The 109,591-nt window shown below is 73.7% G+C and carries 118 protein-coding genes, 2 pseudogenes and 1 riboswitch (1 of these 121 cut by a window edge); of the genes and pseudogenes, 70 read left to right on the top strand and 50 right to left on the bottom strand.

Annotation, left to right across the window (positions count from 1 at the left end):
* Nucleotides 1-200 precede the first annotated feature (200 nt).
* From ACIP64_RS22480 to ACIP64_RS22510, 7 genes are all read left to right on the top strand, one after another.
* Nucleotides 201-608: a hydrogenase maturation nickel metallochaperone HypA gene (locus tag ACIP64_RS22480; RefSeq protein WP_401589512.1), complete on the top strand. Its 408-nt coding sequence runs from the start codon at nt 201-203 to the stop codon at nt 606-608.
* Between the two features lie 5 nt (nt 609-613).
* Entirely contained in the window at nt 614-1,321 is a 708-nt protein-coding gene (hypB, locus tag ACIP64_RS22485) for a hydrogenase nickel incorporation protein HypB (RefSeq protein ID WP_401589514.1), read from the top strand.
* Nucleotides 1,321-3,708 (top strand): carbamoyltransferase HypF, encoded by a 2,388-nt coding sequence (hypF, locus tag ACIP64_RS22490; RefSeq protein ID WP_401589516.1) that lies wholly within the window; start codon nt 1,321-1,323, stop codon nt 3,706-3,708. The genes hypB and hypF overlap by 1 nt, the downstream gene beginning before the upstream one ends.
* Nucleotides 3,708-4,022 carry a HypC/HybG/HupF family hydrogenase formation chaperone gene (locus ACIP64_RS22495; protein WP_401589518.1) on the top strand — a complete coding sequence of 105 codons (315 nt, stop codon included), beginning with the start codon at nt 3,708-3,710 and terminating at the stop codon, nt 4,020-4,022. The genes hypF and ACIP64_RS22495 overlap by 1 nt, the downstream gene beginning before the upstream one ends.
* Entirely contained in the window at nt 4,019-5,143 is a 1,125-nt protein-coding gene (gene hypD, locus ACIP64_RS22500; protein ID WP_401589521.1) for a hydrogenase formation protein HypD, read from the top strand. Before ACIP64_RS22495 ends, hypD begins: the two co-directional genes overlap by 4 nt.
* Nucleotide 5,144: 1 nt before the next feature.
* Nucleotides 5,145-6,212: a hydrogenase expression/formation protein HypE gene (hypE, locus tag ACIP64_RS22505; protein ID WP_401590138.1), complete on the top strand. Its 1,068-nt coding sequence runs from the start codon at nt 5,145-5,147 to the stop codon at nt 6,210-6,212.
* A 117-nt stretch (nt 6,213-6,329) separates the two neighbouring features.
* Nucleotides 6,330-6,701: a low affinity iron permease family protein gene (locus tag ACIP64_RS22510; RefSeq protein WP_401589523.1), complete on the top strand. Its 372-nt coding sequence runs from the start codon at nt 6,330-6,332 to the stop codon at nt 6,699-6,701.
* A 9-nt stretch (nt 6,702-6,710) separates the two neighbouring features.
* Here ACIP64_RS22510 and ACIP64_RS22515 read toward each other — a convergent pair whose 3' ends face one another.
* Complete coding sequence (locus ACIP64_RS22515; protein ID WP_401589525.1) at nt 6,711-8,756, bottom strand: phosphocholine-specific phospholipase C; 2,046 nt, start codon at nt 8,754-8,756, stop codon at nt 6,711-6,713.
* 266 nt (nt 8,757-9,022) lie between these two features.
* On the opposite strand from ACIP64_RS22515, the gene ACIP64_RS22520 reads away from it, so the two are divergent.
* A complete protein-coding gene (locus ACIP64_RS22520) occupies nt 9,023-9,484 on the top strand; it encodes a DUF5709 domain-containing protein (RefSeq protein WP_360909492.1) in 462 nt (153 codons plus the stop codon).
* Between the two features lie 4 nt (nt 9,485-9,488).
* Here ACIP64_RS22520 and ACIP64_RS22525 read toward each other — a convergent pair whose 3' ends face one another.
* Entirely contained in the window at nt 9,489-11,084 is a 1,596-nt protein-coding gene (locus ACIP64_RS22525; RefSeq protein ID WP_401589528.1) for an MFS transporter, read from the bottom strand.
* Nucleotides 11,085-11,205: 121 nt separating this feature from the next.
* Between ACIP64_RS22525 and ACIP64_RS22530 the strand changes: the two genes are divergently transcribed.
* Nucleotides 11,206-12,246, top strand: coding sequence for an MsnO8 family LLM class oxidoreductase (locus tag ACIP64_RS22530; protein WP_401589530.1), 1,041 nt, complete (start codon nt 11,206-11,208; stop codon nt 12,244-12,246).
* A gap of 211 nt (nt 12,247-12,457) precedes the next feature.
* Nucleotides 12,458-13,618, top strand: coding sequence for a serine hydrolase domain-containing protein (locus ACIP64_RS22535; protein WP_401589533.1), 1,161 nt, complete (start codon nt 12,458-12,460; stop codon nt 13,616-13,618).
* Between the two features lie 30 nt (nt 13,619-13,648).
* Here the strand turns inward: ACIP64_RS22535 and ACIP64_RS22540 are convergent, their stop codons facing one another.
* From ACIP64_RS22540 to ACIP64_RS22550, 3 genes are all read right to left on the bottom strand, one after another.
* Nucleotides 13,649-13,867, bottom strand: coding sequence for a hypothetical protein (locus tag ACIP64_RS22540; protein ID WP_401589536.1), 219 nt, complete (start codon nt 13,865-13,867; stop codon nt 13,649-13,651).
* Between the two features lie 112 nt (nt 13,868-13,979).
* Entirely contained in the window at nt 13,980-14,219 is a 240-nt protein-coding gene (locus ACIP64_RS22545; protein ID WP_360909502.1) for a DUF397 domain-containing protein, read from the bottom strand.
* Nucleotides 14,220-14,224: 5 nt separating this feature from the next.
* Nucleotides 14,225-15,088, bottom strand: coding sequence for a helix-turn-helix domain-containing protein (locus tag ACIP64_RS22550; protein WP_401589539.1), 864 nt, complete (start codon nt 15,086-15,088; stop codon nt 14,225-14,227).
* Between the two features lie 124 nt (nt 15,089-15,212).
* Here ACIP64_RS22550 and ACIP64_RS22555 point away from each other — a divergent pair, with 124 nt between their 5' ends.
* Both ACIP64_RS22555 and ACIP64_RS22560 read left to right on the top strand, forming a co-directional pair.
* Nucleotides 15,213-15,647: an ATP-binding protein gene (locus ACIP64_RS22555; protein WP_401589541.1), complete on the top strand. Its 435-nt coding sequence runs from the start codon at nt 15,213-15,215 to the stop codon at nt 15,645-15,647.
* A 271-nt stretch (nt 15,648-15,918) separates the two neighbouring features.
* A complete protein-coding gene (locus tag ACIP64_RS22560) occupies nt 15,919-16,089 on the top strand; it encodes a hypothetical protein (RefSeq protein WP_319660588.1) in 171 nt (56 codons plus the stop codon).
* Nucleotides 16,090-16,173: 84 nt separating this feature from the next.
* On the opposite strand, the gene ACIP64_RS22565 is transcribed toward ACIP64_RS22560, so the two are convergent.
* The 3 genes from ACIP64_RS22565 to ACIP64_RS22575 are packed head-to-tail and all read right to left on the bottom strand — an operon-like array spanning nt 16,174 to nt 17,456.
* Nucleotides 16,174-16,551: a (2Fe-2S) ferredoxin domain-containing protein gene (locus ACIP64_RS22565; protein ID WP_360909508.1), complete on the bottom strand. Its 378-nt coding sequence runs from the start codon at nt 16,549-16,551 to the stop codon at nt 16,174-16,176.
* Nucleotides 16,548-16,934, bottom strand: a complete 387-nt coding sequence (locus tag ACIP64_RS22570; protein WP_401589545.1) for a PPOX class F420-dependent oxidoreductase — start codon at nt 16,932-16,934, stop codon at nt 16,548-16,550. The genes ACIP64_RS22565 and ACIP64_RS22570 overlap by 4 nt, the downstream gene beginning before the upstream one ends.
* 9 nt (nt 16,935-16,943) lie before the next feature.
* Nucleotides 16,944-17,456, bottom strand: a complete 513-nt coding sequence (locus ACIP64_RS22575; RefSeq protein ID WP_401589548.1) for a GNAT family N-acetyltransferase — start codon at nt 17,454-17,456, stop codon at nt 16,944-16,946.
* A 69-nt stretch (nt 17,457-17,525) separates the two neighbouring features.
* Here ACIP64_RS22575 and ACIP64_RS22580 point away from each other — a divergent pair, with 69 nt between their 5' ends.
* The 6 genes from ACIP64_RS22580 (at nt 17,526) to ACIP64_RS22605 (ending at nt 26,216) form a co-directional block, all read left to right on the top strand.
* Nucleotides 17,526-18,326, top strand: a complete 801-nt coding sequence (locus ACIP64_RS22580; RefSeq protein ID WP_401589550.1) for an exodeoxyribonuclease III — start codon at nt 17,526-17,528, stop codon at nt 18,324-18,326.
* Between the two features lie 355 nt (nt 18,327-18,681).
* Entirely contained in the window at nt 18,682-19,305 is a 624-nt protein-coding gene (locus ACIP64_RS22585) for a GntR family transcriptional regulator (RefSeq protein ID WP_401589553.1), read from the top strand.
* A 126-nt stretch (nt 19,306-19,431) separates the two neighbouring features.
* On the top strand, nt 19,432-22,137 hold the full coding sequence (aceE, locus tag ACIP64_RS22590; protein WP_401589556.1) for a pyruvate dehydrogenase (acetyl-transferring), homodimeric type: 2,706 nt from the start codon (nt 19,432-19,434) through the stop codon (nt 22,135-22,137).
* A gap of 140 nt (nt 22,138-22,277) precedes the next feature.
* Nucleotides 22,278-22,757 carry a MarR family winged helix-turn-helix transcriptional regulator gene (locus ACIP64_RS22595; RefSeq protein WP_401589559.1) on the top strand — a complete coding sequence of 160 codons (480 nt, stop codon included), beginning with the start codon at nt 22,278-22,280 and terminating at the stop codon, nt 22,755-22,757.
* Between the two features lie 60 nt (nt 22,758-22,817).
* Complete coding sequence (locus tag ACIP64_RS22600) at nt 22,818-24,530, top strand: MFS transporter (RefSeq protein WP_401589561.1); 1,713 nt, start codon at nt 22,818-22,820, stop codon at nt 24,528-24,530.
* Nucleotides 24,531-24,689: 159 nt separating this feature from the next.
* Nucleotides 24,690-26,216 (top strand): glutamate synthase subunit beta, encoded by a 1,527-nt coding sequence (locus ACIP64_RS22605; protein ID WP_401589563.1) that lies wholly within the window; start codon nt 24,690-24,692, stop codon nt 26,214-26,216.
* Here the strand turns inward: ACIP64_RS22605 and ACIP64_RS22610 are convergent.
* The 4 genes from ACIP64_RS22610 to ACIP64_RS22625 are packed head-to-tail and all read right to left on the bottom strand — an operon-like array spanning nt 26,185 to nt 30,258.
* On the bottom strand, nt 26,185-27,222 hold the full coding sequence (locus ACIP64_RS22610) for a Gfo/Idh/MocA family protein (RefSeq protein ID WP_401589566.1): 1,038 nt from the start codon (nt 27,220-27,222) through the stop codon (nt 26,185-26,187). The genes ACIP64_RS22605 and ACIP64_RS22610 overlap by 32 nt on opposite strands.
* Complete coding sequence (locus ACIP64_RS22615; RefSeq protein WP_401589568.1) at nt 27,219-28,223, bottom strand: Gfo/Idh/MocA family oxidoreductase; 1,005 nt, start codon at nt 28,221-28,223, stop codon at nt 27,219-27,221. Before ACIP64_RS22615 ends, ACIP64_RS22610 begins: the two co-directional genes overlap by 4 nt.
* Before the next feature lie 58 nt (nt 28,224-28,281).
* The gene (locus tag ACIP64_RS22620) at nt 28,282-29,058 is read right to left on the bottom strand and encodes an SDR family oxidoreductase (protein WP_401589571.1); all 777 of its coding nucleotides are present in this window, start codon (nt 29,056-29,058) and stop codon (nt 28,282-28,284) included.
* A gap of 9 nt (nt 29,059-29,067) precedes the next feature.
* On the bottom strand, nt 29,068-30,258 hold the full coding sequence (locus ACIP64_RS22625) for a phytanoyl-CoA dioxygenase family protein (protein WP_401589573.1): 1,191 nt from the start codon (nt 30,256-30,258) through the stop codon (nt 29,068-29,070).
* Between the two features lie 100 nt (nt 30,259-30,358).
* Between ACIP64_RS22625 and ACIP64_RS22630 the strand changes: the two genes are divergently transcribed.
* Complete coding sequence (locus tag ACIP64_RS22630; protein WP_401589576.1) at nt 30,359-31,399, top strand: LacI family DNA-binding transcriptional regulator; 1,041 nt, start codon at nt 30,359-30,361, stop codon at nt 31,397-31,399.
* A gap of 28 nt (nt 31,400-31,427) precedes the next feature.
* Here ACIP64_RS22630 and ACIP64_RS22635 read toward each other — a convergent pair whose 3' ends face one another.
* Nucleotides 31,428-31,742 (bottom strand): hypothetical protein, encoded by a 315-nt coding sequence (locus ACIP64_RS22635; RefSeq protein WP_401589579.1) that lies wholly within the window; start codon nt 31,740-31,742, stop codon nt 31,428-31,430.
* Between the two features lie 341 nt (nt 31,743-32,083).
* Here ACIP64_RS22635 and ACIP64_RS22640 point away from each other — a divergent pair, with 341 nt between their 5' ends.
* From ACIP64_RS22640 to ACIP64_RS22650, 3 genes are read left to right on the top strand one after another with little or no spacing between them, the layout of a single operon-like run.
* Nucleotides 32,084-32,956, top strand: coding sequence for an aldo/keto reductase (locus ACIP64_RS22640; protein WP_401589582.1), 873 nt, complete (start codon nt 32,084-32,086; stop codon nt 32,954-32,956).
* Nucleotides 32,957-32,984: 28 nt separating this feature from the next.
* The gene (locus ACIP64_RS22645) at nt 32,985-33,833 is read left to right on the top strand and encodes an oxidoreductase (protein ID WP_401589585.1); all 849 of its coding nucleotides are present in this window, start codon (nt 32,985-32,987) and stop codon (nt 33,831-33,833) included.
* On the top strand, nt 33,814-34,437 hold the full coding sequence (locus ACIP64_RS22650; protein WP_401589588.1) for a TetR/AcrR family transcriptional regulator: 624 nt from the start codon (nt 33,814-33,816) through the stop codon (nt 34,435-34,437). The genes ACIP64_RS22645 and ACIP64_RS22650 overlap by 20 nt, the downstream gene beginning before the upstream one ends.
* A gap of 45 nt (nt 34,438-34,482) precedes the next feature.
* On the opposite strand, the gene ACIP64_RS22655 is transcribed toward ACIP64_RS22650, so the two are convergent.
* From ACIP64_RS22655 to ACIP64_RS22670, 4 genes are read right to left on the bottom strand one after another with little or no spacing between them, the layout of a single operon-like run.
* Nucleotides 34,483-34,893: a hypothetical protein gene (locus ACIP64_RS22655; protein WP_401589591.1), complete on the bottom strand. Its 411-nt coding sequence runs from the start codon at nt 34,891-34,893 to the stop codon at nt 34,483-34,485.
* 30 nt (nt 34,894-34,923) lie between these two features.
* Nucleotides 34,924-35,919, bottom strand: coding sequence for a glucose-6-phosphate dehydrogenase assembly protein OpcA (gene opcA, locus ACIP64_RS22660; protein WP_401589593.1), 996 nt, complete (start codon nt 35,917-35,919; stop codon nt 34,924-34,926).
* Nucleotides 35,916-37,451: a glucose-6-phosphate dehydrogenase gene (gene zwf / locus ACIP64_RS22665; protein WP_401589596.1), complete on the bottom strand. Its 1,536-nt coding sequence runs from the start codon at nt 37,449-37,451 to the stop codon at nt 35,916-35,918. Before zwf ends, opcA begins: the two co-directional genes overlap by 4 nt.
* A 47-nt stretch (nt 37,452-37,498) precedes the next feature.
* The gene (locus ACIP64_RS22670; protein ID WP_401589599.1) at nt 37,499-37,912 is read right to left on the bottom strand and encodes an ankyrin repeat domain-containing protein; all 414 of its coding nucleotides are present in this window, start codon (nt 37,910-37,912) and stop codon (nt 37,499-37,501) included.
* 368 nt (nt 37,913-38,280) lie between these two features.
* Between ACIP64_RS22670 and ACIP64_RS22675 the strand changes: the two genes are divergently transcribed.
* Nucleotides 38,281-38,475, top strand: coding sequence for a hypothetical protein (locus tag ACIP64_RS22675; protein ID WP_018534760.1), 195 nt, complete (start codon nt 38,281-38,283; stop codon nt 38,473-38,475).
* Nucleotides 38,476-38,578: 103 nt separating this feature from the next.
* Entirely contained in the window at nt 38,579-40,168 is a 1,590-nt protein-coding gene (locus ACIP64_RS22680; RefSeq protein ID WP_401589602.1) for an ATP-binding protein, read from the top strand.
* A gap of 19 nt (nt 40,169-40,187) precedes the next feature.
* Here ACIP64_RS22680 and ACIP64_RS22685 read toward each other — a convergent pair whose 3' ends face one another.
* Nucleotides 40,188-40,691 (bottom strand): metallophosphoesterase family protein, encoded by a 504-nt coding sequence (locus tag ACIP64_RS22685; protein ID WP_401589604.1) that lies wholly within the window; start codon nt 40,689-40,691, stop codon nt 40,188-40,190.
* A 111-nt stretch (nt 40,692-40,802) separates the two neighbouring features.
* Here ACIP64_RS22685 and ACIP64_RS22690 point away from each other — a divergent pair, with 111 nt between their 5' ends.
* Nucleotides 40,803-41,252 carry an ATP-binding protein gene (locus ACIP64_RS22690; protein ID WP_401589607.1) on the top strand — a complete coding sequence of 150 codons (450 nt, stop codon included), beginning with the start codon at nt 40,803-40,805 and terminating at the stop codon, nt 41,250-41,252.
* Between the two features lie 103 nt (nt 41,253-41,355).
* A complete protein-coding gene (locus tag ACIP64_RS22695; protein ID WP_401589609.1) occupies nt 41,356-42,372 on the top strand; it encodes a GlxA family transcriptional regulator in 1,017 nt (338 codons plus the stop codon).
* A gap of 23 nt (nt 42,373-42,395) precedes the next feature.
* On the opposite strand, the gene ACIP64_RS22700 is transcribed toward ACIP64_RS22695, so the two are convergent.
* The 3 genes from ACIP64_RS22700 to ACIP64_RS22710 all read right to left on the bottom strand — a co-directional run bounded on the left by ACIP64_RS22700 (nt 42,396) and on the right by ACIP64_RS22710 (nt 43,858).
* A complete protein-coding gene (locus ACIP64_RS22700) occupies nt 42,396-43,034 on the bottom strand; it encodes an HD domain-containing protein (protein WP_401589612.1) in 639 nt (212 codons plus the stop codon).
* 149 nt (nt 43,035-43,183) lie between these two features.
* Nucleotides 43,184-43,492 (bottom strand): DUF4326 domain-containing protein, encoded by a 309-nt coding sequence (locus ACIP64_RS22705; RefSeq protein ID WP_360909561.1) that lies wholly within the window; start codon nt 43,490-43,492, stop codon nt 43,184-43,186.
* Between the two features lie 63 nt (nt 43,493-43,555).
* The gene (locus ACIP64_RS22710) at nt 43,556-43,858 is read right to left on the bottom strand and encodes a putative quinol monooxygenase (RefSeq protein WP_401589614.1); all 303 of its coding nucleotides are present in this window, start codon (nt 43,856-43,858) and stop codon (nt 43,556-43,558) included.
* Nucleotides 43,859-43,989: 131 nt separating this feature from the next.
* Between ACIP64_RS22710 and ACIP64_RS22715 the strand changes: the two genes are divergently transcribed.
* The 3 genes from ACIP64_RS22715 to ACIP64_RS22725 are packed head-to-tail and all read left to right on the top strand — an operon-like array spanning nt 43,990 to nt 46,119.
* Complete coding sequence (locus ACIP64_RS22715; RefSeq protein ID WP_401589616.1) at nt 43,990-44,949, top strand: GlxA family transcriptional regulator; 960 nt, start codon at nt 43,990-43,992, stop codon at nt 44,947-44,949.
* A 59-nt stretch (nt 44,950-45,008) separates the two neighbouring features.
* Nucleotides 45,009-45,626, top strand: coding sequence for a hypothetical protein (locus ACIP64_RS22720; RefSeq protein ID WP_401589619.1), 618 nt, complete (start codon nt 45,009-45,011; stop codon nt 45,624-45,626).
* Nucleotides 45,627-45,660: 34 nt separating this feature from the next.
* Complete coding sequence (locus tag ACIP64_RS22725; protein ID WP_401589622.1) at nt 45,661-46,119, top strand: hypothetical protein; 459 nt, start codon at nt 45,661-45,663, stop codon at nt 46,117-46,119.
* Here the strand turns inward: ACIP64_RS22725 and ACIP64_RS22730 are convergent.
* Nucleotides 46,104-47,156 (bottom strand): CobW family GTP-binding protein, encoded by a 1,053-nt coding sequence (locus tag ACIP64_RS22730; RefSeq protein WP_401589624.1) that lies wholly within the window; start codon nt 47,154-47,156, stop codon nt 46,104-46,106. The two genes, ACIP64_RS22725 and ACIP64_RS22730, sit on opposite strands and share 16 nt — an antisense overlap.
* Nucleotides 47,157-47,332: 176 nt before the next feature.
* Here ACIP64_RS22730 and ACIP64_RS22735 point away from each other — a divergent pair, with 176 nt between their 5' ends.
* Nucleotides 47,333-47,542, top strand: a complete 210-nt coding sequence (locus tag ACIP64_RS22735; RefSeq protein WP_401589627.1) for a hypothetical protein — start codon at nt 47,333-47,335, stop codon at nt 47,540-47,542.
* Between the two features lie 123 nt (nt 47,543-47,665).
* Nucleotides 47,666-47,881, top strand: a complete 216-nt coding sequence (locus ACIP64_RS22740; RefSeq protein ID WP_401589630.1) for a hypothetical protein — start codon at nt 47,666-47,668, stop codon at nt 47,879-47,881.
* On the opposite strand, the gene ACIP64_RS22745 is transcribed toward ACIP64_RS22740, so the two are convergent.
* On the bottom strand, nt 47,854-48,840 hold the full coding sequence (locus ACIP64_RS22745; protein WP_401589633.1) for a hypothetical protein: 987 nt from the start codon (nt 48,838-48,840) through the stop codon (nt 47,854-47,856). The two genes, ACIP64_RS22740 and ACIP64_RS22745, sit on opposite strands and share 28 nt — an antisense overlap.
* A 96-nt stretch (nt 48,841-48,936) precedes the next feature.
* On the opposite strand from ACIP64_RS22745, the gene ACIP64_RS22750 reads away from it, so the two are divergent.
* From ACIP64_RS22750 to ACIP64_RS22760, 3 genes are all read left to right on the top strand, one after another.
* Nucleotides 48,937-49,629, top strand: a complete 693-nt coding sequence (locus ACIP64_RS22750) for a hypothetical protein (protein ID WP_401589636.1) — start codon at nt 48,937-48,939, stop codon at nt 49,627-49,629.
* A 38-nt stretch (nt 49,630-49,667) separates the two neighbouring features.
* Entirely contained in the window at nt 49,668-49,862 is a 195-nt protein-coding gene (locus tag ACIP64_RS22755) for a hypothetical protein (protein ID WP_401589639.1), read from the top strand.
* Nucleotides 49,863-49,934: 72 nt separating this feature from the next.
* The gene (locus tag ACIP64_RS22760; protein ID WP_401589641.1) at nt 49,935-50,720 is read left to right on the top strand and encodes a hypothetical protein; all 786 of its coding nucleotides are present in this window, start codon (nt 49,935-49,937) and stop codon (nt 50,718-50,720) included.
* Here ACIP64_RS22760 and ACIP64_RS22765 read toward each other — a convergent pair.
* Nucleotides 50,674-51,654 carry a DMT family transporter gene (locus ACIP64_RS22765; protein ID WP_401589644.1) on the bottom strand — a complete coding sequence of 327 codons (981 nt, stop codon included), beginning with the start codon at nt 51,652-51,654 and terminating at the stop codon, nt 50,674-50,676. The genes ACIP64_RS22760 and ACIP64_RS22765 overlap by 47 nt on opposite strands.
* 336 nt (nt 51,655-51,990) lie before the next feature.
* On the opposite strand from ACIP64_RS22765, the gene ltaE reads away from it, so the two are divergent.
* From ltaE to ACIP64_RS22780, 3 genes are all read left to right on the top strand, one after another.
* Complete coding sequence (ltaE, locus tag ACIP64_RS22770; protein WP_401589646.1) at nt 51,991-53,109, top strand: low-specificity L-threonine aldolase; 1,119 nt, start codon at nt 51,991-51,993, stop codon at nt 53,107-53,109.
* A gap of 169 nt (nt 53,110-53,278) precedes the next feature.
* Entirely contained in the window at nt 53,279-53,926 is a 648-nt protein-coding gene (locus ACIP64_RS22775) for a L,D-transpeptidase family protein (protein ID WP_401589648.1), read from the top strand.
* A gap of 297 nt (nt 53,927-54,223) precedes the next feature.
* Nucleotides 54,224-55,465: a ricin-type beta-trefoil lectin domain protein gene (locus tag ACIP64_RS22780; RefSeq protein ID WP_401590141.1), complete on the top strand. Its 1,242-nt coding sequence runs from the start codon at nt 54,224-54,226 to the stop codon at nt 55,463-55,465.
* A 132-nt stretch (nt 55,466-55,597) separates the two neighbouring features.
* On the opposite strand, the gene ACIP64_RS22785 is transcribed toward ACIP64_RS22780, so the two are convergent.
* The 9 genes from ACIP64_RS22785 to ACIP64_RS22825 form a co-directional block, all read right to left on the bottom strand.
* On the bottom strand, nt 55,598-56,191 hold the full coding sequence (locus tag ACIP64_RS22785) for a lytic polysaccharide monooxygenase (RefSeq protein WP_401589651.1): 594 nt from the start codon (nt 56,189-56,191) through the stop codon (nt 55,598-55,600).
* A gap of 256 nt (nt 56,192-56,447) precedes the next feature.
* A complete protein-coding gene (locus ACIP64_RS22790) occupies nt 56,448-57,470 on the bottom strand; it encodes a GNAT family N-acetyltransferase (RefSeq protein ID WP_401589653.1) in 1,023 nt (340 codons plus the stop codon).
* Between the two features lie 52 nt (nt 57,471-57,522).
* A complete protein-coding gene (locus ACIP64_RS22795) occupies nt 57,523-58,155 on the bottom strand; it encodes a uridine kinase (RefSeq protein WP_401589655.1) in 633 nt (210 codons plus the stop codon).
* Nucleotides 58,156-58,234: 79 nt separating this feature from the next.
* Nucleotides 58,235-59,674, bottom strand: coding sequence for an NADP-dependent phosphogluconate dehydrogenase (gndA, locus tag ACIP64_RS22800; RefSeq protein WP_401589658.1), 1,440 nt, complete (start codon nt 59,672-59,674; stop codon nt 58,235-58,237).
* 98 nt (nt 59,675-59,772) lie between these two features.
* Nucleotides 59,773-60,396: an SRPBCC family protein gene (locus tag ACIP64_RS22805; RefSeq protein ID WP_401589660.1), complete on the bottom strand. Its 624-nt coding sequence runs from the start codon at nt 60,394-60,396 to the stop codon at nt 59,773-59,775.
* A 138-nt stretch (nt 60,397-60,534) separates the two neighbouring features.
* Entirely contained in the window at nt 60,535-62,667 is a 2,133-nt protein-coding gene (locus ACIP64_RS22810; protein WP_401589663.1) for a SpoIIE family protein phosphatase, read from the bottom strand.
* 176 nt (nt 62,668-62,843) lie between these two features.
* Entirely contained in the window at nt 62,844-63,374 is a 531-nt protein-coding gene (locus ACIP64_RS22815; RefSeq protein ID WP_401589665.1) for a winged helix-turn-helix domain-containing protein, read from the bottom strand.
* Between the two features lie 95 nt (nt 63,375-63,469).
* On the bottom strand, nt 63,470-63,598 hold the full coding sequence (locus ACIP64_RS22820) for a hypothetical protein (protein ID WP_401589668.1): 129 nt from the start codon (nt 63,596-63,598) through the stop codon (nt 63,470-63,472).
* Between the two features lie 71 nt (nt 63,599-63,669).
* A complete protein-coding gene (locus tag ACIP64_RS22825) occupies nt 63,670-63,828 on the bottom strand; it encodes a hypothetical protein (RefSeq protein ID WP_401589670.1) in 159 nt (52 codons plus the stop codon).
* A 123-nt stretch (nt 63,829-63,951) separates the two neighbouring features.
* On the opposite strand from ACIP64_RS22825, the gene ACIP64_RS22830 reads away from it, so the two are divergent.
* Nucleotides 63,952-66,030, top strand: a complete 2,079-nt coding sequence (locus ACIP64_RS22830; RefSeq protein ID WP_401589673.1) for an FUSC family protein — start codon at nt 63,952-63,954, stop codon at nt 66,028-66,030.
* 898 nt (nt 66,031-66,928) lie between these two features.
* On the opposite strand, the gene ACIP64_RS22835 is transcribed toward ACIP64_RS22830, so the two are convergent.
* A complete protein-coding gene (locus ACIP64_RS22835; RefSeq protein ID WP_401589675.1) occupies nt 66,929-68,152 on the bottom strand; it encodes an acyl-CoA dehydrogenase family protein in 1,224 nt (407 codons plus the stop codon).
* Between the two features lie 125 nt (nt 68,153-68,277).
* Between ACIP64_RS22835 and ACIP64_RS22840 the strand changes: the two genes are divergently transcribed.
* Nucleotides 68,278-68,928 carry a TetR family transcriptional regulator gene (locus tag ACIP64_RS22840; protein WP_401589678.1) on the top strand — a complete coding sequence of 217 codons (651 nt, stop codon included), beginning with the start codon at nt 68,278-68,280 and terminating at the stop codon, nt 68,926-68,928.
* A gap of 14 nt (nt 68,929-68,942) precedes the next feature.
* Here the strand turns inward: ACIP64_RS22840 and def are convergent, their stop codons facing one another.
* Nucleotides 68,943-69,488, bottom strand: coding sequence for a peptide deformylase (gene def / locus ACIP64_RS22845; RefSeq protein ID WP_401589681.1), 546 nt, complete (start codon nt 69,486-69,488; stop codon nt 68,943-68,945).
* Nucleotides 69,489-69,651: 163 nt separating this feature from the next.
* Here def and ACIP64_RS22850 point away from each other — a divergent pair, with 163 nt between their 5' ends.
* From ACIP64_RS22850 to ACIP64_RS22875, 6 genes are all read left to right on the top strand, one after another.
* Nucleotides 69,652-70,890, top strand: coding sequence for a MurT ligase domain-containing protein (locus tag ACIP64_RS22850; RefSeq protein ID WP_401589683.1), 1,239 nt, complete (start codon nt 69,652-69,654; stop codon nt 70,888-70,890).
* A 54-nt stretch (nt 70,891-70,944) separates the two neighbouring features.
* Complete coding sequence (locus tag ACIP64_RS22855) at nt 70,945-71,673, top strand: type 1 glutamine amidotransferase (protein ID WP_401589686.1); 729 nt, start codon at nt 70,945-70,947, stop codon at nt 71,671-71,673.
* 167 nt (nt 71,674-71,840) lie between these two features.
* The gene (locus tag ACIP64_RS22860; RefSeq protein WP_360913923.1) at nt 71,841-72,866 is read left to right on the top strand and encodes a 6-phosphofructokinase; all 1,026 of its coding nucleotides are present in this window, start codon (nt 71,841-71,843) and stop codon (nt 72,864-72,866) included.
* A gap of 141 nt (nt 72,867-73,007) precedes the next feature.
* A complete protein-coding gene (locus ACIP64_RS22865; protein WP_401589689.1) occupies nt 73,008-73,961 on the top strand; it encodes a cytochrome c oxidase assembly protein in 954 nt (317 codons plus the stop codon).
* A gap of 32 nt (nt 73,962-73,993) precedes the next feature.
* The gene (locus tag ACIP64_RS22870; RefSeq protein ID WP_401589691.1) at nt 73,994-75,046 is read left to right on the top strand and encodes a hypothetical protein; all 1,053 of its coding nucleotides are present in this window, start codon (nt 73,994-73,996) and stop codon (nt 75,044-75,046) included.
* A gap of 72 nt (nt 75,047-75,118) precedes the next feature.
* A complete protein-coding gene (locus tag ACIP64_RS22875) occupies nt 75,119-75,280 on the top strand; it encodes a hypothetical protein (protein WP_401589693.1) in 162 nt (53 codons plus the stop codon).
* A 481-nt stretch (nt 75,281-75,761) separates the two neighbouring features.
* Here the strand turns inward: ACIP64_RS22875 and ACIP64_RS22880 are convergent, their stop codons facing one another.
* The gene (locus ACIP64_RS22880) at nt 75,762-76,463 is read right to left on the bottom strand and encodes a TetR/AcrR family transcriptional regulator (RefSeq protein ID WP_401589696.1); all 702 of its coding nucleotides are present in this window, start codon (nt 76,461-76,463) and stop codon (nt 75,762-75,764) included.
* A gap of 124 nt (nt 76,464-76,587) precedes the next feature.
* Here ACIP64_RS22880 and ACIP64_RS22885 point away from each other — a divergent pair, with 124 nt between their 5' ends.
* The 5 genes from ACIP64_RS22885 to ACIP64_RS22905 all read left to right on the top strand — a co-directional run bounded on the left by ACIP64_RS22885 (nt 76,588) and on the right by ACIP64_RS22905 (nt 81,360).
* Nucleotides 76,588-78,045 (top strand): MFS transporter, encoded by a 1,458-nt coding sequence (locus ACIP64_RS22885; protein ID WP_401589699.1) that lies wholly within the window; start codon nt 76,588-76,590, stop codon nt 78,043-78,045.
* Nucleotides 78,046-78,234: 189 nt separating this feature from the next.
* The gene (locus ACIP64_RS22890) at nt 78,235-78,960 is read left to right on the top strand and encodes a lysophospholipid acyltransferase family protein (RefSeq protein WP_401590144.1); all 726 of its coding nucleotides are present in this window, start codon (nt 78,235-78,237) and stop codon (nt 78,958-78,960) included.
* 103 nt (nt 78,961-79,063) lie between these two features.
* Entirely contained in the window at nt 79,064-80,137 is a 1,074-nt protein-coding gene (locus ACIP64_RS22895; RefSeq protein WP_401589702.1) for an NAD-dependent epimerase/dehydratase family protein, read from the top strand.
* A 26-nt stretch (nt 80,138-80,163) separates the two neighbouring features.
* Nucleotides 80,164-80,997 carry a TIGR02452 family protein gene (locus ACIP64_RS22900; RefSeq protein ID WP_401589704.1) on the top strand — a complete coding sequence of 278 codons (834 nt, stop codon included), beginning with the start codon at nt 80,164-80,166 and terminating at the stop codon, nt 80,995-80,997.
* Between the two features lie 9 nt (nt 80,998-81,006).
* On the top strand, nt 81,007-81,360 hold the full coding sequence (locus ACIP64_RS22905; RefSeq protein WP_401589707.1) for a cupin domain-containing protein: 354 nt from the start codon (nt 81,007-81,009) through the stop codon (nt 81,358-81,360).
* Nucleotides 81,361-81,444: 84 nt separating this feature from the next.
* On the opposite strand, the gene ACIP64_RS22910 is transcribed toward ACIP64_RS22905, so the two are convergent.
* Nucleotides 81,445-83,043: an alpha/beta hydrolase gene (locus ACIP64_RS22910; RefSeq protein WP_401589709.1), complete on the bottom strand. Its 1,599-nt coding sequence runs from the start codon at nt 83,041-83,043 to the stop codon at nt 81,445-81,447.
* Between the two features lie 107 nt (nt 83,044-83,150).
* Entirely contained in the window at nt 83,151-83,915 is a 765-nt protein-coding gene (locus ACIP64_RS22915; RefSeq protein WP_401589711.1) for a hypothetical protein, read from the bottom strand.
* 78 nt (nt 83,916-83,993) lie between these two features.
* On the opposite strand from ACIP64_RS22915, the gene ACIP64_RS22920 reads away from it, so the two are divergent.
* From ACIP64_RS22920 to ACIP64_RS22930, 3 genes are all read left to right on the top strand, one after another.
* Nucleotides 83,994-84,902, top strand: coding sequence for a LysR family transcriptional regulator (locus ACIP64_RS22920; protein WP_401589714.1), 909 nt, complete (start codon nt 83,994-83,996; stop codon nt 84,900-84,902).
* 66 nt (nt 84,903-84,968) lie between these two features.
* Nucleotides 84,969-85,157: a hypothetical protein gene (locus ACIP64_RS22925; protein ID WP_401589716.1), complete on the top strand. Its 189-nt coding sequence runs from the start codon at nt 84,969-84,971 to the stop codon at nt 85,155-85,157.
* A gap of 292 nt (nt 85,158-85,449) precedes the next feature.
* Nucleotides 85,450-85,767, top strand: a complete 318-nt coding sequence (locus ACIP64_RS22930; RefSeq protein ID WP_360913904.1) for an antibiotic biosynthesis monooxygenase family protein — start codon at nt 85,450-85,452, stop codon at nt 85,765-85,767.
* Nucleotides 85,768-85,938: 171 nt separating this feature from the next.
* Here the strand turns inward: ACIP64_RS22930 and ACIP64_RS22935 are convergent, their stop codons facing one another.
* The 8 genes from ACIP64_RS22935 to ACIP64_RS22970 form a co-directional block, all read right to left on the bottom strand.
* Nucleotides 85,939-86,382: a type II toxin-antitoxin system PemK/MazF family toxin gene (locus ACIP64_RS22935; protein ID WP_319660749.1), complete on the bottom strand. Its 444-nt coding sequence runs from the start codon at nt 86,380-86,382 to the stop codon at nt 85,939-85,941.
* Between the two features lie 5 nt (nt 86,383-86,387).
* Nucleotides 86,388-87,149, bottom strand: a complete 762-nt coding sequence (locus ACIP64_RS22940; protein WP_401589718.1) for an urease accessory protein UreD — start codon at nt 87,147-87,149, stop codon at nt 86,388-86,390.
* On the bottom strand, nt 87,146-87,847 hold the full coding sequence (gene ureG / locus ACIP64_RS22945) for an urease accessory protein UreG (protein ID WP_401589720.1): 702 nt from the start codon (nt 87,845-87,847) through the stop codon (nt 87,146-87,148). The genes ACIP64_RS22940 and ureG overlap by 4 nt, the downstream gene beginning before the upstream one ends.
* Before the next feature lie 9 nt (nt 87,848-87,856).
* Entirely contained in the window at nt 87,857-88,573 is a 717-nt protein-coding gene (locus ACIP64_RS22950) for an urease accessory protein UreF (protein WP_401589723.1), read from the bottom strand.
* Nucleotides 88,574-88,581: 8 nt separating this feature from the next.
* Nucleotides 88,582-90,303 (bottom strand): urease subunit alpha, encoded by a 1,722-nt coding sequence (locus ACIP64_RS22955; RefSeq protein ID WP_401589725.1) that lies wholly within the window; start codon nt 90,301-90,303, stop codon nt 88,582-88,584.
* The gene (locus ACIP64_RS22960) at nt 90,296-90,607 is read right to left on the bottom strand and encodes an urease subunit beta (RefSeq protein ID WP_360913894.1); all 312 of its coding nucleotides are present in this window, start codon (nt 90,605-90,607) and stop codon (nt 90,296-90,298) included. Before ACIP64_RS22960 ends, ACIP64_RS22955 begins: the two co-directional genes overlap by 8 nt.
* A complete protein-coding gene (locus ACIP64_RS22965; RefSeq protein WP_401589729.1) occupies nt 90,604-90,918 on the bottom strand; it encodes an urease subunit gamma in 315 nt (104 codons plus the stop codon). The genes ACIP64_RS22960 and ACIP64_RS22965 overlap by 4 nt, the downstream gene beginning before the upstream one ends.
* 261 nt (nt 90,919-91,179) lie before the next feature.
* Entirely contained in the window at nt 91,180-91,473 is a 294-nt protein-coding gene (locus ACIP64_RS22970) for a type II toxin-antitoxin system Phd/YefM family antitoxin (RefSeq protein WP_401589732.1), read from the bottom strand.
* A 79-nt stretch (nt 91,474-91,552) separates the two neighbouring features.
* Between ACIP64_RS22970 and ACIP64_RS22975 the strand changes: the two genes are divergently transcribed.
* The 4 genes from ACIP64_RS22975 to ACIP64_RS22990 all read left to right on the top strand — a co-directional run bounded on the left by ACIP64_RS22975 (nt 91,553) and on the right by ACIP64_RS22990 (nt 94,273).
* The gene (locus tag ACIP64_RS22975; RefSeq protein ID WP_401589735.1) at nt 91,553-92,194 is read left to right on the top strand and encodes an ATP-dependent Clp protease proteolytic subunit; all 642 of its coding nucleotides are present in this window, start codon (nt 91,553-91,555) and stop codon (nt 92,192-92,194) included.
* 6 nt (nt 92,195-92,200) lie between these two features.
* Nucleotides 92,201-92,506: a hypothetical protein gene (locus ACIP64_RS22980; RefSeq protein WP_401589737.1), complete on the top strand. Its 306-nt coding sequence runs from the start codon at nt 92,201-92,203 to the stop codon at nt 92,504-92,506.
* A 373-nt stretch (nt 92,507-92,879) separates the two neighbouring features.
* A riboswitch (cyclic di-AMP (ydaO/yuaA leader) is annotated at nt 92,880-93,050 on the top strand.
* A 4-nt stretch (nt 93,051-93,054) separates the two neighbouring features.
* Nucleotides 93,055-93,528, top strand: coding sequence for a C40 family peptidase (locus ACIP64_RS22985; RefSeq protein ID WP_401589740.1), 474 nt, complete (start codon nt 93,055-93,057; stop codon nt 93,526-93,528).
* Nucleotides 93,529-93,631: 103 nt separating this feature from the next.
* On the top strand, nt 93,632-94,273 hold the full coding sequence (locus tag ACIP64_RS22990; protein WP_401589743.1) for a GNAT family N-acetyltransferase: 642 nt from the start codon (nt 93,632-93,634) through the stop codon (nt 94,271-94,273).
* Nucleotides 94,274-94,297: 24 nt separating this feature from the next.
* Here ACIP64_RS22990 and ACIP64_RS22995 read toward each other — a convergent pair whose 3' ends face one another.
* Nucleotides 94,298-94,735 carry an ATP-binding protein gene (locus ACIP64_RS22995; protein WP_401589746.1) on the bottom strand — a complete coding sequence of 146 codons (438 nt, stop codon included), beginning with the start codon at nt 94,733-94,735 and terminating at the stop codon, nt 94,298-94,300.
* A 275-nt stretch (nt 94,736-95,010) separates the two neighbouring features.
* Here ACIP64_RS22995 and ACIP64_RS23000 point away from each other — a divergent pair, with 275 nt between their 5' ends.
* Nucleotides 95,011-95,865, top strand: coding sequence for a helix-turn-helix domain-containing protein (locus ACIP64_RS23000; protein WP_401589749.1), 855 nt, complete (start codon nt 95,011-95,013; stop codon nt 95,863-95,865).
* Between the two features lie 14 nt (nt 95,866-95,879).
* On the top strand, nt 95,880-96,131 hold the full coding sequence (locus ACIP64_RS23005; RefSeq protein WP_360913876.1) for a DUF397 domain-containing protein: 252 nt from the start codon (nt 95,880-95,882) through the stop codon (nt 96,129-96,131).
* A 2-nt stretch (nt 96,132-96,133) separates the two neighbouring features.
* Here the strand turns inward: ACIP64_RS23005 and ACIP64_RS23010 are convergent, their stop codons facing one another.
* Nucleotides 96,134-97,282 (bottom strand): 8-amino-7-oxononanoate synthase, encoded by a 1,149-nt coding sequence (locus ACIP64_RS23010; protein ID WP_401589752.1) that lies wholly within the window; start codon nt 97,280-97,282, stop codon nt 96,134-96,136.
* Nucleotides 97,283-97,429: 147 nt separating this feature from the next.
* On the opposite strand from ACIP64_RS23010, the gene bioB reads away from it, so the two are divergent.
* From bioB to ACIP64_RS23050, 8 genes and pseudogenes are all read left to right on the top strand, one after another.
* Nucleotides 97,430-98,644 (top strand): biotin synthase BioB, encoded by a 1,215-nt coding sequence (gene bioB / locus ACIP64_RS23015; protein WP_401589755.1) that lies wholly within the window; start codon nt 97,430-97,432, stop codon nt 98,642-98,644.
* The gene (locus ACIP64_RS23020; RefSeq protein WP_401589757.1) at nt 98,637-99,938 is read left to right on the top strand and encodes an adenosylmethionine--8-amino-7-oxononanoate transaminase; all 1,302 of its coding nucleotides are present in this window, start codon (nt 98,637-98,639) and stop codon (nt 99,936-99,938) included. The genes bioB and ACIP64_RS23020 overlap by 8 nt, the downstream gene beginning before the upstream one ends.
* Nucleotides 99,935-100,660, top strand: a complete 726-nt coding sequence (gene bioD / locus ACIP64_RS23025) for a dethiobiotin synthase (protein WP_401589760.1) — start codon at nt 99,935-99,937, stop codon at nt 100,658-100,660. The genes ACIP64_RS23020 and bioD overlap by 4 nt, the downstream gene beginning before the upstream one ends.
* 130 nt (nt 100,661-100,790) lie before the next feature.
* Nucleotides 100,791-100,976: pseudogene (locus tag ACIP64_RS23030) on the top strand (SAM-dependent methyltransferase); the annotation flags it as partial.
* Between the two features lie 143 nt (nt 100,977-101,119).
* The gene (locus ACIP64_RS23035) at nt 101,120-102,364 is read left to right on the top strand and encodes an RNA-guided endonuclease InsQ/TnpB family protein (RefSeq protein ID WP_401589763.1); all 1,245 of its coding nucleotides are present in this window, start codon (nt 101,120-101,122) and stop codon (nt 102,362-102,364) included.
* A gap of 29 nt (nt 102,365-102,393) precedes the next feature.
* Nucleotides 102,394-102,645: pseudogene (locus ACIP64_RS23040) on the top strand (class I SAM-dependent methyltransferase); the annotation flags it as partial.
* Nucleotides 102,646-102,900: 255 nt separating this feature from the next.
* Nucleotides 102,901-103,461: a TetR/AcrR family transcriptional regulator gene (locus tag ACIP64_RS23045; protein ID WP_401590148.1), complete on the top strand. Its 561-nt coding sequence runs from the start codon at nt 102,901-102,903 to the stop codon at nt 103,459-103,461.
* 13 nt (nt 103,462-103,474) lie between these two features.
* Entirely contained in the window at nt 103,475-104,071 is a 597-nt protein-coding gene (locus ACIP64_RS23050) for a DUF4865 family protein (protein WP_401589766.1), read from the top strand.
* A gap of 16 nt (nt 104,072-104,087) precedes the next feature.
* Here the strand turns inward: ACIP64_RS23050 and ACIP64_RS23055 are convergent, their stop codons facing one another.
* Nucleotides 104,088-104,459 (bottom strand): fic family toxin-antitoxin system, toxin component, encoded by a 372-nt coding sequence (locus ACIP64_RS23055; protein WP_360913860.1) that lies wholly within the window; start codon nt 104,457-104,459, stop codon nt 104,088-104,090.
* On the bottom strand, nt 104,456-104,683 hold the full coding sequence (locus ACIP64_RS23060; protein ID WP_319660692.1) for a toxin-antitoxin system HicB family antitoxin: 228 nt from the start codon (nt 104,681-104,683) through the stop codon (nt 104,456-104,458). Before ACIP64_RS23060 ends, ACIP64_RS23055 begins: the two co-directional genes overlap by 4 nt.
* Before the next feature lie 195 nt (nt 104,684-104,878).
* On the opposite strand from ACIP64_RS23060, the gene ACIP64_RS23065 reads away from it, so the two are divergent.
* The 3 genes from ACIP64_RS23065 to ACIP64_RS23075 all read left to right on the top strand — a co-directional run.
* The gene (locus ACIP64_RS23065; RefSeq protein ID WP_401589770.1) at nt 104,879-105,628 is read left to right on the top strand and encodes an ABC transporter ATP-binding protein; all 750 of its coding nucleotides are present in this window, start codon (nt 104,879-104,881) and stop codon (nt 105,626-105,628) included.
* A gap of 9 nt (nt 105,629-105,637) precedes the next feature.
* Entirely contained in the window at nt 105,638-108,205 is a 2,568-nt protein-coding gene (locus ACIP64_RS23070) for an ABC transporter permease (protein ID WP_401589773.1), read from the top strand.
* A gap of 1,229 nt (nt 108,206-109,434) precedes the next feature.
* Nucleotides 109,435-109,591, top strand: the beginning of a protein-coding gene (locus ACIP64_RS23075) for a GNAT family N-acetyltransferase (protein WP_401589776.1). 299 nt of this gene lie beyond the right edge of the window; the window shows 157 of its 456 coding nt (coding positions 1-157); the start codon lies at nt 109,435-109,437; its stop codon lies beyond the right edge, outside the window.

Genomic DNA, 109,591 nt, shown 5'->3' on the forward strand with positions numbered 1-109,591 from the left:
GCGGCGGGGCCCGCCCGCGCGAGGGCGCGGGCCCGGCCCCTCGTCAAGCGCTCATGGCACACCGGGGCATTGGGGGGGGGGGGGGGGCCCCCCGGGGGGGGGGGGGGGGGGGGGGGCGGGGGGCCCCCCACGACCGGCCTGTAATGGTTCGGCGCGGCAGCCGGGGGCCCGGCCGGCACCCCACACCGGAGAAGAGGCCGATGCACGAGATGTCCATCGCGATGGCGGTGGTGGAGCAGGTCGAGGAGGCCGCCGCCCGCCTGGCGGCCGGCGGCACCGCCCCGCCGGGCGTGCGGGAGGTCCGGCTCCAGGTGGGTGAACTCGCCGGTGTGCTGCCCGACTCCCTGTCCTTCTGCTTCGACCTCGCGTGCTCCGGCACCGTCCTGGAGGGCTCGGCGCTGTTGACCGAGACCGTGCCGGGCCGGGCCCGGTGCGAGCCCTGCGACCACGAGTGGCCGACCGGGCTGCCCCCTCGGCTGGGCTGTCCGCGCTGCGGCGCGGGCGCGTCGGAACTGCTGTCCGGCCGCGAACTGCGCATCACCGAGGTGCGGTGGGCCGACCCCCTCTCACCTGAACCACCCTCCGCACCACTCGCGAAGGAGCGCTGACCGCCATGTGCAAAGTCACCGACCTGCAGCAGGCCGTGCTCGCCAGGAACGAGCACGGCGCCCAGCACCTGCGGGAGGAGCTGGCCGGGCGCGGGACCGTGATGGTGAACCTCCTGTCCAGCCCCGGCAGCGGCAAGACCGCGCTGCTGGAGGCGGAACTGGCGCTGGCATGCCGCCGCGGCGTGCCGGTCGCGGCGCTCACCGCCGACCTGGCCACCGAGAACGACGCGGTGCGGCTGGGCCGTTCGGGCGCCCCGGTGCGGCAGGTCCTGACCGACGGGCTGTGCCACCTGGAGTCCGGGATGGTGCGCTCGCACGTCGAGGCATGGCTGCCCGACGACACCCATCTGCTGTTCGTGGAGAACGTCGGCAACCTGGTGTGCCCGGCGTCCTACGATCTCGGCGAGTCGCTGCGTGTGGTCCTCGCGTCGGTCACCGAGGGCGAGGACAAGCCGCTGAAGTACCCCAGCGCCTTCGGGCTGGCGCAGCTGGTCGTGATCACCAAGTACGACATCGCGGCGGCCGTGGACTTCGACGAGCAGGCGTTCCTGGCCAACGTGGCCCAGGTGAACCCGGGCGTCGAGGTGGTCCGCACCTCGGTGCGCGGCGGCGAGGGCGTGGGCCTGCTGCTGGAGCGGGCGCTCGCGGTGCGTGCCGGGGCCGCGGTCCACCGGCCGGTGATGACGCGTACGGCCGTCGGTCACGCGCACTGATGGCAGGCCAGCCGGCCCCGGCGGCCGACGCCCCGGTGCAGCGCCGCAGGGTGCTGGTGCGGGGCGTGGTGCAGGGGGTCGGCTTCCGGCCGTTCGTGTTCGGGCTGGCGCGGGAGCTCAATCTGTCGGGGCATGTCGGCAACACCGGGGAGGGTGTCGTCGCGGAGGTCGAGGGCGCCCCCGCCGCCGTCGCGGCCTTCTGCCTGCGGATCGGCACCGACGCCCCGCCACTTGCGGTCGTCGAGTCCGTCTCGCACGCCGTGGTGCCGCTCACCGGCGGCTCGGGCTTCGCCATCGCCGCCTCGCGGGCGGGCGAGGGCGCCGCGCGGACGCTGGTCCCCCCCGACACCGCGACGTGCGGGGCGTGCCTGGCGGAGCTGCGGGACCGCGGCGACCGCCGCTTCCGCCACCCGTTCATCACGTGCACGCACTGCGGGCCGCGGTTCACGATCGTGACCGGGCTGCCCTACGACCGGGCCGGCACCACGATGGCCCGGTTCCCGATGTGCGGGGCCTGCCGGGCCGAGTACGAGGACCCGGGCGACCGGCGCTTTCACGCGCAGCCGGTCTCCTGCCACGACTGCGGGCCGCGGCTGCGGCTGCTGGTGCGGCGCGAGCACGGCACGGTGGAGGCGGCGGCGACGGATCCGCTCGGGGGCGCGCGGCGGCTGCTCGCGGACGGCGCGATCGTCGCCGTGAAGGGGCTCGGCGGCTACCACCTGGCGTGCGACGCGGGCGACGACACGGGCGTGCGGCTGCTGCGGCAGCGCAAGAACCGGGGCGACAAGCCGTTCGCCCTGATGGCCCGGGACCTCGCGGACGTGACGGGACTGGCCCATGTCGACGCCGCGGAGCGGGAGTTGCTCACCGGGGCGCGGCGGCCCATCGTGCTTCTGCGGCGGCGGCCGGACGCGGTGGGGGTGGCGCCGGGCGTCGCCCCGCGCGTCGCCGACCTCGGTGTCATGCTGCCGTACACCCCGGTGCACCATCTGCTGCTGGGACTGCCCGGGGACCCGCCGGGCCCCCGGCTGCTGGTGATGACGAGCGGCAATCTGGGCGGCGAACCGATCGTCACCGACGATGACGAGGCCCTGCTGCGGCTGGCCGGGCTCGCCGACGCGTGGCTGACGCACGACCGGCCGATCCATGTGCCCTGCGACGACTCGGTGGTGCGGATCTGCGACGGCGGCGAACTGCCCGTGCGGCGCTCGCGGGGCTACGCACCCTTCCCCGTGCCGCTGCCGGTGTCCGTGGAACCGGCGCTCGCCGTCGGCGGCGACCTGAAGAACACCTTCTGCGTGGGCGAGGGACGGCACGCCTGGATGTCGGCGCACGTCGGGGACATGGACGACCTGGCGACGCTGAGCGCTTTCGCCGCCGCTGAGCGGCAGTTGGAGTCCATCACCGGGGTGCGGCCGATCCTGCTGGCCGCCGACCGGCACCCGGGCTACCGGTCGGTGGGCTGGGCACGACGCGCGGCCGGCGACCGCCCGCTGCGGCAGGTGCAGCACCACCACGCGCACGTCGCGGCGGCGATGGCCGAGGCAGGGCTCGACGGGACCGCGCCGGTGCTCGGCGTCGCCTTCGACGGCACCGGCCACGGCGACGACGGCGCCGTCTGGGGCGGGGAGTTCCTGCTCGCCGACTACGACGGCTTCCAGCGCGCGGCCCACCTCGCCTACGTGCCGCTGCCGGGCGGGGACGCCGCGGTACGGCGGCCCTACCGGATGGCACTGGCGCACCTGCGGGCGGCGGGGCTGTCCTGGGATCCCGGGCTGCCGTGCGTGGCGGCCTGCCCGCAGCAGGAACTGCGGGTCCTGGCCACGCAGTTGGACCACGGCTTGCACTGCGTGCCCACGTCGAGCATGGGCCGGCTCTTCGACGCCGTCTCCGCGCTGGCCGGGGTGTGCCAGGAGGCCGGGTACGAGGCGCAGGCCGCCGTGGAACTCGAGGCCGCCGCGGTGGCCGCGGGCGAACTGCCGCGGAACGGCTACGCGTTCGCACTGCGCGAGGGCGGCGGCGTGGACGGCGCCACCGCCTGCGACCCCGGCCCGGTGCTCGCGGCCGTCGTCGCGGACCTGCGCCGCGGTGTGCCGGCGGGCGTCGTCGCGGGCCGCTTCCACCGGGCGGTGGCCGACCTCGTACGCCGGGTGTGCGCCGCCGTACGGGACCGCGACGGCACCGGGACGGTCGCCCTGAGCGGCGGCGTCTTCGCCAACGCGCTGCTGTCCGCCGCCTGCGCGGAGGCGCTGCGCGCGGACGGCTTCGAGGTCCTGCTCCACCGCCTCGTGCCGCCCAACGACGGCGGCCTGGCGCTCGGCCAACTCGTCGCCGCGGCCCGCGGCGACGGCCTGCGGACCCCCCACCCAGAGCGAGGAGACAGCTGATGTGCCTGGCGGTACCCGGCAAGGTGCTGGAGATCGAGGAACGTGACGGGACCAGGATGGCGACCGTCGACTTCGGCGGCGTGATCAAGGACGTGTGCCTGGAGTACCTGCCCGACCTCCAGGTCGGCGAGTACGCCATCGTCCACGTCGGCTTCGCGCTGCAGCGCCTGGACGAGGAGTCGGCGCAGCAGACGCTCGCCCTCTTCGGGAACCTGGGCCTGCTGGAGGAGGAGTTCGGCGATCCCTGGCAGCAGGCGGCGGCCGAGGCGGGAACCGCCCCGGCCGGCACCCCGGCGGCGGAGGCCGACCGGTGAAGTACATCGAGGAATTCCAGGACCCGGACCTGGCCCGGCGGCTGCTGGACGACATCCGCGCGACGGTGACCCGCCCCTGGGCGCTGATGGAGGTGTGCGGCGGCCAGACCCACACCATCATCCGGCACGGCATCGACCAGTTGCTGCCCGAGGGGATCGAGCTCATCCACGGCCCCGGCTGCCCGGTCTGCGTGACGCCGCTGGAGGTCATCGACAAGGCCCTGGAGATCGCCTCCCGGCCCGGGGTGATCTTCTGCTCGTTCGGCGACATGCTGCGCGTGCCCGGCACCGGCCGCGACCTGTTCCGGGTGCGCAGCGAGGGCGGCGACGTGCGCGTGGTCTACTCCCCGCTCGACGCGCTGCGCGTCGCCCGGGAGAACCCCGACCGCCAGGTGGTGTTCTTCGGCATCGGCTTCGAGACCACCGCACCGCCCAACGCCATGACGGTCCACCAGGCCCGCAGGCTCGGCATCCGCAACTTCAGCCTGCTGGTCTCCCACGTCCGGGTGCCTCCGGCGATCGAGGCGATCATGCGGTCGCCGCAGGTGCGGGTGCAGGCGTTCCTGGCCGCCGGTCACGTGTGCAGTGTGATGGGCACGGAGGAGTACCCGGAGCTCGCGGACGGCTTCGGCGTGCCGATCGTCGTCACCGGCTTCGAACCGCTGGACATCCTGGAGGGCGTGCGCCGCACCGTGCGCCAACTGGAGCGCGGCGAGCACTCCGTCGAGAACGCCTATCCGCGAGCGGTCCGCCCGGAGGGCAACGCGGCGGCCAAGGCGATGCTCGCGGACGTCTTCGAGGTCACCGACCGCGCCTGGCGCGGCATCGGCGTCATCCCGGACAGCGGCTGGCGGCTCTCCCCGCGCTACCGGGAGTTCGACGCGGAGCACCGCTTCGAGGTCACCGGCATCACCACCCGGGAGCCGGCCGCCTGCCGCAGCGGCGAGGTGTTGCAGGGCCTGATCAAGCCGCACCAGTGCGAGGCGTTCGGCACCGCCTGCACCCCCCGCAACCCGCTGGGCGCCACGATGGTCTCCAGCGAGGGGGCCTGTGCCGCCTACTACCTCTACCGCCGGCTCGGCGGCACCAGCGCACCCCTGGAGGCGAGCCCCGTTGGCTGAGATCGCTGACACCCTGGCCGCGCCGGACTTCTCCGGCTGGACCTGTCCCGCGCCGCTGCGCGACCAGCCGCGGGTGGTGATGGGGCACGGCGGTGGCGGGACACTCTCCGCCGAGCTCGTCCGGCACGTCTTCGCCCCGGCCTTCGGCGGGACGGTGCTGGCCCAGCTCGCCGACTCGGCGGTGGTGCCGCTCGGCGGCGCGCGGCTGGCGTTCTCCACGGACTCGTACGTGGTGCGCCCGCTGTTCTTCCCCGGCGGCAGCATCGGTGACCTCGCCGTCAACGGCACGGTCAACGACCTCGCGATGAGCGGCGCCCGGCCGGCCTTCCTGTCCTGCGGGTTCATCCTGGAGGAGGGCGTGGAGATGCCCCTGGTCGCCCGTGTCGCCGAGGCGATCGGCGCGGCCGCCCGCGCGGCGGGGGTCGAGATCGTCACCGGGGACACCAAGGTCGTCGAGTCCGGCCACGGCGACGGGATCTACATCAACACCGCGGGCATCGGGCTCGTCCCCGAGGGTGTCGACATCCGGCCGCAGCGCGCGGAGCCCGGTGATGTCGTCATCGTCAGCGGGGAAATCGGGGCGCACGGCGTCGCGGTCATGAGCGTGCGCGAGGGGCTGGAGTTCGACGTCGAGATCGAGAGCGACTGCGCCCCGCTGAACGGCCTCGTGGAGGCGATGCTCGCGGTGACGACCGATCTCCACGTGCTGCGCGACCCCACCCGGGGCGGGCTCGCCGCGGCGCTCAACGAGATCGCGGCCGCCTCCGGGGTCGGCGTTGTCATCGAGGAGCGGGCGGTGCCCGTGCCCTCCCCCGTCGCCAACGCGTGCGCGGTGCTCGGTCTGGACCCGATGTACGCGGCCAACGAGGGCAAGCTCGTCGCCTTCGTCCCCCGGGCCCACGCGGACGGGGTGCTGGCGGCCCTGCGCGCGCACCCGCTGGGGGCGCGCGCCGCCGTGATCGGCGAGTGCGTCGAGGACCACGCGGGCATGGTCGTCGCGCGCACCGGGCTCGGCGGCACGAGGGTGGTCGACCTGCCGCTGGGCGAGCAACTCCCCCGGATCTGCTGACCGCTCAGGCACCCCCCGCCGGCAATGGCGGCCGCCGGCAGGGGGGGTGGGCCCGACCGTCCGGGGCAGCAGGGGGAGGACGCGGCGGTGCCGCAACCGACGCCCGAGGAGGACGGCATGACCTTTCAGCACCCGGTGGAACGGACCGACGAGCGCGGCCGCGGCGGCCGCTTCGAGCACCTGGCCGAGTCGGCCTCGAACTTCACGGCCTCCCCCGCCTTCTACGGGCTGTGCGTCGCCATGGTGACCGCCTTCGTCGTCGTGCACGTCCTCGGGGTGCCGCTGAGCTGGCAGTTGTTCACCGCGGACGTGATGACGGCCGTCACTCTGCTCCTGCTGGCGCTGCTGAAGAACTCCGAGCGCCGCGCGGAGCACGCCCTCCAGACCAAACTGGACGCGATCGCCGCCGCCCTGCTGGAGCAGGGCGGCAGCTCGCACGAGGCGCGCGACGCGCTGCGCAAGGTGATCGGCATCCACGAGGAGGCCTGAGGGAGCGGGTCAGCCGGTGACGCTCACCGCGCCGGTCTCCAGGTGGCCGGTGAAGCGCCGCGACCAGGACGCGTCGGAGCCGACGGTGACCGTGAAGTCGTACCAGCCGGAGGAGTACGCGACGGCGTTGAACCAGTCGTCGGTGCTGCCGCCGGCGGGCACGGTGTAGGTCCAGGGACCGTCGGTGCGGTACTGGTTCGCCTTGATGGTGAAGGTGACGGCCGCGGCCGAGGTGTTGGTCATGCGGAACCAGACCGCCTGCTTGCCCGTGTCGGGCGCCGCCGCGTACGAGGGGACGACCTCGCAGGCCTTGCCCGCGGCCTTGGCGTCGCCGGTGAAGCGCCGCAGGAAGCGGTTGGGGCCGACGAGGGTCAGGTCGTACTTGCCGTCGCCGTAGCCGGAGCCGATGTTGAAGTAGTCGCTGCCGGTGCCGCCCGCGTCGATCGTGTACTGCCACGGCACACGGCTGCGGTAGGCGTTGGGGTGGATGGAGAAGTGCGCGGCGCCGGTGGCCTGGGACCCCTGATTGCTCATGGCGATCCAGGCGAGGATCGTGCCGCCGCTGCCGAACTCGAGCCGGTCCAGGTAACCGTTCGGCTGGTACGGCAGCGCGCGGGCGGGCCGGGTGCCCGCCTCCTGGGCGGGCAGCGCGTTGGTGGTGGGCTTGGGGTTGGGCAGCGGCGCGCAGGTGCTGATGCCGATGACGGACGTCGCGGGCAGGGCGGGCAGGCCGCTCACCGGCGCGGTGAAGTCGAAGCAGCGGGTCAGGTCGCCGGTGACCTTGCGGCGCCAGTCGCTGATGTTGGGGCAAGCGGCGGGCGTGCCGAGGGCGGCGGTCCAGCGCTCCATGAAGCGGATGACGGAGGTGTGGTCGTACACCTCGGAGGACACCCAGCCGCCCCGGGTCCAGGGCGAGACGACGATCATCGGGACGCGGAAGCCCAGCCCGTACGGCGTGCCGCTCAGGAACTCCCCCGCGGTGCCGGCCGGCGGTGACGGCGGCGGGACGTGGTCGAAGTAGCCGTCGTTCTCGTCGTAGTTGAGGAAGAGCACGGTCGAATCGAAGACCGCGGGGTCGGCGCTCAGGGCCTGCAGCACCTGGTGCACGAAGTGCGCGCCGTCCCCGGGCGGGGCGTAGGGGTGCTCGGAGAAGGCCTGGTTGGGGACGATCCACGAGACCTGGGGCAGGGTGCCGGCCAGTACGTCGGCCTTGATGGCGGCGACGATGTCGTCCGGGGTCGAACCGGTCACCCGCGGGACGGAGCCCATACCGCGGTCGTGCAGCGGGGTGCCGGCGGCGGCCTGGGTGAACTGCTTGAAGTACGCCAGGCCGTTGTCGCCGTAGTTGTCGTTCGCGTTCTGGTAGACCCGCCAGCTCACCCCGGCGTTCTGCAGGGCCTCGGCGTACGTCTGCCAGGTCAGGCCCGACTCGTCGCCGCCGTCGTGGCTGGAGGAGTCGACCTTCCCGCTCCACAGGTACGTCCGGTTGGGGCCGGTCGCGCTCAGGGTGGAGGAGTAGTAGGCGTCGCAGATGGTGTAGGCGTCCGCGAGGGCGTAGTGGAAGGGGATGTCGGCCCGGGTCATGTGGCCCAGGGAGCGCACATTGCCGACACCGGACACCCAGGAGTCCAGGGCGCCCTTGTTCCACGCCGCGTGCTGGGAGGACCAGCTGTGCGGCAGGTCGCCGTTGCACTGGGCGAGCGTCTCGGAGTCGACGCCGCCGGCGGCGGGTGTGGCGCTGAGCCGCCACGGGTACTGGCGTCCGGTGCCGTTCGGCTGGTTGAAGACCGACTGGCCGCCGGACAGGGTGATCGTGGCCCGGTCGCCGAAGCCGCGCACACCCTTGAGCGTCCCGAAGTAGTGGTCGAAGCTGCGGTTCTCCTGCATCAGCACGACCACGTGCCGTACATCGGCGATGGTCCCGGCGGCGGCCGCCGCCGTCCGCTGCTGCGGCGCCGCGGCGGCGCCGCCCGCCTGCGTGACGGTGGCCCCCGCGGCGGCCCCCGCCGACAGGGCCACGAACTTCCGGCGACTGATACCCGTGATGCCCGTCATCCCACCGGTCCTTGTCGACTCGACGTCAGGTACGTGTGATCGCAGGCAAGGGTGCCGCCGGACCGCGCGGGGTGCCAGGGGTTGGCGGCGGCGGGCACCGGTCCGCCGGGTGAATGGATCGGGAACACCTCCGCGACCGGGCTTTTTACCGCTTTCGGGTGGCGTCCGGCGTCCGAACGGAAGAGTCTGGGAGGCAGAGGGGGCACGCGGCCCGCAGAGCGGCGCGCCGACGTCGGTGGTGGCGGCGCGTGAGCGAGGAGACGGACATGAGCGACAACGACATGGGTGACGAGGTCTACCAGCCGGACGGGTCCGAGGTGCAGGACGACGCCGGATTGCTGGAGCCCGAGGACACGCTGGACTACCACGGCGTCGACCAGGTGCTCGACGAGGGCTACTCACCGCCGGAGCGGCCCTGGGCGGTGAACAAGGCGGCCACCACCGCGGAGGGCCGCCTGCGGGGGGAGACGCTGGACGAGCGGCTGGCCGAGGAGCTTCCGGACCTGCCGTTCCCCACCGGTGACGGCATAGGCGACACGTGGGACACCGACGGCGAGCTGATCGACGACGAGGTCGGCGGGCCGCGCGCGGGCCGGCTGGTCGCCCCCGACGAGGGCGCGCACTACGAGACCGAGGGCATGGTCGCGTACGACATCGGTGTCGACGGCGCCGCCGCCTCCGCCGAGGAGGCCGCGATGCACCTGGTGCGGGGCACCGAGGAGTACTGACCGGTCAGGAGTCCCCGCGGGAATTCGGCGGCGACGACGGCGGGCCCGCTGCGGCGGGCCCGCCTGCCGTGTCGTGCGGGCCCTTCGCGTCGCACTGGAGCGGCGGGGCCACGATCGCGCAGTGGTGGTGGAGGGGCGGCAGGTCCTTGGGGGCCGAGTCCGGCTCCTGCGGGCTCTCCTTCAGCACGTCCGAGCGGATGAACGTCCACGCCAGCACGGATCCCGCCACGAGCAGCCCGGCGCAGATCAGGACGGCGCGGCGGAAACCGCTCCCGAAGGCGGCCGGAATCTCGTACTCATCACCGGACAGCCCCACCAGCAGCGGCAGCGCCGCCACGGACAGCAGGCCGGCCGCGCGGGCGACGGCGTTGTTCACACCGGAGGCCGTGCCCGCGTGCCGCACGTCGGCCGCGCCGAGGACGGTCGCGGTCAGCGGGGCCACCGTGCAGGCGAGGCCGAGCCCGAAGACGCACACCGCCGGCAGGACGTCGGCCACGTACGAGGTGTCGGCGCCGATGCGCAGCATCAGCAGCAGTCCCACGGCGGAGACCGCGGGGCCGACCGTCATGGGGATGCGCGGGCCGATCCGCTCGGCCAGCCGTCCGGAGCGCTCGGACAGCGCCAGCATGATGATCGTGACCGGCAGCAGCGCCGAACCCGAGGCGAGCGGGGAGAACCGGGCCTCGGTCTGCAACTCCAGCACCAGGAAGAAGAAGACACCGCCGAGCGCGGCGTACACGGCGAACGTCACCAGGTTCGCGGCCGTGAACTGGCGGTTGGCGAAGAGGCCCGGCGGCAGCATCGGATGGCTGCTGCGCCGCTCGGTCCACACGAAACCGGCCAGCGCCGCCAGGCCCAGGAAGCCCGAGACCGCGACCGCTACGGGGTTCGCCTGATGGCCGCCCGCGTCGATCAGTGCGTACGTGATGCCGGCGAGCCCCACGGCGCCGAGCACGGCACCCGCCACGTCGAAGCCGCCGGTGGCGGACTCGTCCCGGCTCTCCGGGACGTGCCGGGACGACACCGCGAGCACGAGCGCCGCCATCGGCAGGTTGATGAAGAAGACCCAGCGCCAGCTGACGGAGTCCACCAGCCAGCCGCCCAGCAGCGGTCCGAGCGCCCCCGCGATGCCGCCGAGCCCCGACCACACGCCGATCGCGCGGGCCCGGTCGTCCGAGGCGAAGGACGACTGGATCAGCGCGAGCGATCCCGGTGTCAGCAGCGCGCCGCCGATGCCCTGGAGGGCGCGGGCGGCGATCAGCACATGGATGTCGGGCGCCAGGCCGCACATCAGGGAGGCGAGCGCGAACCACACCGTGCCGATCATGAAGATCTTGCGCCGGCCGAAGCGGTCCCCGAGGGCGCCGCCGAGCAGGATCAGCGCGGCCAGGGTGAGGGTGTAGGCGTTGACGGTCCACTGGAGCCCCGCCAGGGTGGCGCCGAGGTCGCGGCCGATGGTCGGGAGCGCGACGTTGACGACCGTGCCGTCGAGAAACGTCATGCCCGACCCGAGGACGACGGCGACGAGCACCCACCGCCCCGCCGGCTCCCCTAGCGTCAGCCCACCGGCCCGCTCTGTCGCGCGCGCGGCTTCCGTCATCGCAGCCTCCGGCCGTCCCCGCTGGTCTTCCCCGAGGCTACCCCGGCAGGGCAGCACCCGCGTGCCTCACCAAGATCTTAGAGCGCGGGAATCCGGGGCCGCGGGGGGCGTTGAAGGAAACGTGACCTCACCGCTGCCACCCGTGCCCTCACCTGCGCTTCCACCGTCCTTCCGGCTCTCGCTCCTCGACCGGTCCCCGGTGCGCAGGGGGCAGGAGCCCGCGCAGGCGCTGCGCGACACCGTGTGGCTGGCGCAGCGGGCCGAGGAGCTGGGCTACCACCGCTTCTGGGTCTCCGAGCACCACGGGGTGCCGGGCATCGCGGGTTCCGCGCCCGCCGTGCTGGCCGGGGCCGTCGCGGGGGCGACGTCCCGGATCAGGGTGGGCACCGGCGGGGTGATGCTCCCCAACCACCCGCCACTGGTGGTGGCCGAGCAGTTCGGGGTGCTGGAATCGCTGTTCCCCGGGCGGATCGACATGGGCCTGGGCCGCTCGGTGGGCTTCACCGACGGCGTGCGCAGGGCACTGGGCCGGGACGCGGGCGCGGCGGACGACTTCGCGGGACTGCTGACCGAACTGCTGGGCTACTTCACGGGCACCCCGGGCGGCGGCACGGCCGTGCACGCCCGCCCGCCGGAGGGCCTGCGCGTACCGGCGTTCGTGCTCGCCACGGGCTCGGGGGCGGCGCAGGCCGCGGCCTTCGGGCTGCCGCTGGTGATCGCGGGCCGCGACGAGGAGCGGATGCGGGCGGCGATCGACCGGTACCGCGCCGAGTTCGCGCCCTCGGCGTGGGGGGCGCGGCCGTACGTGGTGGTCTCCGCCCCGGTCGCGGTCGCGGCGACCACCGAGGCGGCGCGCCGGCTGCTGGTCTCCGAGGCCTGGTCGGCCGCGTACGCGCGTACCCATGGGGAGTTCCCGCCGCTGGGGCCGCCGGAGGAGATCCTCGCGGGCCCCATGACGGCGCGCGAGCGCTACCACTTCGAGGAGTCGCTCAGCGGCGGCATCCACGGCACGGAGGCCGAGGCCGGGGCGGCGCTGGCCGGGCTCGTCGCACGCACGGGGGCGGACGAGATCCTGGTCAGCACGGCGGGTTACGACCGCGGCGCCCTGCTGGACTCCCACCGCCGGCTGGCCCGGCTGGCGGGCCTGTCCGCACAGGCGTAGCGGTCAACAGGCGCGTCGGCGAAGGCCGTTGAGCACGTCGGCGCGCCCCCGTCGCTCACCCCGATGCCGACGGGCGGGTGCCGGGCCGGCGGTCGGCGGGGGCGTGCGCGCCGGGCGATCGCGGCCCCGGGCAGATCCCGCACCCCCACCGATGAGTTCTGCGCCGCCGGGCGGTCTGCCTTCCCGACCGTCCTTTCGCGAAGGTGGACCGATGACCGATCTGCACGACCTCCTCAGCCCGTACGTCGCCGACGGAACCGTGCCGGGAGCGGTGGGCCTGGTGGCCCGCGGCGACCGGACCGAGGTGGCGGCCGTCGGCGCGGCCGGTATCGCCGGCACAACCCCGGCCCCGGCCCCGATGGCCCGGGACTCGATCTTCCGTATCGCCTCGCTCTCCAAGCCGGTGACGGCCGCGGCGGTCATGACGCTCGTGGACGACGGGCGGCTCACGCTCGACGACCAGGTGGCGAAGTGGCTCCCGGAACTGGCGTCGCCGGTGGTCGTACGGACCCCGCACAGCCCGGTGGACGACGTGGTCCCGGCCCGACGCCCGATCACCGTGGCCGATCTGCTGGACGCGCGCGCCGGGTACGGCTTCCCCTCGGACTTCTCGCTCCCCGCCGTCGCCCCGCTGTTCGCCGAGCTGAAGCAGGGCCCGCCGATGCCCCAGCACGTCGCGGAGCCGGACGCGTGGATGGCGGCGCTCGCGCGCATCCCGCTGCTGCGGCAGCCGGGCGAGGCCTGGCTCTACAACACCACGTCCGACATCCAGGGCGTGCTGGTCGCCCGGGTCTCGGGGCGGTCGCTGCCGGAGTTCCTGGCGGAGCGGATCTTCGAGCCGCTCGGCATGAAGGACACCGGCTTCGCGGTGCCGCGGGGGGAGCTCGGCCGCTTCACCTCCTACTACCGGGCCGACCAGCCGGGCGGGCTGCAGCTCGTCGACGCGCCGGACGGGCAGTGGAGCAGCGTGCCCGCGTTCCCGTCGGGCGCGGGCGGGCTGGTGTCGACCGTCGACGACCTGCACGCCTTCGGCCGCATGCTGCTGGGTGGCGGAAGCACGGGCGGCCGGCGGGTGCTGTCGCCTGAGTCGGTGCGGCTGATGACGACCGACCGCCTGACGCCGGCCCAGCGGGACGCCAGCCCGCTGTTCCTGGAGGGCCAGAGCTGGGGCTTCGGCGGATCGGTGGACGTCGCGGCCGTCGAGCCGTGGAACGTGCCGGGCCGCTACGGCTGGGTCGGCGGCACCGGTACGGCGGCGCACATCGTGCCGTCCACCGGCACGGTCACCGTACTGCTCACCCAGCGGGAGCTGGCCGGGCCCACCCCGCCCGCGCTGATGCGCGACTTCTGGCGGTACGCCGCGGGGCACTGAGGCCGCCGCGGCGTCGGCGACGTCGACGGCTCAGTCGTCGTACGGGTGGGTGGGGCTCGCCTCCAGGGTGTGGGTGAACAGGGCGAACTCCACCAGCCCGTCGGCGGCGGTGGTCACGCTCGCGGGGCGGGTGCCGGGGAAGCGCGAGGCGATGAGATCGGCGAGGCGGTGCGCGGTCGCCGCGTCGGCCGCGGTGATCCGTACATGGGCGACGCCCGGCTCGTACAGCGGTCCGATGTCATCGGCCATGGTGATGCTCCCCTTGTCCCGTCCGTCCGGCGGATCACCGCCGGAGACAGCCCGTTGGTCGCCGCGGTTGCCCGCGCGGGCCGTTTTCACTCGAAGTGGTCATCCGGGAGGCTCAGGACAACAGGAAGTCCGCCTTTCCGTCCTTCGCGCCCTGGATGAACATCTTGATCTCGAGGTCCGTGTAGATGAGCGCCGGCCCGTCGGGGTCGGTGGACTGCCGCAGCGCGACCCTGCCGTCCGCCAGTTTCATGGCTTCCACGCAACTTCCCCCGTTGCCGCCGCTCCACGGCTTGTGCCAGCCCTCGGTTCCGAGGTCCTGGGCACGCATGCCGTTGTATATGCGGTCGTCCATGTTCGTCAGATCTCCTTGCGGATGCCATCGAGGATGGCTGCGGTGCTGTGTGCGGGCGAGGCCTGCGCGCACATCCGGTCCAGGGCCTCCAGGAAGAGCGAGACGTCGTTCCGGTCGTCCAGGTAGGCGGCGCCGACCAGGCTCTCGGTGAAGACGACGTCCGGCAGTTCCTGGATCTGGAACCGGAAGATGTGGAAGGGCCCGTACATCGCGGGGTGCGGGCCGGCGGTGAAGGGCATGATCTGCAGCCGTACGTGCGGGAGTTCGCACGCCGCCACCAGTCGGTCGAGCTGGGCCCGCATGACGTCGGCGCCGCCGATGTGACGCCGCAGCACGGTCTCGTCCATGACCACCCACAGCAGCGGCGCGCCGGGGCGGCACAGCAGCGCCTGGCGCTCCAGCCGCAGGGCGACGGCGCGTTCGGTCTCGGCGGCCGGCGCGTGCGGGCTGCCGGCCCGGAGCACGGCGCGGGCGTACTCCTCGGTCTGCAGCAGGCCGGGGACGTAGTGCGGTTCGTAGGCGCGGATGGTGCCCGCCTCGGCCTCGAGGCTGACGAACGCGCTGAACCAGGAGGGCAGGACGTCCCGGTAACGGTGCCACCAGCCGGGCTGGTTGCCCTCGCGGGCGAGGTCGACGAAGGTGTCGGCCTCGGCGCGCTCCACCCCGTAGAGCGCGAGCAGTTTCTCGACGTACGGGATGCGCAGGCCGACCTCGGCCTTCTCCATGCGGCGGACGGTGGCGTGCGTGACGTCGAGGGCCCGCGCCGCCTGCTCGTACGAGACCCCGGCCTTCTCCCGCAGGTGGTGGAGTCGCTTGCCGAGAATGACGCGCAGGACGGTCGGCGCTCCGCCGGCCCTGGCCTCAGCCACGATCCCTCTCTCCCATGGCAGCAGTGTGCCATGTCAGGAATGGAACCGACACCCTGTACTGGCGAATGTGCAATTTGCAGAATGGCCCTTGCCTTCTGTGCAAGCTCTGGCCATAGTTACCCGTGTGCTTCATGCCCTCAGCGCCCGGGACACCTTCCGGCTTCGCCTCCCGGCGCACGCCTCGTCGGTCGGGATCGCCCGCCGCCAGGTGCGGTCGACGCTCGGCCACTGGGGCCTGGAGGCCGTCGGGGACGACGCCGGGCTCGTCGTCACGGAGCTGTTCACCAACGCGGTGCTGCACAGCGGGAGCGAGCACGTCGCCTGCGTGCTGTGGACCGCGGGCGGACTGCTGCACGTGGAGATCGTCGACGAGGGCCGCGGCGACGCCGGCCCGCTGAGCCGCCGGGCGGCGGACGCCGACGAGAACGGCCGCGGACTCGCTCTCGTCGCCCATTTGGCCGAAGGCTGGGGTGTCAAACCGCCCACCCGTGGTACCGGTCGCGCGGTGTGGGCGACCCTTGCCTGCGGGCGCGTCGGGGCCTCCCGGCGCACGGGCTGACGCCTGCCGCGACCCGCACTCCGGTCGCGTCGCGGCCAATTGGCTGGTGGCACCCCGCGGGCGGGCTTACGCTGGGGGTCGACGGAACGGCCCCTGGGCGAGCATCACCGACCCACGGCCTCCGCCCCGGGAGGAGCCCGCCCACCGCGGCCCCCGCCCGGTTCCGCAACCGGCGCCACCGCGTCCGCTCAGCCCATCAGCCCGACCGGGCGTAGGCGTCCGGCAGCGGCCGGGCCCGGCGTCCGGCTCACCCGACACGAAGGAGTGCGCGGTGACACCCGAGAAGTCAAAGCGGAACCAGCTCCCCAAGGAGCCCGACGATCAGCCCAACCCGCAGCGGGAGGTGCGCAATCTGGACGTCTGGGCCAGGTCCGCGCCGATCCTGCTCGCCGGGTACGAGGACGATCTGAACGAGCTGCACATCCTGCGCAGCATCGACTGACCCTTCGCCAGGGCTGGTTCCGGGCCGTACGGGCAACGACGCCCGTGCGGCCCCTCCTTGCGTCCTCGCGCCGCGAGGGCGGCGTCACCGGCCGCCCGGGCGGTTCGGCGGGCTGATGGCGTACAGCTCCAGCACCGCCGGCGGAGGAGCGATCCCCGGGCCGCCGGCCCGCACCCAGGCCGTGATGTCCTGGGCGGCGGCAGGGTCGTTGACAAGGCCGAGCCAGACCGGACGGCCGCCCGCCCTGCGCCCCTGCGGCGACGGCTGCACGACCACGGCGTTGGCCTGCTCGCACACGTCGAGGCAGTCGGTGACCCGCACCCGGCACACCCCGTCGAGCGCGTCGGTGAGGCCGGCCAGTTGCGCCGCGTGGTCGACGCCCGGCACCTTCTCCGTACCGCAGCAGCAGTCGCGGCAGACGCTGACCGTGCAGACGCCGTGCCGCGCCGGAAAGGCGCTCACGCGAGGGTGATCCGCAGGCCGACCGTGCCCCCGCGGCCGCGGCGCAGCCGGCTGCCGAAGACGGTGACCCAACCCACCAGACCGTACTTGCGGGCGACGAGCGAGCGGTAGCGCTCGGCGTCCCGCTCCCCCACGATCTCGGCACGGGCGGGCACCTGATCCCCCGTCGGATTGCCGCGCATGTCGCACGGGCCGACCAGGACGTCCGAACGGTTGCGGATCCGCTTGACCTTGCCGGAGTCGGCGGCCGTCCACGCCCCCAGGGCGTCGCCGTCGCGCACCACCCACACCGGGGTCGGCACCGTGCGGCCGTCCCGGCGGTAGGTCGTGACCAGGAGGTACTTCCCCGCCGCGAGACGGGCGGTCCCGCTGTCCTCGATCATGCCCCCAGGTTACGCGGGCAGGGCCTGCCCGGCAGCGGCCGGGCCGACTCCGAGCAGGGACTTGCCGAGGCACACACTGAGCGGACTGTCCTTGTAGTGACCGAACTTGACGACCGGCATGTAGCCGCAGGAGGTGTACAGGGCGATCGCCTCGGGCTGCATCGTGCCGGTCTCCAGCACCATGCGCGTGCGGCCCGCGGCGGCCGCGTCGCGCTCCAGTTCCGCGAGCATGCGCCGGGCCAGGCCCCTGCCGCGGGCCTGCGGGACGACGTACATGCGCTTGAGTTCGGCGTCGCCGTCCTCGAAGCCTTCGGGTGACGCGTCCTGCGCCCGCCAGCCGCCGGTCGCGACGGGCGCGCCGTCAAGGTAGCCGAGCAGGAAGCAGCCGCAGGGGGCGTCGAAGTGCGCCACGTCCAGTGGGGTGTCGTCGGGGCCGCCGTAGCGTTCCACGTACTCCTGCTGGACCTGCGCGGTCAGCAGCACGGCGTCGGGGTGGTCGTAGCGCGTCTTCCGGATCTGCACGCGCATATCGTACGTGCGTACGGAATCCGTCCGGCGGGAGGATCTCCGCCGACCGGTATCGTCCCCGTCATGCTCACCGTGACGACCGTGAATGTGAACGGGCTGCGCGCCGCGGCCAAGAAGGGGTTCCTGCCCTGGCTGGAGGCCACCTCCGCCGACGTGGTGTGCCTCCAGGAGGTGCGCGCGGAGCCCGGCCAGCTGCCGGAGGAGGTCCGCGCGCCGCAGGGCTGGCACGTGGTGCACGCCCCCGCCGCGGCCAAGGGCCGGGCCGGGGTCTCGGTGTACTCGCGCCAGGAACCCGAGGCGGTGCGGATCGGCTTCGGCTCCCAGGAGTTCGACACGTCCGGCCGCTATGCGGAGATCGACCTGCCCGGCGTCACGGTCGCCAGCCTCTACCTGCCCTCCGGCGAGGTCGGCACCGAGCGGCAGACGGAGAAGGAACGCTTCATGGAGGAGTTCCACGCCCACCTGGTCGCGCTCCGCGAGAAGAGCGCCGCCGGCGGCCGCGAGGCACTGGTCTGCGGCGACTGGAACATCGCGCACACCGAGCGCGACCTGCGCAACTGGCGTGCCAACCAGAAGAACGCCGGCTTCCTGCCGGAGGAGCGCGCCTGGCTGTCGCGGCTGTACGACGGGGCCGGCTGGACCGATGTGGTCCGCCGGCTCCACCCCGAGGGCGAGGGCCCCTACAGCTGGTGGTCGTACCGCGGCCGGGCCTTCGACAACGACAGCGGCTGGCGCATCGACCTGCACGTGGCCACCCGCGGCCTCGCCGCCCGCGCCACGACCGCCCGCGTCGAACGCGCGGCCACCCACCCCGAGCGCTGGTCGGACCACGCCCCGGTCACGGTCGTGTACGCCCCCGCGTAGCGCCCCGCAGGGCGGCGCGTCGACCCGCCCGTGGTTACCCCCGGCCACCACCCCGAGCGCCGGCCGGGCCACGCCCCGGTCGCAGTCGTGCGGGCCCCGGCACAGCGCCCCGCTGCCAGGTGCCGCCCGGCACGGCACTCCTCCGGCCTTCGGCCCGGGGGAGTCGTCGCATCGTCCGGGCAGGCCGACCGCGCCGGACCCGAGACGGCTCTCCGCCGTGCGATGAACCGCACCAGGGGGCACCCCCGGCGGCAGCCGGGGAACCGACCTCCGGGCGGCAGCCGCGGCGGACAGGGCGGCCCGGCGGGCAACCGCCGTATCGTCTAGGCATCCGCCGTCGTTCCGAGGAGTCCGCATGACGCCCCCCGTCGTCCACTCGCTGCGTGAGCAGATCCGCGAGTACATCGTGGAGGGCATCGTCAGCGGGCGCTGGAAGCCGGGCGAGCGGATCGTCGAGCGCGGCATCGCGGTCGAGCTGGAGGTGAGCCAGACGCCGGTGCGGGAGGCACTGCGCGAGCTGGAGGTCATGCGGCTGATCGAGTCGGCGCCGAACAAGGGCGTGCGGGTGCGCAACATGACGGCGGCCGACCTGGAGGAGATCTACCCGGTGCGGGCCGGGCTGGAGCAGATCGCGGCCGAGCTGGCGGCACCCCGGCTGCGGGCGGACCTGTCGGCCCTGGAGGCCGAGGTCGCCCTGCTGCACGCCGCCGACCGGGACGGGGACGGGCAGGCCCAGGTGCGGCACACCGTCGCCTTCCACCGGGAGCTGGTGCGCGCGTCCGGCAACAGCGTGCTGCTGCACACCTGGGAGTCGCTGGGCATCGAGGTCTGGACGGCGCTGTCGATCCGCTGGCTGGGAACCCGGCAGCAGGCGTACGCCGAGGAGCACCAGGAGGTCGTCGAGGTCTTCCGGCGCGGCGACCCGCGGGTGGGCGAGCTGGTGAGGGAACACGTGCTCGGGTGCGCGCCACGCACCTGAGGCTCCACCGGGCGCGTTCCTCCCCGTGCATACTGCTGTGACACCCGTCACATTCATTTGATCGATCATCGATCATAACTATGCTGGAAGCGGCCCCGCCCAGAACCAGTTGGAAGGCGGTCACCGATGACCGACGCCACGCCGAGCACACCCGCTCACCTGCCCGACCCCGACCCCGAGGAGACCGGCGAGTGGGCCGCCTCCCTGGACGCGGTCAGCCATGCCGCCGGCCCGCACCGCGCCGCCTACCTGATGCGCCGCACGCTGGACCATGCCCGGGCCACGGGACTCGACGTGCCCGGACCCCTGGAGACGGCGTACGTCAACACCATCGCCACCGCCGACGAGCCCGTGCTGCCCGGCGACGAGGAGATGGAACGCCGCATCGCCGCCTGGAACCGGTGGAACGCGGCCGCGATGGTGACCCGCGGCAGCCGGCAGGGCCTCGGCGGGCACATCGCGACCTTCGCCTCCGCCGCCTGGCTGTACGAGACGGGCTTCAACCACTTCTTCCACGGCAAGCAGGCGCCGGGCGCCACGCTGTCCGGCGACGCGCGGCCGGCCTCCGGCGACCAGCTCTACATCCAGGGCCACGCCTCCCCCGGCATCTACGCCCGCGCCTTCCTGGACGGCCGGCTCACCGAGGCCGACCTGGACCGCTTCCGCCAGGAAGCGGGCGGCAACGGCCTGCCCTCGTACCCGCACCCGCGCCGGCTGCCGTGGCTGTGGGAGTTCCCCACCGTCTCGATGGGCCTCGGGCCGCTGAGCGCCATCCACCAGGCACGGTTCAACCGCTACCTGCACCACCGCGGCATCAAGGACACCTCGGCCTCGCACGTGTGGGCGTTCCTCGGCGACGGCGAGATGGACGAGCCCGAGTCGACCGCGGCCCTGGCGCTGGCCGGCCGCGAGGGGCTGGACAACCTCACCTTCGTCATCAACTGCAACCTCCAGCGGCTCGACGGCCCGGTGCGCGCCAACTTCAAGATCGTGCAGGAGCTGGAGGCCCAGTTCCGCGCGGCCGGCTGGAACGTCGTGAAGTCGCTGTGGGGCTCCGCCTGGGACGAGCTGTTCGCGCTCGACACCACCGGCGCCCTGGTGCGGCGGCTGCGCCAGGTACCGGACGGCCAGTTCCAGACGTACGCCACCCGCGACGCCGCGTACATCCGCGAGCACTTCTTCGGCGCCGACCCGGCACTCGTCGAGATGGCCCGGCTGCTGACCGACGCGAAGATCGCCGAGTGCTTCCACACCTCCCGCGGCGGCCACGAGCCGCGCAAGGTGTACGCCGCCTACCGTGCCGCGGTCGAGCACAAGGGCGCGCCCACCGTGATCCTCGCCCAGACGGTGAAGGGCTGGACCCTCGGCCCGGGCTTCGAGTCGCGCAACGCCAACCACCAGATGAAGAAGCTGTCCGGCGAGCAGTTCCGCGCCATGCGCGACCTGCTGGAGCTGCCCATCGCGGACAGCACCCTCGACACCGACCTGGTGCCCTACGTCCACCCGGGCGCGAACTCGCCCGAGGTGCGCTACCTCCAGGAGCGCCGCGCCGCCCTCGGCGGCCCCGCCCCGGCCCGCACCGTGCACCCCGTCGCGCTGCCCGAGCCGCCGGCCAAGGCCTTCGAGGCCCTCGCCAAGGGCTCCGGCGGCCAGGAGATCGCCACCACCATGGCACTCGTCCGGCTGGTGAAGGACCTGATGCGGGACAAGGAGACCGGCCGCCGCTGGGTGCCGATCGTCCCCGACGAGGCGCGCACCTTCGGCATGGAGTCGCTCTTCCCGAGCGCCGGCATCTACTCGCCGCTCGGCCAGACCTACGACCCGGTCGACCGCGACATGCTGATGTACTACCGGGAGGCCAAGGACGGCCAGGTCCTCAACGAGGGGATCACCGAGGCCGGTTCGATGGCCGAGTTCACGGCCGCGGCGACCGCGTACGCCACGCACGGCGAGCCCATGATCCCGCTGTACATCTTCTACTCGATGTTCGGCTGGCAGCGGACCGCGGACCAGATGTGGGCCCTGGCCGACCAGCTCGGCCGCGGCTTCCTGGTCGGCGCGACCGCCGGGCGCACCACCATGACCGGCGAGGGCCTCCAGCACGCGGACGGGCACTCGCACCTGATCGCCTCCACCAACCCGGCGGCGGTCGCCTACGACCCGGCGTTCGCCTACGAGGTGGGCGTGATCGTCCGCGACGGGCTGCGGCGCATGTTCGGGCCGGACGCCGAGGACGTCTTCTACTACCTCACGGTCTACAACGAGACCAAGGTACAGCCGCCGATGCCCGACGCCCCCGGCGTCGAGGAGGGCATCGTCAAGGGCCTGTACCGCTTCCGCGAGGCCGGTACCGCCGGACTGGCCGCCGACGCGCCGCGCCTGCAACTGCTCGCGTCGGGCACCGCCGTCCACTGGGCGCTGGAGGCCCAGCGGCTGCTGGCCGCCGAGTGGGGCGTGGCGGCGGACGTCTGGTCGGCCCCCTCGTGGACCGAGCTGCGCCGCGGCGGTCTGGCGTACGACGCGGCCCGGCTGCGCGGTGAGGAACCGCCGCTGCCGCACGTCACCCGGGTCCTGGAGGGCGCGCCCGGTCCGGTTCTCGCGGTGAGCGACTGGATGCGCGCGGTCCCGGACCAGATCAGCCAGTGGGTGCCGCAGGACTGGTACTCCCTCGGCACCGACGGTTTCGGGCTCTCCGACACCCGTGAGGCCGCCCGGCGCCACTTCGGCGTCGACCCGCAGTCGGTCGTCCTGGCGGCGCTCGCAGCATTGGCCGCACGCGGCGAGGTCAAGCGGGAGGCGGTCGAGGAGGCCCGCGAGCGGTACGGACTGTAGTCCGCCGGCGGGTCCTCCCCCGCCCCCGAAGCCCCCGTGCGCCCTGACACGCACGGGGGCTTCGGCATGTCCGGGGGCGCTTGCCGCAGGCTCCGGCGCGCCCTCTGCCGAGATACATAAGCCAGTGATATAAATTTCTTATGCATCTTCCCGGAGACGACGCGGCCCACGCCGAGGCGGTCGAGGTCGCCAAGGCCCTGGAGCGGCTGTACCGCATGCTGCGCAGGCTCAGTCAGCCGAGCGAGCTGTCGCTCACCACGGTGGCCACGCTGTCGACCCTGGAGCAGTCGGGCCCCTTCCGGCTGACCGAACTGGCGGCCCTGGAAGGGGTCACCCAGCCCGCGATGACCCAGGTGGTCTCACGGCTCCAGGAATCGGGGTTCGCCGAGCGGCGGGCCGACCCGGCGGACGGCCGCGTCGTACTGGTCCACATCACCGACGCCGGCCGGGCGGCGATCGCCCGGCGCCGCGCGCTGCGGGCCGAACGCCTCTCGGAACTGCTGGAGCACCTGAGCGCGCAGGAGCGGCTGGCGCTGAGCGAGGCGCTGCCGGCCATCGAGGCCCTGACCCGGCTGGGGTCACCGGCCGCGTCGCCCACGACCCGGCGCGCCGCCGACTGACGCCGGTCGGCACCGACCGGCACCGATTGATCAGGATCCGTTCGACATCGGAGCAGCCTCATGAATGCGCACGCGCCATCGTCCCGTTCCGTGAATCCGTTCAAGCAGCCGAAGGCCGTGTTCGCGGTCGCCTTCGCCTGTGTGGTCTCGTTCATGGGGATCGGCCTGGTCGACCCGATCCTGCCCGCGATATCGAGCCAACTGGACGCCTCCCCGAGCCAGGTGACGCTGCTGTTCACCAGCTACCTGGTGGTCACCGCGGTCGCCATGCTGATCACCGGCTGGGTCTCCAGCCGGGTGGGGGCCAAGCGCACGCTCATCGCGGGACTCGCCCTGATCGTGGTGTTCGCCGCGCTCGCCGGCGCCTCCGGAAGCATCGGCGGCATCGTCGGCTTCCGGGCCGGCTGGGGCGTCGGCAACGCGCTCTTCATCGCCACCTCCCTCGCGGTGATCGTCGCGTCGGCGAGCGGCGGCTTCGCCGGCGCGATCATCCTCTACGAGACCGCGCTGGGCATCGGCATCGCGGTCGGCCCGCTGCTCGGCGGCGTCCTGGGCGAAGTGAGCTGGCGCGGCCCGTTCTTCGGCGTCGCCGTGCTGATGTCCGTCGCGCTGATCGCCACCGTGGTGCTGGTCGATCCCATGCCCCTGCCGGCCCGCAGGACCGGGCTCACCGAGCCGCTGAAGGCACTGCGCCACCGCGGTCTGCTGACGATGTCGCTCACCGCGCTCTGCTACAACTGGGCGTTCTTCACCGTGCTCGGCTACGCCCCGTTCCCGATGGGCCTCGGCGCCATCCAGCTCGGCCTGGTCTTCACCGGCTGGGGCGCCCTCGTCGCCGTCTTCGCCGTCTTCGGCGCGCCGTGGCTGCAGGCCCGCCTCGGGATCGCCAGGACGCTCTACGCCAACCTGGCGCTGTTCGCCCTGACCGTGCTGGCCATCGCGATCTGGACCGACCACCCGGCCGTGCTGATCGTCTGCGTGGTCGTGGCCGGTGTCTTCATCGGCGTCAACAACACCGTCACCACCCAGGCCGTGATGACCGTGTCGCCGGTCGACCGCGGCGTCGCGTCGGCCGCTTACGGCTTCGTCCGCTTCATCGGCGGCGGCCTCGCCCCCTTCGCCGCGGGCAAGCTGGTCGAGGCCTTCAACGTCCATGTGCCGTTCTACATCGGCGCGGGCGCGCTCGTGCTGGGCATCGTGATCCTCTCCACGGCGCACGGACTGCTGGGCCGGTCCGAGCGGCTGCAGGCGGAGCAGGTCGCGCCGGACGCGGCGCCGTCGCTGCTGCCGGTCGAGCACGACGCGGCCGTGGCGCACGACGCCGCCAAGGGCGCGATCGTCGCGGCTGTCGACGGCTCCGCGCACGCCGGGCGGGTCGCCGAGGCCGCCGGACGGCTGGCGACCCTCAACGGCCGCACGGTGTACGTGGTCCACGCGGAGGAGGCCGCGGTCTCCGGGGAGTCGGCGACCGAGGGCGAGGACCTGGAGTCCGCGAGGAACGCGGTACGCCGGCACCTGGACCGGCTCGCCGCGCAGGGCATACCGGCGGTCGGGCACGTCCTGCGGCACGCCACCGGCCACGGCGAGGTCGGCCGGCTCATCGCCGAGCACGCCGCGGCCGCCGGGGCGCGCGCCATCGTCGTCGGCGCCCCGACGCACGGCGGGCTCTCCGCGCTGATGGACGCGAGCGCGGGGCAGGCGCTGCTGCGCCACGCGACCTGCGACATCGTGCTGATCAACCCGCGGTCCGCGGAGGTGGGCAGCGCCGCCTGACCGGCTCCGCGGCGGCCGGCGGGCCGGCCGCGTCCCCTTGCCGCCACACCGGTCGAAATCCGTAGGCAACGGACGTAGGGTGGCCGGACGGTGCGGTTCGCCGGGGGACGCGGCCACCGTGCTCTTCATGATCGTCACGCAGGCGCGCCGGAGGCGGCCATGGCGGACCCCAAGGGCTTTCTCACCACCCCTCGCCGTACTCCCGAACGGCGCCCGGTGGACGAGCGGGTGCGGGACTGGCATGAGGTGTACACGGGCCAGAGCCTGCTGCCGATCGTCTCCGCCCAGGCGGGCCGGTGCATGGACTGCGGCATCCCGTTCTGCCACGCCGCCTGCCCGCTGGGGAACATGATCCCGGACTGGAACGACCTGGTCTTCCGCGAGGACTGGGCCGCGGCCTGCGAGCACCTGCACGCCACCAACAACTTCCCCGAATTCACGGGCCGGCTCTGCCCGGCGCCCTGCGAGAGCGCCTGCGTCCTCACGATCAACGCCGACCCCGTCACGATCAAGAACGTCGAGGTGGCGATCGCCGACCGGGCCTGGGCCGACGGCCTCGCCGTCCCCCTCCCCCCGGAGCGGCACACCGGCCGCACCGTGGCCGTCGTCGGGTCGGGGCCCGCCGGACTGGCCGCCGCGCAGCAGCTCACCCGGGCGGGACACACGGTCACGGTGTACGAGCGCGACGACCGGCTGGGCGGCCTCCTCCGGTACGGGATACCGGAGTTCAAGATGGAGAAGCACCACCTGGACCGCCGGCTGTGCCAGATGCGGGCCGAGGGCACCCGCTTCCGCACCGGAACCGAGGTCGGCGGCGACCTCGACGCGCACCGGGTGATCGCCGAGCACGACGCGGTGCTGCTCGCGGTGGGCGCCCGCGCCTGGCGCGAACTGCCCGTACCCGGACGTGAGTTGGCGGGCATCCATCAGGCCATGGACTACCTGACCCTGGCCAACCGGGTGTGCGAGGGCGATCTCGCCTCGTCACCGATCAGCGCGGAGGGCAAGGACGTGGTGATCGTCGGCGGCGGCGACACCGGCGCCGACTGCCTGGGGACCGTGCTGCGCCAGCAGGCCGCCTCCGTGGTCCAGCTCGACATCAACCCCCTGCCGGGCTGGGACCGCCCCGAGCACGAGCCCTGGCCGGTGTACCCCCGGGTCTTCCGGATCTCCCCCGCCCACGAGGAGGCCCGGCTGCTGGGCCGCCGTGAGCACTGGGACACCGCCGAGCACGGCTGCGTCCCGCTGCCCGGGCCGCAGGGCGACATCCGGGTCTTCTCCGCCTCCACGTTCCGCTTCGAGGGGGACGACGACGGGCATGTCGCCTCCCTGCACCTCGTCGGCGTGGAGCCCACCGGGCGGCGTCCCCGGGCCGGCACCGAGCGGGTCGTCCCGGCCCAGATGGTGCTGCTCGCCCTGGGCTTCTCGGGCCCCGAGCACAACACCGGCGTCGTGCCGCAACTGGGCCTGGAACTCGACGCGCGCGGCCGGATCGCCCGCGACGACGCCTTCGCCACCACCGTGGAGAAGGTCTTCGTCGCGGGCGACGCCGGGCGCGGTCAGTCGCTGATCGTCTGGGCCATCGCCGAGGGCCGCTCGGCGGCGGCGGCCGTGGACCGCGCGCTGCGCGGGACGACCTGCCTGCCGGCGCCGATCAGGCCGACGGACCAGCCGCTGGTGGTGTGACGGCCGCGAAGCGCGGGCGCGGCTCGAAGCCCGCCGCGCGGTAGACGTCGTCGATCAGGCGCATCGACTCCACCGCGTCGTCGGCGTCGGTGGCCACCCGGGTCCCGCCGCGCACCAGGTCGGCGAAGGCCTCCAGCTGGTACGTGTACGAGGTGCGCCGGCCCAGCTCCTCCACCCGCTCGCCCTCCGCCGTCCGCACCGTCAGCCGGTCGTCGAGGTGCGGCAGGACGAAGTTGGCGACGGTCGCCTCGCCGAGGCTGCCGACCACGCGCATGCTCATGTCCTCGGTCGCCGAGTCCATGTTGCAGCGCGCGATGCCGGTGGCACCGCCGGGGAAGACGAGGTCGGCCTCGATCCACTCGTCCACGCCGGGCATCCCGGCGCGCTCGCCGCCGCGGGCGGCCGCCAGGCGCGGTGCCCCGCCGCCCCAGGGGGCGAGGGCGCGGTGCGCGTGCAGGGCGTAGCAGCCGAGATCCATCATCGCGCCGCCGGCGAGCTCCAGCGACCAGCGGGGGTCGGTGTCCGGCGGGGCGGGGATGTTCACCGTGGCCTCGACGTGCCGCAGCTCGCCGAGCTCACCGGTCTCCAGCAGCTCGTGCAGGCGCCGGACCACGGGGTGGTACAGGTTGTGGAACGCCTCCATGAAGGCGACGCCCGCCTTCGCGGCGGCGTCCCGGACCTCGATCGCCTCCTCCAGGTTGCTGGCGGAGGGCTTCTCGGTGAGGACGTGCTTGCCCGCCGCGATCGCGGCGAGGTTCCACGGTCCGTGCAGGCCGTTGGCGAGCGGGTTGTAGATCGCCTCGATCTCGGGGTCGGCGATCAGGTCGGCGTAGGAGTCGTGGACACGCTCGACGCCGTTGGCGGCGGCGAACTCCTCGGCCCGGCCGCGGTCGCGGGCGGCGACGGCCACCAGGCGGTGGCCGGTGATCCGGGCAGGGTCCACGATGGCGCGCCCGGCGATGCGGGCGGCGCCGAGCACTCCGATGCGCAGGGGTTCGGTGCTCATGCGGTACGTACCTCTTCCATCCGTACGGGTCGGCGGTCGCGCAATGACAGCGTGCAGGCTTCGGCGATCCAGCCCGCCTCGACCGCGTCCGCGACGCTACACGGCGACGGCCGGCGGCCCGCGACCACCTCGGTGAAAGCGGCCAGCTCGGCCTGGTAGGCGGCGCGGAAGCGGTCCAGGAAGAAGTGGTGCGGCGGTCCGGCGGGGAAGCGGGCGCCGGGCTCGACGGAGCGCAGCGGCAGCCCGTCCTCCAGGCCCACCGCGATGCTGTCCTTCGTACCGTGCAGCTCCATCCGCACGTCGTAACCGCGGGGGTTGTGGCGGCTGTTGGAGATCAGGGCGAGCGTGCCGTCGTCGAGCGTGAGCACGGTCGCCGCGGTGTCGGCGTCGCCGGCCGCGGCGATGTAGGCGGCGCCGCGGTTGCCGCCCGTCGCATACACCTCGGTGACCTCGCGGCCGGTCACCCAGCGCACGATGTCGAAGTCGTGGACCGAGCAGTCGCGGAAGATGCCGCCGGAGACGGCGACATAGGCGGCGGGCGGCGGCTCGGGGTCGAGGGTGGTGGAGCGGACGGTGTGCAGCAGGCCCAGCTCACCGGCGGCGACGGCCTGCCGCGCGGCGGCGAAGCCGGCGTCGAAGCGCCGGTTGTAGCCGATCTGCACGGGAACGCCGCTGTCCTGGACGGCGCGCAGCACCTCGGTGCTCTCCCCGATCGTGCGGGCGACGGGCTTCTCGCAGAAGACGGGCACGCCCGCCTTGACCGCGGCCAGGATCAGCTGGGGGTGGGCGTCCGTCGCGGCGGCGACGACGATCCCGTCGACACCCGAGGCCAGCACCTCCTCCGGTGAGGAGGCGACCTCGGCGCCGTGCCGGACGGCGGCGGCCTCGGCCGCGGCGGCGACGGGGTCGGTGACGACCAGGGACTCCACGACGGGCAGCGCGGCCAGGGTCTCCGCGTGGAGGGCCCCGATCCGGCCGAGGCCCATCAGGCCGATGCGCATGGGTGGTTGCTCCTTGTGACAGCGGACAGTGAACGGTGGGGGTGCGCAGCGGGAGGGGTCAGTCCAGGCCGCCGAGGACGTTCTGGTCCCAGTCGACGACCGATCCGGTGACCACACCACTGCGGTCGGACAGCAGCAGCACGACGAAGTCGGCGATCTCGTCGGCCCGCCCGAGCCGCCCCATGGGGAGCCGGCGGCCCGCCTCCTCGCGCCAGTCGTCGCCGGCCCCGTGGAAGGCCCGCTGTGTGGCGTCCTCGCCCTCGGTGTCGGTCCAGCCGATGTTGAGACCGTTGATCCGCACGCGGTCGAAGCGGTGGGCGTGCGCCGCGTTGCGGGTCAGCCCTGCCAGGCCCGCCTTCGCCGCCACGTAGGGGGCGAGGAACGGCTGCCCGCCGTGCGCGGAGGAGGAGATCACGTTGACGATCGCGCCCGGCGCCGAGCGGGCGACCATGTCGGCGACGGCGGCCTGCATCGCGAAGAACGGGCCGCGCAGATTGACGGCGACGTGCGCGTCGAAGAGCTCGGGGGTGGTGTCCAGCAAGGTGCCGCGCGAGGTGAGGCCCGCGGCGTTGACCAGGCAGTCGATGCGGCCGTGGGCGGCCACGACGGCCTCCACGGAGCCGCGTGCCTGTGCCGGGTCGGCCAGGTCGCAGCGCAGGTACGCGGACGTGGCGCCGGCGTCGGCCAGTTCGGCCGCCAGCGCCTCCCCGGGCCCGGGCCTGCGTCCCGTGACGGTCACGGCGGCGCCCTCGCGGGCGGCGGCCCGGGCGACGGCGGCGCCGATCCCCTGGCTGCCGCCGTTGACCAGGACGATCTTGTCCTGCAGCAGTCCCATGCGGGTCTCCTAACGGCTCGTACGGCGTTCGGCGGCCGCCCGCAGTGCGGCGCGCAGGGTGTCCGGGCTCCATTCCTCGCCGAGCGCGCGGCGCAGCGTGTCGGCCTGCGAGGGCGGGGCGAGGCCGTCCACCGGCGGGTCGCGGTCGAGGTTCGTGGGGAAGGGGTAGCCCTCGGCGCACGCCGCGACGACGGCGTCGAGCGCGGCCCCGCCGGCGCCCGCGGCCCTCATCCGCAGCAGTTCCGGGTACACGGCGTTCGTCATGGCCTCGCGGTCGACGCTCTCCATGGCGCGCCCGAAGGCGGAGGAGATCTGGAGGAGGTTGGCCATCCGCCGGATGTCCGCGGAGCGGTTGTGGCCGGCGGCGTGGAACAGCGCGGGGTTGAAGAAGACGGCGTCGCCCTTGGCCAGCGGCAGCTGGACGTGGTGGTCCTCGAAGTACGCCCGGAACTCCGGCAGCCGCCAGGCGAGATACCCGGGCTCGTACTTCTGCGAGTGCGGCAGGTAGAGGGTCGGCCCGCTCTCGACGGGCATGTCGCAGTGCGCGACGGCGCCCTGGAGGGTCAGCACGGGCGAGAGTCGGTGGACGTGGGCGGGGAAGCGGGCGGCGGTCCCGGCGGACAGGAAGCCGAGGTGGTAGTCGCGGTGCACGGTCTGCGCGGCGCCGCCGGGGTTGACCACGTTGATCTGCGAGGTGATCTGGTGGTCCGGGCCGAGCCAGGCGCCGGCGGCCAGCGCGACGGCCTCGTTGGCGTAGTACGCGGCGAAGACCGCGGGGGCGGCCACGGCCAGTTTCTCCATGGCGTTCCAGACCCGGTCGTTGGCGCCGGGCCGGGCGAAGTGGTCACCGCCGCCGGTGCCCGCGGCGCGCTGATCGCGGATGATGCCCTCGAAGGCCTCGGTGGCCCGGTCGACGACGTCCGGGTCCGGGAAGGCCCGGCGGAGCACGACGATCCCGGGGCCGTCCATCAGGACGCGGGCGAGCTCGGCCTGGGCCTCGCGGCGGCCTTCCGGCGTGGCGGCCAGGGCGAGCAGCCGCTCGCTGTCGTACAGCGGGACGCCGTGCTCGACGGCCTCGGCGTGCGGGTGGCCGGCCGGATCGGTGGCCTGCTCGGTCAGTGCGCGCAGGGCGTCGAGGTCGCAGTCGTCCTCGGACAGCCACATCCGCGGTCCCGCGGCGGTGAGGGACGTGAAGGACATCGGGGGTCCTTTCGACGGGCGGGGTTTTCCTGAAAGTCTAGGAACGTCAGTCCCTCGATCAACCGCAGAGAACCATCAAAAACCCCTCAGGAACCAGCCCATGGGCCACCCCTTCCCGATCCGCGAGATCGCCCGCCAGGCCGGTCTCAGCGAGGCCACCGTCGACCGCGTCCTCAACGGGCGCGGCGGGGTCCGCGAGAGCACCGCGCGCGAGGTCCACCAGGCCGTCGCCGACCTGCGGCGGCAGCACGCGCAGATCCGCCTGGGCGGCCGCACCTTCATGATCGACATCGTGATGCAGGCCCCGGAGCGCTTCTCCACGGCGGTACGCGCCGCGCTGGAGGCCGAACTGCCCTCCCTGCGGCCCGCGGTGATGCGCTCGCGCTTCCACTTCCGGGAGACGGGGCCGGTCACGGGACTGGTCGCGGGCCTCGACCGGATCGCCGAGCGCGGCTCGCAGGGCGTGCTGCTGAAGGCACCGGACGTGCCCGAGGTGACGGCCGCCGTGGGCCGGCTCGTGGCGGCGGGCATCCCGGTGGTGACGCTGGTGACGGACCTTCCGGCGAGCGGGCGGCTGGCGTACGTCGGCATCGACAACCGGGCGGCGGGCGCCACGGCCGCCTATCTGGTCGGGCAGTGGCTCGGCGACCGGCCCGGCAATGTGCTGGTGACCATCAGCCGGGGCTTCTTCCGCGGCGAGGAGGAGCGGGAGATGGGGTTCCGTTCGACACTGCGGTCCCTGCGGCCGCAGCGCGCGCTGGTGGAGATCACGGACAGCGACGGCCTGGACGACACGTTGCGCGAGCTGGTGCTCGGAGCGCTGCGCCGGGACCCGGAGATCCGCGCGGTCTACTCGATCGGCGGCGGCAACGTGGCCACCGTGGAGGCCTTCGACGCCCTCGGCCGCGAGTGCCGGGTCTTCGTGGCGCACGACCTCGACCAGGACAACACGCGGCTGCTGCGCGAGGGCCGCCTGTCGGCGGTGCTCCACCACGACCTGCGCCAGGACATGCGGCACGCCTGCCAGATCGTCATGCAGGCGCACCGGGCGCTGCCCGGCGCCGCGCACGCGTGGCCCTCGCCCATCCAGGTCATCACGCCGTACAACACCCCGGTGGCGTTCCCCCGCCCGGACCACTGAACCGGCTCCGGGCCGGACGGCCCCCGGATCAGGACCCGGGGGCCACCATCACCCGGGTGTGGAGCATCGGGATGCCCTCGTCCGGGGAGCGGGTGTACGAGGTGCGCACCGAGACGACCCGGACCTCGTGGTCGTGCACGGCGATGTCCTGACCGGTCGCCGGGATCGGGATCGCCCCGCTGCTCCCCATCACGGCCAGCACCGCCTGGCCCGCCCCGTCGCTGCGCTCCCACGCGAACTCCATGGTGTGCCGGACGGGGGTGTCGTGGTAGATGCTCGCCCCGCGGGACAGCTCCTTCTCGCGGTCACTGATGTGCCGCAGCGCGGCAGGCATCTGATCCATGGCGTGCGTCCTCTCGTCCCGCGGTCCACCGGTCACTGTCGGCGATTGTCGCCGACCGCGCGGACGCGCGCCTGCCGAGCGCTCCCGGCTCGTGCCCCGCGGGGCGCGCGGGAGGGGCCTCGGCCGGGCCCTGCCCGGCGTGGCGGAACGAGCCGCGGCCGGGTGCCGCTCGACACCGAGATGGGCAATCCCGCCGAGCACCTGTACCGCTCGGCGGGCCGGATGCCGTACGCGGGGCCCGAAGCGCGCGCACGACGGCCGGGCGGGCCTCAGGAGGAGGGTGCGTCGCGGAAGCGGGCGGCCGGATCCATACTGTACGTACAGTTCTCAGGAGGTTCCTCATGACATCGATCAGCGCGGACACCAGCGCCCGCGATTCCGGCACCTTCGTCATCGGCGGCGACCTGCCGGTGCACCGTCTGGGCTACGGCACCATGCAGCTCACCGGTGAAGGGGTCTGGGGCGACCCGCGGGACCCGGAGGAGGCCGTGCGCGTCCTGCGGCGCGCGGTGGAGCTCGGCGTCACGTTCATCGACACCGCCGACGCCTACGGGCCGTTCACCGCCGACCTGCTGCTGCGCAAGGCGCTGCACCCGTACCCCGCGGACCTGACGATCGCCACGAAGGTCGGCTTCGTGCGGACCGGTCCGGGCGCGTGGGTCCCCGTCGGCCGGCCGGCGTACCTGCGGCAGCAGGTGGAACTCAGCCTGCGCCACCTCGGGGTGGAGCGCATCGCCCTGCTCCAGCTGCACCGCATCGACCCCGAGGTCCCCGTCGCGGACCAGGTCGGCGAGCTCGCCGCGCTCCAGCAGGAGGGCAAGATCCAGCACATCGGGCTCAGCGAGGTCAGCACCGCCGACATCGACGAGGCCGCGCGGACGGCACGCATCGTGTCCGTGCAGAACCGCTACAACCTGGCCGACCGCGCCGCCGAGGACGTCCTCGCGTACGCCGAGCGGCACGACATGGCCTTCATCCCCTGGTTCCCGCTCGCCACCGGCGAACTCGCCAAGCCGGGCGGCCCCCTCGAGCGCATCGCCGCCGACCAGGGCGCGTCCCCGTCGCAGCTCGCCCTGGCGTGGCTGCTGAAGCGCTCGCCCAACATGCTGCCGATCCCGGGCACGTCCCGCGTCGCCCACCTGGAGGACAACATCGCGGCGGCCGGACTCACCCTGACCGACGCGCAGTTCGACGCACTGACCGCGGCGGTCTGACCTCCGCGGCCGGAGAGAGGCGGGAACCATGAGCAGCTGGTTCATCACCGGTGCATCCCGGGGCCTCGGCGCGGAGATCGCCCGCGCCGCGCTGGAGTCGGGACATGTCGTCGCCGCCACCGCGCGCGATCCGCGGGCGGTGGAGGCCCTCTTCCCCGACGCCGGCGACGCGCTCCTCCCGCTGCCGCTCGACGTCACCGACGAGCAGCAGGCGCGGGCCGCCGTCGAGGCGGCGGCCAAGCGGTTCGGCGGCATCGACGTCCTGGTCAACAACGCGGGCCGGGGCGTGCTCGGCGCGGTCGAGGAGGTCTCGGACGCGGCGGCCAAGGCGGTCTACGAGACCAATGTGTTCGGCACCCTCAACGTGCTGCGCGCCGCCCTCCCCGGGATGCGCGCACGCCGCTCGGGGCGCATCCTCAACATCAGTTCGGTGGGCGGCTTCGACAGCACACCCGGCTGGGGGGTCTACGCCTCCACGAAGTTCGCCGTGGAGGGCCTGTCGGAGGCGCTCGCCGCCGAGGTCGGCCCGCTGGGCATCCAGGTGACGATCGTGGAACCGGGCCGCTTCCGGACGGACTTCCTCGACAGTTCGAGCCTGCACACCGAGGCCACCCTGATCGAGGACTACGCAGCGACCGCCGGCGGCACCCGCGACACGGCCCCGGAGCACAACCACAACCAGCCCGGCGACCCCGCGAAGGCCGCCCGCGCCATCGTCGGCGTCGCGGGCAGCGACAAGGCGCCGCTGCGCCTCCAGTTGGGGGCGGACAGCGTCGAACGGATCGAGGCCAAGCTGCACTCGGTGGCGGACGAGCTGGAGCGGTGGCGCTCCGTGGCCGTCAGTACGGACCACGACGATGTCACTGCCACCGGCTGAGTCGCACTCCCACCCCGCCGTCCCCGTCCCCTCGCCGCACCCGCGCAGCGTCCGGGCGCGGGAGGCGGTCCTGGCCGCCGCCGCCGACCTGCTCGCCGAGGGCGGGCTGGCGGCGGCCACGGTCGACGCGGTCAGCGCCCGGTCGGGCGTCAGCAAGATGACCATCTACAAGCACTGGCCCTCGCGCACCGCCGTCGCCGCCGAGGCGTTCGGCCGGCGGATGGCCGACACGATCCCGCTGCCCGACAGCGGGGACGCGGTGGCCGATCTGTGCGAACAGGTGCGCCGCGTCAGCGGGTTCTTCGCCGGGGACAGCGGCCGGGTCTTCCGCCAGCTGCTGGCCGCCTGCGCCACCGACGCCGGCGGCGCGCCCTATTTCCGCGCCTACTTCCTGCAGGCCCGCCGCGAGGCCGTCGCCCAGTTGTGGGAACGCCTCGTCGCCGAGGGCAGGGCCCGGCCCGGGGTCAGCGCGGGCACCGCGACCGATCTGCTCTTCGGACCGCTCGTCTTCCGCCTGATGACCGGGCACGCCCCGCTGGACGCGGAACAGGCCGAGGCCGTCGCGCTCGCCGCGTTGCACGGGCTGCTGGCGGACGGCGCCTGAGGGACGGCGGGCGGGGCGGGCGTACAGGCGCGCGCCAGGGGCGTGTCAGCGCGCGGTCAGCGCCCTGTCAGCACGGAAGGGCACCCTTCGGGTCATGGAGACCATCAGCCGGGACCCGATCCGCCGCGGCCGCCGCCCCGCGGCCGACGGCTCCCCCGCCGAGCCGGATGCCCGGCAGGGCGCGCTGGGCGCCTTCGCCCGCTTCACACTGTGCGGCGGGGGTGTGGGACTGGCGTCTTCGTGGGTGCTGGTCGCACTGTCCGGGCCGGTGCCGTTCGCGGTGGCGAACGCCGTGGTCACGGTGGTCTCGACGGTGCTGGCGACGGAGTTGCACGCGCGCTTCACCTTCAGGAGCGGGCGCGCCGGGTGGCGGGCACACACGCAGTCGGCGCTGACGGTCGTGGTGTGCTGGCTGTTCACCACGGCCGCGATGCTCGCGCTCGCGGCGGTGTGCACGGCACCCGGCGTACTCCTGCAGCAGTCGGTCTACTTGGCGGCCTCCGGTGCGGCCGGGGTCGCGCGCTTCGCGGTGCTGCGGGCGGTGGTCTTCGCGCGGTGCGGCGGCTCGGCGCCCTCGGTGTGGCGCAGGGCCGTGGCGTACATCTCGTCCGGGTCGAGGCGGCGCAGTTCCTCGGCGATGAGCTCGGCGGTGCTGCGCACCATCAGCGCCAGGTGCCGCTTGGGCTGGCCGGGGATGGAGAGGGTGGCCAGCGGGCCTTCCGGGCGGTCGATGTGGATGTCGCCGCCGGGGGTGCGCAGGCGTACGGCCGTGACCACCGGACCGTCGGTGACGACACGGTCCACGGCCACCCCCAGCCGGTTGCCGAGCCAGCGGGCGAGGAGTTCGGCGCTGGGGTTGTCCGCCTCGCTCTCCACCGCGGCGGACGTGACGGTGGCGCGGGCCTGGTCCAGCGCGGCGGCCAGCATGGACCGCCAGGGCGTCAGCCGGGTCCAGGACAGGTCGGTGTCGCCGGGCCGGTAGGAGGCGGCGCGGGCGTCGATCTGCTCCAGCGGGCGCTCGACCGCGTAGGCGTCGGTGATCCGGCGCTGCGCGAGGGCGCCCAGCGGGTCGTCGGCCGGGTGGCCGGGGGCGTCGACCGGCCACCAGACGACGACGGGCGCGTCGGGCAGCAGCAGCGGGAGCACCACGCTGTGGGCGTGGTCGGCGAGTTCGCCGTGCAGCCGCAGCAGGACGGTCTCGCCGGTGCCGGCCTCGCCGCCGACCCGCACCTCGGCGTCCAGGCGGGCGCTCTTGCGCTCGCGCGGGGAGCGGCCGGGGCGCTTGATGACCACCAGGATGCGGGAGGGGTGCTCGCGCGAGGCGTCGGAGGCGGCCTTCAGGGCGTCGTAGTGGTTGCCCTCGTCGGTGACGATGACGAGGGTCAGCACCATGCCGACGGCCGGACTGCCCACGCTCCTGCGGGCGCGCACCAGAGCCGAGTTGATCTTGGACGAGGTGGTGTGGGTGAGGTCGATGTTCATGGCCGGCGCCAGCTCCTGCCGTCTCGTGCGAGCATCTCGTCCGCCGCGTGGGGACCCCAGGTCCCGGCGGTGTACTGCTCGGGCTTGCCGTGGGTGTCCCAGTGCTTCTCGACCGGGTCGAGGATGCGCCAGGACTCCTCCACCTCCTGGGGGCGGGGGAAGAGGTTCGCGTCGCCGAGCAGCACGTCGAGGATGAGCCGCTCGTACGCCTCCGGGCTGGACTCGGTGAAGGACTCGCCGTAGGCGAAGTCCATCGACACGTCGCGGATCTCCATCGAGGTGCCCGGCACCTTCGAACCGAACCGCACGGTCACGCCCTCGTCCGGCTGCACACGGATGACCAGGGCGTTCTGCCCCAGCTCCTGGGTGTCGGTACGGCTGAACGGCAGGTGCGGCGCGCGCTGGAAGACCACCGCGATCTCGGTGACCCGGCGGCCGAGCCGCTTGCCGGTGCGCAGATAGAACGGGACGCCCGCCCAGCGGCGGTTGTCGATGCCGAGTTTGACGGCGGCGTAGGTGTCGGTCCTGGAGTCGGGGTCGATGCCCTCCTCCTCCAGGTAGCCCAGCACCTCCTCGCCGCCCTGCCACCCGTGCGCGTACTGCCCGCGCACCGTGTGGGCGCCCAGGTCGTCCGGGAGCCGCACGGCCTGCAGCACCTTGAGCTTCTCCCGGAGGAGGGCCTTGGCGTCAAAGCCGGCGGGCTCCTCCATCGTGGTCAGCGCCAGGAGTTGCAGCAGGTGGTTCTGGATGACGTCGCGCGCGGCACCGATGCCGTCGTAGTACCCGGCCCGGCCGCCGATGCCGATGTCCTCGGCCATGGTGATCTGCACGTGGTCGACGTAACTTCGGTTCCACAGCGGCTCGAACATCGTGTTGGCGAAGCGCAGCGCCAGGATGTTCTGGACCGTCTCCTTGCCCAGGTAGTGGTCGATCCGGAACACCTGCGCGGGCGGGAAGACCCCGTGCACCACGCGGTTGAGCTCCTGCGCGCTGGCCAGGTCGTGCCCGAAGGGCTTCTCGATGACCGCCCGCCGCCACGAGCCCCCGGGGGCCTCGGACAGCCGGTGCTTCTTCAACTGCTGCACGACCTGCGGGAAGAACTTCGGCGGCACGGAGAGGTAGAAGGCGAAGTTGCCGCTCGTGCCCCGGGCCTTGTCCAGCTCCTCCACCGTGACGCGGAGCTTCTCGAACGCCTCGTCGTCGCCGAAGTCACCGGGAACGAAGCGCATCCCGGCCGCGAGTTCCTGCCACACCTCCTCGCGGAAGGCGGTGCGCGCGTGCTCCTTGACGGCGTCGTGCACGACCTGGGCGAAGTCCTCGTCCGCCCAGTCGCGGCGGGCGAAGCCGACGAGCGAGAAGCCCGGCGGCAGCAGCCCGCGGTTGGCGAGGTCGTAGACGGCGGGCATCAGCTTCTTGCGGGACAGGTCACCGGTCACACCGAAGATCACCAGGCCCGAGGGGCCCGCGATGCGGGGCAGCCGCCGGTCGGATGGATCGCGCAGCGGATTGATCCAGCTGTCGGTTTCCGTCATGGGTCCACTTCTCTTCGCGGTCCGTCGGGTCGTCGCGGCGCGCGGCATCACGCGGCGCCGAAGAGTTCCAGCAGGTCGTTCTTGGCGAACATGCGGGCGGTGTCGATGGCCGAGGGGGTGCCCGCGGCCGGGTCGGCCCCGGCGTCGAGCAGGGCGCGGATCACCTCGTCCTCGCCCTTGAACACGGCGCCGGCCAGCGGGGTCTGGCCGCGGTCGTTGGGACGGTCGGGGTCGGCGCCGTGCCGGAGCAGGGCGGCGACGGTGTCGGCGTGGCCGTGGTACGCGGCGAGCATCACCAGCGTGTCGCCCCGGTCGTTGGTGAGGTTGGCGGGCACACCGGCGTCGACGTAGGCCACCAGGGTCTCGGTTCCGCCCTGGCGGGCGAGATCGAAGACCTTGGCCGCCAGTTGCAGCACCTCGGGGTCGTGCGCCGGTTCGGCCTGCGGGGTCGGCTCGCTCATCGTTCCTCACTCGAATGGACGGGGGAGTGCGCGGGGTCCGCGTGATCCACCTTATGCAGCGTCAACCACCTTCACACCCGCCGCGTGCCCGGTTCCGGCACGACGCACCGGAGCGGACGATCCTGGAAGCCATGGCCGGACCCTGACGACGGCCATCACTCGTTCGGGGGACTTCACTGCTCCGTCGGCGGGGCCTGCCACATGACACGCCGGACGACCGGCAAGGATCACGCCGGAGAAACCGCCCCTAAGGGCTGATCAGGGGAATTTTTCCAGAAATCACCCATTTGCTGGTTTTCAGATCTTATTACTTTCTGTAATTCTGGAACAACTCATGGTGACAGTCCCCATCACACAGGAGTAGCCCCATGATCCTGTCCATTTCAGGCGTCGTCCTGCTCGGCATCATCGTCTTCCTGTTCTTCCGCAAGGACGGCCTCAAGGCCTCCCACGCACTCGTCTGCGCCCTGTTCGGCTTCTACCTCGCGGGCACCGCCATCGCCCCGAGCATCAAGGCCGGAGGGGCGAGCCTGGCGAGCCTGCTGGGCGGGATCAAGTTCTAGCCGGGCCGTCACCGCACGGTCCACGCACCGGGCCCGGCGCGCCTTCGCACCGGGCCCGTCCCCGTTGTCGTTCCCGTCCCGCAACGATCCTCTGGAGCTCCTCGTGGCCCGGCGCCCCCTCCCCACCCTGCTGAGCAGCCGCCTCGCGCTCTCCCGCGGGCGCGACATGGCCCGCGGCGTCGCCGACAGCGCCACCGACGTGCTCCACCCGCTGATCGTGATCTCCCGCGGGATGCGCCGCCAGGTCGGCTGGCTGCGGGCCTGGTGGGGCAAGACCCCGCAGGACCGCCGCGGCCCCGCGCTGATGGCCTCCGTCGGGGCGGGCTTCCTGGTCCTGGTGCTCCTGCCGTACGGCGCCTACCTGGCCGTCGCCGCGCTCATGGGCTCCGCGGCGTGGATGGGCCGCGACCGCACCCCCGCGCCGACCGGTCCCAGCGGCGCGGAGAACGACCGGCTGACCGCGCTGTACGAGTCGCTGGTGCCCTACCTGTCGGACCCGGGCGACCCCAGCCCGCTGTACGCGCACGACGGGAGCTGGGAGAACGTCTTCGACGACTACGAGTTCGACGACGGACGGCTGACCCGGCTGCACCTGAAGTACCCCGCCTACTTCACCGACGGGGAGGCCGTGTCGCGGGCCCGGGTGGAACACGTCCTGCACGCCAAGGCCGGGCGGGGCCGGGAGTACCGCTTCGACTGGAACGAGGAGGAGAACCACCTCACCCTCAGCGCCCTCCCCCCGCTGCCCACCGGCATCGCCGCCCAGCGCTTCGTCACCGCGCCCGGTGAGACCGTGCTCGGCTTCACCGATCCGGAGGCCGTGCAGCGCACCGTGCCCGTCACCGACGGCGAGGAGGTCCGCGACGCGCCGCCCGTGGTGTGGCGCACCGGGCCGCGGTCGGCCGAACCGCATCTGCTCGCGCTCGGCCGGCCCGGCACGGGCACCACCACGCTCCTGCGCTGCATCGCGCTCCAGGCCCTCCCGGACGGCGACCTCGTGGTCATCGACGGCAGCGGGACCGGCGAGTACGCCTGCCTGAACGGACGGCCGGGCGTCCTGGCGGTGGAGAGCGGGCTCGCCGGCGCGCTGGCCACCCTGGAGTGGGCCGCGCACGAGACCGAGCGGCGCCTCATCGCCGTCAACCGGGCCCGGCAGGCCGGCCGGGGCGCGCCGGACGACGTGCGGCGGCCGCTGTGGATCCTCGTCGACGGGCCGACCGCGCTGACCCAGCTCGCGCACGCCGAGGGCCGCCCCGACCCGCAGGAACTGCTGGACGTGCCGCTGCGCCACGGGCGCGGCGCCGGGGTCACCGTGGCCGTCGCCGACCAGCTGGACACCGCCGACGCGCTCTCGCAGGTGGTCGTCGCGCACACCCGGGCACGCGTGCTGCTGGGGGCGGTGACCGCCGAGCAGACGCAGGCCGTGCTGGGCGCGCCCCAGGGCACGACCTCCGCCGCGCAGGTCCCCCCGGGACGCGGCTACGCGCGCCTGGGCTCCGGTCCGGTGCTGCGCATGCAGGTGCCGGCCACGCCGGACCCGTACGACGAGGAGACCAGCGACGCCCACCGGCAGGCGGTGCTGTCCCTGCTGCCCGCGGCCGGCGTCGCCTCCGCCGCGGACCCGGCCGCGGTCGTCGACGCCCCCGCCGGGGCACGTATGCGGAAGACCGGCGGTCCGGCACTGGAGCACTGACGGCGGCGCGGGGGCCCGGTCAGCCGCGCGGCGGCAGCCGGTGCAGCACGACCCGCGTCAGCGCGCCGTCCGCCACCTCCGCGGTCAGGTACGTGCAGTGCGGCTGCCGCCTGCGGTCGGTCGGGGAGCCGGGGTTGAGCAGCCGCATGCCGCCGGGCGCCGTGGAGTCCCAGGGGATGTGACTGTGGCCGAAGACGAGCACGTCCACGCCGGGGAAGCGTTCCTCGCAGCGCCGCTCGCGCCCCTGCGCCGGACCCGTCTCGTGGACGACGGCGAAGCGCAGGCCGCCGAGTTCCGCGTGCGCGACCTCCGGGAGCCGGGCGCGCAGCCCGGGCCCGTCGTTGTTGCCGTGGACGCCGATCACGCGCCGGGCGCGCGCCTGGAGCAGGTCGAGGGTCGCCTCGTCCACCCAGTCGCCCGCGTGGAGGACGGCGTCCGCGTGCGCGATCCGGGCCACGAGTTCGGACGGCAGCGCCTTGGCACGTTTGGGCACGTGCGTATCGGACATCACAAGTAGACGCACCCGTCCACGCTAACCGCCCGGATCCGTCGGAGCGCGACACACGCCCGGCGTGGGCGGCACTCCCCCGCCGTCGTGGGGAGCGCGGATCTCGATCGCTGAAGGGCCGGGGTCATGTCCGCAGACATCCTCTCCACACAATCGGCGGAACTGGTGCAGCCGGCCGAACCGGCCTACGTGAGCACCGCCCGGCACTTCACCGCCGAGATGCTGGTGATGTGGGGTCTGGCCGCGGAGGACCGGGACTGCGCCGAGCTGATCGTCGACGAACTCGCCGCCAACGCGGCGCGGCACGGCCGCGCCGAGATGTCGGTGCGCCTGACGATCTGCGGGCGGGGGCTGGTGATCACCGTGACCGACACCGGTGACAGCAGGCCGGGCACGCCCGGACCGGTCGACGGCACCCCCGCGGACGAGCACGGGCGCGGACTGGACATCGTGCGCCGGCTCGCCGGCTCGACCGCCATCCACGACGACGAGCACACCCACCGCGTGGTGACCACCCGGTGCCTGGCGCCGCTCCACCGCCCCGTCACGGCCAACGGGCACGCCCAGCCGGTGTGACGGCAACCGCCCCCGCGGCCGGACCGGCCGCCGGGTGATGATGGTCGCGACCCCGCGGTCCGGCACCTCCGGGCCCGGAACGAGCGGCAGAGAGGCATTCGGCGTGAACACCGGCACCACGTCCCCCGACCGGACGGCACCGCACCGCGTCCTGGTCGTGCTCTTCGACGGAGTGCAGCTGATGGACGTCGCCGGGCCGCTGGAGGTCTACACCGTGGCCAACGAGTACGGCGCGGGCTACCGGACGTACACGGCCTCGCTCGACGGCAAGCCAGTGACCAGCACGGCCGGGCTGCCGCTGATGCCCGACATGGCGCTGGACGCGGTGGACTTCGCCGTGGACACCCTCGTCGTGCCCGGCCGGTCGGACTGGTGGGCGGCGGTCTCCGACGCCCCGCTCGTCGAGGCCGTCACCCGGCTCGCGGAGAACTCCCGCACCGTCGCCGCCGTGTGCGCCGGGGCGTTCCCGCTGGCGGCGACCGGGCTGCTGGACGGGCGCCGGGCCGCGACGCACTGGCGGCTCGCGGCCGATCTGGCCGCGCGCTACCCCGCCGTCGAGGTGGACTCCGACGCGATCTTCGTCCGCGACGGCCGCTTCATCACCTCGGCGGGGATCACCGCGGGCATCGACCTGGCGCTGGCCCTCGTGGAGTCCGACCACGGGCCGGAGCTCGCCCGGGCCGTCGCCAAGTACCTGGTGGTCTTCATGGCGCGGCCCGGCGGGCAGTCGCAGTTCAGCGTCCGCCAGACGTCGAGGAACGCCGCGCACTCGGTGCTGCGCGACGTGCTCGACGAAGTGGCGGCCGATCCGGTGGGCGACCACAGCCTGCCGGCGCTCGCCGCGCGGGCCGGGGTGTCACCGCGTCATCTGACCCGGCTCTTCCGCGGCGAGACCGGCGGCACCGCGGCGGAGTACGTGGAACGCGTCCGGGTGGAGGCCGCCCAGGCGCTGCTGGAGGCGGGCAACGACGCCCTGTCCACCGTCGCCCGGCGCAGCGGGTTCCGGTCGGAGGAGACGATGCGGCGCGCCTTCCGCCGCAGGCTGGGCGTCAGCCCGGGCAGCTATCGCGAGCGCTTCCGCACCACGCTCCCCAACGGGTCGTCCCCCGACCGGGGTTGAGCGCCCGGGCGGAGCCGACGTGCTCACTCGGGCCAGGGCGACTCCAGGATGGTGTCCACGAAGTTGCCGCGGACGAAGCCCGGCACGAACCGCTCCAGGACGTCGGCCTTGACGTTGCCGAAGGTGGTGTCCGGGCGGGGCGCGATGCCGTGGGTGAACTCCTTCAGGATGTTGTTCTTGAAGTCGGGGCGCGGGTGCACGGCGACGACCGCCTCCCGCTGCTCCGCGGAGATCTCGTCGTAGCCGATGCCGAGGACGTCCACCTCGACCCCCGAGGTGACCAGGGCGACCTCCGGCGCCATGTGCCAGGGGATCTCCGGCGTGGTGTGCAGCGCGATCCCCTCCCACACCAGGCGGGCGCGGCTCTTGTCGACCCCGTGCTCCAGCAGGAAGCGCCGGGCCTCGTCGGCGCCGTCGATCTCGAACCGCTGGTCCGTCCGTGCGAACCTCTCGGTCAGCCCGAGGTCGTGGAAGAGGGCCCCGACGTAGAGCAGTTCCGGGTCGTAGTCCCAGCCGCGCAGGCGGCCGCGCAGCGAGGCCCAGAAGAAGACCCGGCGCGAGTGGTGGAAGACGACCGGCGACGCGGCGTCCCGCACGAGCTCGGTGGCCTCGTGCACGAGCTGGGTCTCGGGTACCTCGACGTCCGCGATGATCTCGGCCATGGCGTGTCTCCAGGAAGTTCGTGGTGTCGCCCCGCGCAGGTCCGGGGCACCGACAGCTCCAGTCTGCGTCGCACGGGGCGCGCCGGCCCGGGTCCATGGGGACACGTGACCCACGGATCGGGACATGACCGGCGCGCCCGCGCCAACCGTCAGTCCCGGTCGGCCAGTTCCGCGATGACCTGGGCGTGGCACGGCTCGGGCACGCACCAGCAGCCCAGCCGCCGGCCGCGCAGGGCGGGCAGCAGCGCGAGCAGGTCGGGCCGCGACAGCAGGTGGTCCCGGTACATGTCCAGGACCTCCTCCCGGGTGCCGTCCGGGCCCGGGCGGAAGGGGCTGGCCAGCGGGGATCCCGGCAGGTGCCAGCCGCCGCGATGGGCGGGACGGCCGACGTAGACGACGTCCGCGTAGGCGGGGTCGTCGCGGTGCCCCTTGAGATTGACGACCGTGGTCCTGGTCATGGCCTGCTCCTTCCCGGCGTCCGGGAGCGGCGAACGGTGGGCGCTGGACGGTCCTGCGGGGGGTCAGGGCAGCTTGGCCGCAAGCACGTCGACCCGGCGGATGTCGGGCGGGGACGCCAGCCTGGACCCGGCCGCCGCCTGCTGGAGGGCTTCGGCGACGGGTCCCTCGAGGTGGGCGGTGCGCCCGGTCTCGTCCTCGAAGGAGTCGAAGACCCCGAAGACGGTCGGGCTCTCGCGGAACGAGAACCAGGTGACCGTCCCCTGCTCCGCCCGGGCGAGCTCCAGCGCGTCGCGCAGCATCGTCTCGACCTCGGCGGCGTGCTCGGGCCTGGCCTCGATGCGCACCAGCAGACCGATCTTCGTCATCACGTGCTCCGATTCTCTGGTTTCTGGGTTTCCGGGCTTCCGGCGGGATGTGCGGCGGACACCGAGAACGCTAGGGGTGCCGGGCATCTCCCCCCAGTGTCGGAAACGGCATGTTCGATAGCATTCCCGTCATGGACATAGCCGTGGTGGCGTACGACGGGGTCTTCGACTCGGGGCTCTCCGCGGTCCTCGACGTCCTCCAGGCGGCCAACGCCATGCGCGGCGAGCTGCCGCAGCCGCCGCCGGAGTGGAACGTGACGACCGTCGGCTTCCGCCGCCGTGTGCGCACCGGGGCCGGGCACACCGTCGCGGCGGCGCCGGTCGCGGCGGCCGCGGGGGCGGACCTGCTGCTCGTGCCCGCGCTCGCGGAGCGCCGTCCGGACGCGCTGCTGGAGCGTGTGGCGGGGGACGGCACGGCCCCGGTGCGGCGGCTGGTGGCCCGTACCCGGCGGGAGGGCGTGCCGATCGCCTCGGCGTGCACGGGGACGTTCCTGCTGGCGGAGTCCGGCGTCCTGGACGGGCTGCGCGCGACCACCAGCTGGTGGCTCGCGCCGGTCTTCCGGCAGCGCTACCCGGCCGTCACGGTGGACGAGACCCGTATGGTCACCACCTGCGAGGGCGTGACCACCGCGGGCGCCGCCTTCGGCCACGTCGACCTGGCCCTGGCCGTCGTCCGCATGAGCAGCCCGGCGCTGGCCGACCTCGTCGCCCGCTACCTCGTCGTCGATCACCGGCCGTCCCAGTCCGCGTACATCATCCCCAGCGCGCTGGCCCAGAGCGACCCCGTCGTCGCCGCCTTCGAGCGATGGGTGCGGGACCGGCTCGACGAGCCGATCGGCATCGCCGAGGCGGCGCGGGCGCTCGGCGTCGGGGAACGCACGCTCCAGCGCGCGGTGCGCCGCGTGCTCGGCGTCTCCCCCGTCCGCTTCGTCCAGGACCTGCGCGTGGAGCAGGCCTCGCACCTGCTGCGCACCACCGGCCTCCCCGTGGAGGCCGTCGCCCGCCGGGTCGGCTACGAGCACGCCAACACCCTGCGGGTGCTGCTGCGCGAACGCGCCGGCACGACGGCCGGCGCCCTGCGCGGCCGCTGACCCGCGCCGGAGCGATATTGCAGCGCGGCCCGGCCCGCTCCGGCGCTACGGGGCGCGCCATGGGCACGGACATCCACGGCGGCATCGAGTTCCGGCACCCCAAGGCGGGCACCGACTGCTACGACGGTGAGCCATGGGTCATGGCCATGGGACTGTGGCCGCTGTACGACGAGCAGGACTACGCGGCCTTCGGCCTGCTGTTCGGCGTACGCAACCGTGCCGGGTACCGGCCCCTCGCGGCAGGACGCGGACTGCCCGACGACCTGTCCGGCGGCCTCACGCCCTCCCTGCGCGGAACCGACGGCCTCGAACCGGAGGACGCCACCTGGGTCACCTGGTCCGAACTGGCCGCTCTGCCGCCCACCGCCGCCCCCGATCATTTCGCGGGGCGGCTGACCTGGACGCAGACCGCCCCGCCGCGCTCGCTCAACCAGTGGCTGGTTCCGGCCGAGTGGCCCGCGGACGTCCTCGCGGTCACGGGTCCGCCGCCGCCGGGACTGCGCGAGGACCGGAGCACGAAGTGGTCCGTCCCGACGGGGACCTGCCACTACGAACCGCTGACCGCGGGCGTGGTGCTGGGCGAGGAGTCGCACTGGCCGCATGTCTTCGCGGTGATGCGGGCGATGGCGGGGCGGTTCGGCGGCGACGGGGTGCGGCTGGTCGTCGGGTTCGTCTGACGCCCGGGCGGGGCGCACCGCCTACGCTGAGAGTGTGCTCGCGAAGCGGCGCAGGCGTGGCAGCACGAGGGCCGTCTGCCTGGTGTGGTCGCTGCTCACCGTGCTGCTGCTGGCGGTGACGGGCTTCACGGCGGCCCATGGGGCGTTCGACGTCGGGGCACTGGGCCGCGAGGAGCGCGTGGTGCTCCTGGAGTGCGAGAAGCGCATCGGGGAGCGGGGGCGGGCACCGACGGAGTGCACCGGACGGCCGATCGGCACGGCGGCGCACCCGGCCGTGTCGCGCGCTCCGGTGATGGTCCGCTACCAGGGCAGGCCCGGGGACGTCGTGTCCGTGGTGCACACATGGTGGGGCACGCATGTGGCCACCGATCACAGCGTCCTGAACTGGGCGCTCGGGATCCTCCTGCCGGTGGTCCCGCTCGGGGCCGCCGTGCTGTGCGGGTGCGGGGCCACCCGGGAGGCGCGCCGGCGGCGGTCTCAGGGCCGCAGGTAGCGCAGGACGCCGAGCATGGCGTCCTCCGGGATCTCGGCCGCCGGGCCGGCCACGCAGTCGCCGAGCCGCTTGCGCAGCCCCTCGGCGTCCAGGCCGGAGCCGATCATGACCAGTCGGGTGGCCCGCGACTCCCCGCGGGCCCAGGCGGAGGACGTGAAGCGCAGGAAGCCGCCCACCGCGTGCAGGGTGAACTTCTGCGGGTGGCCGGGAGCGGCGAAGCGGACGAAGCCCTTCATGCGGAACAGCCCGGCGGGACGGGTGTCGAGGAACTCGGACAGGCGGCGCGGGTGGAGGGGCGCCTCGGAGGTGAACTCGACGCTCTCGTAAGCGGCGTGGAGGTGGCCCTCGTGATCGCCGTCGTCACCGTCAGCGTGGTGCGCGTGGTCCGCGGACAGTTCCTCGAAGGAGAGCTGACGCGCGGGCGCGTCGTCCGCCGGGCGCGGTCGCGGGTCGAAGAGCAGGTCGGGCCTGACGCGGCCGTGGGCGGCCTCGACCAGCGGGGTGTCGGGGGCGAGGGCGGTGAGGGCGGCGCGGACCCGGCCGAGCGCCTCCGCGTCCACGCGGTCGGTCTTGTTGAGGACGACGAGGTCGGCCGCCCGCACATGGCGGTCCAGTTCGGGATGGCGGGCCCGCACCGCCTCGAACTCGGCCGCGTCGACGACCTCCACGAGGCCGCCGTAGGTGATGGCGGTGTTCGTGCTGGCCAGCAGCAGCCGGATCATGCCCTGGGGTTCGGCGAGCCCGCTGGCCTCGATGACGATGACGTCGATCCGGGCCTGGGGGCGGGAGAGACGGGCGAGCATGTCGTCCATCTCGGTGGCGTCGACCGCGCAGCACAGGCAGCCGTTGTCGAGGGCGACCATCGAGTCCACCTGGCCCGCCACCGACAGGGCGTCGATGTTGATGCTGCCGAAGTCGTTGACGATCGCGCCGATGCGGGTCCCGCCGCTGGAGCGCAGCAGGTGGTTGAGGAGCGTGGTCTTTCCCGAACCGAGGAATCCCGCGAGGACGACGACCGGAATCCGTTGCTTGGCCAAGACTTCCTCTCCGGGGACGGCTGTGCACCGACACGGCCACTCATCGTAAGCCCCGTGCACCGCGCGGTGCTTCGTGCGGGTGAACGCCCGGCGGCGGCAGAACCGGCGCACCGGCGGGGCAGTCTTCCGACGCGTCCACCGTGACGGCGGCAGACCGAGACGGACGGAGGGGACGCATGGCACAGGGAACGGACGCCACACCCGGGACGGGGCACGGCACGGTGCTGGTGTGCATAGCGGCGGAGGACGAGGAGGCCGCGTACCGCATCGTCGACCTGATCTCCGGGCACCACCCGGCGACCGAGCCGCAGCTGCGGCACACCCCGGACGGGATGGTGGCGTGCGCGCTGCGGGCGCACACGCGGCGTGTGATCGGCGACGGGTGACCGCGCGACGGCGCCCACAGCGCCCGCAGTGAGCAACGGCCCGCGGCACGGCGGCGGTTGACGTCGTGTCGCGGGCCGGTCGCACCCGGTTGCGAAGCGCTCCGACCGGGCACCATCGAACATGTGGCGGCATCTTGGCGTTGCGATGTCTGCGGGCGGGGGGACGACACCGTCCGCGACTGCGGCATCCCGCACCTCCCGCTGGCCGTCTGCGATCCGTGCTTCGCGGAGATGGCCCGGGCCCGGCGGTCCCCGCAGCCGCGGCCGCTCGACAGCCGCGAGCTGATGGCCGCGCTGCTGGAGGCGGTGGCTCAGGAGGACATCCGGCGCTCCTCCTGAACGGCGTGCACCGCGAAGGTCGACGGGAGTACGGCACGGCCTCGTGCGGCGCCCGCGGGCACCGGGCGGGCGGGCACGGCGGCGGCCGACAGCCCCTCGGCGCGCAGCGCCACCGCGCGCACGGGGGCGTGGTGCGCGCCGAGTGCCTCGTGCATCGCGAAGGCGGCCTCCGCGAGCTCGCCCGGGTCGCAGGTGGCGGCGGGCAGCGTACGACTGCGGCTGACGGAGGACCCGCCGCCCAGCCGGACGGTGAGGGTGAGGCCGGTCGCCGTACGGGCGGTGGCGCGCAGCCGTTCGCCGAGGCCGAGGCCGAGTTCGATCACGGCCCGGCTCAGCGCGCCCCGGTCGGTGGCGTCGGCCGTGAAGAGGCGGTCGGCGGCCAGTGAGCCGGGCGGCGACTCCGGGACGAGGGGGCCCGCGTCGACGCCGTGGGCGCGGTCCCACACCGCGCGCCCGGGGCCGGCGCCGAGGATCCGCTGCACCTCGGCGGGCGGCGCGGCGGCCACCCGGCCGACCGTGCCCAGTCCGGCCGCGACCAGTGCGCGCACGGCACCGGCGGTGATCCCGGGCAGGGCCGCGACGGGCTGGGGGCGCAGGAAGTCGGCGACGGCGTCCGGATCGGCGTCCACGACCCGGATGCGGCCGCCGAGGACGTCGAACGCGGCGATGTACGCCACCGTGCGGCTGCCGGCGACACCGATCGTGAGGCCCGCGTCGTACAGCGCGGAGGCCCGGGTGCTGATCATGAGGGCGAGCTGTTCCGGCAGCAGCCCGTAGAAGCCCACCGCGGGGCGCACGTCGGCCACTACCGCGTCCGGCCGCTCGACGCGCACGACCGGGGTGAATTGGCCGACGAGTCCGGCCAGGGCGGCGAGTGTCGCGGGGTCCGTGCCGCCGCAGCGGATGTAGAGCACGCAGGGACCCGGGTCCTGGTCCTGATACCGCTCCGGTTCGACCATGGTCTTGCCCGCCTCCGCCCTTCCGTTCGAACATCTGCTCGAATTTCGAGTGTAGGGCATTCCCGGGTCCGGCGCGGGGCACATAGGCTGCGGTTCATGCCCCTGACCGCCGCGCAGCGCACAGCCCTCCTGGAATCCGACGCGAACACGGGGCTGCTGGGCGCGCGGGAGGCAACCTGTACGGCGCTGGCCAAGCAGGGCCTCGCGGTGCGGTACGGGCGCACCGGCGGCCACTACCTCACCCCGGAGGGTCTGCGCGTCCGCGCCGAACTCGCCCGCACCGAGCTCCCGTCGCACGAGCCGGAGACACCGCCGGAGCCGGCGCGGCAGGCGTCCGGCGCGTCCGGCGCGTCCGGTTTCCTCGCTGACGACGGGCACGGCCCCGGTGCCGGGGGCGGTTCCGGTTCGCGTGCGGCGGAGGTCGCCGCGGCCTGGTCCGGCCTGCTGGAGATCCGGCGCGTCCTGCAGGACGGCGACACCGGCCGCCCCGCGCCCTGGGAACGCGACCGCTACGTCCACGCCGTCGCCCTCGCCCTGGAGGCCGCGGGCCTCCCGCCGTCCGCCCGCGACGCCTCCGGCCGCCCCGCACGGCCCGGCTACGCCGTGGCCCCGGCCGCCGCGCAGGACGGTGTCGCCGAGGTCTCGTGGCCCGCTCCGGGGGACGAGCCCGCCGGGCCCGCGCTCGATCGGTGCCGCGCGCTGCTCGAACCCCACGGCTGGCAGTGCACGCTCCACCGCGACCGCGGCGGGCAGGCCGCCTTCCTGCTGGTTTCGCCCCGCCGCGCCTGAAGGAGCACGATGGAGGGATCAAGCGAAGGAGGAGCATCATGAGCAGCTCCCGAGCTTCCGACACCGATCCCCGCGTCTACCTCCAGACACCGTCCCAGGCGGAGGGCGAGCGGGAGTACGACCCCGCCGAGCGCAGCACCATGGAGATCCACCCCGACGTCCCCCACACCACCCCTTCGCAGGCGGAGGGCGAGCGCGTGGAGGACGACGACCTTCCGCCGACGGCGAGGTGAGGCGCGGCGGCGCCTCGGGAAGGGCCGCACGACCGCCCCCGGGCGGACCGGGCGAGACGTGAAAGGACACTCATGGACATCCGCGACCACCCCACCGGACCGATCGCCGCCGAGGCCGCCTTCACGTCGGACTTCGACCTGCCCGGCCACCTGTCGGCCCAGGAGATCGACGGCCTTGCGGAGGGCGACCGTCCCGCCATGGACGACCGCCCCGGCATGCACCACAAGTACGTGCCGCTGCGCAGGGACGAGGAACTCGGCGTCAACCAGGTCGGCGGCCGCTACGTCTTCGACACCTGGGAGAACGCCGTCGCCTATGTGCGTTTCACCGAGCAGCTCGAACTGGAGCCGGGTGTCCCGTTCTGGAGCCGGCCGTTCTTCAGCCATGTCGACCGCCGCGTCTGGCGGGTCGTCGGCGCCCACGACCTGACGCCGCTCGCCACGACGCACCACGTGAGCCGGCTGGAGCGCTGGTCCTGGACGGGGCAGGCGGACGACGCCGGGGTCCTGGAACGTGCGTGGCCGGCCGTTCTCGAGGAGGCCGCCGGGCAGGGCCTGGCGAGCGTCTGGCTGCTGCGAGCGCCGGACGAGCGGCAGATGGGCCTGTTCCGTGTGCGCGCCGCGGAGTCCGTGTCGGACAGGGCCGCCGTGCACGCGGCCGTCGCCGCGCTGGAACACCTCGACTCGGCCGAGGCCGGCCGCGCCGCCGCTGAACTCGGCGCGCACAAGGTGTTCGACCGGACGAGCCTGAACCTCTCCCTGTGGCTGCCGCTGTCGCGCAAGGCGGGCGGCGCGCCGTCGGCCCACCCGTTCACGGCGCTGTACTCCGGGCCGCAGGCGCTCCAGCACTCCTCCTGACCCCGCGGGAGAGGGCCGCAAGGGCCAGCCCGAGCACGCCGAGCCCCGTCCAGGACAGCGGCGTGAGGCGCTCGCCCAGGACGGCGACGCCGAGCAGGGCGGCGACCGCGGGCTCGGCGAGTGTGAGGGTGGTCGCCGCGGCGGCGGTCGTGCGGCGCAGGCCGTGGCCGAACAGGCGGTAGGCGAGGAACGTGGTCAGCAGCGCGAGGTGCAGGACGACGGCAGCACCGCGCGCGGTCGGCAGCCACGCCGCCGCTCCCGAAGCGAGGACGACCGGCAGCGTGAGCACCCCCGCCGCGCCGAAGAGGACGCCCATCACCGCGCCGGGGGCGTGGCCCTCGCCGATGAGGTGGCCCCCGACGAGCGAGTAGAGCGCGTACGACAGCCCGGCCAATGCGGCGAGGGCGACGCCCGTGAGATCGGTGCGGTCGGCCGCGCCCGCGCCGCCGCCCAGGACGAGCAGGGCGCAGCCGAGCACCGCTGCCGCGGTGGCGGCAATCCAGCGCGGGCCCGGCCGGTCGACGCGGGCCGCCCAGGCCAGCAGTCCGGTGAAGACCGGCGCACTGCCGAGCGCGATCACGGTGGCGACGGCCACGCCCGTGCGGGCGACCGCCGGGTAGAACGCGAGCGGATACCCGGCCACGGCGAGGGCGCCGACGGCGAGCAGCGGGCGGCGGCCCCGCCCGGTGGAGCGCAGCAGCGCCGCGGCGCCGCGGGCACCGGCCAGCAGGAGCAGGCCGCCGAGGACGAGACCCGCGCCGCCGACCGCCGCGGGCGCGGCGCCGGCGGGCGCGAAGGATGCGGCGGTCCCGGTGGTGCCCCACAGCAGCGCGGCGGCCAGGATCGGCAGGGCGCCCTGGGTGAACCGGGAGCGGGCGGCGGGCGGTCGGATGGTGAGCGGGCGTGCGGAAGCGGCGGGAGAGAGTTCGGGCACGGCGGTGGCCTTTCGTCACGAATCGGAAGGAGCGGATTCGCAGCGGGCGCACTACCGCGACCCCGGGCGGCGCGCGGCTCGCCGGGGGCGCGGGTCTGGGGCGGGTCCAGGTCGTGTCGTCCCATGGACTCCCCCGGGCCGAAGGCCGGTGGAGTGCACCCCAGCGGTAGCTGGGGTGGGGGCACCTCCCAGCGGTAGCTGGGCTGGGGGAGATCAGGCCGTCAGTGAGTGCGCCCGGTCAGGCGCACGGCGGCGGCAGGACGGCGTGCCAGTAGGGGTCCATCCGGCGATCGTACCGGCCGCGGGTCGCCGGGGCGGGCGTGGCAGGGTGAGGCCATGCGCACTACCGATGCCACCGATGCCCCCGCCACCGCCACCGCCGCAGACGTCGGCGCGGCCGGCGGCGAAGCCCCCGCCCGTGTCCTGGACCTGCGCAGCGACACCGTCACCCGGCCCGGCGAGGCCATGCGCCGGGCGATGGCCGACGCCCCGGTGGGGGACGACGTCTTCAAGGAGGACCCCACCGTCAACGCCCTCCAGGAGCGGATCGCGGAGCGCCTGGGCTTCGAGGCCGCGCTGTTCGTGTCCTCGGGCACGCAGAGCAACCTCTGCGCGCTGCTGACCCACTGCGGTCGCGGGGACGAGTACATCGCCGGGCAGTCGGCCCACGTCTACCGCTGGGAGGGCGGCGGCGCGGCCGTGCTGGGCGGCATCCAGCCGAATCCGCTGCCGCACCGGGCGGACGGCACGCTGGACCCGGCGGACATCGCGGCGGCGGTCAAGCCGGACGACCCGCACTTCCCGCGCACCCGGCTGCTCTGCCTGGAGAACACCATCGGCGGCCGGCCCGTCCCGCTGGACTACCTGCGCACGGCCACCGGTCTCGCCCGGGAGCACGGGCTGGCCACCCACTTGGACGGGGCGCGGCTGTTCAACGCGGCGGTGGCCGCGGGCGGCGACCCGTTCGAGCAGGCGCGGCTGATCGCGGGGAACTTCGACAGCGTCTCGGTGTGCTTCAGCAAGGGCCTCGGCGCCCCGGTCGGTTCCACGTTGCTGGGCTCCCGGGAGTTCGTCGCACGCGCCCTGCGCTGGCGCAAGGCGCTGGGCGGCGGGATGCGGCAGGCCGGTGTGGTGGCGGCGGGGGCCCTGTATGCCCTGGAGCACCACGTGCCGCGGCTGGCCGACGACCACGCGCATGCCGCGCTGTTCGCGGAGGGCCTCAAGGACGTGGCCGCCCTGGACGTCGAACCCGCGCAGACCAACATGGTCTTCGCCGAGCCCGCGCCGGGGCTGACCGCGGACGAGGTACGGGCACGCCTCGCGGAGCGCGGGGTGCTGTGCGCCGCCTACCCGGGGCGGCTGCGCTTCGTGTTCCACCTGGAGATCACCCGCGAGGACACGGAGCGGGCGGTGCGCACGGTGCGAGAGGCGCTGGAGGGATCCTCAACCCGCTGATTCCGCAGTCCAGTTGACGAGGCGCGTCGTCCCGTCACCGCAACCTCCCGCCCCTCCCGGATGTCCTAGGGAGTGAGGCCGTCGTACGGCGGCCCGGCGGGGAAGGGGAACCATGGGAGCGGGATTGTCAGCGGGACGGCGCGCGGGTGCGGTTCTCGCGGTGGCCGTGATGGCGGTGACTCCGGTCGTCGCGGGGGGCGGCACGGCGCACGCCGCCTCGAAGTGCACGGCGAGCAAGGGGCCGTACCAGAAGGAAGTGGAGAAGTTCCTCGGGCGGCCCGTGGACGGGAAGCAGTCGTCGGCGGACTGCAACGCGATACGCGCGTTCCAGACGAAGAACGGCATCTACCCGAACGCGGGCTACGCGGGGCCGGTGACCTGGGGCGTCATGAAGATCATGAACGCCCAGAAGGCGGCGGGCCGGACGCCGAACAAGGCGGGCAAGTGCCCCACGAACAAGGGGCGCATCGCCTGCGTCGACCTGACCCGGCAGCTGAGCTGGATCCAGGACGGCAAGACCCTCAAGTTCGGGCCGGTGCCGGTCCGGACGGGCCGCAACGGCTACGAGACGCGGACCGGCCTGAAGAAGATCTACTGGCGGCACATCAACCACTACTCGACGATCTACCACGTCGCGATGCCGTACAGCCAGTTCTTCGACGGCGGCGAGGCGTTCCACTCGATCGCGGGGAGCGTGTGGTCCCCGCCGGGTTCGCACGGCTGCGTGAACATGCGCTCGGCGGACGCGAAGAAGTACTGGAGCATGCTCAAGACCGGTGACGACGTCTACGTGTACGGGCGCAAGCCCGGCACCTGACGGACGGCCGCCGCGACGTGCGGCGGGACAGGGTAGCGGTGCGGGGCGGGCCCGCGCGGGGATTCCCGCGCGGGCCCTCTTCTTGGTCCAGACCTCTTGACGGGCTCTTGACCCGGCAGTTCAATCACGGCGTGAACTAAGCCTTGAACAAAGGCGGATGGGCCGCACGCGTCCCCCATGACCACGGCGTCCGGCCTCTCCCGCGAGTTCACATGTCAGGTACATGCCCCACCATGAAAGGCATCACGCGTGAACACAGTCCCCCCACGCCCCCGCCGGCGCCCCCGCGCCCGCGGCCTGCTCGCCGCAGGCATCACCGGCCTGCTCGCCCTCGCCGCCCTCACGACCACGGGCCCCGCGAGCGGCGCCCCGGCAGCGGCCCCCGCCGCCGCGGCGGCCGTCACCACCTTCGCGGACGAGTTCGACGGCGCGGCCGGCAGCGGCGTCGACGGCGGCAAGTGGCAGGTCGAGACCGGCGACAACGTCAACAACCACGAGCGGCAGTACTACACCGCGGGCAACCGCAACGCCGCCCTCGACGGCCAGGGCCACCTCGTCATCACCGCCCGCAAGGAGAACCCCGCCGGCTACCAGTGCTGGTACGGCAGTTGCCAGTACACCTCGGCCCGGCTGAACACCTCCGGCCGCTTCACCACCACCTACGGGCATGTCGAGACCCGGATGAAGCTCCCCCGCGGCCAGGGCATGTGGCCCGCGTTCTGGATGCTGGGCAGCAACATCGGCGACATCGGCTGGCCCGCCAGCGGCGAGATCGACATCATGGAGAACGTCGGCTTCGAGCCCGGCTCCGTGCACGGCACGCTCCACGGTCCCGGCTACTCCGGGTCCGGCGGCATCGGCGCCGGCTACACCCTCCCGGGCGGCCAGGCCTTCGCCGACGCCTTCCACACCTTCGCCATCGACTGGAGCCCGGACTCCATCAGCTGGTCGGTCGACGGCACCGTCTACCAGCGCCGCACCCCCGCGGACCTCGGCGGCCGGCAGTGGGTGTTCAACAAGCCGTTCTTCGTCATCCTCAACCTCGCGGTGGGGGGCTACTGGCCGGGCGACCCGGACGGCAGCACCTCCTTCCCGCAGCAACTCGTCGTCGACTACGTACGCGTCACCACCTCCGACGGCGGTTCCGGCGGGGGCGGCGCCGGGCGCATCACCGGCCTGGCCGGCAAGTGCGTCGACGTCGCCGGCGCCAACCCGGCCAACGGGACCCCCGTCCAGCTCTACGACTGCAACGGCTCGGCCGCCCAGCAGTGGACGGCCGCCGCGGACGGCACCCTGCGCGCCCTCGGCAAGTGCCTGGACGTCAAGGACTTCGGCACCGCCGACGGCTCCCAGCTCCAACTGTGGGACTGCGCCGGCGGCACCAACCAGAAGTGGGTCCTGTCCGCCGCCCACGACATCGTCAACCCGCAGGCGAACAAGTGCCTGGACGTGACGGGCAACAACTCCGCCAACGGCACCCGGCTCCAGCTGTGGACCTGCACCGGCGGGGCGAACCAGAAGTGGACGCTGGGTTCCTGAGCCCCTGGGTCCCCGCCGACCCCGCCGTGCGGAGCGCCGGTCGACGGCGCTCCGCACGGCGGCCCCCCGGGAACGGCAGCGCCGCCGGGCCGCCGAGGGGGGACCGGCGGGCCCGGCGGCGCGGCCAGGTGGTCAGTACTGCACGTCGGAGCAGGCGTAGAAGGCGTTGGTCGTGTCCGCGACCGTCCACACCGCCAGGATGATGTGGCGCCCGGTGTGACCGGTGGGGATGGCGCCCTGGTGGGTGACGGTCGCCGGGGGCCGGGCCCCGTTGTAGTTGACCGTCAGGAAGGGCGTCAGCGTGAGCGCGGAGCGGGTGAGCGGCCGGCTCGGGTCGAAGCCCTGCTTGGTGATGTAGTACTTGAAGTCGGCGGTCGCGTGGGAAGCCGTGAACTGCCAGCGGAAGCTGTAGTTCTGGCCGCCGGTGACCTTGGTGGTGGGCCAGCCGGTGCCGCCGCGCGGGTTGTCGAGCTGGGCGAACCGGCTGTTGCCGCCCGCGCAGATGGTGCCGTCGGAGGGCCCGGTGGACGGGAAGCCCTTGGGGCCCTCGACGCTCTGGGGCTCCCACTGGATGTCACCGCAGTTGGTCACCGTGCCGTTGGCGCAGAGCTTCTGACGGCTGATCGGGGAGTCCGTGTAGCCGTGGCTGTAGGCGCTGCCGGTGGCCAGGACGGACAGTCCGGCGAGGGCGAGGCCGACAACGGCCGCGCCGAGCTTTCTGGGCATGCTTCGCTCCTCGGAGAACGTGGGGGAGTTCTGAGAGCAGTTGCGGAGCCTGCAGGACCGGCTTGGTCTGGACCAATAGTGAAGGTACTCCGATGAGTTGGTCATGTCTAGACCAAGAAAAAAGGAGAAGCCCCGGCCAGGACGGGGGGATCTGGCCGGGGCAGTCGCGGGGGTTCGCAGCAGAAACGATTCTGTCCTCGCGCGAACCCTTGATAGTTTAACAGTCAAGGAGAGGTGGTTCGCACCACCAAACCCCTCAGCGCTGTGGGGTCGCCCACATCCTCGGGTCGAGCACCCGCTGGAGCCGGTACGCCACGGGACGGAACCCCACCGCCGGCCAATTCGCCGCGGACACCGGCGAACCCGCTGACCAGCTCGCCGTGATGTGCCGGTACCCGTGGTCGTACGCCCACGCCAGCGCGGTCGCCAGCAGCACCCGGCTGATGCCCTCGCCGCGGGCGACATGCGTCACGTACGCCTCGACCAGTTCGACGCACCCCTCCGGCACCACCGGGCCGGGCTCCGCCGGGATCAGCACGACCATGCCGATCTCCTCGCCCCGGCGCAGCGCCACCCACGCCCCGCTGCGCGGATCGGCCAGCGCGCCCGCGTAGTGCGTGCGCAGCGCGGCGAGCGCCGGCTCGGGCTGCGGGCGGAACACCGCGGCACCCCGGTCGGCGCGGGCCGCCTCCACCGCCATCCGCCCGATCCGCTCCAGGTCCCCCGGTCCCGCCCGGCGCACCGACAGCGCGTCCACGCCGCGCGGTTGGCGACCCTTGGGCCGCACGGCCATCAGGCCGCGAACCCGTTCCAGCCCGAAGCCGCACCGGAACCAGGCGAGCGCCGCCTCGTCGTCGGCGGGCAGGTCCACGTAGTGCACATACCGGCGGTCCGCGACCAGTCGCTGCGCCACCGTCGTGTACAGCCCCCGCAGCACGTCGTCCCGCAGCCCGTCGCGGCCGGCGCGCAGCGCGTGCCCGCCGTAGCCCACCAGCGCCGAGCGGGGGTGGGCGCGCAGCGCGGCGCGGTCGTCGTCCGCGAGGTCCACCGGGGCCGCCACGAGGTACCCGGTCATCGTGCCGTCGCCGCCGCGGGAGGCGACCGCCTCCGTGCGCGGCCCCGCGAGCATCTTCCCGAGCAGTTCCTCGCCGCCCGGCGAGCCCGCGGCCCGTCCCGGCTGGAGCGGCACGCCTCTTCGGGCCTTTCCGTACCAGCGGTCGAGCAGAGCGGCGGCTTCGGGAACGTGCTCGGCGGTCAGCGGAGCTATGGCGACAGTCATGGTGCTCCGGGACGCTAACGGTCGCCGTGGGGCGGCTGCAAGCGGCGCCCGGTCAGCCCGTCCACGCCGGGTGCCGGGGGTCGTCGGTATGGACGAGGATGTCCGCGGTCTCCCCCGGCGCGGCCTCCCGCTCGTACCGCTCGTACGCCGGGAGCGTCCAGCGCTCCTCCTCCGGGGTCCGGCGGGCCAGCGCCCCCTGCGACATCCGCAGGTGCACGCTCAGGTCGAACGGGAACCCGTAGCCCTGCAGCAGCGCGCCCTCCAGGAGCAGCACACCGCCCGGCGGCAGTTCCTCGTACGCGGCGCGGGTCGCGCGGTCCGTGTCCGGGTTCCAGCGCGACGGCAGCACCCGCCCGCTGCCGCCGGGCGCGAGCGGGTCGAACACCTCGCGCCACAGCGCGCCGGTGTCGAGCCAGCGGTCGTAGTAGGCGTCGGGGTCGCGGCGCCCCAGCTCGAAACGCTGCGACGCGGGCTGCCAGTACGTCCGCGCGGCGACCCGCAGCACCGGCCGCCCGCGCAGCCGCAGGGCGTCCGCGAGGCTTTCCGCCAGGGCCTCGGGGCGCGCCGCGGGAGCCCCGTCGACGGCCACGCGCGGGCGCTCTCCCCCGTCCTGCGGCTTCAGTTCCACCACGCGGTCGGCCAGCGCTTCGGTCAGCCGTTCCCAGCTCACGGGGGTCAGTCGCACGCCCCCATTGTGCAGGGACCGTCCGGCGGCGCGTCCACCCGCCCTCGCGGAGGGGGACGAGCCGCCGGACGGCCGGGGATCAGCCCGCGGGGATCTCCGAGCGGTCCCCGCCCCACAGCGTGTGGAACGCGCCCGGCTTGTCGACGCGCCCGTACGTGTGCGCCCCGAAGAAGTCCCGCAGCCCCTGGACGAGCGCGGCGGGCAGCCGGTCCGCGCGCAGCGCGTCGTAGTACGCGAGCGCGGCGGAGAACCCGGGCGCGGGGACGCCGAGTTGGGCGGCGGTGGTCACGACGCGGCGCCAGGCGTCCTGGGCCGAGCCGACCGCGTCCGCGAAGTGGGCGTCCGTCAGCAGGGTGGCACGGCCGGGATCGGAGTCGTACGCCTCCTTGATCCGGTTGAGGAAGCGGGCCCGGATGATGCAGCCGCCGCGCCAGATGGTGGCCATGGCGCCGGGGTCGACGTTCCAGCCGAACTCCGCGCTGCCGGCCTGGATGAGGTTGAAGCCCTGGGCGTAGGCGACGATCTTCGACGCGTACAGCGCCTGCTCGACGTCGTCGGCGAAGCGGTCGCCCGCCGCGCTGTCGAGCCAGGTCTCGCTGGGGCCGGGCAGTCCGCCGCTGGCCTCGCGCAGCTCGGTGCTGCCGGACAGCGAGCGAGCGAAGACGGCCTCGGCGATGCCGGACGCAGGAACGCCGAAGTCGAGCGCGTTCTGCACGGTCCAGCGCCCGGTGCCCTTCTGCTCGGCGCGGTCGAGGACCACGTCGACGAACGGCTTGCCGGTCTCGGCGTCGGTGTGCGCCAGCACCTCGGCGGTGATCTCCACGAGGTACGACTCCAGGCGGCCGGAGTTCCACGTCCGGAAGATGTCCGCGATCTCGCCCGGCCGCTTGCCCGCCGCGTGCCGCAGCAGGTCGTACGCCTCGGCGATGAGCTGCATGTCGGCGTACTCGATGCCGTTGTGCACCATCTTCACGAAGTGCCCGGCGCCGTCGGGGCCCACGTGCGTGCAGCACGGGACGCCGTCGACCTTGGCGGCGATGTCCTCCAGGATCGGGCCGAGGGACTCGTAGGACTCGGCCGAGCCGCCCGGCATGATCGAGGGGCCGTTGAGCGCGCCCTCCTCGCCGCCGGAGATACCGGTGCCGACGAAGTGCAGGCCCTGCTCGCGCAGCGCCTTCTCCCGGCGCCGGGTGTCGCGGTAGTCGGCGTTGCCGCCGTCGACGACCATGTCGCCCGGTTCGAGGAGCGGCACGAGTTCGTCGATCACGGCGTCGGTGGGGCCGCCGGCCTTGACCATGATGATGATGCGCCGGGGACGTTCCAGGGAGTCGACGAACTCCTTGAGGGTCTCCGCGGGGTGGAATTCGCCCTCGCCGCCGAACTCCTCGACCAGGGACCGCGTCCTTGCCGGAGTGCGGTTGTGCAGGGCCACCGGGTGACCGTGCCGCGCGAGGTTCCTGGCCAGGTTGCGGCCCATGACCGCCAGTCCGGTGACGCCGATGCGGGCCTGCTCCGCCATCTGCGGGTCCTCTCTGTTCAGTCGTGCGGGGGTGGGGCACCTACGGCGTCCAGCCTGTCAGCGAAGCACCCGGATCGAGGGAACTTCGGGCGGATCCGTCAGGTGCCCGTGCCTATGCGGTCCTGACCTGCTACACGGGGCAGCGCGGGACGCAGGGCGGCCGCCGCCGGCAATGCGGCGGCGGCCGGGGCGCGTGGAGCGGCGGCACGTACCTGCCCGGCCGGCGGGGGAGGCTGCGGGGGCGCCACCAGCGGGCTGCCGAGCGCCTCGCGGAGCCGGCGCGCGTCCTCGGGCAGGTCGCGGCGCCACGCCCAGCCGAGGAAGGGGGCCAGCAGCAGCATGCCCCCGCCGAGCGTGCTGGTGACGCTGAGCTGCACGAACGAGCCCTGGGAGTGGGGCAGCATACGGAAGGCGTACTCGGGGACCTGGGTGCCCAGGGGACTCCACATCCGCCGCCCCCGGTAGGTGATCCTGCGGCAGGGCTGGTAGACCGAGCAGACCAGCCGGTGTTCGCGGTGGCGGCCGGGGTAGTGGTAGCGGTACACCGCCCGCTCCCCCGGGGGCACGCACTCCGTCGAGACGGCGGCCACGCCCGAACTCCACATCTGGAGGTTGCGGGCGTCGGCCAGGAAGTCGAAGACCTCTTCCACGGTTCGGGTGACGATCACGCTTGTAGACACCGTCGGCATCGCAGACCTCCCCGGTGCCGGCGCGGCCAGCATGTGAGCAGTTCCCTCTTGGCTCCTCACCGACAGCGTGCGGGGCAAATGGCGGCGTGTCGTGGCGAGTGAGCCGTACGGGTGAATCCGCGGCCCATGACCGGCCGAAACGGCACCCGGGCGGAACGCCGGCGCTTGCTTTCAGCCGATCGGGGTACCGGGGTCCCGCCCGCCGGTGCCCGCGTCGTGGAACTCGCACCACACGGACTTGCCCGAACCGTGCGGTTCGACGCCCCAGGCGTCGGCGAGCCGGTCCACCAGCAGCAGCCCGCGGCCGGACAGCTCGCCGTCGCCGGGCTCCCGGCGGCGCGGCCAGCTCGCGGCCAGGTCGTGGACCTCGACGCGCAGCCTGCGGGGGAAGCCGGCCTCGCCGTGCGCCGGGGCCGGGTCGGGGAGCAGGCGCAGGGTGAGCACGGCGCCGCCGTCGGTGTGCACCAGGGCGTTGGTGATCAGTTCGTCGGCCGCGAGCTCGGCCTCGTCCGCCCGGCCGGGCATGCCCCACGCCGCCATGGCCTCGCGGACCATGGCACGGGCCTCGACGAGCGCCCCGGGGTCCCCCTGGGCGACGTGCTGGTGCCGCCGGCGCGCCGGGGCCGACCTGGCGTCGCCGTCGCGGCGCAGCAGGAGCAGGGCCATGTCGTCCTCGGTGGCCGGCTCGCCCATGACGGTGGTCAGGTGGTCGGCCAGGTTCTGCAGGCCGCACGGCCCGTCGCGCAGCGCGCCGGCCAGCAGGCGCACACCGTCGTCGAGGTCCGCGCCGGGCCGCTCCACGAGCCCGTCACTGAACATCAGAAGGGCGTCACCCGGGGCGAGTTCGGCCGCGGTCACCGGGTACTCGGGCGGGCCGAACTGCGCGGACAGCCCGAGCGGGAGGCCACCGGAGGTGGGCAGGACGCGGACGGTGCCGTCCGCCTGCCGGACCAGCGGGTCGATGTGCCCGGCCCGGACCACGAGGGTGGCGCCGGTCGCGGGGTCGGCCTGCGCGTACAGACAGGTGGCGAAGCGGTCGGTGTCCAGCTCGTGCAGGAAGGCGGAGGCGCGGGCCATGACGCTGGCCGGGGCGTGGCCCTCGGCGGCGTAGGCGCGCAGCGCTATCCGCAACTGCCCCATGACGGCGGCGGCATGGGTGTCGTGCCCCTGGACGTCGCCCACGACGACGGCGACCCGGCCGCCGGGGAGCGCCACGACGTCGTACCAGTCGCCGCCGATGTCCCGGGCCAGCCGCGCGGAGCGGTAGCGCACGGCTATCTCGGCGCCCGGGACGTCCGGGATCGTGCGCGGCAGCATGGCGGTCTGCAGGCCCTGCGCGAGGTCGTGCTCCTGGTCGTACAGCATGGCCCGCTGGAGGCTCTGGGCGATGCTGCCGCCGAGCGCGATGAGCAGGTCGCGCTCCTGCGGGGAGAACGTCGTCTTGTGCCGGTAGAGCAGACCCAGCGCGCCGATCGGCTCACCCTGCGCGATGAGCGGCAGATAGGCCGCGGCCGAGGGGCCCAGCGGCTCGATGTGCGGCCACAACTCCGGGTAGCGGCGGGCGAATTCCTCGGGCGAGGTGATGAAGCGCGGCGTCAGCGTGCGGACGACCTCGCTCATCGGGTACTCCTCGTCGATCCGGGTGTACTGGAGCTCGGGGACCCAGCTGGTCTCCTTGGCGTCGCTCACCACGTGCACCCGGCCGCCCTCGACCTGGCCGAGGAAGAGGCTGGCGATGCCGAGCCGGTCCATCCGGCGGTTGCCGGTCAGGGCGGCGGTCACATCGCGAACGGTCACGGCCCGGGCCAGGGACGCGGTCACCTCCAGGACGAGATCGCTCTCGGTGGACCGGTCCTCCTCGCGCAGACAGGCGGCGGCCTGGACGAGTTCGTCGGTGGCGTCGATGACGATGCCGATCACGCGGCGGGCCCGGCCCTCGCCGTCGCGCACGACGCGGCCGCGCAGACGGACCCAGCCGTGGCGCCCGTCGCGGCGGGTGAGCCGGCTGTAGGCGCCCCAGGAGGCGCGGCCCTCGGCGAGCGCCTGCTTGATCGTGCGGTCGACGGCGGCGGCCTCGTCCGGCGCCAGCCGGGCCAGCATGGCGCGGGGGTCGCCGTCGAACTCCTCCGGGCCCACGTCGAGGGCCCGCTGCGCCTCGCCGTCCAGGTGCACGCGGTCGAGGTCGAGGTCCCAGTCGAAGCCGCCCACGCCGTTGAGCGCCATGTGCAGGTCCGCGGAGGCCGGCCAGCCGGGCGGCACGGATGTCCCGGTTGCCGGGGGCGCCCACTCCCGAGACTCAGCCATCACGCCCTCCGGACCTGCCTCCGCCGCGCCGGGCCGCGGCGGAAATGGGGACAGCGTACCCATAGTCCGGTGGGGGAAGATGCCGCGGACGTCACACATGGGAAAACACGGCGCCGCCGGGGGCCACGGGGCCTCCCCGGCGGCGCCGCGGGACCGGTCCGCGGACTGACGCCGCCTCAGCGGGCCGCGGGCGGCGCGTACTTGTAGCCGACCCGCCGCACGGTCACGATGCTCGCGCGGTGCTCGGGCCCGAGCTTGCGGCGCAGCCGGGCGACATGGACGTCGACGGTGCGGCCGTCACCCACATGGCCGTACCCCCAGACCGTGGTGACGAGCTGGTCCCGGGTGTGCACCCGGTGCGGGTGGGCGACGAGATGGGCGAGCAGCTCGAACTCCAGGTACGTGAGATCGAGGGTGCGGTCGTGCACCTGGGCGACCCGCCGCTCGGTGTCGACGCGCACCAGCGGCGGAGCGGACGCGGCGGGCGGCTCCGGCGCGGGGGGCGCCTGCTCGGCGGGGACGAGGACGAGATAGCCCACCATCGGGGGCTGCCCGGCCAGTTCGGGGATCACATGCCCCGGAGCGGGCAGCCAGGTGGCACCGGGCGGCAGGAAGTCGGGGACGGGCGGCGGGACCTCGCCGGGGCGCACGGCGCGCAGCCGCTGGCGGCCGGCAGCCGGCACGGGGACGGAAGGAGTGAGCGACATGGGGTCTCGGTTCTTTCGCGCGAAGGAGTCGTGGACGACGTCTTGCGCGGGACGACCGGGACACCGACAGCGGGCGGCAGCCTGGATCGGTGGCGTCAGCTGCGGGCCGGGGTCCGCGCGGGAACCGCGCGGCAACACTCCCGGTCGAAGTGGTACTGCTGCCGGGACGGCCAGAACGGCTCGAGGTCGCTGCGACCTGTCGCGGTGTCAGTGAGGCTGGCCATGGAAACCATTGAACCATGCCCCCCGGCCACCGAGGGCGCGATTGCGCGACCCCTGCCGTCCGGGCCCCTCCTCACAGCGGCTGCGGCTCCGGCTGCGGTTCGGGCGCCGGATCGGGGTCCGGCCGCGAGGGCGGCTCGGGCAGCGGGTCCGGGGCGGGACCGGGCACCGGGGTCGGCGACGGCGGCACCGGGTCGGGCGGGAAGGGCGGCACGGGGTTCGGGGACGGCACAGGAGGCACAGTCGCGCGGGGGGCGCGGGCAAAGGCGGTCATGGCGGGTTGTCCTCCTCGGGGCTCGCCGGAACGGATCGTGCGCTGCGCTTACCCGGCACTTCCGGTCCTATCCTCTGGATCATGAGCTGGTTGCGCGCGGTGGGCCGGGCCGCCCGTGCGGGGCTGCGGCTGGAGCGCACCAGGCTGGAGCCGCTGATCGCCCTGCGCGGCGCCGCGGGCGTCGCCGTCGTGGTCGGCGTGACGCTGTGGCTCGCCTCCCCCGTGGTCGCCGCGTCCTCCGCCTTCGGGGCTTTCGCCTCGGGCATGGCCACCTTCCAGCGCAGCTGGCGCCCCCGGCCGCTGCTGGCCCTGGTGACCGGGGCCGGGCTGGCGGTGAGCACCTTCCTGGGCTATCTCGCCGGCGCGCACTGGGACCTGTTCGTGGTGCTGCTCGCGGTGTGGGCGTTCCTCGCGGGCACGGCATGGGCGCTGGGACCGACGGCGGGCCTCGTGTCGTCGCTGACGGTCGCGGTGATGCTGGTCGTCATCACGCTGCCCACGTCGGTGGCGACGGCGCTGGGCCACGCGGCGGTGATCGCCGCCGGCGGCGCCGTGCAGGCCACGCTGATCGTGGTCTTCCCCGTACGGCGCTGGGGGCCGCAGCGCGACGCCCTGGCCGACGCCTTCGCCGCCGAGGCGGACTACGCCCGCCGGCTGCGGCACGACCCGGTGGCGGCGTTCGACCCCGCGCCGCTGATGGCCGCGCGCAGCGCCGCGACGGTGACGCCCCGCCAGGCCCGGCGGCGCCCCGCGGCACTGCGGGGCAAACGCGTCCTGGCCGAGCGCATCCGCCCGGTCCTGGCCTCACTGGCCGACCCGGCGGTCGGCGCGGCCGCCGAGGGACCGGAGCGCGACCGGGCCCGTCAGCTGCTGGCGGCCGCCGCGGACGTGCTGGACGCGGTGGCGCGGGCGGTACGGGAGGCGGAGCCGGTGCGAGTGCCCGCGGAGGCCGAGAACGTGGCACTGGTCGAGCCGGGACCCGGGGACCAGCTCAGCGGACCGGCGCGGCGTACCGGCCTGCGGCTGATCGCCCTGCTCGGCGAGGCCGTGTCCTCCGCGACCCGCCGCGAGGGCTCCGCCGGGACGGACACCGCGCACCTGCGCCGCCCGACCCTGTGGGAACTCGTTCCGCTGACCGTCCGCACGGTGCGCCGGGAGCTGCGCCGGGACTCGCCCGTCCTCCGGCACGCGATCCGGCTCGCCGCGGTCACCCCCGCGGGCTACGCCCTGGGCGCCGCGCTGCCGCTCGGCCACGCCTACTGGGCGCCGCTGACCTCGGTGATGGTCATGCGGCCGGACTTCTCGCAGACGTACGCGCGCGGCGTGGCGCGCTTCGTCGGCACGCTGGCCGGGGTGACCGTGGCGACCGCCGTCATGCAGGCGTTCTCCCCCGGGACCTACCTGTGCGCGGCCCTCGCCCTGGTCTCGGTCGGCCTGCTGTACCTGCTGATGCGCACCGGCTACCTGGTCTCGCAGGTGGCCGTCTCCGCGTACGTGGTGTTCCTGCTGGGCATGGCCGGCGCCCAGTGGACGCAGACCGTGCCCGAGCGGGTCCTGCTGACCCTGCTCGGCGGGCTGCTGGCGATGATCGGCTACGCCGTCTTCCCGGCGTGGGAGACGCCCCGGCTGCGGGACCGGCTCGCGGAACGCATCGAGGCGACCGGGCGTTACGCGGCCACCGCGCTCGAGGCGCACGGCGCCCCCGGGAAGGGCCGCCGCGAGGCCGTGCGCTCCGCGCTGCTGGACGCGCGCGCCGCCGCGCTCGCGTGGGACCAGGCCGTGGCCCGCGCGAACGCCGAACCGGTCCGCGGCCGCGGACTGTCCCGCCGCTCCGCGGACGCCGCCGACGCCGCGCTCTCGGCCCTGGGCCGCATCCCGATGCTCATGGAGGCCCACCTGCCCGCGCCGGACGCGCCCCCGGTGCCGGACGCCGTCCCCTTCGCCGCCGCGCTGCGCGACGCCACTGCCCAGGGCGCCGCCGCGGTCCGCACCCGGCGCCCGCCGGACTTCTCCGGCGTCCGCGCGACGCTGGGGCAGTGGTCGCCGTCTGCGGAGGACCGCGTGGTGCGCCGCAGCGCGGAACTCCTCGTCGAAACCCTCGACGACCTCGAAGCCGCCTTCCGCCCCCTCCCCCGCCCCCGCCCCTCCCGCCGCCACTGACGCGCGCTGAGGGCGCGCCCTGGACGCCCTGCACAGCGCGCCGAACGCGGTCGTCCGGGCGGACAGGGAGGTCCCGGCCCTCGCGGAAGCGCCGCCCACGAGGCCGGCCTGCGGGCCGGGGCGGCGCCCGGCATCGCTCAGTCGCGGCCGAGGCCAATTCCGCGCGGCGAAGGACCACGCCGCGCCCCAGCGCTGAACTCCACGTCCAGAGGCCCGAAGCCGCCGTTGACGCGCCCTGCACCGGGGCGGCCGCACCCAGGCATGCGGCAGACGAGGCGGGGCCGTGCATCCGCCGGAGATCTCCCGGCTCGGTCGACGACGGCGGGACGACCCGAGCCCTGTACCGGGTAGCGCCGAAACTCCTCGCCCAGACGCCGACGCCCTCAAGCCGCCCCTTCCGACGCCGCGCGCCGACGAGGCAAGCGCCGGCCCCAACGCGCCGCCCGGCCATCGCTCGGTCGCGGACCGTCCCGAAGGTTCGGAGCCGCCCCCGCCGCCAAGGCCGCGGAATGCGCCCAGACGCCGAACGCGCCGTGTGCCGGGTGCCGACCCCGCGCCTGAGATGGTCGAGCCGGTCCCGCGCATCCGCCGGAGACACCTGAGCAGGGCGCGGTCCCCCGGCAAGGTCGACGGCGGCGGGACGACCCGAGCCCTTTCCCGGGTGCCGAGCACGCGGTCGCACCGCCGACACCCGGGACGCCGCGCAGAGGCAGCGCCCGGGCGTGTTCCCCCCGCAGCCGACGCGCCCGTACCGCCCGAACGCGAGGGCCCGCCCCCGCGCAGCGGTCCCGAGGGGCGGCATGTCGATGCCCTTTGTTCGTGCGGCGTTCAACGCCCCGGCTGATGACGGTACGGGCCCGCAGCGGGGAGGCGCCCGTCCCGCGCCCCCCGCGGAGCGTCAGCGGATGGGGACGCCCGAGAGCGTGCGGGCGATCACGAGGCGCTGGATCTCGCTCGTGCCTTCGAAAATGGTGTAGATCGCGGCGTCGCGGTGCATCCGCTCCACCGGGTACTCACGGGTGTAGCCGTTGCCGCCGAGGATCTGGATGGCCTGGCCGGTGACCTTCTTGGCCGTCTCGCTGGCGAAGAGTTTGGACATCGAGCCCTCGGCCGACGTGAAGGGCTTTCCGGCGACCGCCATCCAGGAGGCGCGCCACACCAGCAGGCGTGCGGCGTCGATCCGGGTGCGCATGTCGGCGAGCTGGAAGGCGACGCCCTGGTTGTCGATGACGGGGCGGCCGAACTGGGTGCGGGTCGTCGCGTAGTCGAGGGCGACCTCGTACGCGGCACGGGCGGTGCCGACCGCCATCGCGCCGACCGCGGGCCGGGAGGCCTCGAACGTGGCCATGGCCGCGTTCTTGAGGCGTTCGCCGCCCTGCGCGCGCTCCCGGGCCCGGGCGAGGCGCTCGTCGAGCCGCTCCTTGCCGCCGAGCAGGCAGTGCCCGGGGACGCGGACGCCGTCGAGGACGACCTCGGCGGTGTGCGAGGCGCGGATGCCGTGCTTCTTGAACTTCTGGCCCTGCGCGAGCCCGGGAGTGCCGGGCGGGACGATGAACGAGGCGTGGCCCTTGGACCCCAGTGCGGGGTCGACGACCGCGACGACGACGTGGACATTGGCTATGCCGCCGTTGGTCGCCCAGGTCTTGGTGCCGTTGATGACCCACTCGTCCTTGGCCTCGTTGTACACAGCGCTGGTCCGCATGGCGGCGACGTCGGAGCCCGCGTCCGGTTCCGAGGAGCAGAAGGCGGCGACCTTCACGTCGGCGGGGTCGCCGTACATCTGCGGGATCCAGGTGCCGATCTGCTCGTCGGTGCCGTTGGCGAGGACGCCGACCGCCGCGAGGCCGGTGCCGACGATGGACAGGCCGATGCCGGCGTCCCCCCAGAACAGCTCCTCCATGGCGATCGGGATGCCCAGTCCCGTGGGGTCGAAGTACTGCTGGGCGTAGAAGTCCAGCGAGTACAGGCCGATCTTCGCGGCCTCCTGGATCACCGGCCAGGGGGTCTCCTCGCGCTCGTCCCACTCCGCCGCAGCCGGGCGCATGACGTCGGCCGCGAAGCCGTGGATCCAGTCGCGCACCGATTTCTGGTCGTCATTGAGCTCGAGCGTGAAGCCGCTCATGGTCCCCTCCACGTGCTGGTTACTTGCGGTAACACCAGTCTGTTACCGGCTGGTAAGGACTGTCAACCGGACCTGGGGTGTTACGTTGCGCAGACGGGAGAAATCGAACGGGCGGGGAGGCTCGGGTGGGTACCAGCCAGCGGCAGGACCAGCGAACGGCGACCGCGGCGGAGGAACGCCGCAGGGAGCTGCTCGAGGCCGCGGACCGCGTCGTGCTGCGGGACGGCCCGGAGGCGTCCATGAACGCGATCGCCGCCGAGGCGGGCATCACCAAGCCCATTCTGTACCGGCACTTCGGCGACAAGAGCGGTCTTTACCGGGCCCTGGCCATCCGCCACACCGACGCGCTGCTCGCCAACCTGCGGGCCGCCCTGGACGCGCCGAACGAGCGCCGCGACCGGGTCGAGGCGACCCTGCACGCGTACCTGTCCGCCATCGAGGCCCGGCCGCAGGTCTACCGCTTCCTGATGCACCCGGCGGAGCACCCCTCCGAGGGCGAGCGCGGCTTCGACGTCGGCCGCCACTCGGCCCCGGTACTGCGCCGCATGGGCGAGGAACTGGCCCGCTTCATCGCCGAACGGCTGGACCTGGGCCCCGACGGCGAGGAGGCGGCCCGGGTCTGGGGCCACGGCATCGTCGGCATGATGCACGCCGCCGGCGACTGGTGGCTCGGTGAACGCCCCTGCTCCCGCGACGTACTGGTGCGCCACCTGGCGGACCTGCTGTGGGGCCGGCTGGCCGCGGTGGGCGACCGCCCCGGCGCGCCGCTCCGGTAGACCCCGCGGACGTGTCAGCCGTCCACCGCCCACGGCGCGCGGCGGGCGGCGCGCAGGGTGCGCCGCAGGCGCAGCCCGCTGAGCCGGTCGGTGAAGACACCGCCGTCGAGGTGGTCGCACTCGTGCTGGAGGCAGCGGGCGAAGAAGCCGGTGCCCTCCACGCGCAGCGGGCGGCCGTGCAGGTCGACGCCCTCCAGGGTGATCTCGTCGTGGCGGGGCGTGGGCGCGTGCACTCCGGGGAGGGACAGGCAGCCCTCGTGGCCGGTCACGGTCACGCCGCCGATGTGCGTCACCCGCGGATTCACCACATGGCCGAGATGGCGGACGTCCTCGTCGTCCGGACAGTCCCACACGAACACGCGCAAGGGGACGCCGATCTGGTTCGCGGCCAGCCCGACCCCGTCACGGGCATACATCGTGGCGTACAAGTCTTCTACAAGCGTGGCGAGTTGGGCGTCGAACGCGGTCACCTCGCGGCAGGGCGCGGTCAGCTGGGGGTCTCCCAGCAGCCGCATCGGACGGACGGTCCCGGAGCTGCCGGGGATGGTGACGTGTGGCATGCGGGCCAGCGTACGGGGGCGGCTCGTTTCAGCGCCGGTAGGGGAAGTGGATAGGCTGATCGGCGACCGATGCCTTCCGGCCGGTGCGATGGCCGGGGCACGCGCTCCGGCCGACCGCCGGGGAGGGCGGACAGGGCCGGACGCGAGGAGGATGGTGGAGACGATGGCAGGCAACGCGGAGCCACTGTCGCCGCGGGCGAAGCTGGCCGTGACGGCGGGCAAGGCCGCAGCGGCGGTGTCGCGGGCGGCGGGACGCGGCAGCGGATCGGTGATCGGCGGCCGGGTGGCGCTCAAACTGGACCCGGACCTGCTGGCCCGGCTGGCGACGCACCTCGACGTTGTGCTCGTTTCGGCCACCAACGGCAAGACCACCACCACCCGGCTGCTCGCCGAGGCGCTGCGCGCCAACGGCGAGGTCGTCTCCAACGCGCTCGGCGCCAACATGCCGGCCGGCATCACCTCGGCCCTGGCGGGCGGCTCCGAGGCCCGCTACGGCGTGATCGAGGTCGACGAGAAGTACCTGGCCGGCGTGGCACGGGACGTACGCCCCAAGGCCATCGCCCTGCTGAACCTCTCCCGCGACCAGCTGGACCGGGCCGCCGAGACCCGCATGCTCGCCGAGAAGTGGCGCGAGGGGCTGGCCGGCAGCGACGCGATCATCATCGCCAACGCCGACGACCCGCTGATCACCTGGGCGGCGTCCTCCTGCCCCACCGTGGTGTGGGTCGCGGCCGGACAGGAGTGGAAGGACGACGCCTGGTCCTGCCCCTCCTGCGGCGGTGTGCTGCAGCGCCCCTCCGAGGACTGGTTCTGCGGCGAGTGCGGCTTCCGCCGCCCGACCCCGACCTGGGCGCTCTCCGGCGACCACGTGATCGACCCCTACGGCTCCGCCTGGCCGATCCAGCTGCAGCTGCCCGGCCGCGCCAACAAGTCCAACGCCGCCGTCTCCGCCGCCGCGGCCGCCGCCTTCGGTGTGGACCCCAAGGTCGCGCTGGAGCGGATGTACAAGGTCCAGGCAGTGGCCGGACGCTACGACGTGGTGCAGTTCCAGGGCCGCGACGTGCGCCTGCTGCTGGCGAAGAACCCGGCCGGCTGGCTGGAGACCTTCTCGCTCATCGACCGGCCGCCGACGCCGGTGATCCTCTCGGTGAACGCCCGCGGCGCCGACGGCACCGACACCTCCTGGCTGTGGGACGTGGACTACACCCGGCTGTCCGGGCACCCGATCCGTGTGATCGGCGACCGCAAGCTGGACCTGGCGGTCCGCCTGGAGGTCGCCGGGCTGCAGTTCCAGGTGTGCGCGGACTTCGACGAGGCGGTGCGCACCTCGCCGCAGGGCCGGATCGAGGCCATCGCCAACTACACCGCGTTCCAGGACCTGCGCCGCCGCGTCGGCAACTGACCCGGCGCTTCCGCCGCCTTCTTCGACTCCCGCCCCCCGTAAGGAGGACACACCATGAGCGACTCCAGCCTGCGCCTGGTGTGGGTCTACCCCGACCTGCTCAGCACCTACGGCGACCAGGGCAACGTGCTGGTCACCGAGCGCCGTGCGCGTCAGCGCCGGGTCCCGGTCACCCGCATCGACGTACGGTCCGACCAGCCGATCCCGACATCCGGCGACATCTACCTGATCGGCGGCGGTGAGGACCGGCCGCAGCGGCTGGCCGCCGAGCGGCTGCGCCGCGACGGCGGGCTGAACCGCGCGGTCGACAACGGCGCCATCGTCTTCTCGGTCTGCGCCGGCTACCAGATCCTCGGCCACGAGTTCGTCAACGACCTCGGCCGCCCCGAGCCGGGCCTCGGCCTGCTCGACGTGGTCAGCGTCCGCGGCGAGGGCGAGCGGTGCGTCGGCGACGTCCTGGCCGACATCGACCCGGCGCTCGGCCTGCCGCCGCTGACCGGCTTCGAGAACCACCAGGGCATCACCCACGTGGGCAAGTACGCCCGCCCGCTCGCCCGCACCCGGTTCGGCAACGGCAACGGCACGGGCGACGGCACCGAGGGTGCGTACAACGACACCGTCTTCGGCACGTACATGCACGGCCCGGTCATGGCCCGCAACCCGCAGATCGCGGACATGCTGATCAAGCTGGCGATGGACGTCAGGGCGCTGCCGCCGGTCGACGACCAGTGGTACGAGGCGCTGCGCGCCGAGCGGATCGCCGCCGCCTCGCAGCCCGCCTGAAGCAGCGGTACCGGGAGCGGGGCCCGGGCCGGGAGTGTCCGCAGTGCGGGCGGCGTTTCCGTCGTCCGTGCCCGGCTCGATAACGTAGGTATCGCGGTGCGCGCGCCGCGGGTCCATCCGGACGACGGCGTCCGGCGCCCGGATCGATCTTCCAGGAGTAACGAGCAATGCGTATTGGTGTGCTGACGAGCGGCGGCGACTGCCCCGGCTTGAACGCCGTCATCCGGTCGGTCGTGCACCGGGCGGTCGTCGACCACGGGGACGAGGTCATAGGCTTCCACGACGGGTGGAAGGGCCTCCTCGAATGCGACTACCGCAAGCTCGACCTCGACGCGGTGGGCGGCATCCTGGCCCGCGGCGGCACGATCCTCGGGTCCTCCCGGGTCCGCCCCGAGCACCTGCGGGACGGCGTGGAGCGGGCCAAGGGCCACGTCGCCGACCTGGGTCTCGACGCGATCATCCCGATCGGCGGTGAGGGCACCCTGAAGGCCGCCCGCCTGCTGTCGGACAACGGGCTGCCCATCGTGGGCGTGCCCAAGACCATCGACAACGACATCGCCTCCACCGACGTCACCTTCGGCTTCGACACCGCCGTCACCGTCGCCACCGAGGCGCTGGACCGCCTCAAGACCACCGCCGAGTCGCACCAGCGGGTGCTGATCGTCGAGGTCATGGGGCGGCACACGGGCTGGATCGCGCTGCACTCCGGCATGGCCGCCGGCGCGCACGCGATCGTGGTGCCGGAGCGTCCCTTCGACATCGAGGAGCTGACCCGGCGGGTCGGCGAGCGCTTCTCGGCGGGCAAGAAGTTCGCCATCGTGGTGGTCTCCGAGGGCGCCAAGCCGCGCGAGGGCACCATGCCGTTCGAGGCCGGCGTCAAGGACGCGTACGGCCACGAGCGCTTCACCGGCATCGCCACCCGGCTCTCGATCGAGCTGGAGGAGCGGCTGGGCAAGGAGGCCCGCCCGGTGATCCTCGGCCACGTGCAGCGCGGTGGCACCCCGACCGCCTACGATCGGGTGCTGGCCACCCGCTTCGGCTGGCACGCGGTCGAGGCCGCGCACAACGGCGACTTCGGCATGATGACGGCGCTGCGCGGCACCGACATCACCCTGGTCCCGCTGGCCGAGGCCGTCGAGCACCTCAAGACGGTCCCCGCCGAGCGCTACGTCGAGGCGGAGTGCGTGCTCTGACACGCCGATCACCCCTCCTGGAACCGCCCCCGGCCGCACCCGCGGCCGGGGGCGGTTCTAGTCTGGTGCGGGCGCACCCGCCCCAACCGGCACATTGCCGACGGCGCGGTGCGCGCGGACGGCACGACAGGAGAGTGACGGATGGACCACGGCGGACACGGCATGATGACGGAGCTCCCGCCGTTCACCCTCGGCCGGGGGCTCGCCTTCAGCGGGGACCCGGTGTTCCTCGTCGGCTGCGTCCTCGCGCTGGCCCTGTACGGCGCCGCCGTCGTACGGCTGCGCGGCCGCGGCGACCGCTGGCCGGCCGGGCGCGTCGTCGCCTTCGCCCTCGGTGTGCTCTCCATCGGGCTGGCGATGTGCACCAAGCTGAACGACTACGGCATGGTCATGTTCAGCGTCCACATGGTGCAGCACATGGTGCTGTCCATGGTCGCCCCGATCCTGCTGCTGCTCGGCGCCCCGGTGACGCTGGCGCTGCGCGCGCTGCCCGCCGCGGCGCGCGGCAGCAAGGGGCCGCGGGAGCTGCTCGTCGCGCTGCTGCACAGCCGCTACATGCGGGTGGTCACGCATCCGGCGTTCACCATCCCGCTGTTCGTCGCGAGCCTGTACGGGCTCTACTTCACCCCGCTGTTCGACACCCTGATGGGCAGCCGGGCCGGGCACATCGCGATGATGGTGCACTTCCTCGGCGTGGGCCTGGTCTTCTTCTGGCCGATCATGGGCGTCGACCCCGGACCGCACCGGCCGGGGTACGTGATGCGGATGCTGGAGCTGTTCGCGGGCATGCCCTTCCACGCGTTCTTCGGCATCGCGCTGATGATGGCCTCCGAGCCCATGATCCGCACCTTCCAGCACCCGTCGGCCTCGCTGGGGATCGACGCCCTCGACGACCAGACCGCCGCGGGCGGCATCGCCTGGGCGTTCAGCGAGATCCCCTCGGTGCTGGTCCTGGTGGCGCTGCTGATCCAGTGGTACACCTCGGAACAGCGGCACGCCCGCCGCAAGGACCGCGCCGCGGACCGTGACGGCGACGCGGAACTGGCCGCCTACAACGCCTACTTGGCATCCTTGGAGGCGCGGGGTCGGGGCTGACCGGGGCCACCCGCCGCGAAGGGAGGCCCTCGATGGGCGACCAGGTACGGATCTCGGGCGACGCGCTGCTGCTGCCGGGCGGTGTGACGGTGCGCTTCATGCGCACGCTGCGGCTGCCCGAGACGGGCACGCACCCCCTGCCACCAGGACTCGGCACCTTCCCGCTGCGCCGCGTCGCGGACTTCCCCGACCGTGCGCCCGAGCAGTGGCTCGCGCGCGGCGGCGTCATGCTGCCGGTCTACCAGCGCGAGGCGATGTGGCTGAGCTTCTCGGCCGCCGCGCCCGCCGCGCTCCAGGTGGGCGTCGGCAAGGTCTGCGCGGTCTCGGGCGCGCCGTGGAGCGACCGGCTCACGCAGAACCCGCAGAACTATGTGGTGCTGCCGCGCCAGCCCTGGCTCGACGGCATCAACTCCGGCTCCGGCACGATCCGGCAGTTCGTCGCCGTGCCGCTGGGCCTGGGTGCGACCGTCGAGGGCCAGGTCACCGGCGAGGAGGTCTGGGGCGGGGTGCAGCTCCAGGTCTTCGAACTCCGCGAGGAGCGGCTGGCGGCCTGGCAGGCCGAGCAGCGGCGCGGGTCCGGTGTGCCCCGGCCGGCCTTCGGCGGGTACGGCGGCCCCGCGGGCGCCGCGCCGATGCCGATGGCACCGATGGCAGCCCCCGCTCCGGGCGCGGCACCGTCCGCGCGGACCCGCGGGCCCGCGCGGTCCGCCCCCGCGATGGGGCTGGGCGCCGGCGGGCGGATGCGGCAGGAGGTCTACCGCGACGACCGCAAGCCCTCGCACTGGCGGGACGAGCCGTCGGGCCGGATCTTCGTCCACCTCACGACGGCTCCCGAGTGGCGGCGCATCACCGGCGAGGCACCGCCGCCGTCCCCGGTGAACCGCGCGGCGTACACGGCGGCCGGGCTGCCGTGGTTCGACTACTACGACGCCGACGCGGAGGACCTTGCGGCCCCGGAGACCCTCGGCCAGGTGAAGCCGGTCGGCGACTGGCTGGGCGAGGACGAGTCCCCGTGGGTGCCCCCGGTGCCGGGACAGGTGCAGCAGCTCAAGGACGAGGGCACGGTCACGGACGGCGACTGGTAGCGCACCGGGGCCCATCGGGGCGACCATGGTCTCCGGGCCGCCGCCGTGCGCCGCCCGGGGAGGAGGGCGACGATGCCCGTACCTGCGAAGGCGATGATCGCGCTCACGGTGGCCTGCCTGGTCGCCGTGACCGCGTACACGGTGGCCCTCGGGCCGAACGGCTGGCTCTGGTTCGCCTGGGTCGTGCTCGGCCTCGCGACGATCGGCGTCTTCGCGATCCGCACGCCCCGCTGACGGCCCTCCGGGGGCCATGGACGCCCGAGGAAACCCGCGCCGACGGGACCGTGGCATGAGCGCCTTCCACGCGGGCGCGCGCCAGCCCGCGCCCCGGTGGAAACGCCCTCTCGACGGACGGTCGCGACGCGCCGGAGGCGCCCGAAGAGGCGCAGGCTTTCCCGTTCGGCGCAGACATACGGGCATCAGGCGATGACGTGCCGGACGTGTCCGAACACGCGCAGGTCGCACGCCGCCCACCCGGGCCCGGAACAGGTGTCGGCGGCCCGGCCGTCGGCCCCGGGACCACGCCCGGCACGTCATCCGGCGCAGCCGGACCGCACAGTGCCGAGGTTGATGCCCCGCCCCTGCGCGGGGACCGCGGCACGTGCCCCGGCGACGAGCAGGGCGGCCGTCCTTCCCCCGGACCCGGACGTACATCGACGGCCCGGCCGTCCCCGCTCGGCGCAGCCGGGACCCAGGTCACCCCGGAACGCGGCCGTCAGGCCGTGACGCGGGCCAGGCCGGAGACGAGGAGGTCGAGGCCGAACTCGAAGCGCTCGTCGCCCTCGCTGCGGGTGAGCGCGTCGACCATGCCGGTGATGTGGGGGAACCGGTCCGGCGGGAGGGAGGCGAAGTACTCGCGGGCGCGGGCCACTTGTTCCTCCAGGCTCACCTCGGGCGCGCCGAAGCCCTGTGCGCGCTGCGAATCCTCCACCGCGGTCGCGGTGATGAAGAGGGCCAGGGCGTCCACCCCGTAGGAGCAGACCCGGTCGGACAGGCCGCCGGCCTTGAGGATCGCGAGCATGGCCTCGGCGTTGAGCAGGGCGTTGGGGCCGGAGGGGATGCCCTGGCCCAGGGCGGCCCGGGACAGGTCGCGGTGGGCGACCAGGACCCGGCGGCCCTCCCGGGCCATCTCCTTGACCTGGTCCTGCCACCGTTCGGGGTCCGGCTCGGGGCGCGCCACATCGGCCTGGATGCGGTCCAGGAGGAGTTCCAGCAGCTCCTCCTTGTTGGCCACGTGCGCGTAGAGCGAGGCGGCACCGGTGTCCAGCTCCTGGGCGACCCGGCGCATGCTCAGCGCGTCGAGACCCTCGGCGTCGACGATCCGCAGGGCGGCGGTGACGACCACCTCCTGGTTGAGCGTGCGGCGGGGGGCCTTCTTGCGCTCGGGGCGCCAGGGCGGTGCGGGGAGCGATGTCACGGGCTGCGTACCTCCGGGAGCGGAACACGAACAGCGTACTTGACACGAACGTCGTTCGTCTTCTAGAACACTGTTCGTTCGATACGAACGCCGTTCGTCCACCACGCCCGCCCCGGAGGACCCCATGAGCACCGAAACAGCCCTCTCCCCGCCGACACCCGCGGGCGCCTCCCCCACCGGCCACCCCCTGCGCAAGCTCGGGCTCGCCGTGGTCCTGGCCGTCGAGATCATGGACCTGCTCGACGCCACGATCGTCGGCGTCGCCTCGCCGTCGATCCGCGCCGACTTCGGCGGCAGCTCCACGCAGATCCAGTGGATCACCGCCGCCTACACCCTCACCTTCTCCGTGCTGATGATCACCGGGGCGCGGCTCGGCGACATCGTCGGCCGCCGCCGGATGTTCCTGATCGGGCTCGCCGGGTTCACGGTCTGCTCCGCGCTGTGCGCGGCCGCGGGCTCGGCCGGGATGCTGATCGGCGGGCGGGCCGCCCAGGGGGTGTTCGCCGCGATGCTGGTCCCGCAGGGCCTCGGCATCCTGCGCCAGATGTTCCCGCCGCAGGAACAGGGCGCGGCCTTCGGCGCCTTCGGGCCGGTCATGGGACTGGCCGCGGTCGCCGGCCCGGTGCTGGGCGGCTTCCTCACCGACGCGGACCTGTTCGGCTCCGGCTGGCGCGCGGTCTTCCTGATCAACGTCCCGATCGGTGCCGTGGCCTTCCTGGCGGCGCTGCGCATCCTCCCCGAGGGCCGGGCGCCGCACGCGCCGCGGCTCGACCTCCCCGGGTCGGCGCTGGTCAGCCTCGGCGTGCTCATGCTGGTCTACCCGCTGGTGCAGGGCCGCGACCTGGGCTGGCCGCTGTGGACGTACCTGTCGATGGCGGGCGCGGTCCCGGTGTTCTGGCTCTTCGCCCGGTACCAGCGGCGGCTGGTGGCCCGCGGAGGATCACCGCTGGTCGAGCCCGGGCTCTTCCGGCACCGAGGCTTCAGCGCCGCGCTCGTCGTGGGCGTCGTCTTCTTCGCGGCGATCAGCGGGCTGATGCTCGTGCTCACGCTGCACCTTCAGGTGGGCCTCGGCTACAGCGCCCTGCACGCCGGTGCCTCTATGATCCCCTGGTCCGCGGGCACCGTGATCGGCGCGGTCCTCTCCGGGGCGGTCCTCGGCCCGAAGTACGGCCGGCTCACCATCCAGGCGGGCTTCGCGCTGTCCGCCGTCGGAGTCGCCGCGCTCGCCCTCACGGTGCACTTCGCGGGCCACGCGGCGACCACCTGGCAGTTGCTGCCCGCACTGCTGCTGAACGGCTTCGCCATGGGCCTGGTGATGGCGCCGTTCTTCGACATCGCCCTCGCCGACGTCGAGGAGCACGAGAACGGATCGGCCTCCGGCGTCCTCAACGCGGTTCAGCAGTTCGGCGGTTCGGTGGGCGTCGCGGTGCTCGGCACGGCCTTCTTCTCGTACGCGGCCGGGGCGGACACCGTGGACGCCGCCCAGTGGACGGCCCTCATGGCGGCGGGCGCCTTCGTCGCGGCGCTGGCGGCGGCGTTCCTGATGCCCCGTCATGCCCGGGAGGGCGCGACGGGGCACTGACGGCGTGACCTCGGGCCCGGGTGCGGTCGGCTGCTCCTCTCCGTACCGACTTCGCGCCACGTCGGTACGCCGGCCGCCCGCGACCGGTGACGGACAGCGAGGCGGGGACCTACACTGGCCGTCCCCGACACGCCTTCCGACGTGGCAGAACACTGCCCCGAGGCCGAGCCGGACGGTTGGGAGTCGCCCGTGTTCTACTACGTGCTCAAGTACGTGCTCCTCGGCCCGCTCCTCAGGCTGCTGTTCCGCCCGAGGATCGAGGGCATGGAGAACATCCCCGAGAAGGGGGCGGCGATCGTCGCCGGGAACCACCTGTCGTTCTCCGACCACTTCCTGATGCCGGCGATCCTGCCGCGCCGCATCACGTTCCTGGCGAAGGCGGAGTACTTCACCGGCCCGGGCCTCAAGGGCCGTCTGACCGCGGCCTTCTTCCGCAGCGCGGGGCAGATCCCGGTCGACCGCTCCGGCGGCAAGGCGGGCGATTCGGCGATCCGTGAAGGGCTGAAGGTGCTGGCCGCCGACGAGTTGCTCGGCATCTACCCCGAGGGCACCCGCTCGCACGACGGTCGGCTGTACAAGGGCAAGGTGGGCGTGGCGACGATGGCCCTGCGTGCCGGCGTCAAGGTGATCCCCTGCGCGATGATCGGCACGTACGAGATCCAGCCCACCGGCCGCCGGCTGCCGCGCATCAAGCCGGTGACCATCCGCTTCGGCGAACCGCTTGAGTTCTCGCGCTTCGAGGGCATGGACCACGAGCGCTTCGTGGTGCGCTCGGTGACCGACGAGATCATGTACGCCATCCTGGAGCTGTCCGGCCAGGAGTACGTCGACCGGTACGCCGCGGACGTGAAGGCCGAGGAGCAGGGCCGGGGAACGGGACGCGGAGCCGGCTCCCGGCTGCGGCGCGGCGCCTGAGCCGGGCCGCCCCCGCCGCGTCCCGCCCCTTTGCGCCGTCAGCGGATCCGCGCAGGGCGAACCGGCCTGGCCCGGGCCGCGCGCGGCCGCCTAGCGTCGCCGCATGACGACGCAAACGGCATTCGTGATCGGGGCGACGGGGCAGATCGGGCGGGCTGCGGTGCGTGCGCTCGCGGCGGACGGCTGGGAGGTGCGTGCGGCCTCCCGCGGGGGCGGCGGCGATGTGCCCTGGCCCGAAGGGGTGCGGCCGGTCTTGGTGGACCGCGAGGACACCGCGGCGCTGGCCGCGGCCCTCGGCGACGGCTGCGACCTGCTGCTGGACTGCGTGGCGTACGGGCCGGAACACGCACGCCAGTTGCTGGACCTGTCGGGCCGGATCGGCTCGGCCGTCGTCGTCTCCAGCTGCTCGGTCTACCAGGACGACCGGGGCCGCAGCCTGCAGACCCAGGGGGAACCCGGCGGCGCCCCGGTCCTGCCGGTCCCCGTCCCCGAGACCCAGTCGCTCGTGCCGGCCGGACCGGACGACTACGCCACCCGCAAGGTCGCCCTGGAGCGTGAACTCCTGGCGGCGGGCGACCGGTTGCCGACCACACTGCTGAGGGCGGGCGCGATCCACGGGCCGCACAGCCTGCGTCCGCGCGAGCTGTACTTCGTCAAGCGTGCCCTGGACAAGCGGCCGGTCCTGATCCTCGCCCACAACGGCGAGAGCCGCTTCCACCCGGTCCACACCGCCAATCTGGCCGAGCTCGTGCGGCTCGCCGCCCGCCGCCCCGGCTCGCGGGTCCTCAACGCCGGCGACCCGTACGCCCCGACGGTCGCGGAGATGGCCACCGCCATCGGCGCACTCCTGGGCCATGACGCCGAGACCGTCCTGGTGGACGGGCCGCCGCCCGCCCCGAACGTCGGCGACACCCCCTGGAGCGCGGCGCACCCCTTCGTGCTCGACATGGCGGCCGCCGAACGCGAGTTGGGCTACCGCGCCATGACGACCTGGGTGGAATCGCTGCCGGAGACCGTGGACGAGCTCGTGGCACGGCTCGGCGAACACGACTGGCGTGCCGCGTTCCCGGTGCTGGCCACGACGTACGACCGCTTCGGCGACCTCTTCGACTACGCGGCGGAGGACCGCTGGCTGGCCGCGGAAAAACCCCTCGCTCCCCGGAGGAGCCCCCACTAGCCTTCCGGCGTGCGAAAGGATCAGGCATGAGTGCCCGGCTGCGGGCGATCGCCCGCGAGACGGAGTCCGTTGTCGCCGCGGGCGGTTACCGCACGGCGCGCGGGACCGAGGTGTCGATCGGCGCGGCGGTGGAACGGGCCGTCGCGGGGACCCGGATCCTCGGGCCGGAGCCCGTCGAGCCCGGAGCGGCCCCGGCCCTGACGGCGCCGACCGCCTTCGAGGTGACCGGCGAGGACAGCCTGGCGGCGGCCGGCCGGCTCGTGCACGAGGGCGCGGCCCCGGTCGCGGTCCTCAACTTCGCCTCGGCCCGCAATCCCGGCGGCGGCTACGTCAACGGCGCGCAGGCGCAGGAGGAGGCGCTGTGCCGCTCCTCGGCGCTGTACACGACCCTGCTCGCCGCCCGGGACTTCTACGCGTGGCACCGCGCCGACGGCAGCCCCTTCTACAGCGACCGTGTCGTCCACTCCCCTGGCGTACCGGTGTTCCGCGACCCGCGCGGAAAGTTGCTGGAGGAACCGTTCGCGGTGGGCTTCCTCACCTGCGCCGCGCCCAATGCGGGGGTCGTCGAGCGCCAAGACCCGTCGGCCGCCGTCCGGCTGCCCGCCGCGATCGACGCGCGGGCCGGCCGGGTGCTGGAGGTCGCGGCCGCGGGGGGATACCGGGCGCTGGTGCTGGGCGCGTGGGGCTGCGGGGTGTTCCGCAACGACCCGGCGCGCGTCGCCGCCGCCTTCCGTGGACTGCTGGCCCCCGGCGGCCGCTTCGCGGAGCGCTTCGACCGGGTCGTCTTCGCTGTTCTGGACCGGCAGCGGGACGCGCCCACCCGCGCGGCCTTCGCCACCGCGTTCCCGAGTAAGGAGTAGGAACAGAGCATGGACAAACGCAACATCGACACCGTCATGGACGCCGTGCAGGAGAAGTGGCTCCCGCACGTCATGGCCGAGGTCAACGACTACGACGTCAAGGTCGCCAACATCGAGGGCGAATTCGCCGAGCACAGCCATGCCGGCACCGACGAGTTCTTCCTGGTCCTGGCCGGCCGGCTGCACCTGGACCTGCCGGATCGCACGGTGAGCCTCGGCCCGCACGAGGTGTTCACGGTGCCCAGGGGTGTCCGGCACCGGCCGCGTGCCGAGGAGGGCACCCGCATCCTGATGTTCGAGCCCCGCGGCACGGTCAACACCGGCGACGGCAATGAGGGCACGACGGGTGTGCGCCTGAGCTGACGGTCCCGCTCCCGGCGCCGGAGGAGAACGGTCCCGGCCCCCTCGACCGGGGGCCGGGACCGTTCGCGCGGGGTGGTGCGGACGTCAGCTCGTGGGGGGCACCGGCGCCGCGTGCGGGGTGCACGTGACGTCGTGGCGGTCCAGGGAGCCGGTCACGAGGTAGCCGGTGACCCGGTCGTTGATGCAGGGGTTGACCAGGCCGGTGACGCCGTGCGAGCCGGCGTCCTTCTCCGTGATCATGAGCGAGCCCTTGAACCGCCGGTGCAGCTCGACGGCTCCGGAGTACGGGGTCGCCGCGTCACGGGTGCTCTGGACGATCATGACGCGCGGCAGGCCGTTGCCGGTCCGCACATCCACCGGCTTCCGCTGCGGGACGCCCCACGTGGCGCAGGGCAGGTTCAGCCAGGCGTTGGCCCAGGTCAGGAAGGGGTACTTGGCGTGCAGCCGGGAGTTGTCCCGGTCCCAGGTGCGCCAGTCGCGGGGCCACGGGGAGTCGGTGCACTCCACCGCCGTGTAGACCGCGTTGCCGTTCTCCGAGGCGATGTTGCCCGCGGTGTCCGACAGGTCCGGGGCCGCCGCGTCCACCAGGGCCTGGGTGTCGCCGGCGAGGTACTTGCTCCAGACCCCGGCCACGGTCGCCCACGACGAGTCGTAGTACGGGGCGGACTGGAAGAGCCCGAGGAGTTCGGCCGGGCCGACGAGCCCGCCGATCGGGTGCGCCTTGGCGGTCGCGCGCAGCCGCTCCCACTGCGCCTGGACCTTCGCCGGGGTGCTGCCGATGTGGTAGACGGAGTCGTACTTCGCGACCCACGCCTTCCAGTCGTCCCAGCGGCCCTGGAAGGCCACGTCCTGGTCGAGGTTGTTCTGGTACCAGATCTGGTCGCGGGCCGGGTTGACGACGCTGTCGACGACCATGCGGCGCACGTGACCCGGGAAGAGCGTCGCGTACACGGCGCCGAGGTAGGTGCCGTAGGAGACGCCCAGGTAGTTGAGCTTGCGCTCACCGAGCGCGGCACGGACGACGTCGAGGTCCCGCGCCGTGTTGGGCGTGGTCATCTGGGCGAGCATCGCGGCGCCGGTGCGCTCCTTGCATCCCTCGGCGTACTCCGCGGCGAGCTTGCGCTGCGCGCGCTTGTCGGCCTCGTTGTCCGGGACCGGGTCGGCCTTGGGCGCCTTCACGAACTCCTGCGGGTCGGCGCAGGAGATGGGCGCGGAGTGGCCGACGCCGCGCGGGTCGAAGCCCACGAAGTCGTACGCCTTGGCGGTCGCCGCCCAGATGGGGTTCTTGGTGGTGACGCGGAGCGGGAAGCGCATCCCGGACCCGCCGGGGCCTCCGGGGTTGTAGATCAGGGCGCCCTGGCGCTCGGCGGCGGTGCCCGTGCTGCCGATGCGGTCCACGGCGATCCGGATCTTCGCGCCGTACGGCTTGGCGTAGTCGACCGGCACGGTGACCCAGCCGCACTGGACGGGGGCGGCGATGCCCCAGTCCGCGGGGCAGGCCGCCCAGTCGATGCCCGCATCGGCGGCGCGCGCGGCGGCGATCCGCACGCCGATGTCCTCCGCGTTCACATGGTGTTCGCGTCCGTGGGCGGTGCCCCCCGCGACCGCGGTCTGCGGTACGGCGGCGACGACGGTGCCGGCTATCAGGGCTCCGGTGAGCCCGAGCACGGCTGTGCGTCTCACGATGACGTCCCCCTGCGGTTGAGCCGCTTGTGGCGGCGCGAGCACAGAACTTCAGAGGGATCATTTCGCCCGCATGGCCGTCAGGAGAAGATCGCACAGGCGTATCTTTACCAAGCCGTATGCATGACAAGTCGGTTGGCGGCGCGGGCGACGGCCGCAGCGGCGAAGCCACGGATCAGGGGGTGCGGCACCGAGCCGTCCCCCGCCAGCTCCGGCTGGAAGAGGGTCGCCACGTAGAAGGCGTGGCCCGGGAGTTCGGCGATCCGCGGCTCGCCGTCCGGGTCGTGCCCGGTGAAGACCAGCCCCCGGCCGCCGAGTTCACCGAGGCGCTCGCGGTTGAGGCCGAAGGCGCAGTGGTACCGCTCGACGGTCCGGGTGGCGCCGAGCAGTGCCGCGGTCCGCGAGCCGGGCGTGATCAGCAGCGGCCCCTCGTGCCCCACCAGCGAGCAGGCGAGCGGCACGATCAACGCGTCGTCCCCCGCGCCGGGTTCGTTCTCGCCGTGTGCGGCGCCGGTCGCGCCGCACACGTTCCGCGCGAACTCCAGCAGCGCGTGCTGGAAACCGGCGCAGGTCCCGAGGAAGGGGATGCCCCGTTCACGGGCGGTGCGGATGGCGGCCAGGGCGCCGGCCTCGCTGCGGTACGGACTGCCGGGGACCGTCCACACCGCGTCGAAGCCCTCGACCCCTCCGGTCTCCCCGGCCGCCTCGGCCTCCTCGGTCGGGATCCAGTAGGCGTCCAGGAGCAGACCGTCCCGTACCCGGAGCGCTTCGAGCAGGCGGGGTACGCGGCGGTGGGACCGCACGGATGCGGAGCGGTCGCCGACGAGGGCGAGGCGGGCGGTGGCACGAGCGGGCGCGGCGGTCGACGTCATGCGCATCATCCTCGGGGCGCCGCCGGCATCACGTCCAACGATGATTCCCGCACGGCGGATAAGCGATACTGATCCGCCGTGGACCCTCATCTGCTGCGCACCTTCACCGAAGTGGTCCGGCACTCCTCCTTCTCCGCGGCCGCACGGGGGCTCGGTTACACCCAGTCCGCGGTCTCCCAGCACATCGCCGCCCTGGAGGCCGATCTCGGCGTGGAACTGCTCCGGCGCCGGCCCGTGGCGCCGACGGAGGCGGGCAGGCGCCTGCTGGAGCACGCGGAGCCGCTGCTGCTGCGCCTGGCGGCGGCCCGCGCCGAGGTCACCCGCACGGCGGGAGCCCCGGCGGCACGGATCACGGCCGGGCTCTCGGCACCGGCCATGGGGGGCCGGGTCGCCCTCGCGGTGGCCAGGCTGCGGGCGGAACGGCCGCGCACGGCGGTGACCTTGCGCGTCCTGGACCGGGCCGCGGTGGTCGCCGGTGTCACGGCCGGGGACCTGGACCTCGGCCTCGTGGACGGCGCCGCCGCGCCGAGCGATCCGCTGGGGGTGCCCGGTGCGGGTGCGCTGCGTGCCGTGCGGTGCGCCGAGGAGGAACTGGTCGTCGCCCTGGCCGCGGACCACCCGCTGGCCTGCCGGTCCGGGCTGCGGCTGGCCGACCTCGCCGACGCCCTGTGGGTGGACGCGCCCGCCGCTGCCGTGCCGGTCGCCGGGCTCCACCCGGCAGCGTCCGGCGAGGACTTCCGCACCGGTGTGCGCTACGAGGGGCCGGACGTGCGCGGCGTGCTCGACCTGGTGCGGGCCGGGCTCGGTCCCGTACTGCTGCCCCGCTCGGCGGTGGCGGGCCGGCAGGGCGTGGCGGCGGTGCCGCTGGCCGCGCCGCGGCTGGTCCACCGCACCGAGCTCCTGCACCGCCGCGGCGGTCCCGGGGAAGCCGCCGGGGCCCTGGCCGCGCTGCTCACCGGGGACGGGGTGCCGCAGCCCGCGGCCTGACGCCCCAAGGGCTCCCTCACCCGTTCGGCTCATCGGTAATGCGCCGCCCGGGCGAGCATGCGCGGCGTGCTCGACCTGGTGCGGGCCGGACTCGGCCCCGTACTGCTGCCCCGCCCGTCGGCGGCGGTGCCGCCGGCCGCGCCGCGACTGGTCCACCGCACCGAGCTCCTCCACCGCCGCGGCGGTCCCGGGGAAGCCGCCGGGGCCCTGGCCGCGCTGCTCACCGGGGACGGGGTGCCGCAGCCCGCGGCCTGACGCCCCAAGGGCCCCCTCACCCGTTCGGCTCATCGGTAATGCGCCGCCCGGGTGAGGGGGCCACAGTCGTGGAACGGCGGCATTCGGGGTGCCCGCGCCCCATGGGAGTCCGCTCATGGGAAACGCGGGGAAGGACACCCTCCCGTCACGTCACCGACCCGCCGGGGAGCCGCGCCTCGCGGTCCCGGCCCGCCGGACCCGCCGCCGTCCCGCACCGTGGCCTGGCGGCCCCGCAGAGTGAGCATCCGGCGAAGCAACAGCGTCCTCGTTGTCCCACGGGAGGTCGAGGGTCATGAGCACTTCACCGACGACTTCACCCACGAAAACACGCGTCGTCCTGCGCATCCAGCTGCACGAGGGGATGGGCGACCAGTATGCGGCGGCGTACCACCTCGTGCACAGCGACATCGCCAAGGCCGACGGGTTCATCAGCTCGCAGCTGTGCAAATCCGTGAAGGACCCCGACTGCTGGATCGTGACCAGCGAATGGGCGTCCATGGAGCAGTACCTCGCGTTCGTCGCGAGCGAGGAGTTCACGGCCCGCCGCGCCGGCATGCGCAAGTGCGTGCTGGAGCACGACTCCTCGCAGTACTCCGTCATGGCGGAGTGACCAGGGCGGCGCACCGCCCGGGGGCCTCGGCCGTGCTGTCGGGCAGCCTCACCCCGGCTACGGTCCGAGCAGCCCGGCCACGCGAACCACGGGGCAACGCGGCGGGAGCCCCCCGGCGGCAGCCGGGGGGCTCATGTGACGACACGGCCCGGCCGTCACGTCGGCCGGGGCTCAGCGCCAGCGGTAGAGCTCCTTGAGCCGGTTCACGACGATGTTGAAACGGCCGCGGTCCAGCGCGCACGCCTCGCGCCGCATGCCCTCGTCGTGCACGCGCAGCACGCGGTCGACGTTCACCCAGGAGGCACGGCCCGACTTGTCCCAGGGGCCGGAGCCGATGGGCACCCACTCCCGGTCGTCGTTGTGCTCCTTGCTGGAGAGCTGGACGGCGAGCAGCGTTCCGGCCGGTTCGCGGGCCACGACCAGGACCGGGCGGTCCTTGCCGCGGCCGTCGTTCTCCTCGAACGGGACCCAGGTCCAGACGATTTCCCCGGGGTCGGGGTCTCCGTCGTGGTCCGGGGAGTACTCGGTGCGGACGGGACCGACCTGCTCGGGCTCGGCCTCGGTGGTCGCGCCGGGGCCGTAGCGGCCCGGGCTCTCGGTGTCATCGGTGTCTATCGAACTCACGGACCCACGCTAGCCGACAACAGGCCCCGCAGGGACAGCCCGTCCGCCGCGGCGGCCGTGACTAGGGCGGCCGGCCCCGCCAGCGGGGTGAGCACGGCCTCACCCCGCTCCGGGTCCTCGCCGAGGAGGCGCGGGCTGACCGGCTTCTCCTCGAACGCCGGGTCCACGAGCAGCAGTTGGCCCGCCGCCCGGTGCGTGTGCAGTACGGCGGACCCCGACCAGCCGGGCACGCCGGGGCCGAAGGACAGGGCCTGGTCGAGCAGCGGGCGCCCGCCGAGCGTGACGACCAGCCGGGAGACGAGCCGTCCCGGCTCCTCGCCCGCCCGGCCGAGGATCTGCTCCTCGCGCAGCACGAGCCGTGCGCCGGGGGCGAGTTCGGCCGTGGTGGTCATGCGCAGGTCGCTGCCCCCGGCCGCGATGACGGGCTCGGGCAGCCAGTGCAGTACGGCGTCCGCGCCGACGGTCAGCCGCACCTCGTAATGGGCGGGCTCCCCCGACCGGCCGGGCAGGGAGACCGTCGCCGCCGCGGCGTCCACGCGCAGCGCGGCGCCGGGCAGCACGCGCGCGTGGATCGCGAGCCGGTCGCCGCCGAGCGGCGCGCTCATGGCGCCGACGACGGTGACCCGGGCGGTGCCGCCCTCGGACGACCGGGTGCGGCGCAGCGCGATCGGGCCGTCGCCGACGAGCTCCGGCAGCGCGGTGCCGCCGCGGCCGTCGGGGGCGGCGGTGATCCGTGCGGTGGCGCGGACACCGGTCATGCGGGGACCGCGGTCCAGTCGGCGATGCGGGCGCGGATCCACTCGGCCACGGGGGCGACGCCGTCCTCGGCGACGAGCGAGGTGAAAACGACCGGCAGGTCGCCGCGTTGCGCCTTCGCGTCGCGGGCCATCCGGTCCAGGTCGGAGCCCACGTAGGGCGCGAGGTCGGTCTTGTTGACCACGAGCAGGTCGGCGGTGGTCACACCCGGTCCGCCCTTGCGTGGGATGTCGTCGCCGCCGGCCACGTCGATGACAAAGATCTGCGCGTCGACCAGGCCCTTGGAGAAGGTCGCGGTGAGGTTGTCGCCGCCGGACTCGACGAGCACGAGGTCGAGCGGGCCGAGGCGTTCCTCCAGCTCCTCGACGGCTTCGAGGTTGGCGGAGATGTCGTCGCGGATCGCCGTGTGCGGGCAGGCGCCGGTCTCCACGGCGGTGATCCGCTCGGGCGGCAGGACGGCGGTGCGGAGCAGGAAGTCGGCGTCCTCGCGGGTGTAGATGTCGTTGGTGACGACGGCGAGGGACAGCCGGTCGCGCAGCGCGCGGCACAGTGCGGCCACCGTGGCGGTCTTGCCGGAGCCGACGGGGCCGCCGAGCCCGACGCGCAGTGCGCGGCGGCCGCCGCCGGGGCGGACGGCGCTCGGAGCGGGCACGGCCTGTCCGGAGCGCTCGGGCAGCACGTGGTCGTGGTCGAGATGCATGGCGGCGTCCTAGGAGGCGAAGAGGCGTACGGGCCAGGTGGCGTGCTGCTCGGCGTACACGTCGAGCAGGGGCGCGGACGCGGCGGGCAGCGCGCCGGTGCCCTCGGTCAGGGCGCGCCGTGCCGCGGTGCCGGCCTGCCGCGCGACCTCGTCCAGGTCGGGGGCGAGCCGGGCGAGCACGGCGGTCACGGCGAACGGGTCCAGGCTCAGCAGGCGTACGGCGGCGGTGGCCGGACCGGTCACGGACTCGTAGCCCGCCACGTGGGCGGCGTCCGGCGGCGCGAGGCCCGCGGCGCGGGCGGTCAGCCCGAGGACCACGGGCTGGTGGGCGCCGCGGGGGCGGGCGGCGGCGAGCGCGTCGAGGGCGTCGGACGGCCAGGCCGCGCGGGCGGCCCTGAGGAGTTGCCGGCCGAGCCGGCGGGCGGTCGCGCGCAGCGCGGGTGAGGGGGTGCGGGCGTCGGCGGCGTCGTCCAGCGCGAGCGGGTCGAGGCCGGCGGCCGCGGCGGCGGCCAGTGCCGCCGCGACCAGTCCGGTGGTGTGCAGCCGGCCCCGGCAGAAGGACTCCAGGGTGGCGGGGCAGCGGATGCGGCCGGCCTTCACCGCCGCCTCCGCGCCGCCGGAGTGCGCGTGGCCGCCCGCGGGGAAGCGGCCGTCGGCCAGCACCAGCAGCGCGGCCCGTGTCGCGGCCGGGACGGCCCCGCCCGCTGTCTGCGTCGTCGTGGTCATGGCCGTGCTCAGAAGAGGAAGTAGCGCTGGGCCATGGGAAGTTCCGTGGCGGGGGCGGGTTCGACGACATCGCCGTCGATGCGGACGGTGAAGGTGTCGGGGTCGACCTCGACCCGCGGCATGGCGTCGTTCTCGCGCATGTCGGCCTTGGTGACCCGGCGTGTGTTGCGGATGGCGACGAACTCCTTGGCGAGGCCCAGCCGTTCCGGCAGGCCGTCGTCGAGCGCGGCGCCGGTGACGAAGTTGACGGAGTTCAGGCCCGGTGCGCGGCCGAGCGCCCCGAACATCGGCCGGGGCAGGACCGGTTGGGGCGTCGGGATGGACGCGTTGGCGTCGCCCATCTGCGCGTAGGCGATCTGGCCGCCCTTGATGACCAGTTGGGGCTTGACGCCGAAGAACGCGGGGTCCCACAGGACGAGGTCGGCGAGCTTGCCGGGTTCCACGGAGCCGATCTCGCCGTCGAGGCCCTGGGCGACCGCCGGGTTGATCGTGTATTTGGCGACGTAGCGACGTGCCCGGAGGTTGTCGGCCCGTCCGTCCCCGGGCAGCGCGCCGCGGCGCTTCTTCATCACGTGCGCGGTCTGCCAGGTGCGCAGCACCACCTCGCCGACCCGGCCCATCGCCTGCGAGTCCGAGGAGATGATCGAGATCGCGCCGAGGTCGTGCAGGACGTCCTCGGCCGCGATCGTGCCGGGGCGGATCCGGGACTCGGCGAAGGCGAGGTCCTCCGGCACGGCGGGGTTGAGGTGATGGCAGACCATCAGCATGTCGAGGTGCTCCTCGACGGTGTTGACGGTGTGCGGCCGGGTCGGGTTCGTGGACGAGGGCAGGACGTTGGGGTGCGCGACCACCGTCATGATGTCCGGAGCGTGGCCGCCGCCCGCTCCCTCGGTGTGGTACGCGTGGACGCCGCGCCCGGCGATCGCCGCGAGGGTGTCCTCGACGAATCCGGCCTCGTTCAGCGTGTCGGTGTGGAGCGCGAGCTGGGCGCCGGTGGCCTCGCACACGGTGAGGCAGGCGTCGATCGCGGCCGGGGTGGCGCCCCAGTCCTCGTGGATCTTGAAGCCGAGCGCTCCGCCGCGCAGCTGCGCGTGCATCGCCTCGTGCGAGACGGTGTTGCCCTTGCCCAGCAGGCCGATGTTGACCGGGTAGTGCTCCAGCGCGGCGAACATCCGGGCCAGGTGCCAGGATCCCGGGGTGATGGTGGTGGCCTTGGTGCCCTCGGCGGGGCCGGTGCCCCCGCCGACGAGGGTGGTGATGCCGGACGCGAGGGCCTCGTCGGCGATCGTCGGCGAGACGAAGTGGACGTGCGCGTCGATGGCGCCGGCGGTCAGGATCCTGCCGTTCCCCGCGATGACCTCGGTCTCCGGCCCGATGACCAGGTCCGGATGCACCCCGTCCATGGTCTCGGGGTTGCCGGCCTTGCCGATCGCGGCGATACGGCCGTCCCGGATGCCGATGTCGGCCTTCACCACGCCCCAGTGGTCGAGGATCACCGCCCCGGTGACGACGGTGTCGGGGGTGCCCTCGGCGCGGGTCGCCCGGGACTGCCCCATCGACTCGCGGATCACCTTGCCGCCGCCGAAGACGACCTCGTCCCCCGACCTGCCCGGCCCGCCCGACAGGTCCCTCTCCACCTCGACGAGCAGGTCGGTGTCGGCGAGCCGTATCCGGTCACCGGTGGTCGGCCCGAACAGGTCCGCGTAGACGGCGCGGGACAGCTCAGCCATCGAGGGCACCTCCGGTCTCCCCGCGCAGCCCCTCGACCACGCGGGCGCCGCCGATCGGCACGAGCTCCACCTCGACGGGAAGGCCCGGCTCGAAGCGGACCGCGGTGCCGGCCGCGACGGCCAGGCGCTTGCCGCGGGCGGCGGCGCGGTCGAAGCGCAGGCCCGGGTTGGCCTCGGCGAAGTGGTAGTGGGAGCCGACCTGGACCGGGCGGTCCGCGGCGTTGAGCACGACCAGCCGGGTGACCGGCCGGCCCGCGTTGAGCTCGACCGGTCCGTCGCCGTGGAGGATCTCCCCGGGGATCACGCGGGCCCCTGGGCGATCGGGTCGTGGACGGTCACGAGCTTGGTGCCGTCCGGGAAGGTGGCCTCGACCTGGACGTCGTGGATCATCTCGGGCACACCCTCCATCACCTCGTCGCGGGTGAGCACCTTGCGCCCGGAGGCCATGAGGTCGGCGACGGACCGGCCGTCGCGGGCGCCCTCCAGGATGTGCGAGGTGATCAGGGCGATCGCCTCGGGGTGGTTCAGCCGCAGGCCCCGGGCCCGCCTCTTCTCCGCCACGTCGGCGGCGACATGGATGAGCAGGCGTTCCTGCTCATGAGGGGTCAGTTGCACGGCCACACCTCGCAGTCGTCCCGGGTGAGCGGGTCCGCGGTCCGTACCCGGGCCGCGATGCCGCTCTCCGACAGCCGGAAGCCGCAGGCTAGTTCGGCGGCGTTTCGTCCGCGTTAACTCCCCGCTCCGGGACCGGGGTGCGGGCGGCCCGTTCCGGCAGGGCATCCCGGGCAGCATGCCACGACGGCGCAGGTCCGCCGGGTACGACACGGGCAGGCCCGGTCGGCCGGGCGCGCGGGCACGGCTCGGGCGGCCGAGCGCTCAGGTTCCGTCGTGGCGGGCGTCGGTCGTGCCGCGGTGCTCGGCGGCGATGCCGAAGCGGCGCCGTTCGCCCGTGGCGGACACCGGGGGGTGCACCGAGGAGACCGTACTGACCACGGCGTCGTCCGCCGCCTCGTCGAGTTCCTGGAGTCGTTGCAGGTCAGCGGCGGAAACGAGCGCGACGAGCGGCTTGCCGTGGCGCGTCAGGACCACCCGCTCACCGCCGTAGACGACGCGGTTGACGAGCTCGGCGAGTTCCGCTCGCGCTTGTGTCACGGGGACTTCGTGGGCCATGCTCCCCATCATAACGGGATGTACGTCCTGTACATTTTTTACATGGACGGGGGCCCTGCGCCCCCACGGAGGTGCCGCCGTGCTTCGACCGACCGCCCGCTACGTCCTGCCCGAGTTCACCGAGCGCACCAGCGAAGGGGTGCACTCCATGGATCCGTACTCCAAGCTGCTGCGGGAGCGGATCGTGCTGCTCGGCACACCCATCGACGACACGTCCGCCAACGACGTCATGGCGCAGTTGATCCACCTGGAGGCCGCCGCCCCGGAGCAGGACATCTCGCTCTACATCAACTCCCCCGGCGGGTCGCTCACCGCGATGACCGCGATCTACGACACCATGCAGTTCGTCAGCTGCGACGTCTCGACCGTGTGCGTCGGCCAGGCCGCTTCGGCCGCGGCCGTGCTGCTGGCGGCCGGGGCGCCGGGCAAGCGGCTGGCGACTCCCCGTTCACGTGTACTGATCCATCAGCCCTCCTTCACGGAGGTCGTCCAGGGCACCACCGCCGACCTCGAGATCCAGGCCAGGGAACTGCTGCGCAGCCGCGACCAGTTGGAGGAACTGCTGGTACGGCACACCGGCCGGGACCCGGAGCGGATCCGGGCCGACATCGAGCGCGACACCGTCTTCGACGCCCCGTCCGCGCTCGCGTACGGACTGGTGGACCGGCTCACCGTCAGCCGCAAGGGCGACGGCGGGACCGGCCCGCGCGCCGTGCGGTGACCGGCCGTGGTGCCCGAACTGCCGCCGCTGCCCGCGCTCACCCGCGCCGAGGGTGAGCTCATCGACACCTACCTGGAGGTCGTGGATCTGCTGGGGAGGATCAATCCCGCCCGCGTCAGGGACACCTACGGCGCGCTGCGGGCCGCCCAGGCCCTGGCGGGGCGTGCGACGGAACTGCGCGACGCGCTGACCACGATGCATCTGCGGGGGGAGCACGAGCTGCACACCACGACGATCGAGCGCGCCCTGCGCGTGCTCGACGGGGAGCGGAGAACGCGGCTGGTCACCCTGCCTCCCGCGCAGCGTGATTGATGCTCCATCACCTTGAGTGACGATCAGATCGGCCTCTCCGGCGGCCCGTCGGACGCCGGCACCGGCGCGACACGAAGTCACACCGAATGGACTCGCCCGATCGTTGTACGTCGCGTCGACACGCGATCGGTCCCGACTTGCGCGCCTCGGCCGCACACATCCGGAATCTGCCGCTCCATCGCAGGTGTTCGACTGGTTTCGAGTCGTCAGGTGAGGCTCCTGAGCCCGGAGTCCACCCGAATAGGTGAGTCGTGAAGAGACTCACATTCGACCGGATGAGTTATGTCCTGACCGGTTCTGTGGGTGACCATCCCTTCGACGACAAGCCCCCGTCATCCGGCGGGGCGGTCCGCGCGGACGCCGAGTCCTGCCGCCGTCGCGGACGCCAGGTCGACACAGAACGCAACGGCAGGAGCGGAGGACCCGAGTACGACGGGACCGGCCCACGGGCCGATTCCTTGGGGTGAAGCCGCGTCAGCGGCCGGGCATCTTCGCCTGCCCGAACCCGACAGGTCATCCTTCGCAGGCGGACGACGAAGGGTTTGCGCATGATCGCGCCATCAGCCATGTCCGCGGTTCTCTCCCGGTTCGGGGCGGTCTCCGCCCTCACGGCGGCCGCCGTCGCCGGTCCGGCGGTCCTGCCGGACATGGCCCAGCACGCCGACGCCGCCACGATCCGGGCGGAGGCTCTGAAGGTCGCGGCCTCGAAGAAGGGCGCTCCCTACCGGTACGGTGCCACCGGCCCGCGCAGCTTCGACTGCTCGGGCCTGACGCTCTACTCGTTCAAGAAGGTGGGCAGGAAACTGCCCCGCACCGCCGCCGCGCAGTACAACAGCACACGGCACCTGCACAGTTCCGACCGCACCCGCGGGGACCTGGTGTTCTTCCACTACGGGAGCAGCATCTACCACGTCGGGATATACGCGGGCCACGGGAGAATCTGGCACTCCCCCAAGCCGGGCGGCCGGGTGCGCCTGGAGAAGATCTGGACCCGCAGCGTCTGGTACGGCCGTGTGAGGTGACCGCCCGCCGCGGGGCCCGGGCCCGCCCTCCCGGGCCCCGCGAACCGGGGCCTCTCCCCGCGGTAGCCGGGGGCAGGTCACGGCAGGCCGTAGCGTGGCGCCCATGACGTTGCCGCGCCTGCTCGCCGACGCCGCCCGGGGCGTCTTCCCGCCCGCCGACGGATCGGTGACGATCGTGCCCCAGCCCTCGGCACGCGACGCCGGCGTCATCGCCTTCACGGCGCACAGCGTGGTCTTCGCCGACGCCGACCCCGCCCTGGTCCGGGATCTGCTGCCGCCCGGTGACCTGTCGGCGCCGCTCAACCCGCCGTTCCTGACGGCCCTGTGCGGGCTGCTGGGGCGCCGGGTGAACAACATCGACCTGCTGACGACGGCCACCGCCCTCCCCGGTCCGCCGCCCGGCCCCCCGCTCGCCCTGCGGGAGACCGCCGCCCGCGAGCATCCCCGTGCCGCGCGGGCGCTGTCGCACCGGGACGAGGTGCGGGTCTGGACGGTGCCCGGCGGCACCGTCCTCATCGGGCGCGGGGTGGCCGGCCGCTGGGAGATGGCCGTCGAGGTCGAGCCCGCGGCACGCGGCACCGGTCTCGGCCGCCGGCTGGCCCTGGAGGCGCGCCGGCTGGTCCCGGACGGCGGGACGCTCTGGGCCCAGATCGCGCCGGGCAACGCGGCGAGCGTACGGGCGCTGCTGGCGGCCGGCTTCACCCCCGTCGGCGCGGAGGCGCTGCTCGTACCCGGCCACGGCTGAGCGGCGGGCGGCCCCGTCGCGCGTTCACTCCACCGGTGCGGGCGCCGCCACCCACGGCAGGGTGATCCAGACGGTCTTGCCGCCCTCGTCGGTGGGGGTGACATGGAGCCGGCCCCCGGCCTCGGCGGTGAGATGCCGGATGATCACCATGCCGCGGCCGTTGTCCTGCTGGACGGCGGCCGGCAGGCGCTGGGGCCAGCGAGGATGGCTGTCGGTGACACCGATCCGCAGCTGCTCGTCGCGGTCGAGCCGGATGTCGAGGGTGAAGGTCGGCGACTGGCCGAGGGTGTGCAGGACGGCGTTGGTGGCGAGTTCGGAGACGATGAGCCGCACGGCGTCGGCATGCGACGAGTCGTCCGCCATCCCCCACTCCACCAGCAGGTCGCACACGTATCGACGGGCCGCGGGTACCGAGGCAGGGTCGCTCGGCAGGGTGACGGATACTTCCTGATGGTCTGCCATGGCGACGCTGTCCCTTTCCCGCCGTGACCGGGACTCCGGCACGCGCCTGTCCGGGCCGCACGCCCGGGCCGCCGGGGGCCGTACTTTCCGTACGGTGTCCACCGGCTTCCACGCGCCAGAGTGCCACCTATCGTGCCGTCAAACCGGTGCCACCACAGCTATATGCATATATCTGTCGCCCAAAGCGGTGAACTCTGCTACGAGAGAACGTATTTGCGCGGCAGACTTCGCCCGGGGACCGGCGGGGCATGCCGGGAACCAGGAGGTACACAGTCATGCAGCAGGTGCCGGCGGTCCGCCGCCGCAAGATCGGCTCCGAATTGCGCCGTCTCAGGGACACGGCCGGCCTGACGAGCGGCGAGGTCGCCCTCCGGGTGGGCTGGCATCAGTCCAAGGTGAGCCGCATCGAGACCGGCCGCAGCGGCGTGCGCCCGGAGGACGTGACCGCGCTCCTGGACGCGTACGGCGTCCGCGACCAGCGGCTGCGCGACATGCTCGCGGCGCTGGCCGGGGGCGAGGGCGCCCGGCGTGGCTGGTGGCACGAGTACCGCGAGGAACTCCCGGACGCCTACCGCGACTTCATCTCCCTGGAGTCCGACGCCTGCCGGGCCCGCACGCTGGAGACCACCGTGGTGCCGGGACTGCTGCAGACCCCCGACTACGCCCGCGAGCTGACCCGTTCGGTGCTGCCCCACCTGGGCCCGCGGCAGATCGCGACACTGGTCGACGTGCGTATCGCGCGGCAGGCGGTGCTGCGCGCCTCACCGCCGCTGGAGCTGTGGGCGGTGCTCGACGAGGCGGTGCTGCGGCGCCGGGTGGGGGGACCGGAAGTGATGGCGGCGCAATTGAGCCATCTTGTGGAGCTCGGTTCCCTGCCCCATGTGCATCTGCAGGTGCTGCCTTTCTCCGCCGGTGGTCATATCGGCGTCACGGGGCCTTTCGTCATCTTCTCGTTTCCGCGCATTGCTGATCTGGATGTTGTCGTTCTCGACCAGTTGACGAGTAGTCTCTATCTGGATCAGGAAGAGGACATCAGGGCGTACGGTGCCGCTTTCAACCGGCTGCGCTCCCACGCCCTGTCGAGCGAACAGTCGCTGACCTTCGTCAGCGGCATCGGCAAAGGCGCGTAAGGAGGCACACCCCCATGTCCAGCGCACTGCCTCAGTACGTTTCCTCCAGTGCGTCCCTGTTCGGAATGAATTGGCGACGCAGCAGCTACAGCACGGCGGCGAACAACTGCGTCGAGACGGCCCTCGTCCCCTCGGGGCCGCTCTCGGGACAGCTCGCCGTCCGCGACTCCAAGGATGTGCGCGGCCCGGCCCTGCTCTTCACCCCCACCGAGTGGAACGCGTTCCTGGACGCCGTGCGCACGGGAACCCTGACCGGGCGCCCCTGAGCTCAGCGGCGTGGCGGCGCCGTACGGACGATCGTCCCGACGGCGTCGCCGATCTCCCGGTCCGTCAGGTCGGCGCGCGCGGTGAGCCGCAGACGGGAGATCCCGTCCGGCACCGACGGGGGCCGGAAGCACCCCACAGCGAGCCCCGCCTCCCGGCAGTCCGCGGCCCACTGGACGGCCGCCTCCGGCGAGGGCGCCCGCACCGACACCACACACGCGTCCGGCGCGGTGGCCTCCAGTCCCGCGGCGGCGAGCCTCTTGTGCAGTTCCCGGGCCACCTCACGCACCCGCGCGGCGCGGTCCGGCTCCCGGCGCAGCAGCCGCAGCGCCCCCAGGGCGGCACCCGTGGCCGCCGGCGCCAGACCGGTGTCGAAGATGAACGTCCGCGCCGCGTTGACCAGATGCCCGATGACCCGGGCCGGGCCCAGCACCACGCCGCCCTGGCTGCCCAGCGACTTGGACAAGGTGGCCGTGCACACCAGCCCGGGGGCACCGGCAAGCCCGGCGGCGGCCGCCGCCCCACGCCCGCCGTCACCGAGGACGCCGAGCCCGTGCGCGTCGTCGACCAGCAGGGCCGCTCCCGCCTCCGCGCAGGCCGCGGCCAGTTCGCCGAGCGGGGCCGCGTCGCCGTCGACGGAGAAGACGGAGTCGGTGACGGTCACGGCGGGCCCGTCATGGCCGGACAGCGCCTTGCGCACCGCGGCGGGATCGGCGTGCGGGACGACCTCGGTGGTGGCCCGGGAGAGCCGGCAGCCGTCGATGAGCGAGGCGTGGTTGCCCGCGTCGGACACGATCAGGGTGCCCGGCTCACTGGTCAGCGCGGTCACCGCGGCGAGGTTGGCCGCGTAGCCCGAGGCCAGCACCAGGGCCGCCTCGAAGCCGCAGAAGGCAGCGAGTTCGGCCTCCAGCTCGGCGTGCAGCTCGGTGCTGCCGGTCACCAGCCGTGAGCCGGTGGACCCGGCGCCCCAGCGCAGGCACGCGTCGGCACCCGCGCGGGTGACCTCCGGGTGCCGGGCCAGGCCCAGGTAGTCGTTGGAGGCGAGGTCGAGCAGCGGCGACCGGGCCGGCCGGGGCCGCAGGGTGCGCACCAGCCCCGCCGCGCCGCGCCGTTCGGCGTGCGCGTCGATCCAGTCGAACGGGTCGCGGGCCATGGTCGTCCCCGGGGTCGGTGTGCGATGTCTCCAGCACCGTAGTCTGCCCTGCCGGTTTGCACGGTGTGGTGATCCACACACCCTGCGCGAGTGGTCTTGTGGGGTGCCTCATTGGCCGATGGTCGCCGCGTGCGCCAGGATCGCGGCATGGATCTGCTCAATGGGTTGGTGGAGAAGGGGCTGCGCCGCGAGCTGCCCACGCGCGAGGAGGCTCTCGCCGTGCTGGCCGGCTCGGACGACGAACTGCTCGACGTGGTGGCCGCGGCCGGCAAGGTGCGCCGCGCCTGGTTCGGCCGGCGCGTGAAGCTGAACTACCTGGTGAATCTCAAGTCGGGGCTCTGCCCCGAGGACTGCTCGTACTGCTCGCAGCGGCTGGGCTCCGAGGCCGGTGTGCTCAAGTACACCTGGCTGAAGCCCGAGGAGGCGGCGGCCGCCGCGGCGGCGGGGGTCGCCGGCGGCGCCAAGCGGGTGTGCCTGGTGGCCAGCGGACGCGGGCCGACCGACCGCGACGTGGACCGGGTCTCGAAGACCATCGAAGCCATCAAGGGTGAGAACGAGGGCGTGGAGGTCTGCGCCTGCCTCGGCCTGCTCTCCGAGGGGCAGGCCGGCCGGCTGCGCGGCGCGGGCGCCGACGCGTACAACCACAACCTGAACACCTCCGAGTCGGTCTACGGCGACATCACCACCACGCACACCTACGCCGACCGCGTCGACACCGTGCAACAGGCCCAGGCGGCGGGGCTGTCCGCCTGCTCCGGCCTGATCGCGGGCATGGGCGAGAGCGACGAGGACCTGGTCGACGTCGTGTTCGCACTGCGGGAACTGGACCCGGACTCGGTGCCCGTCAACTTCCTCATCCCCTTCGAGGGCACGCCGCTGGCCAAGGAGTGGAACCTCACCCCGCAGCGCTGCCTGCGCATCCTCGCGATGGTGCGCTTCGTCTGCCCCGACGTGGAGGTCCGCATCGCCGGAGGCCGCGAGGTGCACCTGCGCACCATGCAGCCGCTGGCGCTGCACCTGGCCAACTCGATCTTCCTGGGCGACTACCTCACCAGTGAGGGCCAGGCCGGCCAGGCCGATCTCGACATGATCGCGGACGCCGGCTTCGAGGTGGAGGGCGCCGGTACGGTCACCCTCCCCGGTCACCGCGCCGATGCCGCGGGCGCGGTGGCGGCCGCCGGCTGCGGCTCGCACGGCTCCGCGCAGGGCGGCTGCGGCTCGCACGGCGCCTCGGACGGCGGCGGTTGCGGGCCCTGCGGCGGCCGCGCGGAAAGCGCCCCGGTACCGGCGGGTGCCGCGCGCACCGACCTGGTGGCGGTCCGCCGCCGCGGCACCGGAACGGACCTGCCGCCCAATGCCTGAACCGCTCACCGCCGGCGAGCTCCTGGCCCTGGACCGGGAGCACGTCTGGCATCCGTACGGGCCGATGCCGGGCCGCCAGGAACCGCTCGTCGTCGCCTCCGCGGCCGGGGTCCGGCTGCGGCTGGCCGAACCGGTCGAGGGCGTGACCGAGCTCGTCGACGGCATGTCCTCCTGGTGGTCGGCGATCCACGGGTACAACCACCCGGTGCTCAACGAGGCGGCCCGCGGCCAGCTGGACCGCATGAGCCACGTCATGTTCGGCGGGCTCACGCACGAGCCCGCCGTCCGGCTCGCCGCCCGTCTGGTGGAGATCACCCCCGAACCGTTGCGGCATGTCTTCCTCGCCGACTCCGGCTCGGTGTCGGTCGAGGTCGCCGTCAAGATGTGCCTCCAGTACTGGCGCTCCCTCGGGCGGCCCGCCAAGCAGCGCCTGATGACCTGGCGCGGCGGCTACCACGGCGACACCTGGCAGCCGATGTCCGTGTGCGACCCCGAGGGCGGCATGCACGGGCTGTGGTCGGGGGTGCTGCCCCGCCAGGTCTTCGCCGACGCCCCGCCGGCCGCGTACGAGGAGGCGTACGCCGACCACCTGCGGGAGACCGTCGCCCGGCACGCGCACGAGCTCGCCGCGGTCGTCGTGGAGCCCGTGGTGCAGGGCGCGGGCGGTATGACCTTCCACTCCCCCGCGTATCTGCGGGTGCTGCGCGAGGCGTGCGACGAGCACGACGTGCTGCTGGTGTTCGACGAGATCGCCACCGGATTCGGGCGGACGGGCACGCTCTTCGCCGCCGAGCAGGCGGGCGTCTCCCCCGACGTCATGTGCGTCGGCAAGGCCCTGACGGGCGGGTACCTCACGATGGCCGCGACGCTGTGCACCGCGCGCGTCGCCGACGGGATCTCCCGGGGCGAGGTCCCCGTCCTCGCCCACGGCCCCACCTTCATGGGCAACCCGCTGGCGGCGGCCGTCGCCTGCGCCTCCATCGACCTGCTGCTCGGGCAGGACTGGGCGCAGGAGATCAAGCGCATCGAGGCCGGACTGCGGGACGGGCTCGCGCCCGCGGCCGCGCTCCCCGGGGTGCGGGACGTACGGGTGCTGGGCGCGATCGGGGTCGTCCAGCTCGACAAGGCCCTCGATGCGGCTGCCATGGCGACCGTCACGCGGGCCGCCGTCCGCGGGGGGGTATGGTTGCGCCCGTTCCGGGACTTGATCTACACGATGCCCCCGTACGTGACGGGGAACGAGGACGTCGCGCGCATCTGCGCGGCGGTGTGCGCGGCGGCGGAGGCGGCATGACGGTGTTGTTCGTGACCGGTACGGGCACGGAGATCGGCAAGACGGTGGTCTCGGCGGCCATCGCGGCGACCTCGCTCGCGGTGGGCGCCAGCGTCGCCTACCTCAAGCCCGCGCAGACCGGCCTCGGTCCCGACGAGCCGGGGGACGCCGCCGAGGTGACGCGGCTGGCGGGGTACGAGCTCACCGGAGTCGAACTCGCCCGCTACCCGGACCCCCTGGCCCCGGCCACGGCGGCCCGGCGGGCCGGCCAGCCGTCCGTGGGACCCGGTGAGATCGCCGAGGCGGCCGCGAAGCTGGCGGCCGTCCACGACATCGTGCTGGTCGAGGGCGCGGGCGGGCTCCTGGTGCGGTTCGACGAGGAGGGCTCCACGCTGGCGGACGCGGCGAAGATGCTGGGCGCACCGGTCCTCGTCGTCGCCCCGGCCGGGCTGGGCACGCTCAACACGGCCGCCCTCACCGCGGAGGCGCTGCGGGCCCGCGCGCTGGCGTGCGCCGGCTTCGTGATCGGCAGCTGGCCCGGCGACCCGGACCTGGCGGCGCGCAGCAACCTCGCCGACCTCCCGGTCTGCACCGGCGCCCCGCTGGTCGGCGCCGTCCCCGCGGGGGCCGCCGAGCTCACGCCGGAGGCGTTCCAGCAGGCCGCGCCGGGCTGGATCGCCCCCCGCATCGGCGGTCTGTGGGACGTGGACGCGTTCACCGCCGTCTGGAGCTCCATCATCTGACGGCACGTCGGTTCCGGGGCGGGGCGCGCTCCCGCCCCTCGGAAGGAACCGCGCGCGAGGAGGCATGGCGGCCCCGCTCCGGCGGCACAATCCGGAAGAGGGGGGCACGACGAGGCAAAGGGGACCTGCCATGCCCATCCGTTCCGGCGCGATGCACGAGCCCGTCCACCACCCGCTGTTCGCCCGCTTCTACGCCCGCTGCGCCCGGGGCGCCGAGACCCGTATGGGCCTGGCGGAGCTGCGGGGGGAACTGCTGGCCGGGCTGTCCGGCCGGGTGATCGAGATCGGTGCCGGCCCGGGGCTGAACTTCCGTCACCTGTCTTCTCCCAGGAGGCCCCGGCCTTCAGGCCAGGGGGAAGGGGTGCATGGGTCGGAGCCGCGAAGCGGCGGAGTTGTTGGCGCATCTGTCCTGACCTGCACTCTCTTTCGTTGTCAGTGGGGACTGTTACGTTCCGTGGCATGACGACTGCGGAGGTAGCCGGGCGGGGGTTCGGACATGCCCGATACACCTTCCGGCTGCGCGTGTCGTCCACGGCGCGTGCCGGTCTGGAGGCGGAGTGGGCGCGGTGCCGGTGGGTGTGGAACGAGTGCGTGGCCGTGTCCCGCAAGGTCCACGCCCTGAACCGGACCTCCGAGCAGAAGATCACGTGCGGCCCGGCGCAGCTCGACAAAATGCTGACCGAGGCGAGAGGGTCGACGGCGTGGCTGCGGAACGGCAGTTCCGTTGCGCAGCAGCAGACGATCCGGGACTTCGCCAAGTCCCGCGCCAAGGCGTTGAAGGACATCACGGCGCGGCTTCCGATGCGACAGCGAGCCGGGATGCCCCGCATCAAGCGCAAGCGCCAGGCCGACCCGACGCTGAACTACACCACCCGCGGATTCCGGCTCAAGGACAGGCGCCTGCACCTTGCGGGCGGCATCGTGCTGACGGTGGTGTGGTCCCGCGACCTGCCCGCCGCCCCGACGTCGGTCCGCGTCCACCAGGACAGCCTCGGCCACTGGTACGCCAGTTTCGTAGTCGCCGTCCAGGTGCAGCCGCTGCCCGCCACGGGAGCGGTGATCGGTATCGACTGGGGGGTGCGCGAGACCGCGACCACGACCAGCGATCTCCACGACCTGCCCCACGCCCAGCACGGCAAGAGTGCCGCGGCGAAGCTCGCCCGCTATCAGAAGATGATGGCCCGGCGCCGCACCCCGAAGGGCGAGCCCGACAGCGGCGGTTACCGCAGGGCTCGCCGGGCCGCGGCAAAGGTGTCGAAGAAGATCGCGCGCCAACGGCAGGACACGGGTCGTAAGTGGGCCAAGCAGGTCGTCCGTGACCATGACGCGATTGCGGTCGAGGACTTCCGGCCGAAGTTCTTGGCGAAGTCCAGCATGGCCCGTAAGGCGGCGGACGCGGCGATCGGGGCCACGAAGGCGGCGCTGATCGAGATGGGCCGCAAGCACGGGCGGGACGTCCGACTCGTACATCCCGCGCACACCACCATGGACTGCGCATCGTGCGGAGCGAGAACCAAGCACGCACTTCCTCTTTCAGAACGTACCTACACCTGCACCCCGTGCGGAACCGTGTCCCCCAGGGACAAGAACTCCGCCCGCGTGATGCTGGTCCGGGCTGGTCTCAACCCGGCTGGTGCCGATCGTGTAAGAGCTGACGGACCGCTGGTCCCCAGCCCACGTGAGCCAGGAATCCCCGTCCCTTAGGACGGGGAGGATGTCAATATCCGCGCACGGTCGCGGAGGTCGTGGCCATCGAACCCGAACGGCATCTTCGCCGGCTCGCCGCCGATGAGGCACGGCGGGCGCAGGTGCCGGTGGATGTGGTGCCGGGTGTCGCGGAGGCCCTGCCGGTCAAGACCGAGGGTTTTGACGCGGCGGTCTCCTCGCTGGTGATGTGCTCCGTGCGGGACCATGCGCGGGCGCTCGGCGAGTTGCTGCGCGTCCTGCGGCCGGGCGGTGAACTGCGGCTGCTGGAGCACTGCCGCGCGACGGGCCGCGGGGCGGCGGCGGCGCAGTGGGCGGCGGACCACACGTTCTGGCCGCTGCTGTTCGGGGGCTGCCGGACGGGGCGCGACACTCCCGCGGCCGTGCGGGCGAGCGGCTTCGAACTGCTGGAGCTGCGCCGTTTGCGCATTCCGGAGCGCGGGCTGCCGGTGCCGAGCTCGCCGCACGTCCTGGCCACGGCACGCCGTCCGGGCCGATCTTGCCCGCTGTACCTACTGGTATGTACAGTCATCCGCGTGGACACCCCGGACCGGTTGATCGAGAGCACCCGCGAACTGCTGTGGGAACGCGGCTACGTCGGCACCAGTCCCAAGGCCATCCAGCAGCGCTCGGGTGTCGGCCAGGGCAGCATGTACCACCACTTCTCCGGAAAGCCCGACCTCGCGCTCGCCGCCGTGCGGCGCACCGCCGCGGAGATGCGGGCGCTGGCCGAGGAGCAACTGGGCGGGCCCGGCACGGCCGTCGAGCGGATCACCCGCTACCTGCGGCGCGAACGCGAGGTGCTGCGCGGCTGCCCCGTGGGAGGGCTCACCCAGGACCCGGAGATCGTCTCCAGCCCGCGGCTGCGCGCCCCGGTGGACGAGACCTTCGAGTGGCTGCGCGGCCGGATCGCCGACGTCCTCGCCGACGGCCAGGCGCACGGCGAACTCGCCCCCGGGCTCGACGCCGACGACATCGCCGCGACCGTGGTCGCCGTCCTCCAGGGCGGCTACGTGCTCGCCCGCGCGGCCGGCTCGGCGGCGCCCTTCGACCAGGCCGTCAGCGGAGTGCTGGCGCTGCTGTCCCACCACTCCTAGGGAGCCCCGCGCCGTGTACGCGATGCAGTACGAGATCACCCTGCCCGCCGACTACGACATGGGCATCATCCGGGACCGCGTGGCCGGTCGCGGCCGTCTCACCGACGCGTACGAGGGCCTGGGCTTCAAGGCCTACCTGGTGCGGGAGCGCGGCACCGACGGCTCGCCGGTCAACCAGTACGCGCCCTTCTACCTGTGGGGCGACACCGCCGGGATGAACCGCTTCCTGTGGGGCGGCGGCGGCTTCGGGGGCATCGTCGGCGACTTCGGCCGCCCCGGCGTGCACCACTGGACCGGCGCCGCGTTCCGGCCCGGCCCGGCGCACGGCTCCGCGCCCTGGGCGGCGAGCCGCCTGCGCGAGCGCCTGCCCGAGGGCGCCGACCCGCGCGAACCGGTGGCCCGCGCGCTGCGGCGCTGGGAGGAGCGCTGCGCCGCCCCCGGTGTCCACGCGGCGCTGCTCGCGGTCGACCCCCGGCACTGGGAGATCGTCCAGCTCACCCTGTGGGACGACGCGGTGGCGGGCGACGACCCGGACCGCTACGCGCTCCTGCACCTGTCTGCGCCGCACTGGCGGGACCTGCCCGTCGGCAGCCGGTGGCCGCGGGACTGACGCGCGCCGCCGCCGTTCAGGCGCTCCAGCCGCGCAGTACCTCGGCGATCTCCAGCACATCGGCCGTGCCGCTCTTGACCAGCCGGGCCAGTTCCCGCACCCGCTCCGGCGAGGTGACGACCTTCAGCCCGCTCGCGACCAGGTAGGCGTACGCCACGGCCGAGGCGAACATGACGTTGGACCGCTCCAGGGCGGGGACGTGCACCAGCAACTGCATGAGGGCCGCGGCGCACTCATGGGGGTCGCCGTACACGGGCACGCCGAATATCTCGGCCTCGTGCCGGCTGACCGCGGCGACGAGCGCGCCCCAGTCGGCGACCTGGGGGTCGCCGGGTGTGTTGTGCTCGGCGACCATGAGCAGCCAGGCGAGATCGATCCGCAGGGTCAACGGCGGCCTTCGTGCTCCGCGCCGAACTCCTCGGCGAAGACGGACTCGTACTGTTTCATGAAGTCGGCGGCCGCCTCGACGAAGGTCCGCCCGTTCTCGCCCGCGTCCTGCTGGACGAGTTCCTCGATGTAGCGGTTCACACTGATCCCCCGCTGCGCGGCCCGTTCCCGGGCGGTCGCGGCGGTGGTCTCGTCGACCCGCACGTTCAACTGGGTCTTGGCCATACCAACAGGCTAGCGCCGAGGTGCTAGCAGTGACAAGTGCCCCTTACACGGACGATCCGGAGCGCGACCGCCGGACGATGCACACGCGCCCGCGACGACCTACTCTCGCCCCATACGACAGCACGCACATCGGCATGATGGGGGACAAGCGTGTCGACACCGGCAACACCGCCGACAACCGGCACAGAGGACACCGTGACGGGCGCCGGGCCGGCCGCCCGGGCCGTGGCACTGACCAAGGCGTACGGAACGGGCGAGACCCGCGTGGTGGCACTGGACGCGGTGGACGTGGACATCCAGCGGGGCCGGTTCACCGCCGTCATGGGGCCGTCGGGCTCCGGAAAGTCCACGCTGATGCACTGCCTGGCGGGACTGGACTCGGTCACCTCCGGGCAGGTGTGGATCGGCGGCACCGAGATCACGCGCCTGGGCGAACGGCAGCTGACGCGTCTGCGCCGGGACCAGGTCGGCTTCGTCTTCCAGGCCTTCAACCTGCTGCCGACGCTGACCGCCGCGGAGAACATCACGCTGCCCATGGACATCGCCGGCCGCAGGCCCGACCAGGAGTGGCTGGACCGCGTCATCGACACCCTGGGCCTGCGCGACCGGCTCCGGCACCGCCCGGCGCAGCTGTCCGGCGGACAGCAGCAGCGCGTCGCGTGCGCCCGCGCGCTCGCCTCCCGCCCGCAGCTGATCTTCGCCGACGAGCCCACCGGCAACCTTGACTCCCAGTCGGGCGCGGAGGTGCTGCGCTTCCTGCGGGAGGCCGTGGACCGGCTGGGCCAGACCGTGGTGATGGTGACCCACGACCCCACCGCGGCCGCCCACTCCGACCTGGTGCTCTTCCTCAACGACGGGCGCATCGTCGACGACCTGGCCCGGCCCTCGGCCGACGGCGTGCTGGAGCGGCTCAAGCGCTTCGACGCGCTGCGGAAGCAGGGCTAGGACCCTCCCGTGCTCCGGGCGACGCTCCGCAGCTTCCTGGCCCACAAGGGCCGGCTGCTGCTGTCCGCGCTCGCCGTCCTGCTGTCGGTGGCGTTCGTCACCGGCAGCATGATCTTCTCCGACACCGTCAACCGCACCTTCGACCGGCTCTTCGCCTCGACCGCGGCCGATGTGACGGTGGGTCCGCCCGAGGCGTTCGCCGAGAACCAGAACTACGCGTCGGGCCAGGTGGCCACCCTCCCCGCGTCGCTGCTGCCCAAGGTCAGGGCCGTGCCGGGCGTCGCCGACGCGCGCATCGACGTCACCGTCCAGAACATCACCGTCGTCGACGCACGGAACCGCCCCGTCGGCCCGACGACCGGGGCGCCCACCCTGGCCACCAACTGGTCCGGCAATCCGCGCAGTCCGGTCCGGCTGACCAGCGGCCACGCGCCGCACGGCGACCGCGAGGCGCTGATCGACGCCGACACCGCGGCCAACCGCGGGCTGCGGATCGGGGACACCCTGCGCGTGCTCGCGCAGCCGGGCGCCTTCCCCGTACGGCTCGTCGGCATCGCCACGTTCACCACCACCAACCCGGGCGCGGCCCTGCTGTTCGTGGACACGCCCACCGCGCAGACCCGTCTGATCGGCCGGCCCGGAACCGCGACCTCGGTGGCCGCCGACGCCGCGCCCGGCGTGTCCGACGCGACGCTGAAGCGGCGGATCGCCACCGCTCTGGGCCCCGGCTGGACATACACGACGCAGGCCGAGCAGGCGAAGTCGGCCGCCGAGTCCCTGGCGACGTTCCTCGACGTGATCAAGTACGTGATGCTGGGCTTCGCCGGGATCGCGGTCCTCGTCGGCGTCTTCCTGATCGTCAACACCTTCTCCATGCTCGTCGCGCAGCGCACGCGCGAACTCGGGCTGCTGCGGGCGCTGGGCGCGGACCGGCGGCAGGTGCGGCGCTCGGTACTGGTGGAGGCGGCGCTCCTCGGCCTGGCGGGGTCCACCCTCGGACTGCTGTGCGGGGTCGGGCTGGCGTCCGGGCTGATCCGGCTGCTGGGGGCGTTCGGGATGAACGCCGGCGCCTCGCACATGGTGCTGCGCCCCCTGGTGCCCGCGGCGGCGTACGCGATCGGGCTGGTGGTGACGCTCGTCGCGGCCTATCTGCCGGCCCGCCGGGCCTCGCGGGTCTCCCCCATGGCCGCGCTGGCCGACGTCGAGGTCACCGACGGCGACCGGTCGCTGCGGGGGCGGGCGATCGCCGGCGGGCTCCTCGCCCTGCCGGCGGCGGCCGCACTCGCGGGCGCGGCCGCCGCCCGGACGATCGGTGCCGCCGCGTCCTTCCTCGGCCTGGGCATCGGGCTCTCGCTCATCGCCGCGGTGGTGGCGGGCCCGCTGCTCGTGCGCCCCGTCATCCGCGTGGTGGGCGGCGGGCTGCCGCGGTTGTTCGGGCCCGTGGGGCGGATGAGCCAGCGCAACGCGCTGCGCAATCCGCGGCGCACCGGCGCGACGGCCTCGGCGCTCATGATCGGGCTCGCGCTGGTGACCGGCATGTCGATGGCGGGGACCTCGATGGCCACCTCCTTCGACCGCGAGATCGACAAGGCGCTCGGCGCCGACTTCGTCGTCCAGGGCGACCACTTCGCGCCCTTCTCCCCCGCCGTCACCCAGGCGGTGCGCGCGGTGCCGGGCGCCGGCCAGGTCGTCCCGATGCGCTATGTGCCGCTCCTCGTCACCCTGCCCGGCGGCCGCACCGCCCGGCTCACCGGCGCCGCCATCGGCCCGGGCGCCGACGACGTGCTCCATCTCGACTACGCCCGCGGCGACACCGCCCGGGCACTGGCCCCGGACAGCGTCTCGCTCTCCCAGGAGTACGCGGCCCGGCACGGACTGCGGATCGGCAGCAGGCTGCCGGTGCGGTTCGCCGACGGGCGCAGGGCCACGTTCACCCTGCGGGCGCTGACCACCAGCCAGGGCACCGTGTTCGGCGACGACGCCACCTTGACCATGGGACTCGCCACCGCCGAGCGCCATCTGCCGCGCAGCCAGGACGCCGCCCTGTACGTCAACGCCGCGCCCGGCACGTCGAAACCGGCGCTCCGGGCCCAACTGGAGAAGGCGCTGACGCCCTATCCGCAGGTCGAGGTCCGCGACCAGGCGGACTACAAGAAGCTCGTCCGCACCCAGATCTCCGTGCTGCTCACCCTCGTCTACGCGCTGCTGGGGCTGGCGATCCTCATCGCGGTCCTCGGCGTCGTCAACACCCTCGCCCTGTCCGTGGTCGAGCGCACGCGCGAGATCGGGCTGCTGCGGGCCATCGGCCTGTCCCGCCTCCAGCTCCGGCGCATGATCCGCCTGGAGTCGGTGGTGATCGCCGTGTTCGGCGCGGTCCTGGGCCTCGGGCTCGGCCTGGTGTGGGGAGTGGTGACCCACGAGGTGCTGGCCCTGAAGGGCATCCGGGCGCTCACGGTCCCCTGGACGACCGTCGGCGCGGTCATGGCCGGCTCGGTGCTCGTCGGCCTGGTGGCCGCCCTGCTCCCGGCGCTGCGCGCCTCGCGGATGAACGTGCTGGCGGCCATCGCGCACGAGTGACGGCGTGCGCCGTGCGGTGTCCACGTGCTGGCCCGTGGAGGAACTCGGCCACGACGTCCCGGCCGGCACGCGGCGGCGCACGCAACCCAGCAGGTCCGGCTCGGCACCTTCGCTCGACACTGCCTGTCCTTCGGCCGGACGGACAGCCCGAACCCGGGCCGGCTTCTCCGCTCGCGCCGCAGGTCAACTTCGTTCTTCGAGCTCGGCCATCCATGTGAAGGCGCCCGCAATGAGAGCGGCCCGTGACTCCCTCCGCCAGCAGTCAGGCATGATGCGGCGTGACCTGTGATGTCTGCGACCACGAGATGCGACGAATGCCGGTGCGCGAACCGCGGATGTCTTGGCACAAGGCAGTGAAGGAACGCTGGTTCTGCCCCTGGTGCTATGCCTGGACCGAATTCGGATTCGATCCGCGCGAGGTCTCGCGGCCTCAGTACGGATACAGATCGTGGGAACTGGCTGAGTCCCCCGAGCTCCCAGCGAACGGAGTCGCACACGCGTTCGATGTGGCGTACGCGTACTCCGTCAACGGCATCGGCGCGACGCTCTGCGGCCTGACCCACGAGGCCCTCACCACGTCACCGTACCCGTGGATATCCGAAGGGGTGAGTGCCTGCGGGGCATGCAGGGAGACCGCCGAGGTCATCGACGCGCGCTGGCCCCTGGAAATGCGCAGCAACAACCGTAATTCTCCTGCCCCACCTCCGGGTTCCGACTGGCCGCCCTTCTAGGAGCGGTGCATCGGCCTCGCTGTCAGCGTGCGGGCCCTTCATCGTGTGCCTCGGGCAGGATTCGAACCTGCGGCACCCGCTTGAGGAGAGCCGTGCTCAGGGTCCCGGCCGCCAGAGGGCGGCGACCGCATCCGCCGTGAGCGTCACGCTGTCCCGGGTCTCCGCGGCCCAGGGGATCAGTGCGGCGCGGAGCCGGTCCCATTCCGGCCGGGCGCGGTCAGGCCCGTCCTTGGCCCCGAACGAGTCGTCTCGGCACACGGCACCGATCCGGATTTCGGCATCCTCGTCCCGTGCGTCGTGCTCACCGACGCCCGCCAGGCCCCGCTTACCGGATCGCCGCGCAGCTGCCCGGCCCGCCGGAGCGGGGGCTGCTTTCGGCCACGTGACAACCGTCCAGGAGCCCACGGCCGAGGACTTCGCCCGCATGATCGCGGAACCGCGCCGGAACGGCACGTAAAACCCTCGACCGGCGCCGGGACGGCCTGCTTGGGTGGGGGCGTGAACGATCTGCGGATACGCGGCGCGGCACCTGCCGACGCCGAAAGGGTGCTGGCCTTCTGGAAGGACGCCGCGGAGGGCACCACCGTCAGCGACGACCTGGCCGGGGTGAGCGGGCTCATCGCGCGCGACCCCGAGGCACTGCTCCTCGCCGAAC

The sequence above is a fragment of the Streptomyces sp. NPDC088733 genome, assembly GCF_044751185.1.
Lineage (GTDB): Bacteria > Actinomycetota > Actinomycetes > Streptomycetales > Streptomycetaceae > Actinacidiphila.

Coding starts and splice junctions, on each gene's coding strand:
- ACIP64_RS22480 (WP_401589512.1), top strand. CDS start 201: ATGCACGAGATGTCCATCGCGATGGCGGTGGTGGAGCAGGTCGAGGAG.
- hypB (WP_401589514.1), top strand. CDS start 614: ATGTGCAAAGTCACCGACCTGCAGCAGGCCGTGCTCGCCAGGAACGAG.
- hypF (WP_401589516.1), top strand. CDS start 1,321: ATGGCAGGCCAGCCGGCCCCGGCGGCCGACGCCCCGGTGCAGCGCCGC.
- ACIP64_RS22495 (WP_401589518.1), top strand. CDS start 3,708: ATGTGCCTGGCGGTACCCGGCAAGGTGCTGGAGATCGAGGAACGTGAC.
- ACIP64_RS22510 (WP_401589523.1), top strand. CDS start 6,330: ATGACCTTTCAGCACCCGGTGGAACGGACCGACGAGCGCGGCCGCGGC.
- ACIP64_RS22515 (WP_401589525.1), bottom strand. CDS start 8,756: ATGACGGGCATCACGGGTATCAGTCGCCGGAAGTTCGTGGCCCTGTCG.
- ACIP64_RS22520 (WP_360909492.1), top strand. CDS start 9,023: ATGAGCGACAACGACATGGGTGACGAGGTCTACCAGCCGGACGGGTCC.
- ACIP64_RS22525 (WP_401589528.1), bottom strand. CDS start 11,084: ATGACGGAAGCCGCGCGCGCGACAGAGCGGGCCGGTGGGCTGACGCTA.
- ACIP64_RS22535 (WP_401589533.1), top strand. CDS start 12,458: ATGACCGATCTGCACGACCTCCTCAGCCCGTACGTCGCCGACGGAACC.
- ACIP64_RS22540 (WP_401589536.1), bottom strand. CDS start 13,867: ATGGCCGATGACATCGGACCGCTGTACGAGCCGGGCGTCGCCCATGTA.
- ACIP64_RS22545 (WP_360909502.1), bottom strand. CDS start 14,219: ATGGACGACCGCATATACAACGGCATGCGTGCCCAGGACCTCGGAACC.
- ACIP64_RS22570 (WP_401589545.1), bottom strand. CDS start 16,934: ATGATCGAGGACAGCGGGACCGCCCGTCTCGCGGCGGGGAAGTACCTC.
- ACIP64_RS22580 (WP_401589550.1), top strand. CDS start 17,526: ATGCTCACCGTGACGACCGTGAATGTGAACGGGCTGCGCGCCGCGGCC.
- ACIP64_RS22585 (WP_401589553.1), top strand. CDS start 18,682: ATGACGCCCCCCGTCGTCCACTCGCTGCGTGAGCAGATCCGCGAGTAC.
- aceE (WP_401589556.1), top strand. CDS start 19,432: ATGACCGACGCCACGCCGAGCACACCCGCTCACCTGCCCGACCCCGAC.
- ACIP64_RS22595 (WP_401589559.1), top strand. CDS start 22,278: ATGCATCTTCCCGGAGACGACGCGGCCCACGCCGAGGCGGTCGAGGTC.
- ACIP64_RS22600 (WP_401589561.1), top strand. CDS start 22,818: ATGAATGCGCACGCGCCATCGTCCCGTTCCGTGAATCCGTTCAAGCAG.
- ACIP64_RS22605 (WP_401589563.1), top strand. CDS start 24,690: ATGGCGGACCCCAAGGGCTTTCTCACCACCCCTCGCCGTACTCCCGAA.
- ACIP64_RS22610 (WP_401589566.1), bottom strand. CDS start 27,222: ATGAGCACCGAACCCCTGCGCATCGGAGTGCTCGGCGCCGCCCGCATC.
- ACIP64_RS22615 (WP_401589568.1), bottom strand. CDS start 28,223: ATGCGCATCGGCCTGATGGGCCTCGGCCGGATCGGGGCCCTCCACGCG.
- ACIP64_RS22620 (WP_401589571.1), bottom strand. CDS start 29,058: ATGGGACTGCTGCAGGACAAGATCGTCCTGGTCAACGGCGGCAGCCAG.
- ACIP64_RS22625 (WP_401589573.1), bottom strand. CDS start 30,258: ATGTCCTTCACGTCCCTCACCGCCGCGGGACCGCGGATGTGGCTGTCC.
- ACIP64_RS22630 (WP_401589576.1), top strand. CDS start 30,359: ATGGGCCACCCCTTCCCGATCCGCGAGATCGCCCGCCAGGCCGGTCTC.
- ACIP64_RS22635 (WP_401589579.1), bottom strand. CDS start 31,742: ATGGATCAGATGCCTGCCGCGCTGCGGCACATCAGTGACCGCGAGAAG.
- ACIP64_RS22640 (WP_401589582.1), top strand. CDS start 32,084: ATGACATCGATCAGCGCGGACACCAGCGCCCGCGATTCCGGCACCTTC.
- ACIP64_RS22645 (WP_401589585.1), top strand. CDS start 32,985: ATGAGCAGCTGGTTCATCACCGGTGCATCCCGGGGCCTCGGCGCGGAG.
- ACIP64_RS22650 (WP_401589588.1), top strand. CDS start 33,814: ATGTCACTGCCACCGGCTGAGTCGCACTCCCACCCCGCCGTCCCCGTC.
- opcA (WP_401589593.1), bottom strand. CDS start 35,919: ATGAACATCGACCTCACCCACACCACCTCGTCCAAGATCAACTCGGCT.
- zwf (WP_401589596.1), bottom strand. CDS start 37,451: ATGACGGAAACCGACAGCTGGATCAATCCGCTGCGCGATCCATCCGAC.
- ACIP64_RS22670 (WP_401589599.1), bottom strand. CDS start 37,912: ATGAGCGAGCCGACCCCGCAGGCCGAACCGGCGCACGACCCCGAGGTG.
- ACIP64_RS22675 (WP_018534760.1), top strand. CDS start 38,281: ATGATCCTGTCCATTTCAGGCGTCGTCCTGCTCGGCATCATCGTCTTC.
- ACIP64_RS22690 (WP_401589607.1), top strand. CDS start 40,803: ATGTCCGCAGACATCCTCTCCACACAATCGGCGGAACTGGTGCAGCCG.
- ACIP64_RS22700 (WP_401589612.1), bottom strand. CDS start 43,034: ATGGCCGAGATCATCGCGGACGTCGAGGTACCCGAGACCCAGCTCGTG.
- ACIP64_RS22705 (WP_360909561.1), bottom strand. CDS start 43,492: ATGACCAGGACCACGGTCGTCAATCTCAAGGGGCACCGCGACGACCCC.
- ACIP64_RS22710 (WP_401589614.1), bottom strand. CDS start 43,858: ATGACGAAGATCGGTCTGCTGGTGCGCATCGAGGCCAGGCCCGAGCAC.
- ACIP64_RS22715 (WP_401589616.1), top strand. CDS start 43,990: ATGGACATAGCCGTGGTGGCGTACGACGGGGTCTTCGACTCGGGGCTC.
- ACIP64_RS22720 (WP_401589619.1), top strand. CDS start 45,009: ATGGGCACGGACATCCACGGCGGCATCGAGTTCCGGCACCCCAAGGCG.
- ACIP64_RS22735 (WP_401589627.1), top strand. CDS start 47,333: ATGGCACAGGGAACGGACGCCACACCCGGGACGGGGCACGGCACGGTG.
- ACIP64_RS22745 (WP_401589633.1), bottom strand. CDS start 48,840: ATGGTCGAACCGGAGCGGTATCAGGACCAGGACCCGGGTCCCTGCGTG.
- ACIP64_RS22750 (WP_401589636.1), top strand. CDS start 48,937: ATGCCCCTGACCGCCGCGCAGCGCACAGCCCTCCTGGAATCCGACGCG.
- ACIP64_RS22755 (WP_401589639.1), top strand. CDS start 49,668: ATGAGCAGCTCCCGAGCTTCCGACACCGATCCCCGCGTCTACCTCCAG.
- ACIP64_RS22760 (WP_401589641.1), top strand. CDS start 49,935: ATGGACATCCGCGACCACCCCACCGGACCGATCGCCGCCGAGGCCGCC.
- ltaE (WP_401589646.1), top strand. CDS start 51,991: ATGCGCACTACCGATGCCACCGATGCCCCCGCCACCGCCACCGCCGCA.
- ACIP64_RS22775 (WP_401589648.1), top strand. CDS start 53,279: ATGGCGGTGACTCCGGTCGTCGCGGGGGGCGGCACGGCGCACGCCGCC.
- ACIP64_RS22785 (WP_401589651.1), bottom strand. CDS start 56,191: ATGCCCAGAAAGCTCGGCGCGGCCGTTGTCGGCCTCGCCCTCGCCGGA.
- ACIP64_RS22790 (WP_401589653.1), bottom strand. CDS start 57,470: ATGACTGTCGCCATAGCTCCGCTGACCGCCGAGCACGTTCCCGAAGCC.
- gndA (WP_401589658.1), bottom strand. CDS start 59,674: ATGGCGGAGCAGGCCCGCATCGGCGTCACCGGACTGGCGGTCATGGGC.
- ACIP64_RS22805 (WP_401589660.1), bottom strand. CDS start 60,396: ATGCTGGCCGCGCCGGCACCGGGGAGGTCTGCGATGCCGACGGTGTCT.
- ACIP64_RS22810 (WP_401589663.1), bottom strand. CDS start 62,667: ATGGCTGAGTCTCGGGAGTGGGCGCCCCCGGCAACCGGGACATCCGTG.
- ACIP64_RS22815 (WP_401589665.1), bottom strand. CDS start 63,374: ATGTCGCTCACTCCTTCCGTCCCCGTGCCGGCTGCCGGCCGCCAGCGG.
- ACIP64_RS22820 (WP_401589668.1), bottom strand. CDS start 63,598: ATGGCCAGCCTCACTGACACCGCGACAGGTCGCAGCGACCTCGAGCCG.
- ACIP64_RS22830 (WP_401589673.1), top strand. CDS start 63,952: ATGAGCTGGTTGCGCGCGGTGGGCCGGGCCGCCCGTGCGGGGCTGCGG.
- ACIP64_RS22835 (WP_401589675.1), bottom strand. CDS start 68,152: ATGAGCGGCTTCACGCTCGAGCTCAATGACGACCAGAAATCGGTGCGC.
- def (WP_401589681.1), bottom strand. CDS start 69,488: ATGCCACACGTCACCATCCCCGGCAGCTCCGGGACCGTCCGTCCGATG.
- ACIP64_RS22850 (WP_401589683.1), top strand. CDS start 69,652: ATGGCAGGCAACGCGGAGCCACTGTCGCCGCGGGCGAAGCTGGCCGTG.
- ACIP64_RS22855 (WP_401589686.1), top strand. CDS start 70,945: ATGAGCGACTCCAGCCTGCGCCTGGTGTGGGTCTACCCCGACCTGCTC.
- ACIP64_RS22860 (WP_360913923.1), top strand. CDS start 71,841: ATGCGTATTGGTGTGCTGACGAGCGGCGGCGACTGCCCCGGCTTGAAC.
- ACIP64_RS22865 (WP_401589689.1), top strand. CDS start 73,008: ATGGACCACGGCGGACACGGCATGATGACGGAGCTCCCGCCGTTCACC.
- ACIP64_RS22870 (WP_401589691.1), top strand. CDS start 73,994: ATGGGCGACCAGGTACGGATCTCGGGCGACGCGCTGCTGCTGCCGGGC.
- ACIP64_RS22875 (WP_401589693.1), top strand. CDS start 75,119: ATGCCCGTACCTGCGAAGGCGATGATCGCGCTCACGGTGGCCTGCCTG.
- ACIP64_RS22885 (WP_401589699.1), top strand. CDS start 76,588: ATGAGCACCGAAACAGCCCTCTCCCCGCCGACACCCGCGGGCGCCTCC.
- ACIP64_RS22895 (WP_401589702.1), top strand. CDS start 79,064: ATGACGACGCAAACGGCATTCGTGATCGGGGCGACGGGGCAGATCGGG.
- ACIP64_RS22900 (WP_401589704.1), top strand. CDS start 80,164: ATGAGTGCCCGGCTGCGGGCGATCGCCCGCGAGACGGAGTCCGTTGTC.
- ACIP64_RS22905 (WP_401589707.1), top strand. CDS start 81,007: ATGGACAAACGCAACATCGACACCGTCATGGACGCCGTGCAGGAGAAG.
- ACIP64_RS22915 (WP_401589711.1), bottom strand. CDS start 83,915: ATGACGTCGACCGCCGCGCCCGCTCGTGCCACCGCCCGCCTCGCCCTC.
- ACIP64_RS22930 (WP_360913904.1), top strand. CDS start 85,450: ATGAGCACTTCACCGACGACTTCACCCACGAAAACACGCGTCGTCCTG.
- ACIP64_RS22940 (WP_401589718.1), bottom strand. CDS start 87,149: ATGACCGGTGTCCGCGCCACCGCACGGATCACCGCCGCCCCCGACGGC.
- ureG (WP_401589720.1), bottom strand. CDS start 87,847: ATGCATCTCGACCACGACCACGTGCTGCCCGAGCGCTCCGGACAGGCC.
- ACIP64_RS22950 (WP_401589723.1), bottom strand. CDS start 88,573: ATGACCACGACGACGCAGACAGCGGGCGGGGCCGTCCCGGCCGCGACA.
- ACIP64_RS22955 (WP_401589725.1), bottom strand. CDS start 90,303: ATGGCTGAGCTGTCCCGCGCCGTCTACGCGGACCTGTTCGGGCCGACC.
- ACIP64_RS22970 (WP_401589732.1), bottom strand. CDS start 91,473: ATGGCCCACGAAGTCCCCGTGACACAAGCGCGAGCGGAACTCGCCGAG.
- ACIP64_RS22985 (WP_401589740.1), top strand. CDS start 93,055: ATGATCGCGCCATCAGCCATGTCCGCGGTTCTCTCCCGGTTCGGGGCG.
- ACIP64_RS22990 (WP_401589743.1), top strand. CDS start 93,632: ATGACGTTGCCGCGCCTGCTCGCCGACGCCGCCCGGGGCGTCTTCCCG.
- ACIP64_RS22995 (WP_401589746.1), bottom strand. CDS start 94,735: ATGGCAGACCATCAGGAAGTATCCGTCACCCTGCCGAGCGACCCTGCC.
- ACIP64_RS23000 (WP_401589749.1), top strand. CDS start 95,011: ATGCAGCAGGTGCCGGCGGTCCGCCGCCGCAAGATCGGCTCCGAATTG.
- ACIP64_RS23005 (WP_360913876.1), top strand. CDS start 95,880: ATGTCCAGCGCACTGCCTCAGTACGTTTCCTCCAGTGCGTCCCTGTTC.
- ACIP64_RS23010 (WP_401589752.1), bottom strand. CDS start 97,282: ATGGCCCGCGACCCGTTCGACTGGATCGACGCGCACGCCGAACGGCGC.
- bioB (WP_401589755.1), top strand. CDS start 97,430: ATGGATCTGCTCAATGGGTTGGTGGAGAAGGGGCTGCGCCGCGAGCTG.
- ACIP64_RS23020 (WP_401589757.1), top strand. CDS start 98,637: ATGCCTGAACCGCTCACCGCCGGCGAGCTCCTGGCCCTGGACCGGGAG.
- bioD (WP_401589760.1), top strand. CDS start 99,935: ATGACGGTGTTGTTCGTGACCGGTACGGGCACGGAGATCGGCAAGACG.
- ACIP64_RS23035 (WP_401589763.1), top strand. CDS start 101,120: ATGACGACTGCGGAGGTAGCCGGGCGGGGGTTCGGACATGCCCGATAC.
- ACIP64_RS23060 (WP_319660692.1), bottom strand. CDS start 104,683: ATGGCCAAGACCCAGTTGAACGTGCGGGTCGACGAGACCACCGCCGCG.